Raw genomic sequence first — 111119 nt, forward strand, 5'->3', positions numbered from 1 at the left:
TTGACGGCCTCGAGCAGCGCGGCCCGCTGGCGCGAACCCAGTCCGCCGATCCGACGGTCGGCGGGGATCTCCGCTTCGTCCATCAGCTTGGCGGCCTTCACGGGGCCGATGCCGGGCAGCGCCTTGATGACGGCCGCGACCTTGGTCTTCTTGACGAGATCTTCCTTGTCGGCCCGCTCGAGCACCTTCGACAGGGAGATCTTGCCCTTGCGGACCTCCTCGATCAGTTCCGACCGGGCCTTGCGGACCGCGGCCGCCTTGGCCAGCGCAGCGTTGCGTTGCTCGGCGGTCATGGTGGGAAGTGCCATGTCTACTACCTTTCGCTCGTTCGCTGGAACCTCAACGGCACCGATTGAACATCACCGGAGCCCCGGTGGTGGTTCGACACACCGCGAGGATAATCGCGGTCGCGAGCGTTTCGCGACCGCGAACGACCGTGGATGCGGGTGATTTGCCAGGCGCGCGACGGTTGCCGCCGCGCCGATCGGCCGCGACAGTGGACAGCGGTGTCGCGGCCGTACCCGGCCGCGGCCTGTCGACATGCGAAGGAGACGTCCGTGCGCTTCGGCATTTTCATCCCGCAGGGCTGGCGGCTGGACCTGGTCGGCATCGACCCCGCGGCGCAGTGGGGAGTGATGCGCGAGCTGGCTCAGCGCGCCGACGCGGGCGAGGCCTGGGAGTCGCTGTGGGTGTACGACCACTTCCACACCGTGCCGGTGCCGACCGAGGAGGCCACCCACGAGGCGTGGACACTGATGTCGGCGTTCGCGGCGGTCACCTCCCGGATCCGGCTGGGCCAGATGTGTACCGCGATGAGCTACCGCAATCCGGCCTATCTGGCGAAGGTGGCCGCCACCGTGGACCTGATCTCGGGCGGCCGGGTCGAGATGGGCATCGGCGGCGGCTGGTACGAGCACGAGTGGCGCGCCTACGGGTACGGATTCCCTTCCGCCGGTGAGCGTTTGGCCCGCCTCGACGAGGGCGTGCAGATCTTCCGGCAGGCGTGGACCACCGGTTCGGCGACCCTCGACGGCAAGCACTATCAGGTGAACGGCGCCATCGTGCGGCCGCTGCCCGCGCAGCCGGACGGCATCCCGCTGTGGATCGCCGGCGGCGGCGAGAAGAAGACGCTGCGCATCGCGGCGAAGTACGCCGCCTACACCAACTTCAGCGGCGACCCCGAGGGTTTCGCGCACAAGTCGGAGATCCTGCGCGCGCATTGCGCCGATGTCGGCACCGATTTCGACGCGATCGTGCGCTCCTCGAATTTCAATGTCGCGATCGGCCGCACCGCGGCCGAGGTGGAGGACCGCATCGCCGCCCAGATCGCCCGCCTGGCCCCGTTTCTCGGCGCCGAACAGGCCGAGGCGCAGGTCGACCAGATGTTCCGGGGCACCGCGGCGGTCGGGACACCCGAGCAGATCGTCGAAAACCTCACGCGCGTCCGCGATCTCGGCCTCGGCTACGCCATCCTGAACTTCCCCGAGGCGGCCTACGACACCTCCGGTATCGAACTGTTCGAGCGCGAGGTGATCCCCGCCCTGCGCTGACCAGGGCCCGGCGCACCACCCGATATCGTCCCGGCGCGGAACAGAAGCGCCGTACCCGATGCCGTCCGGAGCGGAAGGGAGAAGCGCCACATCCGATGCCGTCCGGAGCGGAGGAGAGAAGCGCCGCACCCGATATCGTCCGGAGCCGAAGGGAGAAGCGCATCGCCCCGGGTGTCGTCCAGCGCGGAAAGGAGAAACGTGGCCGAGCAGCGAGACGCCGTGGCGGTGCTGGAGCGCTGGACCGGGTCCGGCGGCATCTGGCGGGTGCTGAGCCGCCGCCCGGGGCAGATCGTGGTGGGCCTGTACGACTGCGCCGGTGGCACCGAGGTGGATCGGCTGACCTCCGACGACCCGGCCCTGCGGCGCTATCTCGGCGACCGGGCCAGCAGCGAGGACTGAGCCCCTACCGCGCCCGATCCGGACGGCCGAACCACCGCGACAGCGCCTCTCCGAGCCCCTCTCCCCCGGTATCGGACGCCCATGCCACGAATCCGTCCGGCCGCACCAGCAACGCCGAAAGCTCGCGCGGCTGAGCGGGTTTCGCGCAGACCACCCGCACGCACGAGGACCAGGGGGCGGCGAGCGCGCGCAGGCCGGGATCATCGGCGAGATCCAGCAGCAGCGCGCGGCCGTCACCGCAGTGCTCGCCGAGCCGGGTACCGTCGGACAGCTCGATATCGGGCGCGGTCGCGCCGACCAGGGCGTGCCCGCCACCGAGGTCGTAGCGGTGCAGGATCCCCGAGATCTTCTTGAACACCGCCGTCGCGCCGTCGCGCGTGTCCAGCAGCTCCCGCATCACCTTGCGCATCGCGCGGCTGCGCTCGTCCGGCCGCATCACCGCGACCTGCGCCCGCGTCCACTCCAGCACCCATTCCCCGACCGGATGCCGTTCGGCGGTATAGGTGTCCAGCAGGTCGACCGGCGACCGGCCCGCGACTACCGCCGCCAGTTTCCAGCCGAGATTCATCGCGTCCCCGATGCCCAGGTTCAGGCCCTGCCCGCCGAACGGCGAGTGCACATGCGCCGCATCACCGGCGAGCAGCACCCGCCCGCGGCGGTAGTCGGTGGCCTGGCGGGTGTTGTCGCTGAATCGGGTCGCCGAGTGCAGGGCCGTGATCCGCACCGGGACACCGGACACCTTGCGCAGGCTCGCCTGCAGCTCACCGGCGGTGACCGGGGCGTTGCGATCGCGCGGCGGGCCGTCGACCTCGACGGTGAGGAAGCGCCCCGGGATCGGGCCGTAGGCGTAGACGCCGTTGTCGGTGGTGTGCCAGCCGGGGCGCAGGCCCTCGGTGTCCGCCAGTTCCGCCACCGCCTGATACCCGGTGACCACCGGATCGAGGCCGGGGAACTCGAAACCCGCGAGCTTGCGGACCAGACTGCGGCCACCGTCGCAGCCGACCAGCCAGTCGGCGCGAATCACGGTGTCGCCCAACCAGATCGTGACACAGTCGCCGTCGTCGGTGAATCCGGTCAGTTCCACCTGCCGCCGGATCTCGACGCCCAGCTCGGCCGCCCGGTCGCCGAGGATCTGCTCCACATCCTGCTGCGGGACGAACGGCGACCCCTCGATCGGGCCGAGTTCGGCGAAGACCGGATCGTCGGCATCGATGAGCGACCCGTCCAAGAACATTCCGGCGAAATGCCCGCCGAAGCGCCGCGGCTGCTCACCCGCCCGGCCTGTGAACCGCTGCATCGCCGCGACGTGCACGGCCCGCCGCTCGTTCAGCCGCGGCAGCAGCCCCCGCCGGTAGAACGCCTGCAGGGTCGGTACATTGACGCCGCCCGCCTTGAGCGTCGGGTCGATCTCGGGCAGCCGTTCCACCACCAGCACGTCCACCCCCGCCAGCCGCAGTTCGCACGCCAGCAACAGTCCCACGGGCCCGGCCCCGGCCACCACCACATCGAATGTCTCGGTCATGGAATCGAGCGTGCCGCTGGCCGATTGCGCCGGACTTGCGTGCGGCTTGCGTCGTGCTCGCAAACCCGTCGGCCGCACCGGTTCTCGGTTGTTGGGGAACGGAATTGTCTGGCAGACTCCGTATGCCCGACTCCACCCGAGCAGTTCCGGCGAAAGGCGGACACGATGACCGGGCCGTCTCCCTACGATGCGTCCGACCAGACGCTGCCGCTGGCCGAGCGGTACGCCGGTACCGAGGCGGTCGATCTGGACGGCACACGGGTCCATCCGCTGTACTCCGAAGCGTTGGGCGCCGATCCCGTCGCGGTCACCCTGACCCTGCACGCCGCCGCTCCCCCGCCCGGACTGCTGGGCCTGGGCATCGGGTTGTCGGTGCTGGGCGGGCACGTCGCCCTGCAGGGCCGGCGGCTGCGCGGCGTGGATGTGTGGACCGACGCGATGGCGGGCGGCGTCGCGCTGGAGGTGTGCGCGGCCGCTCCGGACGCTTCGTTCACGCTGACCCCGGTGTGGATGGACGACACCGGCGCCACCGAGTCCTGGACCGGCAACTACGGCCTGCTCATCGACCGCGCCGCGAGCGGGCATCCGCTGCTGCGTTGTAGCGCGGGTATCGGGCCGCCGGATTTCGGCGAGCTGGTGGTGGAGGTCGAGACGGTCGCCGCGCCGACCGATCAGAGCCGTTACCGCCGGTCGCTGTACGAACTGGGGGTGGCGATGCACGGCCGCGGCGATGTCGAGCAGGCGTGTGCGCTGTGGAGCCAGGCGGCGGGTTTCGGGCACGCGGGCGCGGCCTACGACCTCGGCGTGGTGCGGTACCGGCAGGGCGACCTCGCCGACGCCGAGCGCTGGTGGCGGGCCGCCGCCGACCACGGCGACACCCGGGCCATGGCCGGACTCGCCGAAGTGCTGGACCGCCAAGGCAATTCGAGCGAGGCCCAGCGCTGGCGCGCCTATGCCGCCGGCTCCGCCATCACCTGAGCGGCCCCGGTCAGGCCGCGTGCAGTTCCGGCAGCGGCCCGAGCAGCAGGCTGCCTCCGGCCACGAGAGCGGCCAGGCACGCCGCGGCGAACACCAGCACCCACAGCAGCGCCGGCAGCTTGGTCAGGTGGGCCAGCTGATCGGCGTCCGACCCGTCGCCGCGCACCCGCACGCGCTGCAACTCCACCACGGCCCGCAGCCCGCCGATGAGCAGGAACCAGGCCACGGCGTAACCGAATACGCCCTGCCACACCACGGTTCCGTACCAGGACACCGCCAGGGTGACGGCCCCGGTCACCACCACCGCCACGAATCCGAACAGGTTCCGGATCACCAGCAGCAGCACCACGAGTGCGGCCACCACCAGCCACAGCATCAGCGTCAACCGGCCCATCCCGAGCAACGCCGCACAGCCCAGGCCGACCAGCGACGGCGCGGGATATCCGGCCAGCGTCGTCAGGACCATGCCGAGGCCGTACGGCTTTCCGCGCGACACCGTCACGCCGGAGGTGTCCGAATGCAGCCGGATGCCGCGCAGCGTCCGCCCGGTCAGCACCGCCACCACCGCGTGCCCGACCTCGTGGGCGATCGTCACCACGGTGCGCAGCACCCGCCACACCGGCGGGTACATCACCAGGACCAGTGCCGCGGCCCCGGTCGCCACCACGACCCACAGCGGCGGATGCGGCGAGACATCGCCCAACCGATCCGTCACCGACGACACCGAACTGCTCAACTCCGACAGATCCACCGCCGCAGACTAGCGGCGCACCGGGCCACCCGCACCCCGGCCACCCGCCGTTCAGCCCCGGCCCAGCGCCTCGGTGGCCGGTTGGTCCTGCATGCTCTCGATGAACCAGTTCGGGTACACCGGCGCGGGCGGCATGGCCTCGCTCAGTTCGGCGATCTCGTCGGCGCTCAGCCGCACGTCGAGTGCGCCGAGGTTGTCCTCGAGCTGATGCAGTTTGCTGGCGCCGAGCAGCACGCTGGTGACCGCGGGCTGGGCCAGCAGCCACGCCAGCGCGACCTGGGCGACGCTCGCGTCGTGCTTGTCGGCGATCACCCGCATGCGCTCCACCAGCGCGAAGCCCTGCTCCTTGTCGAAGGGCAGGATGTCGAATCCGGCCAGCCGGTTGTCCGGGTCGCGCAGCGACTCCCGGGTGTACTTGCCGCTGAGGAACCCCGAGGCCAGCGGGCTCCACACCGTCAGGCCCATGCCGTAGCGGTCCATCATCGGGATCACGTCGCGTTCCACGTCGCGGCCGACGAGCGAGTAGTTCATCTGCCCGTGGGTGAAGGGCGCTAGTCCGTTGGCGCGCTGGATCTCCGCCGCGGCGGCCACCTTCCACGGCGACCAGTTGGAGAAGCCGAGGTAGCGCGCCTTACCCGAGCGCACCACGTCGTCGAGCGCGGCGAGGGTTTCCTCGAGCGGCGTGAACGGGTCCTCCCGGTGCGCGATGTAGACATCCACCCAGTCGGTCCCGAGCCGTCGCAGGCTCTGGTCGATGGACCACTGGATGTGCCGCCGGGACAGACCCGCCTGCGTGAGCGACTCCCCGGTCCGGAAGCCGACCTTGGTCGCGATGACCACCTCGTCGCGGCGAGCGCGCAGCGCCCGGCCGAGCAGCACCTCCGACTCGCCGCCCGCGTAGCCGTCGGCGGTGTCGAAGAAGTTGATGCCCGCCTCGAGCGCGCGGCCGACCAATTCGTCCGCGAGTTCGGCGCCCACCTTGTACACCGCGTCGATATCGCTGTTGCCCGCGGTGAACGTCATGGCCCCGAACGCCATTCGGGAAACGATCAAACCGGTCTTGCCGAGCGTGCTGAACTCCATGGCAGCAGACATTATCCGGCGCGGATGCGACGAGCCAGGCGTGCGGTGATCGCCCGTAGCGGAATCGCCGCACCCGGCATGCCCGCCGCCTCACGCCGCCGCGACGGTTTCCCGGCGCGATCCTCGCGGCCGCCCGGGATCGGCCACCAGGCCGAACTCGATGAGACTCGCGGCGGTATCCAGCAGCGTCTCCGCGAGCGGCCGCATGGTCCATCCCAGTTCCCGCCGCGCCTTGTCCGCGCTCACCCGCTCGCGACGGCCCAGATAACGCGCCGCGGTCCGCGCGGACTCGTCGAACCGGGCCGCCAGCCGCACCAGCAGCCCCGGCATCGTCCGGGTGGTCACCCGATACCGCGCGGCCAGCGTCCGGGCCATCGCCGTCATCGAAACCTGTTCGCCCGCACAGATATACCGGTTCCCGGCCGCCTCCGGCGTTTCCAGCGCCAGCCGGTGCGCCGTCGCCGCGTCGCGCACGTCGACGGTGGCGAACCCGATCGGCGGCACCCCGGGCATGGCCCCCGACAACACCATCTGCACGGCGGCCACCGACGTGCCGACCGCCGGATGCCGCACGGGCCCCAGGATCATCCCCGGATTGATCGCGACCAGCTCCACACCCTCGTTCTCCCGCGCGAACTCCCAGGCCGCGCGCTCGGCGAGGGTCTTGCTCTTCTCGTAGGCGTCGCAGACCGCCACCTCCGACCAGTCCGCCTCGGTGCAGACCCGATCGGGATGCCCGACCCGGACCGCGGCGATCGAGGACGTCAGCACCACACGCCGCACGGTCCCGGCCGCGGCGGCGGCGCGCAGTACCCGCAGCGTGCCGTCCACGGCGGGCCGCACCAGCTCGTCCTCGTGGTCGGGAGCGCCGGGCGGGAACGGCGAGGCGGTGTGCACCACGTACCGGCAGCCCGCCGCGGCCTGCGCCCAGCCCGCGTCGTCGCCGAGATCCGCGGCCACCAGTTCCACCTCGGGCAGCCGGTCTGCCAGCTCGGCGGTGACCGCGCGTGCGGTGCCGCGCACCCGATAGCCGTGCGCGAGCAGCTCCGCCACCACGTGACCCGCCAGGTATCCCGAAACCCCCGTCACCAGAACACGATCCGCCATGACGTCTCCGATCTAAGCATTGTTCAGAATGTAATCACTGTATAGATTCTCGGAGGTGTCGCTGTCAACCCCGTACGCTCGGCACATGCCGCCGACCAAGGACCGCTACCACCACGGCGCGTTGCGCGAGGAGCTGTTGCGCGCGTGCCTGCAGCTGATCGACACCGAGGGGCTGGCCGCGGTGAGCCTGCGGCGCGTCGCCCGCGAGGCGGGTGTGAGTCCCGGTGCGCCGTACCACCATTTCGCCGATCGCGCCGCGTTGCTGGCCGCGCTGTCGGCCCGCGGATTCGACCTGCTGACAGCGCGATTGGCGGCCGCGCGCGCCGCCGCGCCGACCCCCATCGGCAGCCTCACCACACTGGCCGACGCCTACGTGCGCTTCGCGCAGGACCAGCCCGCCTATTTCCGGCTGATGTTCCGGCCCGAGCTGTCGCAACCGGACAAGAACCCCGAGGCGCGCGCCGCCGGTGACGCCGCCTTCGCGGTACTGGCCGATACCATCGCCGAGATCGTCGCCGAGGGCGCGCTCCCCGCCGCCGAGGCGGACGCCGTCGCCGTCGCGGCGTGGAGCATGGCGCACGGACTGGCCGCGCTGGCCATCGACGGCCAGCTCACCAAGCGCGCCGACCAGCTCGGCACCACCGCCCCCGATCTGGGTGGTCGCATCACCCGCCTGTTCGCCGACCTGATCGAGGCCCGAGCGCGGGACCGAATCTGATTAGCGCCGCCGCACCCGGCTATGTCTCCACCGTGGGTGGACCGAGCAGGATCGCCCACCCTCTAGGCTGTGCACCGCACGCCCGCCACCGCCGGACAACCCGGCACGACCCACGAGGAGAAGCCAGATGAGATCCCCGCGATGGCCTGCCGCAGCCGCCGTCGGATTGGCTGTCGCCACAGCGCTTCTCGTCGGATGCAGCGACGTCGAGAAGGCGCTCAACAAAGGTGGCGACACCCCGTGCGGTGAGTACGTGAAGCAGGATCAGGACACCAAGCGCACCACGGTCACGAAGTTCGTCAAGCAGCAGACCGGCGACGAGAACGAACCGGCGGGCACCCAGGTCGATCTGACCATGGCCGCGGTGGAGTTCCTGTGCGGCAATCAGCGCAACGCCGACACCCCGATCAAGAACGCCGACGTCGCGGGCATCTTCTTCAACAAGTAGCGCCGCCGGGCAGGCTCGGAACTCAGTGCGCCGGACCGGGTTCCGAGCCTTCGGCCGCCGCGTCGGGTTGCTGGTGCCCGCCCGACAGCTTGTGCTGTGCCTCCGGCTCGCGAGCGCCGGGGTCGTCGCTCTCGCCGCCGCCGTTGCGGCAGTCCGGTTCGGCGACGGTGTCGGTGACGTGCACCTGTTCCCACTTCAGCCCGACGGCCAGCACCGCCGAGGTCGCACCCAGTACCGCGGCGGCCGCCAGCGCGACACCGGCCAGGGTTCGGCACACACGCACCAAGACACAACTCCTTCGGTCGGGGTGGATCGATCGAGCGATCATTCGCGCGCAGTGATAGCAGACAACCATCACCGCGCCCCCGGGCCCGGGCAATGCCCCCGGCGTGTCGCGATTGCCCCCGCGCGGCTCAGCGCAGCAGGTCGATCACCTCGGCGAAGCGTTCCATGGCCGGCTCCTGCACGGTGATGTAGTTGAAGCCGTACCGCTTGCGGCGTTCGCGCAGCCGATCGGCCAGTTCGTCGGGCGAGCCGATCAGCAGCACCGGAATGTCCTCGAGCAGATCGGCCGCGCCGTCGGGCAGGTTGGCCGCGTAGCGTTCGAGGATCTCGTCACGTTCGCCGCCCGGCACGACGGCCTGGACGAGGATGTTGTACTCGACGCTGTCGGCACGCTCGCCGAGCAGGCCGCGCACGTACTCGACGCGCTGTGCCGTCGCGTCGGGGCTGGCGACGGTGATGTGGCCGCTGTCGGCGGCCGTGCCACCGGTGAAGGCGACGATATCGGCGTGCTCGGCGGCCACCCGCAGCAGCTTGTCGCCCCACCCCGCGATCAGCAGCGGCGGGCCACCGGCCTGCGCGGGCCGCGGCTGATACTCCGGGTCGGCGTAGAGCCGTCGCAGCGTCGCCGCCGCCTCGGCGAGTTGCTCGACCCGGCGGCCGCCGCTCGGGAACGGCAGTCCGGCGGCATCGAATTCGGCCTGCACATAACCGGCGCCGAGCCCGAGCTCGATGCGGCCGTCGCTGAGCAGGTCCACGGTCGCGACCTCGCGCGCCAGCAGCACCGGATTGTAGAAGGGCACGTTGAGGACGAAGGTGTTGATCCGGGCCCGCTCGGTCACCTCCGCGGCCAGCAGCATGGCCGGGAAGGGCGCCGAGAACCCGAGGTGATCGGGGACGCCGAGCACATCGAAGCCGAGTTGCTCTGCCTTGCGGCACTTTTCGACCCACTCGGCCCGGGAGGCGGAGTTGAACAGGTTCACACCGAAGCGGAAGGGAGCGCTCATGGTTCCTGTTTACCAGCACATCGGGGCACGGAAATTCCCGCGCGGCGCGGCGCGGTGCGCAATCATGAGAGCGCAGGCACATCCCCGGACGCGAGGTCGCAGCGATGCCCCCGATTCACGCCCTGTCGCAGCGGCGCGCCGCGCTGGAACAGGAGTGGGCCCGCTGGGCGCCGGTGCACGCGGTGCCCGCCGGGCAGACCGTGCTCCGCAGCGAGGTGGTGCAGTCGTGGCGGCGCTCGCTGCCCACCGTCGACCCCGGCCGCCCCGCCGCGCCCGCCGACGACGGTGAACTCGGCGCCCGCTGGTCGCATTCGCCACTGCGTGCCCCCGTCACCGAGCTGGCCGACGAATTGCGCAGCATCGCAGACGATTCCGGATTCGTCGCCGCCGTCACCGACGAACGCGGCACCATCCTGTGGTCGTGCGGCGGGCGCGTGATGCGCCGCCGCGCCGAGCGGGTGAACTTCGCACCCGGCGGCCGCTGGGACGAGACGCACATGGGCACCAACGCCCTGTCCCTGGCGCTGCGCACCGGCGAACCGAGCGTCGTGTTCTCCGCCGAGCACCTGGTCGCCGCCCTGCACGGCTGGGTCTGCTACTGCGCGCCCATCCACGCTCCGGACGGCCGCCGCCTCGGCGTGCTCGATCTGTCCACCACCTGGGACCGCTCACACCCGCTGGCCCTGTCCACGGTGCGGGCGCTGGTGTCCGCGATCGAATCCCGGCTACCGGCCGCACCCGAGCAGGCCACTCGGCCCGAACTGCGGCTGCGCTGCCTCGGCGAAGCCACCCTGACCCGATCGGGTGCGCCGATCCGGTTGCGGCCCCGACAGCTCGAGATCCTGGCGCTGCTCGCCCTCGAGCCCGACGGCTACACCCCTCAGCGCCTGCACGCGGCCGTCTACGGCGACCGGCCGGTCGCGGCGTCGACACTCAAGGCCGACGTCTCCCACCTGCGCAACGCCACCGGCGGCGACATCACCAGCCGCCGCTACACGCTGGCCCGCCCGATCTCCTGCGACGCGGTCGACCTGCTCGCCGCCGTCACCGCCGGAGACGTCGCCACCGCCCTGCGCCTGTATCGCGGCCCGCTACTGCCCGGCTCGGACACCCCCGGCGTCGCGCAGTGGCGCGAATACCTCGCCGTCAGCCTCCGCACCGCGGTCCTGAACAGTCGAAACCCCACGCACGCACTCGAATTCGGCACCCGCCACCCCGAAGACGCGCAGCTCCACGAGCATGCCCTGCGCCTGCTCCCACCGGACGATCCCCGCCGCGCCCTCGCCACCGCCCGCCTCCACGCCGCCCTGCACGCCTGACGCCGACCGCCCGGCGGCCGGTACGCCGGTGTCCGTCTTCGCGCACGGAAACACCGGTAAACCGGTCACGCCCCCACCGCTCGGGCACTGCCCCGCCGCTCTGCTCGGGGCTCGTGAGTCGTTGCGCCAACCTCGTGCCAACCGGACGGCCGCACAGTGGAGCCCGTCACCACGGATCAGTCGGCGGCACCAGCGCATCCGCCGACCGCACAGGAAGCGAGCATCATGATCTACGCCAAGCCCGGCACGGACGGCAGCCTCGTCGAGTTCGCACGGCGCTACGACAACTTCATCGGTGGGGACTGGCAGGCTCCGGTCGAGGGCCGCTACTTCGACAACCCGTCACCTGTCGATGGCGAAACCTTCTGTGAGGTGGCGCGTTCCACGGCCGCCGACATCGAGCTGGCACTCGACGCCGCGCACGCCGCCGCCGACGGCTGGGGTGCCACCGCCTCCACCGAGCGCGCCAACCTGCTCAACAAGATCGCCGACCGCATCGAGGCGAACCTGCAGCGGCTGGCCGTCGCGGAGACCTGGGAGAACGGCAAGCCGGTCCGCGAGACCCTGGCCGCCGACATCCCCTTGGCCGTCGACCACTTCCGCTACTTCGCCGGCGCCATCCGCGCGCAGGAGGGCGGGCTGTCCGAACTCGACGCCGACACGGTCGCCTACCACTTCCACGAGCCGCTCGGCGTGGTCGGCCAGATCATCCCGTGGAACTTCCCGATCCTCATGGCCGCCTGGAAGCTGGCCCCCGCGCTGGCGGCGGGCAATTGCGTGATCATCAAACCGGCCGAGCAGACCCCGGTGTCGCTGCTGCTGGTGGTCGAGCTGATCGCCGACCTGCTGCCGCCGGGAGTCCTCAACGTGGTCAACGGGTTCGGCGTGGAGGCCGGTAAGCCGCTGGCGTCCAGCCCGCGGGTGGCGAAGGTGGCGTTCACCGGTGAGACCACGACCGGCCGCCTGATCATGCAGTACGCCAGCGAGAACATCATCCCGGTGACCCTGGAGCTGGGTGGCAAGAGCCCCAACATCTTCCTGCCCGACGTGACCGCCGCCGAGGACGAGTTCCTCGACAAGGCGGTCGAGGGTTTCGTGATGTTCGCGCTGAACCAGGGCGAGGTGTGCACCTGCCCGTCGCGGGCGCTCGTGCACGCCGATATCTACGACGAATTCATGGCCCGCTGCGTCGCACGCACCCGCGCCATCCAGGGCGGCGACCCGCTCGACGACACGACCATGATCGGCGCGCAGGCCAGCAACGACCAGTACGAGAAGATCCTGTCCTACATCGACATCGGCCGCCAGGAAGGCGCGCGTGTGCTCACCGGCGGCGAAAGACGCAAGGTCGACGGCTACCCCAACGGCTACTACATCGAGCCGACGATCTTCGAGGGCCGCAACGACATGCGCATCTTCCAGGAGGAGATCTTCGGTCCCGTGGTGTCGGTGACCCGGTTCGAATCGGTGCCGGAGGCCATCGGCATCGCCAACGACACGCTCTACGGGCTGGGCGCCGGAGTGTGGACCCGGGACATGAACACCGCCTACCGCCTGGGCCGTGCCATCAAGGCCGGACGGGTCTGGACCAACTGCTACCACGCCTACCCCGCGCACGCCGCGTTCGGCGGATACAAGAAGTCCGGCATCGGGCGGGAGAACCACAAGATGATGCTCGACCACTACCAGAACACCAAGAACCTGCTGGTCAGCTACTCCCCCAAGAAGCTCGGATTCTTCTGATGACCGATCGCCCCGCGCGCATCGGGATCACCGAGGCGGCAGCGCTGCTGCTCGGCCGGCTGGTCGACCAGCACGGGCCGGTGATGTTCCACCAGTCCGGCGGCTGCTGCGACGGCAGTTCGCCGATGTGCTACCCGCGCAACGAGTTCCGGGTCGGCGCGGCCGACGTCCTGCTCGGCAGCCTGCCGGGCGAGACACCGTTCTGGATGAGCGCGGACCAGTTCGAGTACTGGCGGCACACCCATCTCACCGTCGACGTGGTCCCCGGACGCGGCAGCGGATTCTCCCTGGAGGCGCCCGAGGGCGTGCGCTTCCTGATCCGTTCCCGGCTGCTGTCCGACGCGGAAGTCGAAGCGCTGGAAGCGCACCCGCCGCGCACCGGAGCCGCCCCGGACGACTGAGGACGGCCGGGCCACGCCGGGCTCAGTGATCGGGGGTGAGCGCACCGGCGTGGTACCGGCTCGCGGCGTTCCACAGCAGGAAGCTGTCGACGCCGTGGGCGGCCGCGGCATCGATCTGGGCGCGCACCTCGGCGTCCCCGTAGTCCACCCCGAGACTGAAATCCTGCAACCACGGGATCACCTTCGCCCCCGTGCCCTCGGTCTGTGTCCGGAAGTCCGCCAGTGAGCGGGCGATGATGTCGTAGGGCTGGGCGTTGGGATCGGCCACCCCGTATTCCCCCGCGCCCCAGTGCGACGGATACAGCATGGGCGCCACATAATCCACGTTCGCCGCCATCATCGGGATGTCCTGCGCGATCTGACCCGGCCGGGTCGCGGCGATACCGAACACCGCCGCGCTCAGGCTCGCCCCGCCGTCGCGCACGGGATCGCGGCTCTCGCGCAGGAAGCGCGCGATCGAGTCGGCCGGCGACTCGCCCAGCCCCGCGAACCGCATGCCGTCCAGCGGGCCGTCGGGTCGCCGCACGTAGTCGTACATGATGCCGTCGAAGCCCAGCCGCGCCGCCTCCACCGCGAGAGCGATGTTGTACCCGCGGATTTCAGGGTGCGCGAAATTGGTGAAGGCGATGGCGCCGTACCCGCTGGAGTAGGGCAGGCCCGCCGGATCCTGCACCACCCAGTCCGGATGGCCGCTGCCCCACGCCCAGGCCGCCAATGTCGGATCCCGGAACGCCACGATCCGCCCTTCGACCCGAATCCCCATGTCGTGCAATGTCTTCAGAGCGGCTCGAGCGTCGTAGACATCGGCCGCCGCGCCCGATGCGCGAGCGAGCGGCACCTGCGAGGCGTAGCCGATCATCCCGTCCTCGTCCTTGATGTCGAGTTCGACGGTGTTGATCCGCCCTTCGCGCGCCAGGTCCAGTACACCGGACCGCAGCCCCTCGTCGGCCCACCCGTACGCGGTGACATGGACGGCCTTCATGCGCGGCAACGCGACCGCCGCGGTCAGCGGCCGGGTCGTCGCATTACCGGCCGTGTCGACCGCGGTGATGGCGGTCCCCACGGGGGCACGCGGCACGGTGATCTCGAACGCTCCCGACGCGTCCGGCGCCACAGCCACGGCACCGACCGTGACGCGCTCGGCGCCGATCGCCTTGCCGCGCACGGTGACCGGCTGCCGATACGACGGCACCGGCGGCAGGGCCGCCACCTCGAGGCTCGGTGCCGCGGTATCGACGGTGAACGTCCTCGACACCCCGGGGCCGGTGCGCATCCACCCGAACAGCCCACCCGGCCGGATCTCGGCAGTGACGGTGTGGTCGCCGTCGGGCAGATCCGCTGCCCGGTACCGCACGGTGGTCCCCGAGATCTCCCCGGTCACCTCCCGGCCGTCGACAGTGAGCCGCAGCGCCCGGCGATCGTGATCGCCGATATCCACCGACAGCTCCAGCGAACCCCGCGCAGCCGCTCCCACCGGACCGGCCGGCAGACCGTTCAAGGTCAGCCCCGTCGGCTCCGCCCGGGCCGAACCGAGGGCCGACCCCGCCACCAGCAGCACCGCCACCGTCAGAACCGACACGATCACCAGCCGCCGACGATCCTGTGTCGGGACACGTTTCAGCAACGTACACACCAGCTTTCGGTCGACGTATTCCCAATATCCATGCCGGAAGGGCGATTCGTCGCCGCTTTCCGGCTTCATCACGAAAATCGTTGGCGGTACGTAACATTGGCGTGATGGTGAGGATGCGCCGGGCGGCCCTGTCCGTTCTGATCCTGCTCGCGGCCGCCGCGTGTGCCCCGCCCGGGCCGGTGACACCCGCCGTCGCGCCCCCGTCGCAACCACCGGCGCCCGCGCCCGATCCGGCGGCCGTCGCCGCCGACGAACTGGGCCTGGTTCCGATCCTGATGTACCACCAGCTGAGCCCGGCTCCGGCGGGCGAATACGACCAGACGCCCGAGGAGTTCCGCGCCGAGCTGGAGCGGTTGTACCGCGAGGGCTATCGTCCGGTCACCGCGGCGGAATACGCTGCGGGCCGGATGGATATCCCCGCCAGGGCCCACCCCGTCGTCCTCACCTTCGACGACTCGACGGTCAGCCAGGTAGCGTTCGGCCCGGACGGAAATCCCCTGCCGGGCAGCGCCGTCGGCATCCTCGCCGAATTCGCGGCCACCCATCCGGGCTTCCCCGCCACCGCGACCTTCTACGTCACCGACGACCTGTTCGGCGACGACCCCCGCGCACTGCCGTGGCTCACCACACACGGCTACGACCTCGGCGCGCACACCGCCACCCACGCCAACCTGGGCAATCTCGACACCGCCGGAGTGCAGCGCGAACTCGCGCTCAACGTCCGCACGATCCAGCAGGCGGTCCCGGGCGCGCCCGTACTCACGATGGCGTTACCCCTGGGCGTGGCCCCCGAAGAGCCCGCCGCCGCACGCGCGGGCGCCTGGGACGGCACGTCCTACGCATTCGGCGCGGTCATGCTGGTCGGCTCGGAACCCGCGCCCTCTCCCTACGGCCCGATGGACCCCACCGCCGTCCCGCGTATCCGCTCCGGCCGCGGCGAGGTCGCCTTCGACTCGGCCTACTGGCTGGACCAGCTGGCCGCACACCCCGAGCGCCGTTATACCTCCGACGGCGACCCGCAGCGTATCTCGTTCCCCGCCAACAGGTCCGAGGCGCTCGCCGCGCCATGGTCCGCCCGCGCGCATCCCTACTGAGCCGGTCCTCGCCGCGGCAGCCCGGTCACCGCCCCGGCAGGAACCGGATCGCCCGCGCCACACCCATCAGGAACGGCTGCCATTTGTCCTGCGGCACGCCCCAGGGCGCGTCCAGATTGAGGAACCGCGTCACCACCACCGTCTGCGGCTCGGTGAACTTCAGCAGCCCGTCGGGCCCGTGGCGGCGGCCGACGCCGGAGATGCCCATACCGCCCATCGGCGCACCGGTGCTGCCCCAGGCGGGCGCGTAGCCCTCGTCCACACACACCGTCCCGGCGTGCAGACGGGCGGCGATGCGCTCGCCCTCGGCCTTGCTACCCGCCCACACGCTCGCGTTCAGGCCGTACTCGGTGTCGTTGGCGAGCGCGATCGCCTCCTCCACGTCGGCGACCGGATAGATCGACACCAGGGGGCCGAACGTCTCGTTGCGGCCGCACTCCATGGCGTCGGTGACCTCGGCCAGCACCGTGGGCTCGAAGAACAGCGGGCCGAGGTCGGGCCGGGCATTGCCGCCCGCGAGCACCTTGGCGCCCTTGGAGGTGGCATCGGCGACATGCTTGGTCACCGTCTCCAGCTGCGCTTCGGAGATCAGCGAACCGATATCGGCCGAGTAGTCGTAGGCCGCGCCCAGTTTCGCCGCCTGCACCGCGGCCACGAACTTGCGGGTGAACGGCTCGGCCACGGCCTGCTCCACATACAGCCGCTCGATCGAGATACACAGCTGCCCCGCGTTCGAGAAGCAGGCCCGCACAGCGGCTTTCGCCGCCTTGTCCAGGTTCGCCCCGCGCGTGACGATCATCGGGTTCTTGCCGCCGAGCTCGGCGGAGAAGCCGATCAGCCGCTTGCCGCACTGCTGGGCCAGCGTGCTGCCGGTCGCCGAGGAGCCGGTGAACATCAGGTAGTCGCAGGATTCGACGATGGCCGTGCCGACGACCGTGCCAGGACCGGGCACCACCTGCAGCAGATCCCGCGGCAGTCCGGCGCGCCACAGCAGTTCCACATTCGCCAGCGAGGAGTACGGAGTCTGGCTGTCCGGCTTCACGATCACCGCGTTGCCCGCCAGCAGCGCCGGGATCGAATCGCCGATCGACAGCAGCATCGGATAGTTCCACGGCGCGATGACGCCGACCACGCCCTTGGGCTGGGTGCGCACGGCGGCCCGGTTCAGCACCGGGAACGCGCCCGGCGCGGGCTGCGGCGCGAGCAGCCGGGGCGCCGTGCGGGCGAAGTACCGGGCCGCGAACATCAGGCCCATGATCTCTTCCTGGGCCGCCCAGCGCGCCTTGCCGGTCTCGGCCTGGATGACATCCATCAGGTACTCGCGGTTCTGCACCACCAGCTCGCGGTAGCGCTCGAGCACGGCCGCCCGTTCCTTCGGCGGCCGCGCGGCCCAGCGCTGCTGCACGGCACGGGCCTTCTCGAACGCCGCGGCGACGTCCTCGGCCGTCCCGACCGGCACCTCACCCAGCGCGCGACCGGTGAACACCTCCGTGATCGTGCGGGTCGGCTGCGCTGCGGCGGCGTCGACGGCCGCGAACTCCCGCAGACGCTCGAATACGGCGGCTTCCGGCACGGGCATCATCGTCTCCTACTTGTCAGTAACCACGCGGTACACACAATCTACCGCGCGTGCCGAACCGCGCCTACCACCTCCGGTGGGACCGTCGACATTCACAACCGGCGCGCGCGAAATACGCCGCGATTCCGGTCGGCCATGCGCCGGGCGGCGGAAAAGCGGCACGCCGAAATCGGGAGGGTAGATCCGGACGTTATCGGGTATTCCGACCAGAGCCCGCAGCTCCCGGCTCACACTCCCGAACACGCAGCGGCACAACCGCACTCGGTGTCGCTGTGTCAAAACATGTCTCGCTCAGCGGGAATTCACCGCCGCGCGCCCGTACCGCCGGTTACGTTGTGGCGATGTTGAGAGCGAGGCTCGGTGTCCGGATCCGTATTCTCGCGATCGCACTGGTGCCGAGCCTGGCCCTGCTGGTGATCGGTGTGGGCGCGGCGGGCTACCTGGTACGGGACGCACAGCGCGCCGAGGACTGGGCGAGCGCGATGGAGAGCAGCAACGGCCCGGTACGCGAGATGATCGCGGCGGTGGAACAGGAACGCCTGCTGTCGCTGTGGCAGCTCGCCGGCGAACAACCCGACCCGCTGGCCCTCGCCACCGCGCGGCAGAATCTGGACCGCGCCATCAACGGCCTGATCCCGGTCCGCGACGCCGTCGTCAGCAAGTCCGACGAGATGGCGAACGTCGGCGGGTTCGACACGTTGCAGAAACAGCTACCGGTCATCCGCGGCGCCGTCGACTCCGGCGCGATGCCGGTGCCCGACGCGTACGGCATCTACACCCAGCTGCTGCACGCGGTCGCACTGGGCACCCAGATGATCATCGACACCGCCCCCAACGCCACGGTCGCCACCGAGTTCAACGACGCGCTGCGCGTGGTGCGGGTGATGGAGGCGATCTCGCGCACCACCGCGCTCACCGCCCCGGCGGTCGGCGGCCAGGGCCTCACACCCCAGCTCGCCACCGAGTACCGCAACCTGGTGGGCTACTACCACACCGAAATGCAGCAGCTGCTCGACGATTTCGGGACCGAGCAGCAGACCCGGGCCCGGACCATCGCCGAATCGGCGAGCTGGCAGCAGCTCACGGCGATGGCGGACTTCATCCTCCGTCCGCAGGTGACGAGCAGATCCGGCAGCATCCCCGCGCCACCGACGCCGCTCCCGGCCTGGCGGGCAGCCGCCGAGCAGACCAATCACCAGATGCTCGAGCTGTGGAAGGTCCAGAACGACCACGGCAACCGGCTCGCGGTCCAGGACGCCGCCGACACCAGCCGCAACTCGCTGCTCGCCGGCGCGGGCGTGCTGGCGGTGGCCGTGCTGGCGTTCCTCGGCTCGCTGTGGCTGGCCAACCGGCTCATCGGACGGCTCGAGCGATTGCGGACCGAAACGCTCACCCTCGCCGAGGAGAGCCTGCCGGAGACCATGCGCAAGCTCGCCGCCGGCGAGAACATCGATCCCGAGACCGAGGCCGCCCGCCTGGATTTCGGCCACGACGAGATCGGCTCGGTCGCACAGGCATTCAACCGCGCCCACACCGCCGCGGTCGCGGCCGCGGTCACCGAGGCCCGCACCCGCGAGGGCGTGCGCGCGGTGTTCCTCAACATCGCCCACCGCAGCCAGATCGTGGTGCACCGGCAGCTGGAGATCCTCGACGAGGCCGAGCAGCGGCAGGAGGACCCGGCGCTGCTGGACACCCTGTTCCGGCTGGACCACCTGGCCACCCGCGAACGCCGCAACGCCGAGAACCTCGTCATCCTCGGCGGCGGGGAACCGGGACGGCAGTGGCGGCGGCCGGTGCCGCTGATGGAGCTGGTGCGCAGCGCGGTCGGCGAGACCCTCGACTACACCCGGGTGCGCATCCAGCGGTTGCCGCAGGTGTTCGTCGTCGGCGGCGTGGTCGCCGACCTCATCCACCTCACGGCCGAGCTGGTCGACAACGCCACCTCCTTCTCGCCGCCGCAGTCCCGCGTCGACATCACCGGCAACCTCGTCGGCAAGGGTGTCATCGTGGAGATCAGCGACCAGGGCGTCGGCATGTCGGCCGAGGACCTGGAACGCACCAACGAGATGCTGCGCCACCCACCGGATTTCGGCGTGGCGACGCTGTCGTCGGATTCTCGCCTCGGGTTGTTCGTGGTCGCCCAGCTGGGCGTGCGGCACGGAATCTCGGTGCGGCTGGCCGAATCCGACTACGGCGGCACCCGCGCCATCGTGCTCATCCCGACGGCGATCATCACCTCCGACGCCCCGCTGGCCGACCACCTGCCCGAACGCGCGGCCGTGCGGCGACCCGAACGCACCGAAACGGGCGAGCTGCCCGTCGCCGCGCCGGAGCCCGCCCCGACCGCCGTGGCCACCCTGCCGCCGCCGCGCCCGCGCACCGAGGAGCCCCGCCCCGCCCCCTCCCGCTACACCGGCAGCGACGCGCGGCCGCCGCTGCCACGCCGGCGCCGCCAGGCCAGCCTGGCGCCGGAACTGGCCGAGCAATCCGACGCCGAAACCGGCCCGCGCCGCGCCCGTTCCGCGGAGCAGGCCCGAGATGTCATGTCCGCCATCGAGAATGGCACCAGGCAAGGGCGGCAGGCCTCACCGCCCGCCGCCCCGGAGGAACAGGAAGGCGAAGGTGACCTCTTCCAACACAGGTGATCTGAACTGGCTGCTCGACGATCTCGTCGAGCGCCTCGCCGGCGTGCGTTACGCGGTGGTGCATTCCACCGATGGGCTGCTGCTCGGCCGATCCACCACCATGAACCGCGAGGACGCCGAGCATTTCGGCGCCATGTCGGCAACCTTGTACGGGCTGGCCCGCAGTGCAGGCAGCCGCTTCGACGGCGGCGGCGTCCGGCAGGCCGTCATCGAACTGGACCGTGCGGTGCTGTTCGTCACCGCCGCCGGCGACAACGCGTGTCTGGCATTGCAGGCCAGCGAGAGCGCCAATCTGGGTATGGTCGCCTACGAGATGAACCTGACCGTGCAGCGGGTCGGCAGCTACCTGTCCACCCATCCCCGCAACGGCCTGGAACAGGTGGAGCACAGATAGTCATGACGCGCTTCGGGCAACCGTGGTTCGACGACGAGGCGGGCCCGCTGGTCCGCCCGTACGCCGTGACGCGGGGCCGCACCATGGGAGCCGGACACGATCTGGATATGCTCACCCTGGTGGTCACGGTCGACCCGGCCCCGCCGCTGCGGCGTCCGGAGCCGGAATATGCGGAAATCGTTCGGCGGTGCCGGATTCCGCAGTCGATCGCCGAGGTATCGGCAGCCCTGAGACTGCCCCTGGCTGTCACCAAGATCTTGGTTGGTGATTTGATCAGCGAGGGGCATCTGAACTTCCGGGTGCCCGCCCGCACCGACGCGGGCCCCGGCGACCTCAATGTCTTGCGAGCAGTACTCGACGGAATCCGAAAGCTGTAGAAACACACCGTGCCTGAAACGATGTCAGCGGCGCCGCTCGCCGCATCGGTCAAAATCCTCGTCGCCGGCGGCTTCGGCGTCGGCAAGACAACGATGGTGTCCTCGATCAGCGAGATCCCCCCGCTACGAACCGAGGAACTCATCACCGAACTCTCCTCCGGCATCGACGACATGTCGGGCGTGGAGAGCAAGAAGACCACCACGGTGGCACTGGACTTCGGCCGCATCACCATCGACCGGAATCTGGTGCTGTACCTGTTCGGCACGCCCGGACAGGACCGATTCTGGTTTCTGTGGGACGAACTCGCCCGCGGCGCCCTCGGCGCGATCGTGATCGCCGATACCCGGCGACTGGAAAGCTCGTTCGCCGGTATCGATTACTTCGAGCGGCGCGGACTGCTGTTCACGGTGGCGGTGAACTGCTTTCAGGACGCACCGGTCTACACCACCGGCGAGGTACGCGAGGCACTCGATCTCGATCCGACGGTCCCCGTGGTGCTGTGTGATGCCCGCGATCGGGCGTCCTGCCGCACCGTGCTGATGACGTTGGTGGAACACCTGATCACCCGCGCGACCGCGTCGGCCGTGTGAATCGGAATGGCACACGGTGCAATTCGGCATCGCGTGCCGTTCCGGACGGTCAGTGCGGCTCGATCTCCGCGAACGATCCGACCCAGCGGTGCGGGGGCCGTGGAGCGTTCGGTTCGCCGGGGCGGGTGACGCCGACCACCTGCCAGCCGGCGGTCGCGGCGGCATCGAGCTCGTCCGGATGATCGGACAGGAACAGGATCCGCTCCGGCGGCACTCCGATCGCGCCGGCGATCTTCTCGTAGGAACCCGGCTCACGCTTGCTCCCGGCATTGGCCAGATCGAACCAGCCGCTGATCAGCGTCGCCAGCTCACCGCCGCGCGCGAACGCGAACCAGTCCTGTTGATTGCGCACCGAACCCGACGAGTAGACATACAGCGCGATACCGCCCTGGCGCCAGGCCCGCAGCGCCGGTGGTGCGTCCGGGAAGAACTCGCCGTGCAGCGCGCCGCTGCGGAAGCCCGCCGCGCAGATCGCGCCCTGGGCGGCCTTGAGCGGCTCGGCCTTCACATCCGAATCCAGCCAGCCGCGTAGGATCTCGGCCGCCTCGGCCGGACCCGCGTCGGGACGCCCGGCCGCCTCGCGGGTCGCCGCCAGGACCGCCTCCGCGTCGCCGTTGTCGGCCAGCCACCGCGGAAGTCGTTGCCGGGCATAGCCGTACAGATCTTCCCGCACCGCGGACGTCGGGCTGGTGGTGCCCTCGATGTCGACGACGATCGCCGTGATCATGTGCTCCCTTCCGCCGGATGCGTTCAGGCCGCGACGAGTTCGTCGAGAGTGGGGAATCGCGCGCCGATCTCGTCGCCGGTGAAATCGCCGACCCAGCCGTCCTCCTCCTCGAAGAACCGGACCGCCACGAAATCGGGCCGGGCGCCCATGTCGAACCAGTGCCGGGTGCCGGCGGGGACCGACACCAGGTCGCCGGCCTCGCACACCACCGCCAGTACCTCGGGTTCCAGGTGCAGGTAGAAACACCCGCGCCCGGCGGCGAAGAAGCGGACCTCGTCCTCGGCATGGCGGTGTTCGGACAGGAACTTCCCGCGCGCAGCCGCGGCCTTGGCCGGCCACTCCGGGTCGGTGTCGTCGGGGCGCAGGCTGGCCAGGTCGATGTGCCGGTAGCGGCCGTCGGCGTTGAGTCGGCCGATGCGATCGTCGTAGTGGGCGAGGATCTGCTCGTCGGTCGTCGCGGCAGTCAGGCCGGGCGGGGTGGGCCAACGGTCGAAAACGATACCGCGCTCGGCCAATTCGGCGGCTATCACCTCGGGATCGGCAGTTCGCAGCCGGATCTGCGCGGCATCGCTGTCGGCCATGATCTGCAGGATGGTCATTGCGATTCCTCCTCGGAAGTCGAGCTGCTCAGATTTCGCGGCGGCCGGTCAGCGTCGCCAGCTCGCACATCGCCTCCAGGCATTCCGCGCGGTCGCGGGCCTGCGCCAGGCTCGCGCCCCAGGCGGTGATGCCGTGCCCGGCGATGAACAGCACCGGCGGCGCATCCGGGCGCTCGGCGAGATGGCACTCGATCTCGACGCCGATGCGTGCGACGTCGGCGTGATTCGCGAACACCGGGACATCGATGGTATCCGCCACGCCCAGCCCCTTCAGGAGTTCGTACCCGGTGAACCGCAGCGACTCCGGCGCGCCCACCGATTGTGCGGTGGCATGGGGTGAGTGGACGTGCACGACGGCTCGGGCGTCGGTCGCGCGGTAGACGGCGGTGTGGACGGTGGTCTCCGCGGAGGGGCGGCGGGTGCCCGAAACCGGTTGGGAGTCGGCCACATTCACCGTCACCATATCCGCCGCGGTCAACTCCCCCTTGGCCAACCCGCTCCCGGTGATCAGCGCCGACTCCCCCGCCCGGACGGAGATGTTGCCCGCCGTGCCCGGCATCCAGCCGCGCGCGTACAGCGATCGCGCGACCGCGGCGATGTCGTCGGCCGTCGTCGGCGCGCGTCCGAGTGCGCAGGCGCCATATCCGGCTGCCGCGTTGTCCTCGGTCGGTGCGTCTCGCGTGGTCTCGATGCGGCGTTCCTCCGCGACCGCGTCTCCGCTGTGCACGACCCCGTTCTCGGTCACCACCGCGGTCACCAGATCGGGCGGGGTCACATCGAACGCCGGATTGAAAACCGCGGTGCCTTCGGGAGCCGTGGCGACCCCGCCGACGTGCGTGATCTCCGCCGCGCCTCGCTCCTCCACCACGATCTCGGCCCCGGTGGCGGTCCGGAGATCCCGCGTCGACTCGGGCGCGACCACGAGGAACGGTATCCCGTGCCGGTGCGCCGCGACGGCCAGTCCATAGGTGCCGATCTTGTTCGCCACCGAGCCGTCGGCGGTGATCCGATCCGCCCCGACCAGCACGCAGTCGACCTGCCCGGTCGCCATCGCCCACGCCGCGGCCGCGTCGATGGTCAGGCGATGCGGGATTCCGGCCTCGGCGAGTTCCCATGCGGTCAGCCGCGCCCCCTGCAGCAGCGGCCGCGTCTCGTCGACGAACACATTCTCCACCGCGCCGCGCTCCGCCAGCACCCGGATCGCGCCCAGTGCCGTGCCGAAGGCCGTGGTCGCCAGGTTGCCCGTATTGCAATGGGTGAGCAGCCGCAGCGGCCGATCCGGACAGAGGCGCCGCACGAGATCCGCGGCGTGCGTGGCGGCGGCGCGATTGACGCGCCCGTCCTCCGCCAGCATCGCGGTGGCCTCGTCCAGTACCGCCTGCGCCCCGAGCGGCAGCTTCTCCAGCACCCGCCGCACCCCCCAGGCCAGATTCACCGCCGTGGGACGAGCCGCCGCGATCCGCGCCGCCTCCGCCGTCACCTTCGCGGTATCGCCGGGATGCGCCAGCGCGGCCAGCGCCACCCCGAACGCCCCCGTCACCCCGATCGCCGGCGCCCCCCGCACAGCCAGCGTCGAGATCGCATCGATGACCTCGTTGACCGTCGTGATCCGCAGCTCCCGCACGGCACCCGGCAGCGCCCGCTGATCGATGGTCACCACCGCCCCGTCGACCCACCGGACCGAACTCTCACCCATCCGCGCAACCTTCACATATCAACCCGATAACCAGCCCGCCCCGGCAGCCCGACAGAGCACTCCGAAAACCGTATCGAACCACCCGCCCACCACCCGCACCAGGTTTCCGCTCGCACTGATCAGACCGGAATTCCCCACCACGCTACTGTGTCCGGCGGGATGTCTCGATCCTGAAGTCACGCAGGCGAATTCGTCGATTTGTCGCCGCCGCTCGGTGGGACGGCGTCTTGCCGGATGATCCGGTTGAATTCTTCGGCATCGTCGGGTGTGATCGCCGTCCAGCGCTGTCGGCTGAGGAACTGTTCGACGTCGGTGGCCCAGTCGAGCCAGGTTTCGACCTGGCGTATCCCGTAGCGCAGTGTGAGGTGGACGCCTTCGAATTTGTCCAGCACGTCCGAGGGCACGGTGCGGAAAATGTCATGCACGTGGCGCAGCTCCGTGAGCGTCTGCCGGTAGCTGTCGCGCAGCAGGTGGAACTCCTCGGTGAACGCGTCGGGGTCCATGAGGTGGATGGATGCCAGTTTCACCAGGAACGCGTCGTTGAACTTCGGTGGTTTCACGGGCGTGGCGAGAAACCGCTGCATCGCCGCCAGACCGGCGTCGTTGAGGCGGTAGACCTTGCGCGGCGGGCGAGGGTCGTTCGCCACGACCTCCAGATCGACGAGGCCGTCGCTGTGGAGTTTGGCCAGGTCACGGTATACCTGCTGGTAACTGGCGTTCCAGAGGAAGCCATAGGTGTCCTGGAAGCCCTTGACGATGTCGTACCCGGACGCGGCCTTGGTGCCCAGATACACCAGCAGGACCTGACGCAGCGACATCGCACCTCCTCGCACCGGGACCCGGACATGGTAGCGCCCGCGAGGTATCGCGATGCATATTCAACATGTTGACCATTGGCGCGGATTCCGGCTACCGTGAACCGCAGCGCATTTCGTTCGATGGAGTGGGTCATGGGCATACCGACGACGGACACCGATGCCGACGCGCGTATCGACCGGTTGCGGGAGATGCCGCTGTCGCCGTGGCTGGATGTGGGTGATCCCTTGGCCGAGGCCGTCGTCGCCACGATGCGGGCGCGGCGGCAACCGATGGCCGACCCGCTGCCGCGGATCCGGCGCCTGGCCGCAGACGGCGACCGCGCGTGCCGAGACTTCCTGCGCGACATCGAGACTCCGCCGGAGTGGGCGGACTTCACCCGGATGCGGCTGGGCGGGGCGATGGCATACCGCCACTTCGGGCAGTACATCGTCGCGGTCGGGCACGGTGCGCTCATGACCACGTTCAGCTCTCCGGATTCCGCCTACATCCTGACCCGCACCAATCGGCTCGAACGCGACGTGGTGCGGCGGCTGATCGAATCGTCGGACCTGTTCTTCGGTGTCCTCGACGCCGACGAACTCCGCCCCGGCGGGCGCGCCTGGGAAACCTGCGTGCGGGTCAGGCTGATGCACACCATGGTCCGGCTGCGGCTGGCGGCGACTGCGTGGCCGCTGCCGGGCACGCCCATCAACGCGCTGCAAACCGCCGCGGGCCCACTGTTCTTCGGCGCGATGATGCTGGACCGGCTGCGCTCGCTCGGCGCCTCCATCAGCCCCGGGGAACGCGACGGTTTCTACCTGATCTGGCGGTACGTGACCCGGCTGCTGGGCGTGCCACGTGAGCTGCTGGGCGACACCGCCGCCGAACAGTCCGTCCTGGACGCGCGAATTCTGCCCTACACCTTCGACCCCGACGACAACTCTCGCCGACTGGCCGGCGTCGCGCTCACCGGGCTGAGCCGGATGCCGATGGCGCGTTTGCTGCCTCGCACCGGCCACGAGGTCATGGCGCGGTACCTGCTCGGCAGCGACCACGCCGACGCGATGGGCATCCCCGCGCATCGCCTCGGTAGCGCCGTCATGGTCGTCCTGGCCTTGGGCCTGAAACCCTACGGGTTCGTGCAGCGACTTCCGGTCGTCGCACCACGCCTGGAGCGGTTCGGGCGGCGTTGCCTACAGGACCTGCGGAACTCGGCTTGACCTCTCCCTCCCCCGCCCCACACCCCGGCCGTCCTCGAACCCCTACCGCGACGGCGCCTCCAGCGTTCGTGTGATGAGTAGCCGTGCCGCCTTCGACACCCGAGTGTAGTCGCCGGTGACGAGCCGGTCCTGGATCAGGCCGCGGATGCCCGAAACCAGAACGGTGGCAACCGATTCCGGGTCGGGGAGCTCCGGCGCGGTGCGGCGCAGGACCTCGGTCAGGGCCTCGACCAGGACGTGGACCGTGTCCTCGGCGTAGGCGCGGAAGGGGCTGCCGGGCACCGCCGCTACGCCGAGCACCTGGAGCAGGACGCGGGTGCTGGTCACCCAGTCGCCGGTGGTGTTCATGCTGAACGACTCGATCAGCCGCCGACGCAGGGCGGCGAGATCGGGGACGTCGGCGAACATCGCGGGGATGTCCGGGCGCTGGGTTTCCAGGGCGGCCACGAGCATCTGTTCCTTGCTGCCGAAGTAGTGGATCAGCATGCGCGAGCTGGTGCCGAGGTATTCGGCCAGCGGGCGCAGCGACAGTTCGGTCAGGCCGCGGTCGCCGATATAGGCGATCACGCCGGACAACAGTTCGGCGCGACGCGCCTGGTCGAGAGGTCTGGGCACAAGTTGACTGTAGCGGTCGCTACAGGTATCCATGACACCCATGGGTGTACCGACTGCTACACAAACGACCCGCAACGTGGTCGTCACCGGCATGGCCGCCACCACGTGCCTGGCCCCCGACCTGCGGACGACGTGGACCGAACTGCTCGCCGGGGCGAGTGGCATCGGCCCGCTCGACGACGACTTCGTCGCCGAGTACGACCTGCCGGTCCGCATCGGCGGCAAGCTCAAACAGCGGCCGAAGGAGCACCTGACCCGCCTCGAGCAGCGCCGCCACTCCTATGTGCAACAGCTGGCGCTCGTGCTCGCCCGTCAGGTCTGGCAGGACGCGGGCAAGCCCGAGGTCGACGGTGAGCGGCTCGGGGTGGCCGTGGGCACTGGCCTCGGCGGCGGCGACGCCTTCATCACCGCGGTCGACGCCATGCGCGCCGGTGGCTACCGCAAGGTGCCGCCGCTGACGGTGCCGATGGTGATGCCCAACGGCGCCGCGGCCCGGGTCGGGCTCGAATTCGGCGCCAAGGCAGGCGTTTACGCCCCGACTTCGGCGTGTTCGTCGGGCGCGGAAGCGATCGCGCACGCCTGGCGGCTGATCGCCACCGGCGAGGCGGACATGGTGATCGCGGGCGGCGTCGAGGGCTACATCGAGGCCGTACCCATCGCCAGTTTCGCCATGATGCGCGCCATGAGCACTCGCAACGACGAACCCGCCCGGGCCTCACGGCCTTTCGATCGCAGCCGGGACGGCTTCGTCTTCGGCGAGGCCGGGGCACTGCTGGTGCTCGAAGCCGAGGAATTCGCCCGTGCCCGCCGCGCTCGGATCGACGGCCGGGTGCTGGGGGCCGGGATCAGCTCCGACGGATACCACATCACGGGCACCGAGCCCGACGGCGCGGGCGCGGCGCGGGCCATGCGCAAGGCCGTCGCCGCGGCCGGCCTCACCGCCGCCGACATCGATCACGTCAACGCCCACGCCACCTCGACACCGGTCGGCGACGCGTCCGAGGCCAATGCCATTGCGGCCGTTGCCGGACAGGCCTCGGTCTACGCGCCGAAGTCCGCGCTGGGGCATTCGATCGGCGCGGTGGGCGCGCTGGAGGCGCTGCTCACCCTGTGCACACTGCGTGATCGGATCGTGCCGCCCACACTCAATTTCGAGACCGCGGACGAGGGTGTGGAGCTGGATATCGTGCACGGGCAGCCGCGTCGCCAGCGAATCTCGCACGCGCTCAGCAACTCCTTCGGCTTCGGCGGGCACAACGTCACGCTCGCGCTCGGTGCCGCGTGACACCGTTTGTCCCCAAGTCTGTCCCAAGATGTGGAGGGGGTCGATAACTGGGGACAAGCCATGAGCGACATGTGAATCGATCGCGCTTACATACCTGTCAGGATCCCGTGCGCTGAAGGTTCACCAGCCGCCCCGAGACACCGTCGACGCCGAGATCCCGCAGACAGCCGACGAATCGGCGCTCGGTGTGGGTACCGAGCGCCGGCTCCAGCGTGACGGTCCAGTTGCCGTCGTGCTCGACCGGACCGTCCACCACGCGCACGTGAGCGACGATGCTGCGGCACTGCTTCCACACCGTCACGGCCGGATCCTCCACCCGCGAGCCGAATCTCGCGCGCGCGTCGAAGGTGACGACCGACCGGCTTCCGGCGCCTCCGTTGTCGGTGTGGAATTGCATCGCCTGCGCCAATGCGATCACTGCCACGGTCCCCGCGACCGCGAGGACGGCCACCACCAGCACAGCCCGGATCCGCACGGCTACCTCACCAGTGGTCCGCGCAGCAGCCGGGTGCTGTCGTCGACGGGCGCGAGAAATCCGTCCGGCGGCAACGCCAGCCGATCCAGCCGGGCGACGATCCGCCGCGTCGCGACCGGCCCGGCCGTCATCCGCGCCACCCGCTCGACCACCCACGCGATTCCGGTGAGCAGGACGCCACCGGCGAGCAGCACCGGCACGAAGACGTTGAGCCGATCCGGCCGCGCCAGCCAGGCGAAGGTCACCCGCGCGGGCGGCGTCGCCTCACGCACGATGCGCGCGGCCTGCCGGTCCGGGGCCGCCACGCGCACGGGCCGCGACTGCAGCGCGTGCAGCCGATTCGTCAGCAGCATGGCCACCAACGCGATCTCCGCCGCGAGGAACAGCGTTGCCGACATGATGGCGCGATTCCACTCCCACCGATACAGATACACGAACACATAGGCGCCCGTGGCCAGCACCGTTCCCACCGCGAGCAGCACGCCCAGCTTGCGCACCATCACCGCACCTCCATCGATTCGGGCACGATCCGCACCGCGCCGGTGCGGCCGTCGAGTTCGACCTCGGCTCCGTCGGGCAGCCGGCGGGTGGCGTCGGGATAGCCGACCACCACGGGCACGCCGTGCTCGCGGGCGAGGATCGCCACATGGCTCAGCGGGCTGCCGGTTTCGGCGATCAGCCCGGCCAGTCGCGGCACCTCCGCGGCCAGTCGCGGGTCGAGGTGCCGGACGACGAGCACCGATCCGGGCGGCGGCCGGTGCCCGATGTGCACCACGCCGCGCCCGCTGCCGCCGCCCGCGCCGACACCGCGGTCGGCGGACCGCGTGGCGCGGGCCACGGCCACCGGAACGCCGTCGGCGAAACGGAATTCGGTCGGCACGGCGAGTGGTTCCGGTGCCGTGCGGTCGGGGAAGTCGGCGGGCAGGGTGCGGTGGGTGACGGCCCGGCGGAGTTCGCCGAGGCGCAGCAGCGCCACCGTCTCCGGCTCGGGCAGCAGGCCCGCGGCGGTCAGCCGTTCGCCGATCTCGAGGGCGACGCGGGCGGCGAGTTCCTGAATCCAGCGCGCCCGCAACCGCAGTGCCTCGCGCGCCACCGCCAGCTCGGCGAATTCGCCCTCGGGAACGGTGGATTCGAGCACCTCCCGAGGCAGGGCCGCCGGTGCGCCGACGCGCGGCGGAGTCAAGGCCAGCACCACGGGATACTCCGCCGCGATCCGATCGTCGGCCAGTCCGGCGGCGCGGGCCTCGGCCAGCGCGGCCAGCGCCATGGCCGCCGCGGTCGGGGCGGGCCGGTCGTCGCGCAGGAGCATGCCCGCGAGCGCCTCGTATCCGTGCACGGCCGTCAGCGCGGTCGCGGTGTGGTGCAGGACATCCAGCAGCCCGCTGGCGCCCAGATGCCGCAGCGGCGGCACCTCCGCCAGGTCGCTGTCCACGCGGGCACAGGTGTGCCGGGCCAGGTCCGGGAGGGCCGCGGTCAGTCTGCCCACCCGTGTCGCCGCTGCGAGGCGGCGGGCGCCGGGCCGGGGGTCCAGCCATCTCGGCATGGTGTTCCGCGGCGGGATCGCGCCGAGCAGTTCGAGATCGGCCACTGCGACGCCACCGGCCGCCGTCGCCACCGGCGAGGTGCGCAGGCGGCGCGCGGGAGCGGCGCCGGTGAGTTCCAGTGCCGCCCGCAGTCCGTCGGCGAGCGGAGTCAGCCACATATCCTGCTCCAGCGGGCGCAGCGGGTCCGGGAAGGTTTCGGCGAGCGGCCCGGGACCGAAGATCGGGCCGGAACCGGGCCGACGCAGCGCGGTGATCGGGCGGGCCTGCAACAACACCGCGTGCCCGGCCGCGTCGACGGCCCATTCGATGTCCAGCGGCCCGCCGAAGACCGCGGTGGCCCGGCTCGCGAGCCGAATCACCTTGCGCCGCACCCGGGCCGGGAGTTCAGGACCGTCGGCGGTGAGCACGGTGCGGATGTGCCCGCGGCGGGTGAGCGAGGCGGTCCAGCCGGCGGCGCTGCCGTCGACCACCTCGCTCGGGCCACCGCGGACCGCGGTCAGCACCATGCGATCGCGGCGGCCGCTCATCGGGTCGGCGGTGAACAGCACCCCGCCCCACGCGGCGGCGAGGAACGGCTGCACCAGCACCGCCATGGCCGCGCCGGTCGCGGTCGGCGACTGCGCGGCGACCGCCGCACCGGACGCCCGCACCCGGCCGACCGCGTCGGTGAAACCGGCCCAGTCCCGCACGTCGAGCACGGAGGTGAACAGCCCGGCCATCGACTGCTCGGCGCCGTCCTCGGCCAGCGATGAGGACCGCACCACCAGAGGACGTCTGCCGCCGGTGGACAACCGGCGCCATTCGATCTCCGGTAACCGGCCCTGCTCGGTCCAGGCCGTGGTGAGGACGAATCCGTCCAGAACGGGCAGTCCGCGACCGGCCGCGCGGGCCAGCGCCGCCGCTTTGGCGCCGGTGAGCGCGGGATTCTGGGCGCGGGGATCGCGCAGGGAGACGATGGTGGGTTGCTGTGTCGTGGTGGTGGTCATCGCACACTGCCTTCTGGAGAGAAACGGCGTTGTTTCGTCCGGATCGGCGGCCCGTCAATTCCTCGAACGCGGCGGGCGGCCGAAGGTGGCAGGCGGGTCGTGCGCGGCAATGTGTCTGCGCGACACCGCGATTGCGGGTTTCCCCGAGAACGTGTCGAGAGCTGGCACGACGACCTCCTAAGAGGAGATGTGTACTCCACTTAACGCCTCTCAGTGTTCACCCGGCATTCGCGACTTGTCAAGAATGAACGTTCGTCTTGTTTGACTGCCGGATCACACCGGCGCGAACTAGAACCGGTTTCAGTATTGTCGTCGCATGACCTTCACGATCGACGACAGTGTGGACATCGACGCGCCCGCCGAGGTGGTGTGGCAGGTGCTCACCGACTTCTCCGCATACGGCGACTGGAATCCGTTCGTCGCCGACTGCCGCTCCACTCTCGAGCCGGGTGCGCCGATCGACATGCGGGTGCGCCTGGTGGGCCCGCGGCCGATGGCGCAGCGCGAATGGATCCGGTCCATTACGCCGGGCGCCGGGTTCAGTTACGCGATGAAGCCGGTGCCGCTGGGCGCGCTGCACAGCCTGCGCTCGCACACCCTGACGCCCCTGGACGACGGCCGCTGCCGCTACACCTCGCACTTCGAACTCGGCGGCTGGCTGCGGCCGGTGGTCACCGCGACGCTCGGCGGGGCGCTGCGGCGCGGATTCGGCGGCATGACCGCCGCGGTGCGGCAGCGCGCCGAACAGCTCCGAAAGGACTAGGTGACATCACAACTAGGCCTCGAAGGGAATCACGTTGCCCGCGGCGTCGCGCTCGCCGCGGCTCGCCTCGATGGCGGCGGCGAGATCGACGACCGAGGACCAGATGCGCGGCGGCTCGGCCTCCAGATTGCCGATGGTGTACCAGGTGTCGGTGTCGCGATATCGCACCTGTCCGCGGCCCGCATCGTCGACGCGGACATCGAGATCACCGGACACCGTCCCCTCCTCGTCGGTCATGACGGCGGCCTCGGCGGAAATCTCGATGATGTCGCTTATCTGAACTCTCCTCGCTGCACGCAGTCGTCCACCGCGGTGCGCAGTGCGGACTGCTCGTCGGGATCGACAGTCAGCGCGTATTTTATCTTCACCTTGATGTAGTGGTCGATATAGGCGCACCGATAAGTGCCGGGCGGCAGGTAATCGGACGGATCCTGGTCGCCTTTGGAGCGATTCGCCGACGGGTCGGCGGCCACCAGGTTCTCCGCGTCGTTGGCGATATCGCGGCGGATGGCCTCGTCCTTGTCCGCGGCGCCCGAGCGCCATGCCTCGGCCAATGCGACGATGTGGTCGGCATCCATACCGGACGGGTCGGTGGTGAACTTGTATTCCTTGAGCTTGCCCGTCTTCCGGTCGAGAATGCCGTACCGATCATGCCAGCCGCCGCCCTTGCCGACGGTGAATTTGCACGTCTTGGCGTCGAGGGTGACCGGCGGCGTGGCATCGCGCAGCAGCATCACGTCGCGGGTTTCGCATTTCGCGTATTGCGTGTAGTCGGCGCCGAAACCGTGCTCGGGCGTGTTGGAATCCCAGTGCGGGAACTTCTCCCGGCTGTAGCCGCTCATCGGAGCCTCCGGCGCCACAACGAGTTTCGCCAGCGACTCGGGAACGTCCTTGCCGACCATCGCCGTCGAGCCCGCGGGCGCGGGTTTGCTGTCGGTGTTCTTGTTACCCAGCTCGTCGATGAGGACGTAGCCGCCGGCCAGCACGACGGCCAGGAGCACCGGTGCGACCAATGTGATTGTCCGGCGCAGCGCGCCGCCCTGCCGGGAGCCTCGTTTCACCACGGCTCCCCCATATGCTTCATGACGACCTTGTCACTGTCTACGCTCACCACACACCGTCCCGAGAACTGCTGCACTGCTGGGGAAATCATGCGCCATCTCCCTGATTCGCGCAGCATGCGCAGGCGGCGAGGTCACCGCGCGACCACACAGCAACGGCGCGGGCGCCGAATGCCGCCGCCAGCGCCACGTACACAATCACCAAGGGCAGTATGACTTTTCGGCCGCGTCGCGACGGCTCGCCGGATGCACTTCTCATCTCGGGAAGACACAGTGTCAACGGTTCGAGCAAACAGCAAGCCTGACACCGGATTCAGTAATCGGAGTCACACACCGACGACACGGTCGTGCTCGACTACAAGACACCCTGGAGCTGCAACGCCTGCCCGGACGCCACCCACACCCAGGTCGGATTCCATTGGGACGGGCAGCGTGTCGTCATGACGGGGACACCGCCCGCCTGGGATACGTTGTGCCGGGCGCGGTTCCGTGCCCGGCACAACGTAGGGTCAGATGTTGTTGAGCTTGTTCAGCCGCTCGCAGGACTCCAGGTACTCCTCGATGAGCCGCTGCATGACATCGGAGGTGCGCTCGACCTTCGTCATCATGCCGACGATCTGGCCGACCGGGTTGAAGTTGACATCCTTGGCCGCCTCCGGGTATCGGTGGCCGCGCTTCACGCCGTCCAGGGCGACCATCATCTGCAGCGGCATCGGCAGCGGGTCCGGGTTGTCGGCCGACTCCCACGCGTCGGTCCAGTCGTTGCGCAGCATACGGGCCGGTTTGCCGGTCCACGCCCGCGAGCGGATGGTGTCGTGGCTGGTCGCGTCGATGTAGCTCTGCATCTGAGCGGGCGGCACGTTCGCCTCCTCGACCGTCAGCCAGATCGACCCGGTCCAGGCGCCGGCGGCGCCCATCGCCATCGCGGCCGCGACCTGGCGGCCGCTGCCGATACCGCCGGCCGCGAGCACCGGCAGATCGCCCACGGCGTCGATCACCTGCGGCCACAGCACCAGCGAGGAGACCTCACCACAGTGTCCGCCGCCCTCGGTGCCCTGGCAGACGACGAAATCCAGGCCGGCGCGCTTGTGGTTGAGGGCGTGCTTGACCGACCCGCACAGCGCGCCGATCAACCGCCCGGAATCCTGCACCTGCTTGACGATGTCGTCGGGCGGAGTGCCCAGCGCGTTGGCGACCAGCTTCGCCTTCGGGTGCTTCAGGATGACCTCGACCTGCGGACCGGCGGTGGTGGCCGTCCAGCCCAGCAGTTGGTTGTGGTGCTCGCCCTCGGGCAGCTTCGGCACGCCGTGGTCGGCGAGGATCTTCTCGGCGAAGTCACGGTGACCCTGCGGAACCAGTTCGGCCAGTTTGGCTTCCAGCTCCGCGGGAGTCAGCCCGTCGATGCCCTTGCCCTCGTACTTGGACGGGATGACCAGGTCAACGCCATAGACGCCGTGCACGTGCTCGTCCAGCCAGGCCAGCTCGACCTCGAGCTCCTCGGCGGTGAATCCCACCGCGCCGAGCACACCGAGCCCGCCGGCGTTGCTGACCGCGGCGGCGACGTCGCGGCAATGGGTGAAAGCGAAGATGGGGACGTCGATACCCAGTCGTTCGCAGATCTCGGTACGCATGGCCTGGTGGACTCCTCTTGTCTTCCGGCGCTGGAAAGCCTCGCCGCACACACTAGAACACGTTTCAGAATTAGCCTAGCGCCTGAGTGTCGTCAAATCGAGTAGCGGTACTGAAAGTGATCGAACCGCTGGGTACGAAGCATGGCTACGGGACGGTTGGCAGCCCGGCGGCAGCCCGTCCGTACGCCGCAACGCGTTCTAATTACCGGAGGCGAACGCCGCCGCGCACGGATGCGCGAATCGCTACATTCCGATCAAGGCGGGCGTGGATGCCGCAGGGTAGCCGTTAGGCTCGGGGGTGGCCGGGCACGGCCGGCGGGGCGAATCGACCGATCCGATCGAGAACTCGACAACGGAGGGTATCGCGATGCAGGCTCTGCAGTATCGAACCATCGGCGCGGCACCGGAACTGGTCACGGTGCCCGACCCCGAACCCGGACCGGGCCAGGTGTTGCTGCGGGTGACTGCTGCGGGAGTCTGTCATTCCGATATCGCGGTGATGTCCTGGCCGGCGAGCGAATTCCCCTACCGGTTACCGCTGACGCTCGGGCACGAGGGCGCGGGGACCATCGCCGCCCTCGGCGAGGGAGTCACCGGGTTCTCGGTCGGCGATTCGGTGGCCGTCTACGGACCCTGGGGTTGCGGCGCGTGCCCGCCCTGCGCCGCGGGTAAGGAGAACTACTGCCTGCGCGCGACCGAGCTGGGCATCTTCCCACCCGGTCTGGGTGCGCCGGGCGCCATCGCCGAGTATCTGATCGTCGACAACGCCCGGCACCTGGAACCGCTCGACGGGCCCGACCCGGTGCGGACGGTGCCGCTCACCGACGCGGGGCTCACCCCCTACCACGCCGTCAAACGGTCACTGCCGAAGCTGGTGCCGGGGTCGACCGCGGTCGTGATCGGCGCGGGCGGGCTCGGGCATGTGGCGATTCAGCTGTTGCGCGCGGTGAGTCCTGCCCGGGTGATCGCGATGGACGTCAACGCGGAGAAGCTGGAGTTGGCGCGCACGGTCGGCGCGCACGAGGTGGTGGCCTCCGACGACAAGGCCGCGGCGCGGGTACGCGACCTCACCGGCGGCCGCGGGGCGACGGCCGTCTTCGATTTCGTCGGCGCCGCCCCCACCACGGCCACGGCCGCCGCGTGCGTGGCGATGGAGGGCGATGTGACGATCGTCGGCATCGGCGGCGGCACCGTCCCCGTCGGCTTCGGCGCGCTGCCCTTCGAGGTCACGGTGACCGCTCCGTACTGGGGCAGCCGCGGCGAACTGCGCGAGGTGCTCGACCTGGCCCGGGCCGGTTCGATCGATGTACACGTGGAGACGTTCTCGATGGCGGAGGCGCCGCTCGCCTATGAGCGGCTGCACGCCGGAAAGATCAACGGGCGCGCGGTGATCCTGCCCAACGGCTAGCTACTCGACCTCGAACGACTTCGGCTACATGCCGGTCAGCTGGTAGCGGCGCACGACCTCGCCCTTCCCAGTGTCATCGCACGAGGTGAACCGGCACTGCGCAGCCTACGGCGGCGCGGTGGGGCGCCGGGACGGTATCGTCCGTTTCCCGCCGGAATCGGCGTCGCGGCGTTCCTACTGTCGACGCCATGCGACTCGATACGACTCCGGACACCAGCAGCACCACCCCATTGCGGACACCCGTGGTGTGGTTCATGGCGCTGGCGGCGGCGTTCGGCACCGCCGTGGTCTATCCGCTGCAACCGGCCGTGGCGCAGGTCGCCGGGTCGCTGCACACCGCACCGGCGGCGATCGGGGCGGCGTTGGCGGGCGGCCCGATCGGCTATCTGCTGGGTTTGGCGCTGCTGGTGCCGCTCGTCGACCGCCATCCGCCGCGGCACGTGCTGTCGCTCCAATTCGGCGCGCTCGCAGCCGCTTGCGCCGCCAGTGCGGTGGCGAATTCGCCGTGGCTGCTCGGCCTGGTGACCGGGCTGGTCGGCGGGTGCTCCTCGGTGGGTGCGCAATTGAGTTCCGTCGCAGGGCGTTTCGCGCAGCCGGGGCGGCGATCGACCGTGCTGGGGATCGTGACCGCCGGAATCTCGGCGGGCATTCTCGCGGGACGGATCGTGGGCGGATGGCTGGCGGACGTGATCGGTTGGCGGGCAATGCTTCTGGTGTTCGCCATGGCGTGCGCGGTCCTCGCCGTCGCGGCCCGGCTGGCACTGCCCGCCGCGACGGGCACGGCGCCGACGGGGTATCTGGCGACGCTGCGCGGCATTCCGGGACTGTACGCGCGGTATCCGCTGTTGCGGACGGCGGCCGGGCGAGGTGCGCTGTGGTTCTTCGCCTTCTGCGCGATCTGGGCCGGGCTCGCGGTCGCGTTGTCCGGGCCGCCGTTCTCGTACTCGCCCGAGCGCATCGGCCTGTACGCCGTCGCGGGGTTGCTGGGCATCGTCGCCACCCGCGCCTCCGGGGCGTGGACCGATCGCGTCGGCGCGCGGCGGGTGATCCTCCTCGGGCTCGCGCTGGCCGGGCTCGGCGCGGCGGCTCTCGCCGTCTCGCTGTCGAATACCGTCGTCACGCTGCTCTGCCTGGGCTTGTTCGACGCCGGGCTGTTCGCCGCGCAGGTCGCCAACCAGAGCACGGTGCTCGGCATCGACCCGGCCGCGCCCGCCCGGTTCAACAGCGCCTACATGACGGTCTACTTCGTCGGCGGCAGCGCGGGCACCGCCTTCGGCGCGGCCGCGGTCGGCTGGTTCGGTTGGACCCCAACCGTTTTCGTCGCCGTCGCGGCGATCTCGGTGGCCGCCACGCGTGTTCGCCGGGTCGGGTGAACGTGCGGCCGTCGGAGCGGGCCGTCGCGGTCGCGAAACCCACGGCTCGTGCTTGTTATACCTCTGTGACGAGTTCGAAGGCGGCTTGTCGACGGGGCGCGTAGGCTGGATCTACACGAGCACGCGGGTTCGCCTTGAGAATGCAGGGTCGGCCTGACAACGATGCCGCAGGCATTCATCCCGATTCGGGGAAGACCATGACTCCCAGTGCCGGTTCCTACTCCATCTCCGCCAGGCCGCCGGCCTGGTCGGCCAGATCGCCGGAGGATCAGCTGTTCTTCCGGCTCCGAAGACGCGGCGACATCGTGGTGCTGTCGGTGCGCGGCGAAGCCGACGCCTACACGCTGCCGCTGTGGCGCCGGCAGGTCCGGGAGGCCGCCCAGACGGCGCGGACCGCGTGCGGCGCGCTCATCGTCGACGCCACCACACTCGATTTCCTGTCGCTGCGCACGCTGGCCGCACTGGCGGAGGACGCCGCGGCGTATCGCCGCGAGGGCGTCGAGATCTGCCTGGTCACCACGAATCTGCGGATCGCGCGGCTGGCGTGCTCCGATGCGCGCACCGCTCGCCTGGCGATCCGCTCGACGGTGGTGAGCGCGTTGACCGCGTTCGAACTGCGCAGGCGGCCCGGCCACTCGGCGGCCCGGCCGCGCACACATCGAACGCCGTAGATCATGCCGAGCGAGACGGGCACCGAGCAGGTTCGCTATCTCGGTTCCTCCGGCCGCCCTCCTGGTTCCGATTCTCCCCGCCCGCCGGACGACGCGGTGCTCTAGGGATCGAGCATCGTCAGGTAGGTGTCCAGTTGGGCCGCGCCCGCGAGCAGGTCGCGGCTGCGGCCGGTGAGCCGCGCCTGCCACGAGTCGAGAAACGTACGTGCCGCCGCGACGCCGCCTGCCTCGCGCAGCGAGTCGAGGAACTGTGCGACCTGGCGCAGCGGGTGACCGCCGCGGCGGAGCTGGCGGGCGATTTCGGCGTCGCGCACCTCGGCGGTGCCGTAGGTGCGATAGCCCGTGGCGGGGTCGCGGCCGGGGTGCAGGATGCCCTCGGTTTCCCAGGTGCGCAGGGTCGCCGGATGAATGTCGAGGCGGCGCGCGAGTTCGCCGACGGTCAGGGGGCGGCCGCGTAGCGGAGCCGGCGTGGCGTCGGACAGGCCGGCCAGGGCCGTCGCGACCTCCGCGCGGGTATCGCGTTCGGCGGCCAGGGCGACGTGCGCGGCATCGATGAGCCGGTAGACGGATTCGGTGTCGCCGCGGTGAGCCGCCCGCATGATCTCCATCGCCCGCTCGTGTCCGTGGCCGCGACGCAGTGCGAGGAACGCGCGCAGGGCCTGCGCGTGCAGGGGTGTGTAGCGCCGGTAGCCGGCCTCGCTGCGTTCGGTCGGCGGGAGGATGCCCGCGTCGTCGTAGTTGCGGATCGCCTGAGCGGACAGGCCGTGCTCGCGGGCGAGGTCGATGGGTCGCAGGGTGAACCTCCGATTGAAGCTTTTTCGCGGCAGCAGCAGGTGTTTGCGGCCGAAGTCTCACTCGAATCTTCAACGATAGTGTCGAAGTCGGTTCCTTCGACAAAGGGGTATTCATGTCCACTGCCACCGCACTGCGTGGGATCGGCCGTCCACTCGACGACGCGGCGAGCCTGGGTCGCGCCGTCGACGAGGTGCTCGCCGCGCGTTCCGAGCCGCCGGCGCTGTTGGGCCTCGGCGAGCCGACGCACGGGATCGCGGCATTTCCGTTGCTGCGCAACGACTTCCTCGCCCATCTGGTCGACCGCGGCTTTCGGTCGATCGTGCTGGAGAGCGACTTCTTCGCCGCCTCCGTCGTCGACGATTACGTGGCTGGAGGTGCGGGAGACATCGATACGGTGCTCGCCTTGGGGTTCAGCCACGGATTCGGGGCCGTGCCGGGCAACCGGGAGCTCGTGGAATGGCTGCGCGCGCACAATGCCGGGCGCGCGCCGGCGGAGCGGATTCGTTTCCGCGGCTTCGACGCACCACTGGAGACCACCGCCGCGCCGAGTCCGCGGCACGCGTTGTCCGCGGTTGCCGACCATCTGCCCGCGGCACTGCGGCCCGCCTCGGCCCGCGATATCGACAGGCTGTCGGGCGCGGACACGGACTGGACGAACGAGGCGGCCCCGTTCGACGCGGCCGCCTCCATCGGCGGCTCCGATCGTGCTCGTGCCCTGCGTGTCGTCGCGGACGACCTCGCGAGCGCACTGCATCGCGCCGCGCCCGATCTGCGGGCCGCCGACCCGAGCGGCTACGACCGTGCCGTGGCGCACGCGCGGACCGCTCGGGGCCTGCTGCGGTATCACGCCGCCATGGCAGACCGCGCACCCGACCGTGTCGCGACCATGTTCAGCGTGCGCACCGAGATGATGGCCGAGAACCTGCTGGCGATCGTCGCCGAGGAGCGGCAGCGCGGGCCGAGTCTGGTGTTCGCGCACAACATGCACCTGCAGCCCGCCCCCAGGCCCTCCGGTGAGGTGAGCTGGGGCAGCGCCGGTGCGATCGTGCGGCTCAGCCTGGGTGAGCGCTACCTGTTCGTGGCCTCCGATGCCAACCCGCACAGCGCGGCGGGCACCCTCCAGGGCATGCTGGCCGCGGCGACCGGCCGCCGCACGCTGTTCCCCGCGCGCGATCTGCGTGCGGCGCTGTCACCGTCGGTGGCGGCGGGCGAACCGATTGTGCGCGGGCACATTCCGTTGCGACCGGCGGACCTGGACGGCGCCGAGGCGGTGGTCTTCGTCGCCGATACCGACGGAGAACGGTTCGAGTATTGGTCCTGAGGCCACGGTTCATGCGAACATATGTTCGTGTCCGGTGTCGGAGAGTTGCCAAGGCGTGCGGCCTCGGTCCTGCATGCGGATCTGGACTCGTTCTATGCCTCGGTCGAGCAGCGGGACGCGCCCGAGCTGCGCGGCAAGCCGGTGATCGTGGGCGGCGGAGTGGTGCTGGCCGCGAGCTACGAGGCCAAGGCGCTCGGGGTGCGGACACCGATGAATGCCGGGCAGGCGCTGCGGCTGTGCCCGCACGCGATCGTCGTGCCGCCCCGCATGTCGGCGTACGCGCAGGCCAGCCGGGCGGTGTTCGAGATCTTCCGCGACACCACGCCGGAGGTGGAGGGCATCTCCATCGATGAGGCGTTTCTCGACGTCGGCGGGCTGCTGCGGATCGCGGGAGCGCCTGTCGACATCGCCCGCAAACTCCGCGCCGACGTCCGGGAACAGGTCGGGCTGCCGATCTCGGTCGGCGTGGCCCGGACCAAGTTTCTCGCCAAGGTCGCCAGCGCCGTGTCCAAGCCCGACGGACTGCTCGAGGTGGCGCCGGACGCCGAGCTCGACTTCCTGCACCCGCTGCCGATCGAAAGGCTCTGGGGCGCAGGCGATGTCACCGCCGCCAAGCTGCACCGGCACGGCATCACCCGGATCGGGCAGCTCGCCGAACTCGGTGAGCGCTCGCTGTCGTCGATCCTCGGCCCGGCCGCGGGACGGCACCTCTACGCCCTGTCCTGGGCCCGCGATCCCCGCCGCGTGGAGACCGGGCGGCGCCGGCGGTCGATCGGCGCGCAGCGGGCACTCGGCCGCCGCCCGCGCACCCCGGCCGAGGTCGAGGCCTATCTGCACGGCCTGGCCGACCGCCTCGGGCACCGGTTGCGGGCCGCGGAGCGGCTGTGCCGAACCGTGGTGCTGCGCTTACGTTTCGACGATTTCAGCCGCGCCACCCGCTCGCACACCCTGCCGGAGGCGACCGATCACGGCGCGGTCATCCTGCGCACCGCCCGCGCGCTGCTGACGGCGGCGCTGCCGATGATCCGGGAACGCGGCCTCACGCTCGTCGGGTTGTCGCTGACCAATCTGGAGAACGCCGACCCGCGCCAGCTCGCACTCCCCCTCGACACCCGGCCCGGCGCCGACTTGGACGCGACCCTCGATCGGCTCCGCGACCGGTTCGGCGCGGGCACCGTGACCCGGGCAGCGTTGCTCGGCCGCGGCGAGGGCCTGTCGGTGCCACTGCTGCCGGACTGACTCAGCGACCGACCGGCCGCAGCCTGCGCAGCAGCGCCGGGTGGGTCACCGCCCACAGGACGACACCGACGCCCAGCAGCACGGCGGCGATGGCGTACTGCTCGGGGTTGCGGTCGGTGAACGGCGTCACCAGGAACCCGCAGGCGAGCGCTCCGGCGACGGGCAGAATCGTCGGCGTGCGGAAATGGTTGTGCGGCACGGGATCTCGCCGCAGGACCAGCACGACGACATTGACGACGGTGAACACCGCCAGCAACAGCAGCGCCGTCGTGCCGCCCAGCTCGGGCACCGCGCCGACGAAGGTGATGAGGCCGATCGCCAGCAGCGCCGTGAACACGATCGCGACCCATGGCGTGCGCCGCCGGCGGTGCACCCGGCCGAGAGCCCGCGGGACCACCCCCTGCCGCGCCATGCCGTAGAGCAGTCGGCCGGCCATCATCATGTTGATCAGCGCGGTATTGGCGAGCGCGAACATCGTGATGAAGGCGAAGATCCGAGTCGGGAAGGCGGGCGCGCCGATTTCCACCACTCGCAGCAGCGGCGTATCCCCGGCGCCGAGTTCGCCCACCGGTACCAGCGCGACGGAAGTGATCGATACCAGCACGTAGAACACTCCGGTGATGAGGAGTCCGGCGATCAGAATTCTCGGGAAGATGCGGCTGGGTTCCTTGCACTCCTCGGCCATGTTCACCGAATCCTCGAATCCGACCATCGCGTAGAACGACAGGGTGGTGGCGACGATGACCCCGCCCAGCGCCGTCCGGTCGCCGGTATCGAAATCGGTGACCCGGCCGAAATCGCCGTCGCCGAAACCCAAGGCCCACAATCCGATCCCGACGACGATCAGCAGTCCGCTGACCTCCACACAGGTCAGCACCACGTTCGCCCACAGGCTCTCGCTGACCCCGCGCAGATTGACCACGCTGACCAGCACCATGAACGCCACCGCGACCGCCGTGATGCCGATCCCCGCGCCGAGATCCAGGTGGAACGCCTCGGCGAAATTGGCGGCGAAGGCGCGCGCGCCGGTGGACGCGGAGGTCAGGCCGGAACTCAGCACCGCGAAAGCGACCATGAACGTGAGGAATTGAATGCGGAACGCCTTGTGCGTGTACAGCGCCGCGCCCGCGGCGTCCGGATACTTGGTCACCAGTTCCAGATAACTGAATCCGGTGATCAGCGCGATCAGGAAGGCGACCACGAACGGCACCCACACCGCGCCGCCGACGTAACCGGCGACCTTCCCGGTGAGCGCGTAGATTCCGGTGCCGAGAATGTCGCCGACGACGAAGAGCAACAGCAGCCCCGGCCCCATTACGCGTTTCAGGCTCGGCTCGGCGCTGCCTTCGGACTGTTCCGCCGCGAATTCGGCCATGCTGACTCCTTGTTTTCCCCGGCGCGGCTGCAGCCCCGCGCATGACTGGCAAGGTACCCATTCCGGGCCGGGACCAGTCCCCCTCGGCGGCTATCCCGCGGCGGGTGTGTCACCACCGGGCAGCAGACCGGCCGCCGCGAGATCGTCGAACAGCAGCTGATCCACCGGGGGCACCCGGGCGCGGTCGGCGTAGTCGAACCAGGCGAGCTCGGCGATCTCGCTGCTGGGTTCGAGGGTACCGGTGTAATCGGCGGTGTAGCAGGCCATCCGCACCGAACCGCTTGGGGCGCCGGGCAATTCGGCCTCATAGGTGCCCACGTGGGCGACGGTGCCGGGCAGCAGGGCGACCGTCAGTTCCTCGTCGATCTCGCGCAGCAGGGTCTGCAGGTCGCTCTCCGCGCCCTCGCGCTTCCCGCCGGGGATGAAGAAGACGTCCTTCCCGCGCGGGCGCGCGCACAGGATGCGCCCGTTCTCGATCAGCACCCACGCCACCGTGTCGATCAGCCGCTCGCCCGGTTCGGTCAGCATGCAGGCAGGCTACCGGCCGGCACGAACGGCCTTCCGGCCACCGGGTAAAGGACGAAAGTCCCTGGGGTTGCCACGCGGTGACACGGCATTGTTGATCGCGCGGGCCGCCCGACCCCATCCCCCTGGGGGCGGCCCGCACCGCCCACCTCGTGGCCCTTCCACTCCGCTGCTTCCCATCGCGTGTGCTAGACAGAAACGCGATTGTTTCCAGGAGGCTGCCGGTGCTCAACAGCGACACAGCGGTCGGTGAGCTGATCGCGCGGCGGCACGCCGAGGGCAGCGCGCCCGGATGCCGCACCGACGCCGCCAGGCTGGCCCTGGTCATCGAGGGTGGGTCGGCGCGGGGCGTGTATTCGCACGGCATGGTCGCGGCGTTGGAGGACCTGGGTCTGCTACCTTGCTTCGACGCCGTGTACGGGTCGTCGGCCGGTGCGCTGAACGGCGCCTGGCTGCTGTGCGGGCGCGCGAATCGGGCGCGGCGGGCCTGGCACGGGGATGTGGTGCGGCGGGTGATCTCTCCGGCGCGGGCGTTGCGGGGCGGTTGCGTGGTCGACACCCGGTACCTGGTGCACGCGGTGTACGAGCGGATCGTGCCGATGGACTTCGCGGCTGTCCTCGCCAACCCCGTCACCTTCCATCCGATCGGCACCGACACCGCCGACGGCGCCGCCGTGGATCTGCATCCCTACCTCACCGATGTCGCGTCGCTGCAGTGCGCGCTGCGGGCCAGCACGTGCATGCCCCTCCTCGCGGGGCGGCCGGTGACCCTCGCCGGGCGGCGTTACGTGGACGCCGGGCTGTCGGAGTCGGTGCCCATCCGCACCGCGCTGGCGCAGGGCGCCACCCACGCGCTGGTCTTGCGGACTCGTCGTCTCGACGAAATACCCAGTGCCCCTTCGGCATTGGAGCGCCGTGTGGTCACCGGTTTCCTCGCGCGCAACGCGCCCGGTGTCGTCGACGGCTGGCTCGCCCGGGCCGCGCAGCATCATCGCGACGAGCGGGCCATGGCGGCGCATGCGGCCGTCCTGCAGATCCGCCCGCCCGCGGGGTCGCCCACCGTGGGCCGGATAGCGCGGGACGAACGGCTGCTCCTGCGGGCGTTGGAACTCGGCCGCGCCGCCACGACCGCCGCCCTTTCGTCCTATCTCACCCCTGCCCGCCGGGCCTGACCACGTTCAGGCCGTACGCAGCTCCAACGTGAGCGGTCCGGTCCGGGCGGTGGCGCGGGCTACCGCGGTCACCTGTTCCCGCAGCAGGTGGGTGGCTGGGGCTCGGCCGGTGAACATGGTGACGGTGAGCAGGTCGTCGGCGGACTCCCAGGTGCCGGTGATGCGGCCGTTCGTGAGGACCAGTGGCGAGATCCACCCGGCGGTACGGCTGACCTTCGCGCGGTGCTCGGCGGGGAGGACAGCGGTGTCGTTGGTACCGGGGCCGAGGATGTACTGGTCGAACGGGCCCAGCAGGTGGACCGACGGCTCGGGGGTGATACCGGCGAGGTCCTCGGCGTCGGCGGTGCGCAGCCAGGCGCGGCGGCCTTCGATGTCCACCTCGGTGAGCGCGTCGCCGAGGTCGGCGAACCATTGGCGCACAATCGTCTTGCCGAACGCCCCGCGCATGAGCCAGGCGTTGAACGCCTCCTGGGTCGCGGGGCCGTAGGCGCCGAGGTAGGTGGTGATCACCTCGGGCGCGGCGGCGTCCGGCGCGAGGAGCGGGCCCCAGTTCCGGGCGGCGCGAGCGGGGCTGGTGAAGGTGATGTTGGCTCCCCGCGCCGGGCCGTGGCACAGCACGCCCTGCCAGGCCAGCGGCTTCAGCATCGCGCCCCAGCCGGAGGCGAGCTGCTCACCCAGCGCGTGGAACCGGGAATCGGCCAGCACCGAGTCCACCAGCTCCGCGCGGGTGAGCACGGCGCCGTCGAGTACGGTGGCGACCGCTTCGGCCAGCGCCGCCACCTGGGCGGGGGTCGCGCCGAAGTTCTTCTGCCAACTCGGCTTCTCCCAGATCCGCGCGGAGGCGAGCAGGGGCAGTACCGCCCGCGCGAAATCCGGCGTGATCGCGTGCAGGGTGCCGCGCATGGCCCAGGTCTTGATCAGGGCGCCGGTCTGTAGCGCCTGCGATACGCCGCCGGGCTCCGCGGTCGGATGACGCAGGGCGGCAGCGGTTTCGGCGGCGGAGGTCACCTGGGCCTGGATCCCGCCGAGGCGTTCGGCGACGGCCACCCCATCGGCGGCCGCCGGCGGCCGCACGAACTGCCTGCGCAGCCGCCAGGTGAACACCTGATCCCATGTGACCCGCACCGGCTCTCCTCCTCGCGCCGCACCCGCGCGCGGCCTGTGGATCACGATAAGGTCCGCGGGTAGGCTCGCTTCACACGTATGGGAAGCACAATCCATGCACGGTCATGCATATGTTGCTAGCCTGTCGCTGTGACCTCGAAACCGGATGATTCATCCGCACCGTTCTGGGACCTCGAAACTCGCCTGTCCGCCGTGCTGTCGATCCTCGCGGGCTTCGTCGGCGCGGCCGCCTACACCCATTCGGCGGGCTACTTCGTGACCTTCATGACGGGGAACACCGAACGCGCGATCCTCGGCAATTTTCTCGGTGACTACACCCTCGCCGGCGGCGCGCTCGCGCTGATCGGTTGCTTCGTCGTCGGTGTCGTCGTCGCCTCGGTCTTCCGCCGGCATCTGTGGCGCAACCATCCACACGGCGCCACGGTGCTCGCCACGGTCGCGCTGCTGCTGGCGGCGGTCATCGACCGCGTGCTGACCCACCACGACCGGAATCTGGGGCTGACACCGATCCTGTTCGTGGCGTTCGGCATGGGCGCGCTCAACACCTCGTTCGTGAAGAACGGCGAGGTGTCGGTGCCCCTCACCTACGTCACCGGCACCCTCGTGAAGCTCGCCCAGGGCATCGAACGCCACCTGGCCGGCGGCACCGCCCGTGATTGGCTCGGCTACGCGGTGCTGTACTTCTCCTTCGCGCTGGGCGGCGTGATCGGCGGCCTGGTCAGCCTGGTCGTGGACGGCCGCGACATGCTTTACACGGCCGTGGTCGCCTCGGCCCTGGTGTCCGCCTACACCTGGTTCGCCGACCCGCGGTGGGTCCACGACCATCCCGACGCCATCGAGGCGCGGGCGGCGGCCCGACGCGAGTGAGCGACGCCGTCACGCCGAGCCAGGTCCATCTTGCCGCCCGGGACCCCGATGCAGTTGGGCCGGGACATGAACCCGTCGTGCCGCATCGACAGCACCTACGGGAAGTCGATCACCTCGAGGTCGGCGAAACGGATCACGACGAAACTCTCGATCGAGAGATTTCGCGAACTCCGCCGTACTTGTTCGGATACTTCCGTTCCATCACGGTGCCGTGCGGCGGATCCGGAAAGGTCTTGGCGTATGCCACCGGAATACGCATGTCCTCCAACCGCAATGCTTCGATCGGTTTGGATCCGAAGACGTTGCCGATCACCGTCCGAGTGGCGGTGAAGGATTCGCCCGCGACGGCCGCCGACGCCTCGATCGGGTCCACGCTCCGGCTGCGGCGTCACCCGGAACACCGCGAGCACATCGGTGTCGCTCGGCTCGTATCCGGGATCGTGGTAACCCGTCGAGGCATAGGGACGAACGCCCGGATCCCAGCGGTCGCATGCTGATTCGTCGGCCCTCGTTCTCCTGTCGACACCGGCCGGGACCGTGCGGATCGAGCATGACGGGACCGGTGTGGCCGAACAATTCGATTGTTTCTCGACTCGCTCGATCGAATCGTTGAGTTTGCTACGGTCTGACGATGGGGACGGTGAGTGCGATCCGAATGGAAACCTTTCTCGCCGTGGCTCGTCACAACAGCATCCGGCGTGCCGCCGCGCAACTGCACATCACCGAGGCCGCCGCCTCCGCCGCCGTCGCGCACATCGAAAAACAGCTGGGCGCGAAATTGATCGCGAAATCCGGGCGCGGCATCACCCTGACCGAGGCCGGGCGGGTTTATGCCGAATACTGCCGCAGCATCCTGGGTTTGATCAACGAGGCACAGGCCGCGGTCCGGCGGGCCGAGACCGGGCGCCTGCGCATCGGCGTCGTCGCCACCGCGGGCGAGTACGTGCTGCTGCGGCCGTTGGTGTCGTTCCGGGACCGCCATCCCGATATCGAGGTGGGGCTGTCGATCCAGCCCCGCGATGTGCTGTTCCTCGAATTGCTCCATCACGAGGCGGATCTCGTCATCGCGGGCCGCCCGCCGCGCGACACCGGGCTGGTCGTGCGCGCCCGGCGGCCCAGCTGCCTGGTCGTGGTCGGCGCGCCCGGTCACTGCCCGGACCCGCTGACCGCCACCTGGCTGCTGCGCGGCCACGGCTCGGGCACCCGCGAGACCACCCTCGCCCTGCTCGACCGCCTGCAGATCCGCCCGCCGACGCTGACCCTGGGCTCGCACGGCGCGGTACTGGCCGCCGCCCGGGAAGGCTTGGGAATCACGCTGATTCACAGCGACGCCATCGAGAACGATGTCGCCGGCGGGCGGCTGGAGTTCCTGGCCGTGGACGGCACACCGCTGGACCGGCCCTGGCACGCGGTCACCACCCGGACCCCGACCCCGGCCGCGCGACTGTTCGTCACCCACCTCACCGATGCCGCGCAGGTCGGCGACGCGGTCTTCCGGATGTGATTCATTCCATTCGACGCCGCACTTATTTAGTTAGCGAGCTACAACTATATTCAAGGGGTCCCGTCCACTCGAGATTTCTTGGAAGGACACTCTTGACTTCCGCTCAACCCCGCGGTGGCGTCGACGTCGGCGACGTCCGGACCATCCGCCGCCGACTACGCGTGGACCACGACCACCCGCACTACAAGTGGGTGGCACTGTCCAACACGACGCTGGGCATGCTGATGGTCACCATCAACTCCTCGATCGTGATCATCTCGCTGCCGGCGATCTTCCGAGGCATCCATCTCGACCCGCTCTCGCCCGGCAACGTCAGCTACCTGCTGTGGCTGATCATGGGCTTCCTGCTGACCTCCGCGGTGCTGGTGGTGATGTTCGGTCGGCTGGGCGACATGTTCGGCCGGGTGCGCATCTACAACCTCGGCTTCGTCGTCTTCACGCTCTCGGCCATAGCGCTGTCGTTCGACCCGTTCGACCTCGGCGGCGGCGCGATATGGCTGATCGTGTGGCGCGTCGTCCAGGGCGTCGGCGGCGCCATGCTGATGGCCAACTCCTCGGCGATCCTCACCGACGCCTTCCCCGCCCGGCAGCGCGGCGTCGCGCTGGGCATCAACCAGGTCGCGGCCGTTGCCGGATCGTTCCTCGGCCTGCTGATCGGTGGCGTGCTCGCCGAATGGGACTGGAAGGCCGTGTTCTGGGTGAGCGTGCCGTTCGGCATCATCGGCACCGTCTGGTCCTACCGCTCGCTGCACGACAACGGCGTGCGCACGCCCGGCTCGCTCGACCTGCCCGGCACCCTGGCCTTCGCGCTGGGCCTGACGGCACTGCTGACCGGCATCACCTACGGCATCCAGCCGCACGGCAGCTCCAAGACCGGCTGGACCAACCCGTGGGTGCTGGGAGCCGTGTGCGGTGGCGTCGCGCTGCTGGCGGCGTTCTGCTACATCGAGACCAAGGTGAAGCAGCCGATGTTCCGGATGTCGCTGCTGCGCAACCGCACCTTCGCGCTGGGCAACTTCGCCAGCCTGATGTCCTCGATCGGGCGCGGCGGGCTGCAGTTCATGCTCATCATCTGGCTACAGGGCATCTGGCTGCCACTGCACGGCTTCGACTACGAGTCCACGCCGCTGTGGGCGGGCATCTACATGCTGCCGCTGACCGTGGGATTCCTTGCGGCAGGCCCAATTTCGGGCTGGCTGTCGGACCGCTACGGCGCGCGGCCGTTCGCCGCGGGCGGGCTGGCGATCGTGGCGGTCACCTTCGTGCTGCTGGTGGTGATCCCGGTCGACTTCGACTACTGGGTCTTCGCGGTGATCATCCTGTTCAACGGTCTCGGCTCGGGCATGTTCGCCTCGCCCAATACCGCGGAGGTGATGTCGGCGGTGCCGGCCTCGCAGCGCGGGGTCGCCTCGGGCATGCGGGCCACACTGATGAACGGCGGTATGGCGCTGTCGATCGGCCTGTTCTTCTCACTCATGATCGTCGGCCTGTCCGGCACGCTGCCGGGCGCGATGGACTCCGGGCTGCGCGGCCAGGGCGTGCCCGCCGACGTGGCCGGTCGCGTCGCCGACATGCCGCCCGTGGGCAGCCTGTTCGCGACCTTCCTCGGCTACAACCCCTTCGAGGAACTGCTCGGCCCCACCGGAACCCTGGAACAGCCAGGCGTGCACGCCGACGTGCTCACCGGCCAGGAGTTCTTCCCGAACCTGATCTCGGGACCGTTCCACTCCGGACTCGTGGTGGTCTTCCTCGGCGCCGCGCTGATGATGCTGATCGGCGCGATCGCGTCCTGGTTCGCGGGCGGCACGTACGTCGTCGACGAGCGGGAGGAACTCGCCGCGGCCGAGCGTGCGGGCATACTTGCGGAAACGGACCGTGCGGAATCGGGCAATACCGGCACGGCCTCGACTCGGGTAGGAGCGAAGTCAGGATGATTCAGCAGGAGCGCACGCGCAGTGCCGAGCAGCTCGCCGAGGCGGCCGATCTCTATCTGTCGCTCGGCCGGATCAACCGGCTGCTGCGCCGCTCCGGCGACCTCGGATCGCTCAGCCCCGGATCCGCCTCCGCGCTGGCGTCGCTGGTGCGAACCGGTCCGATGCGGCTGGGCGATCTGGCCGCGGCCGAGCGCGTCACCGCGCCGACCATGTCGCGGATCGTGTCCGGGCTGGAGAAGGTCGGCTACATCGAGCGCACGGCCGATCCGGTGGACGGCCGCGCACAGCTGCTGACGGCGACCGAACCCGCGCATGCCCTGGTCAACGGCCTGACCTCGGCCCGCATCCAGCGCTTCGCGGCCGCCCTGGACGATCTGGAACCCGACCAGCGGGCCGCGCTCACCACCGCCATGACCAGGCTGGTCGATCTGCTCGACGAGTAACCCTGCTCACTTTTCTCGGTCACGTATGCGGTTGTGGCTGCGCGATTTTGCGAAATCTGATAGAAAAAGATCACTTCTGCTGACAAAGATCTGGGTTGCTCACAACGTTGTGGGCCGGAGGTTCGAGCTCCGAAACCCTCTGCAGCAGCGCGGCTTTCGGAGCTCGTCACTGTTTCCGGAGGAGAACCGTGATGACTGTCCGCTCCAATATCACTCCGACCGTTTCGCGCGAGAACGACGAGGCGGCACCGGACGAGGCCGTAGTCTGGCCCGAACCGAGCCCGCTCACGTCGTGGTGGCAGCAGGTGATGCAAGCGCCCGCGGAACGCAGCCCGGCACCGGGCGCCCTCTAGTACACCACTCCGGCCGGTTCTTGGCCGGAATCTCCCGGTAGATTCCGGCCAAGAACACGCCGGAGTGGTGATGATCGAACCAACCGCCGAAGCGGTGGTCGGGCGTCTGGCCGCCTAAGCGGGTGGTGGGGCATCTGGCCGTCTGAGTGGCGGTCGAGACCTGTCCGCCAGCGTGGTGGTCGGACATCTGGCCGCCGAAGTGGTGGTCGGACATCTGGTCGCCGAAGTGGTGGTCGGACATCTGGTCGCCGAAGTGGTGGTCGGGCACCTGGTCGCCGAAGTGGTGGTCGGGCACCTGGTCGCCGCGATGGCGATCCCGGACTCGGCCGCCGCGGGGTGGTAGTGCACCTCGCTCCCAGAGCGGTGGTTGTGCGCTTGGCCGCCGTAATGGTGGTTGTGTCCGGCCTTCGCAGGTTGCGCACCTGGTCGCTGGTGGTGGCGGATGGATGTGCGCCGGAACGGTGGTCGGGTATCCGGGCGCCGGAGGGCGGGCAGCTCTTGACCGGGAGCTCACTCCAGGTCGTAGCGTCGGGAGTGGTGGGCGAGCGCTCACCAGGATCCGGTGTTACCAAGGAGGACCGTCCGCATGATCGCGACCAGGAAACTCGGTGGGCTGACCGTCGGTGCGCAAGGGCTCGGGTGCATGGGCATGAGCCAGGCCTACGGCGTGCGCGACAACGACGCCGAGTCGATCGCCACCATCCACCGCGCGTTGGATCTGGGTGTCACGCTGCTCGACACCGCCGATGTGTACGGCGCGGGCGGCAACGAGGAACTCGTCGGCCGGGCCATCGCGGACCGGCGCGACCAGGTGGTGCTCGCGACCAAGTTCGGCATCGTCTGGGGCGGGGACGGGTCGATGGGCGCCCGCGGCGACGCCGCCTACGTACGGCAGTGCGCCGACGCGTCGCTGGCCCGGCTGGGTGTCGACCACATCGATCTGTTCTATCAGCACCGCGTCGATCCGACCGTGCCGATCGAGGAGACCTGGGGCGCGCTGGCGGAGCTGGTGACCGCCGGCAAGGTGCGCTACCTCGGCATCTCCGAGGCGTCCGCGGCCACCATCCGCCGCGCGCACGCCGTGCACCCGGTCACCGCGCTGCAGAGCGAGTGGTCGCTGTGGACCCGCGACATCGAGACCGAGGTGGTACCGGTCTGCCGCGAACTCGGCATCGGCATCGTGCCGTTCTCCCCGCTCGGCCGTGGCTTCCTCACCGGCGCCATCACCTCCACCGACGATCTGCCCGCCGACGACATGCGCCGCCGCCTGCCCCGCTTCGCCGACGGCAACCTCGACCGCAACCTGGCGATCGTGACCGCGCTGCGCGAGCTGGCCGCAGAGAAGAGCGTCACCGCAGGGCAATTGGCGCTGGCTTGGGTCCAGAGCCGGGGCGCGGACGTGGTGCCGATTCCGGGAACCAAGCGGCGCGGTTATCTCGAGCAGAACGTGGCGGCCGTCGGCCTCGAGCTGAGCGCGGAGGATCTGGCGCGCATCGAAGCCGCCGCGCCCGCCGACGCCGTCGCCGGTGCGCGCTATCCGGAGGAACTGGCGCGCGCCGCCGGGAAGTGAGACATCAGAGGTAGGCGTGCAGCGCGCCCGAGCGGTCCCAATGGCCTCGCCGGTCCGTCCGGAGCATCCGGCCTCCGGGCGGACCGAACGGGCAGGCGACCAGGCCCGCGGCCGTCGGCCCGGCATGTGCCGTGTGCGCGGGGTGGTCGAAATACAGGTAGATCTCGCCCGGTACGAGCGGCGGGGACGGCCGCAGCATGGGATCCAGGACGAAGATTCGCCGATCGTGCCCTTCGCCGCTCCAGCTCAGGACCGTGCGCCGTTCGTCGCCGGGCAGGAGGTCGATGGCCGCGACCGTCCGCCCGGGTGCGTCGGTGAGGGCGGTGCACGCGGCGTAGAACCGATCCCACCAGCGCTCCGCATTGCCGAATCGGGCGAGTTGCGGCGGGTGCACGACGAGACGGAACGACGGCCGTCCGGCGCGCGGCCGCACCACCACCAGCGTGGTGTGGCGGTCGAGGAAAGTCGTGACGCCCGAGTGGATTTCGGTCACGTGCTCGCGCGGCTCGTCGGCATCGGACGGGACGTCCACGAAAAGCACTGCGGTATCCGATGTTTCGGCCGGAGCGGGCCGCATTCCGGCCGCCAGCTCGGCGAATGTCTCCCAGGGGCGCAGCCGGGCGCGCATGGTGGCGGTGTCGAACAGCCGTACCGTGCGCGCGGCGCCCGCACCGGCCGCGCAGAGCGCCGAGGCGATGCCGAAAACCACGTCGTCGCTGCCCGTCACGTGAGCCAGCACCAGCGCCCACGCCGTGGCGACCAAGGTGTCGAACGTGAGCCCGGCGCGGGAGGCGCCTGCCAGCAGCCGGTCCACCAGCGGCACGGGCAGCGTGAAGGCTTGGGCCGCTGGGCTTTCCGGCTGCGACGCCCAGCCGTTCGACATGGACGGCACCTCACGCCGCGAGCCGGGCGCGGTGCGATCACACCCGAGGCGCCACCGGGCGCACTCCGAAAAACGCTGCGCCGGTGAGGGATCCGACGGCTCGCCGAACTCGGCGTCGAGCCGGCTCAAAGCCGGGGCCGTGCCGTCCGCGCGTACCGGTACCGCGTGATCGTGCTCATCACGAACTCCCTCCCGCTACGGAAACCGTCCGGCAACGGTTCCGTCACACCGCGCTCGAGAACACCGTAACCGGTGCACGCCAGCGGCGCACGAGACGCGGCGGACCGGGATGTCCCACCCGGTCCGCCGCGTCTCGTGCGCGGTCAGTCGTCGTCGCGATCGTGGCCGAGCACCGCGCCCGAGGCGGCGTCCACGCGCACCTCGTAGTCGACGCCGTCGGTGCCGCGCACGTCCACCTCCCAGACGGTCACGTTGCGGTCGGTGTCCAGTTCGGCGGACTGCACGGTGCCGCCGGGCACCACCTCGACCGCCTTCGCGGTCGCCTGCTCTCGCGTGACCGCTGGACTCGCTTGCGTGTGAGCGTGGTCCACGCGCACGGCGGCGGCCGCGGTGCCGCCCGAACCGAACGACGCCAGCGCCACACCGCCTCCGATCACCGCGACGGCGACGGCTCCGACGAGCATCCAGCGCAGACCGTGCAGAATCCGGCGAAGAAACAGTTCCATGGTCGAACCTCCTGGGGCGGTGGTGAACTCCAACGTGGCCAGCACCTTCCCAACGCGGCCCTGAAGCCAACCTGAACGGACCTGAAACCGGCTTCAGGATGTATCTGTCAGGCTAGGAGCCATGCGTGTGCTCATCGTGGAGGACGAGAAGCGTCTCGCCGACACCCTCGCCAAGGGCCTGGAGGCGGAAGGCTTCGCCGTGGATGTCGCCTACGACGGCATCGACGGCCTGCATCTGGCCACCACCGGCGCCCACGATGTGATCATCCTCGACATCATGCTGCCCGGCCGCAACGGCTATCAGGTGTGCGCCGCCCTGCGCGCGGCCGGCCACGAGACGCCGGTGCTGATGCTGACCGCGAAGGACGGCGAGTACGACGAGGCCGAGGGACTGGACACCGGCGCCGACGACTATCTGCGCAAACCGTTCTCCTACGTGGTGCTGCTGGCCCGCATCCGCGCCCTGCTGCGCCGGCGCACCCGCGGCGGCGCGCCGGTGCTGAACGTCGGCGATCTGAGCCTGGACCCCAACACGCACCGCTGCCACCGCGGCACGGAGGAGGTGGTGCTGACCGCCAAGGAGTTCGCGGTGCTCGAGCAGCTCGCGGTGCGTGCCGGAGAGATCGTGTCGAAAGCCGATATCCTCGAACACGTCTGGGATTTCGCCTACGACGGCGACCCGAACATCGTCGAGGTGTACATCAGCACGCTGCGCCGCAAGATCGATGCGCCGTTCGGCCGGCGGTCGATCACCACCGTGCGCGGCGCCGGTTACCGCTTGGTGGCCGATCGTGCCTGACTCGCGACGCATGCCGGGATGGCCGGTTCTGCGGCGGAGGCCGCGGTGGTTGAGTTCGGTCCGGGCCCGGACGACGGCGGTCGCCACCGCGGTGGTCGCGGTCGGTCTGGTCGCGGCGGGCGCGGCCGTGCTGGCGGTGTTGCGGCACAATCTGATCGACAGCGCGAGCCTGCAGGCGGAGATGACCGCCCGCAACGTCGAAGCGCAGCTCGTGCGCGGCACCGATCCGGCACTGCTCAAGCTGCCCGACGCGGACAACCAACCTGTGCAGGTGGTTTCGGCCGACGGGCGGGTGCTGGCGGCCGAGGACGACAAGCTGCGGGGCGAGCCCGTCATGGCCGCGGGATTCTCCGGTGCGGCGGAGCAGGCCGAGGAGGAAGACGACGAGGACGACGAGGACGAGGAGCCGGGGGCCGCGGCACCCGGCGCGGCAGAGCTGGTGAACTCGTCGTCGGTGCAGGTCCTCGCGCTGCGGAACATGCGCCTGCCGATCGCCGACGACGAGACCGGCAGCCACGACTTCCGGGTCGCCGCCATGCCGGCGACGGCGTCGGGGCAGCCCGTCACCATCTACGCCGGCGCGTCGCTCGCGACCGCCGACAAGGCCGTCTCCGGCGCCCGCAATGCCATGCTGCTCGGCCTGCCGCCCTTACTCGCGCTGGTCGGGGGCGTCACCTTCCTGGTCACCCGGCGTGCCCTGCGCCCGGTGGAGGCGATCCGCCGTGAACTCGCCGAGATCATGGGCGGTGACCTGACTCGCCGTGTCCCCGAACCGGATTCGCACGACGAGATCGCCCGGCTGGCGGTGACGACCAACGCCACCCTCGCCGCCCTGGAGCAGTCCTCGGAACGCCAGCGCCGGTTCGTGGCCGACGCCGCGCACGAGTTGCGCAGTCCCATCGCCAGCCTGCGCACCCAACTCGAGGTCGCCCAGGCCCATCCGCACCTACTCGAGGTGGACGGGTTGATCGCCGACTCGGTGCGGCTCGAACAGCTCGCCGCGGACCTGCTGCTGCTGGCCCGCCTGGACGCCGGCGAGCGGCCCCGGCGCGAACCGGTGGATCTGGCGGAGCTGGTGCGCGAGGAGCTCGACCACCGTGCCGCGGACGCGCACCCGGTGCGGGCCGACCTCCCCGACCTGCCCGCGCCCCTGCTCGGCAGTCGCATCCAGATCGCCCGCGTCCTGGGCAATCTGGTCGACAACGCGCAGCGGCACGCGGCTGCGGCCGTGCGGGTTTCGGTGCGCCGGGCGGGCGGCACGGTGGTGCTGGAGGTCAGCGACGACGGGCGCGGCATCCCGCCCGCCGACCGGGAGCGGGTGTTCCAGCGCTTCGTGCGGCTCGACGACGCCCGCAGCCGCGACGAGGGTGGTGCGGGGCTGGGGCTCGCCATCGTGCGCGATGTGGTGGACCGGCACGGCGGCGAGATCCGGGTGGACGACGGCCCCGCGGGCGGGGCGCGCTTCACCGTCGTGTTCCCCGCCGCGCCGTAGGCGGCCGCCGCGCACTCAGTTGTGCTGCGCCGCATCCACTTTCAGCGTGACGGGGGTGTCCGCCGACACCGCGGCGCCCGGGGCGGGCGACTGATCGGTGATCGTCCACGCGGTGGTGTGGCTGGACGGATCATTCATCACGTCCCGCCCGTCGGCCGCGGTGATCGAGCTGATCGCGAAGCACAGGCCCGCGCCCACGACGGTTTCGCCGAGCTGCTTGCCACGGAAGTCGGGCAGTGCCTGCGGCCACGACTGCTCGTTGCAGGGTGTGGCCGCGGGCTGCGCCGCGCCGCTCGATGTGGTGGCCGTGCTCGATCCACCGGCCGACGTGTCCTGCCCGCTGTCCGAGGATCCGCACGCCCCGCAGGCGAGCGCGACGGACAGGGTGAACACGGACATCGCCATGCGACGCATACGTTTTCCTCTACGTCCACGGACCGGCACCCCGGCCCTCGAGTTGCGCCACGCACCCTAATATGGGCGGGCGTCGCGGCCCGCAGGGGGTACCGGGGAAGCATGCCTGCCGCGGCCGGGCCCGTGGGCCCGGCGCGCAGTTCGTTGGTCGGCGGACCTACGCGGCCGGCGGTCGGTGCCGGGCGGTGAGGTCCGAGGGCCGCAGCACATCTCGGACCCCACCCGATCGGCGGTGCGAGAGACCGCGAGCCGGTGGAACCGTAAGATCCGCCCGCCGAGAATTGTGCCTCCGAAACTTCCGCCCGGCAGTGGTTTTCGCTGTTACGACCTGATGAAAATCGGATTGCTGCACGGTCAGGGCCGCCGGTGACCGCCGCCACAACCGGGCCGGAACCGTGAATTCCCTCATGGGTGACATCCGGGACGATTCACTCGCGTTCGGACAGGGTGCCCGAAAACGTTTGGGACAGAACGTATCAACGAGACATCCCGCGGCATTCGGGCACCGCCGTGCCACGGGACGCGGTTGCCGGTCGATTGCCGATCGACCTACCGTGAATGTGCTGTTTACCGAGAATGGAGAGATTCCCGTGCCGATCATCGACCTCGGGTCGTCCGTCCTGAACCTGGCCAACGTTGTCACCTCGATCGCCGCCAACGTCACCTATATCCTGCACGCCTGGGGTCTGGCCTAGGTCCGCCCGCGCGTTTGCGGGGTATTCGTCGCAACACCGCTTTCGGCCGCTATCCTGGACATGGGGCCAACGGCACGGGAGGGGATGTTGGATGCCAAGTCTTTCCGCGCGTTTGCAGGACATGATCACCATCGCAGGCCAGTGCGATACCACGGCGGAGGCCGTGGAACTGGCGGAAGTATTGGATCGGCTGGTACGCGAATTCCGCGTCGGTGCGGAAACCGGCGAGGACCGCGTCCGGCTGGTCAGGCTGTGCGCCGAGGCGGGTGTCGCGGTGCGTGACGCCCTGTCACGCACCGGTCCCGCCGATTTCGACGAGCCGGAACCACAGCCGCAACCGGCGCGGGTCTCCGAGGAGGAGCCCGTGATCAGTATCGAGGGCCCGTTCGGGTTGTCGCCGCAGCGGGTCCGGCTGCAATCGCGCGAGGCGGCCTACCACCGCCGCCCGCGCTGACCGATCACCCGAGCAGATACTGCTCGAGGTGCTCGCGCTCGGTCTCCAACTCGGAGATCGCGCTCTTGACCACGTCACCGATGCTGACGATGCCGACCATCCGGCCCTCGCGCAGCACCGGCAGATGCCGGATGCGGTGATCGGTCATCGTGGTGCGCAACGTCTCCACGCGGTCATCGGGCGAGCACGTGTGCACCACCGTGGTCATGATCTCGGCGACCGGCCGGTCGAGCAGGTCGGCGCCGACCACATGCAAGCGGCGGACGATGTCGCGCTCGGAGACGATGCCGTCCAGCGCGGCGCCGTCCGCCGACACCACCACCGCGCCCACATTCCGCTCGGCCAGTACCGCGAGCAACTCCCGCACCGGCGTTCGCGGTGCGATCGTGACCACGTCGGTCCCCTTCTTACGCAGGATCTCGGAAATTCGCATAGGTTGCCACCGCCCGTCCTTGCCCTTCTGTGTTCTCAGGATCTCGCGTTTCGGCCGCCACGACCAGCAAAGATTCCGCGCGGGACGATCAACCGGACGGTCAGGTCCCCCGGAACACGACCCACCGCAGTCGGCGAACCTGCCCCGGTGGCGGACGCCGCGGACGTAGCATGCGAAAGGTGGCCGATGCGAACCGTCCCGCCGTGTTGCGGGTGCTCGTGTACTCGAGCGAATCCGATACCCGCCGCCAGGTGATGCTGGCGCTGGGCAAACAACCCCGTCCCGAGCTGCCGCCGTTCGAGTATGTCGAGGTGGCGACCGCGCCCGTGCTGGTCCAGCACATGGACGCCGGCGGTATCGACCTGGCGATCCTCGACGGCGAGGCGGCCCCGACCGGCGGGATGGGCCTGGCCAAGCAACTCAAGGACGAACTCGACGGCTGCCCGCCGATCGTGGTGCTCACCGGCCGCGCCGACGACGCCTGGCTGGCGAACTGGTCGCGCGCCGAGGCGGCGGTGCCGCACCCGATCGATCCTTTCCAGCTGACCGAGGCCGTGACGGGTCTGCTGCGGGACCGCTCGGCGGCCTGAGGTATCCCCCGAAATTCTCCGGGCTCGGTTTTCACCTCTGCTGCGGCGCCTTGCCGAGAGCGGCTGCTGCGGCCGCCGCTGTCACCAGCGCCGCCCCGAGCCAGAGGGCGGCGGTCGGGCCGGCCGCGTCCAGCGCCCTTCCCCCGCCGAGCGCGCCGACGGCGATGGCGGCGTTGAATACCGCGACGAGGATCGCCGAGGCGGCCTCGCGGGCGGCGGGGGCCGCGAGCAAGGTCCACGACTGGGTGCTGACCGAGACACCGCCGTAGGCGATGCCCCACACCAGCAGTAGCGTGCCCGCGGCCACCGGCGCACCGCCCGCACAGGCCAGCACGGCCACCGCGACCGCCAGCCCGGCGCAGATGATCAGCACCGCTCGCCGGGGTGCACGCGATGCGATCGTGCCGAACAGGAAAGTGCCCAGGACACCGGCGATCCCGTAGCCGAGCAGCAGGGCGCTGATCGTCGCGGCGTCCGCGTGCGTGCGCTGTTCTAGCACGGGCCGGATGTAGGTGTAGGCGGCGAAATGGCCGCCCACGAGCAGTGCCACCACGATCATGCCGGTGCGCAGGCGGGCGTCGGCCAGCAAGCGCGGCAGTTCGGCCAGCGAGACGCCGCGCTCGGGTGGCAGCGCGGGCAAAATCGCAGCCGCTGCCACGGCCACCAGCAGGGCCAGGGCCGCGGCGGCACCGAAGGCCGCCCGCCAGCCCGCGAGCGCGCCGAGATAGGTTCCGGCCGGGACACCCAGCACCGACGCCACCGCGATACCACTGAAGATCACCGAGGTGGCCGCGCCCACCGAGCGCGGCGGCACCAGCCGCACCCCGAGACTGCCCGAGATCGCCCACACCCCGCCCATGCCGACACCGACCAGCACCCGGCCCGTCACCAGCACCGCGAAGTTCGGGGCCAGCGCGCACAGCAGATTGCCCGCCGCCACCACGAGCAGCAGCACCGGCAGCGATCGCCGCCGATCGATCCGGCCCAGGGCCGCCATCAGCACCGGCGCGGTCATCGCCAGCAGCCCGGTGATCGTCAGCGCCAGCCCGGCCAGTCCCCCGGAGACCCGCAGCGCGTCACTCATCGGCGTGAGCAGGCCGACGGGCAGCATCTCCGAGGTCACCACGGTGAAGGTGCCCACCGCCGCGACCGCTACCGCGGGCCAGCCGCGCGCTGGAAGATGTTGTGACCGAGCGCTTTCCGCATCGGCCGTGTCGAGTTCGGTCATGCCACCAGCCAACGCGCCGCGCCCGCGCGGAACAACGGCGATCTGCTCATCCTTCTATTAGTCGGACTCATCGACCGAGGAGAGGGCGCTCGACGGCATGGACCTGCGCGAACTGGAGGCCTTCCTGGCCGTGGCCGAGGAACTGCACTTCGGCCGGGCCGGGGCCCGGCTGTATGTCTCCCAGAGCCGGGTGTCGCAGCTGCTGCGGTCGCTGGAGCGCCGCATCGGCGGGCGGCTGGTCGAGCGCACCAGCCGCCGGGTGAGCCTCACTCCGCTCGGGCGGCAACTGTTTCCGGAGTTGCGCACCGCCTACGACCGGTTGCGCGCCACCCTCGATTCGGCCTGCGCCACCGCGCAGGGCGTGCGCGGCGTGCTGCGCGTCGGGTTCCAGGGCAGCGCGGACGATCGAATCCTGGCCGCGGTCAGCACCTTCCGGGACGCGCACCCCGAATGCACCGTCGAGCTCGTGGAGATTCCCTACGCCGATCCGTTCGGCCCGGTGCGGCGCTGCGAGGTGGACACCGCGCTCGCGCTGCTGCCGATCGCCGAAGCCGATCTCGTCCTCGGGCCCGTGCTCCCGGCCCGGCCGCAGGTGCTCGTGCTTCCGATCGGGCACCCCCTCGCCGCCCGGACGGCCCTCACCGCCGCGGAACTCGCCGAGTCCCCGCTGATCGGGATCGCCGACACCGCACCGCGATACTGGCGCGACGTCCAGGCCCCGCGCCGCACCCCCGACGGCCGCGAGATACCGGCCGGGCCGGCGGTGTCCACGATCCAGGAGGCCATCGCCGCGGTCGCCGCCGGGCGCGGCGGACTGCTGCTGTGCGACACCACGGCGGCGTATCATCGGCGCCCGGACCTCACCTGCGTTCCGGTGCACGGCATCGCGGACTCCCGGGTCGCGCTGATCTGGCATCGAGATCGAGACAGCGGCCGCGTCCATGCCTTCGCGCGCGCTCTCGTCGCGTCCGACGGACTCATTCTGCCGATTCAGTCATAAGTGCCAGTGCCGAATTCGATCAAACGCCGCCCGCAAACGGCACGCATTCAGAAAGATCAGTTGTAAGCTGTGCCCTAGCTCACACAAGTGCGGGCGTCGATACGAGCCCCGTCCGTCCGGTTCTCCCCCATCGTCCGCACCCGCACTGAGCCATGCCCTGGGGCGCGACTGGCCCGGCAGACGACGATGTCAGCCCGCCTCGGCAACTGCCGGCTGTGTCCGCAAGGGAAGGGGTAGTGCAGTTGTGAACACCGAGGTACCGACCCTTGTGCTGGGCGCGATCGCGGCGGCGTTCGCGGTGATCTCCGTCCTGCTGGCCGCGGTGATCGGCCCCAAGCGCTACAACCGCGCCAAACTCGAGGCCTACGAGTGCGGCATCGAACCCACACCGCATGCCGTCGGCGGCGGGCCGGGAAATGCTGCGGGACAGCGGTTTCCGGTGAAGTACTACCTCACCGCGATGCTGTTCATCATCTTCGACATCGAGATCGTGTTCCTGTACCCGTGGGCCGTCCACTTCGACGCGCTCGGGGTCTTCGGTCTCGCCGCCATGGCCCTGTTCATCTTCAACGTCTCGGTCGCCTACGCCTACGAGTGGCGGCGCGGCGGATTGAGCTGGGACTGAGAAGTACCAACCCCGCACACGGAAGCGAGTCAGTCCGAATGGGTCTCGAGGAGAAGTTGCCCAGCGGGTTCCTGCTGAGCACGGTCGAACAGTTCGCCGGTTTCATGCGTAAGGGCTCGCTGTGGCCCGCCACGTTCGGGCTGGCCTGCTGCGCGATCGAGATGATGGCCACCGGCGGCGGGCGCTTCGACAGCGCCCGCTTCGGCATGGAGGTGTTCCGCGCCTCGCCGCGCCAGGCCGATCTGATGATCGTGGCGGGCCGGGTGAGCCAGAAGATGGCCCCGGTGCTGCGCCAGGTCTACGACCAGATGACCGAGCCGAAATGGGTGCTGGCCATGGGCGTGTGCGCCTCCTCCGGCGGCATGTTCAACAACTACGCCATCGTACAGGGCGTCGATCACGTTGTGCCCGTGGACATCTACCTGCCGGGCTGCCCACCCCGCCCGGAGATGCTGCTGCACGCGATCTTGAAATTGCACGAGAAGATCCAGGAGATGCCGCTCGGGGTGAACCGTGAGGAGGCCGTGCGCGCGGCCGAGCAGGCCGCGCTGGCCGCCACCCCGACCATCCAGATGACGGGACTGCTGCGATGACATTCGATTCTCCCCGGGGCGCCGAGGACCCGCCGGACGCGTCCGCCGCCACTCCCGACGGCACCGGACAGGACCAGGCCCAGCTCGCCGAACAGGACCAGCGCGCCGAACCCGGCGACGAGGTGGTCGGCGTGCGCCGCGGCATGTTCGGCGTCACCGGCACCGGCGACACCTCCGGCTACGGGCGGCTGGTGCGCTCGGTCGGCCTGCCCGGCAGCACCCCGCCACCGTTCGGCGGCTACTTCGACGAGGTGGTCGACGCACTGCGGAAAGCCCTGGCGGACGAGGGATTCGCCGAATCGATCGAGAAGATCGTGGTCTTCCGCGGCGAGCTGACCCTGCACGTGCGGCGCGAGCAGCTGCCCCGGGTCGCCCAGGCGCTGCGCGACGACCCGGCACTGCGTTTCGAGCTGTGCCTGGGCGTGAGCGGCGTGCACTACCCCGAGGACACCGAACGCGAACTGCACGCGGTCTACCCGCTGATGTCGATCACGCACAACAGGCGGCTGCGGCTCGAGGTGTCGGCGCCGGATGCCGACCCGCACATCCCCTCGCTCTATGCGGTGTACCCGACCACGGACTGGCACGAGCGCGAGACCTACGACTTCTTCGGCATCCTGTTCGACGGTCACCCCGCCCTGACCCGGATCACCATGCCCGACGACTGGCGCGGCCACCCGCAGCGCAAGGACTACCCGCTCGGCGGCATTCCGGTCGAGTACAAGGGCGCCCGCATCCCGGCGCCGGACCAGCGGAGGGCGTACAGCTGATGAACGACATCGACACCCGGCGCGAGAACACCGGCACCGATACGCGCCCAACGCCTCCCGAGCGGGTCGTCACGGTCGCGGGCCAGGACTGGGACGACGTGCGCGAGGCCCTCGGCGGCGCCGCCGAGGAACGCATCGTCGTCAATATGGGTCCGCAGCACCCCTCCACCCACGGTGTACTGCGGCTGATCCTGGAGATCGAGGGCGAGACGGTCACCGAGGCCCGTTGCGGCATCGGATACCTGCACACCGGCATCGAGAAGAACCTCGAGTTCCGCAACTGGGTGCAGGGCGTCACCTTCGTCACCCGGATGGACTACCTCTCGCCGTTCTTCAACGAGACGGCCTACTGCCTGAGTGTGGAGAAGCTGCTCGACATCACCGACGCGATTCCCGAGCGCGCCACCGTGATCCGCGTGCTGCTGATGGAACTCAACCGGATCTCCTCGCACCTGGTCGCGCTCGCCACCGGCGGCATGGAACTGGGCGCGCTGACCCCGATGCTGTTCGGGTTCCGCGAGCGCGAGCTGATTCTCGACGTCTTCGAGACCATCACCGGCCTGCGCATGAACCACGCCTACATCCGGCCCGGCGGCGTCGCCCAGGACCTGCCCGACAACGGTGTGCAGAAGGTCCGGGAGTTGCTGGCGCTACTGCCGAAACGGCTGCGCGACATGGAGTTGCTGCTCAACGAGAACCCGATCTGGAAGGCCCGCACCCGCGGGGTCGGCTATCTGGATCTGGCCGGGTGCATGGCGCTGGGCATCACCGGCCCGGTGCTGCGCTCCACCGGCCTGCCGCACGATCTGCGCAAGTCCCAGCCGTACTGCGGCTACGAGAACTACGAGTTCGACGTCATGACCGACACCGGCGCCGACTGCTACGGCCGCTACCTCATCCGGGTCAACGAGATGAAGGAGTCGGTGAAGATCGTCGAACAGTGCCTCGACAAGCTGCGGCCGGGCCCGATCATGGTGGAGGACAAGAAAATCGCCTGGCCCGCCGACCTGAAACTGGGCCCGGACGGGCTGGGCAACTCCGCCCAGCACATCGGCAAGATCATGGGCACCTCGATGGAGGCGCTGATCCATCATTTCAAGCTCGTCACCGAGGGCATGCGGGTGCCGCCGGGCCAGGTGTACACCGCGGTGGAGTCGCCGCGCGGGGAGCTGGGTGTGCACATGGTCTCCGACGGCGGCACCCGGCCGTTCCGGGTGCACTACCGCGATCCCTCGTTCACGAACCTGCAGGCCGTGGCCGCGATGTGTGAGGGCGGCATGGTCGCCGACGTCATCGCCGCCGTCGCCAGCATCGACCCGGTGATGGGTGGTGTCGATCGATGACCGAAGTCCTGCTGCAACTGACCGCGCGGCCTGCACCGTATCCGAAGGAGGTGCACGACCGCCTGGAGGTGGAGGCCAAGCAGATCATCGACTGCTACCCGCAGCCCCGGTCGGCGCTGCTGCCGCTGCTACATCTGGTGCAGAGCGTGGAGGGCTACGTCTCCGGCACGGGCATCGGATTCTGCGCCGGGCAACTGGGCCTGACCGACGCCGAGGTGACCGCGGTCGCCACCTTCTACTCGATGTACCGCCGCACCCCGACCGGGAACTTCCACGTCGGGGTCTGCACCAACACGCTGTGCGCGGTCATGGGCGGCGACGAGATCTTCGCGGACCTGCGGGCGCACTTGGGCATTCGGCACGGCGAGACCACCGCCGACGGCGCGGTCACCCTCGAGCACATCGAGTGCAACGCCGCCTGCGACTACGCCCCCGTGGTGATGGTCAACTGGGAGTTCTTCGACAACCAGACCCCGGAGTCGGCCCGCGCGCTGGTCGACGCGCTGCGCAGCGGCGAGCAGGTCACGGCCGCGCGCAGCGGTGCGCCGCTGTGCACATTCCGTGAGACCGCCCGCATCCTGGCCGGTTTCCCGGACGACCGGCCGGGCGCCAACGACGGCGCTCCCGGGGACGCCACCCTCGCGGGTCTGCGCGCCGCACGCGGCGACACCACGCCCGAGCAGCCGGAGCCCGGCGATTCAGGAGGTGCGCGGTGACCCTCGCACCCGTCCTCACCCGGTACTGGGACGAGCCGCAATCCTGGACGCTGGAGACCTATCGCCGCCACGACGGCTACCGCGCCCTGCCCAAGGCGCTCGGGGTGCCGCCCGACGAGGTCATCGCCACCGTGAAGGACGCGGGCCTGCGCGGCCGCGGCGGCGCGGGCTTTCCCACCGGCATGAAGTGGGGTTTCATCCCGCAGGGTCCCGGGCCGGACGGCACCACCAAACCGCACTACCTGGTGGTCAACGCCGACGAGTCGGAACCGGGTACCTGCAAGGACATTCCGCTCATGCTGGCCACCCCGCACGTGCTCGTCGAGGGCGTCATCATCGCGGCCTACGCCATCAGGGCCTCGCACGCGTTCATCTACGTGCGCGGCGAGGTGCTTCCGGTGCTGCGGCGGTTGCGGGCCGCGGTGCGGGAGGCCTACGACGCCGGTTATCTCGGCCACGACATCCTCGGCTCCGGGTACGACCTGGAACTGATCGTGCACGCCGGGGCGGGGGCCTATATCTGCGGCGAGGAGACCGCGCTGCTCGACTCCCTCGAGGGCCGTCGCGGCCAGCCCCGGCTGCGCCCGCCGTTCCCGGCCGTCGCCGGTCTCTACGCCTGCCCGACCGTGGTCAACAATGTCGAATCCATCGCCAGCGTGCCGCCGATCATTCTGCACGGCGTCGACTGGTTCCGTTCCATGGGCAGCGAGAAGTCGCCCGGTTTCACGCTGTATTCGCTGTCGGGGCACGTCGCCCGGCCCGGCCAGTACGAGGCGCCGCTCGGGGTCACCCTGCGCGAACTGCTCGGCTACGCCGGTGGTGTGCGGCGCGGGCACCGGCTGAAGTTCTGGACGCCCGGCGGCTCGTCCACCCCGCTGTTCACCGAGGAGCACCTCGACGTGCCACTGGACTACGAGAACGTGGCGGCGGCCGGATCCATGCTGGGCACCAAGGCATTACAGATCTTCGACGACACCACCTGCGTGGTGCGCGCGGTACTGCGCTGGACCGAGTTCTACGCCCACGAATCCTGCGGGAAGTGCACGCCGTGCCGGGAGGGCACCTACTGGCTGGTGCAGTTGCTGCAACGGCTGGAAACCGGTGGCGGCTCCGCGGCCGACCTCGACACACTGCTCGACATCGCCGACAACATCAACGGCAAGTCGTTCTGCGCCCTCGGCGACGGCGCGGCCAGCCCGATCGTGTCCTCGCTGAAGTACTTCCGCGCCGAGTACGAGGACCATCTGCGCCTGGGTGCCTGCCCCTTCGATCCGGCTCGGTCGACGGCCTGGGCGGACGCCGCGGGGAGCGCGCGATGAACCGAATCCCGTCATTCCCAGGAGGCCGGCCATGACCGCGACCGTCTCGAACAGCGACAGCGATGTGGTGCCCCAGGATCTGGTGAGCGTCACCATCGACGGCACCACCGTCAGCGTGCCCGCCGGCACCCTGCTGATCCGCGCCGCCGAACTCGTCGGCATCCAGATCCCGCGCTTCTGCGACCATCCGCTGCTCGACCCCGTCGGCGCCTGCCGGCAGTGCCTGGTCGAGGTCGAGGGCCAGCGCAAGCCGGTGGCCTCCTGCACGATGGCGGTCACCGATGGCATGGTGGCCCACACCCAGCTCAGCTCGCCCGCGGCCGAGAAGGCGCAGGAGGGCGTGATGGAACTGCTGCTGATCAACCATCCGCTGGACTGCCCGGTGTGCGACAAGGGCGGCGAATGCCCGCTGCAGAACCAGGCGATGTCCAACGGCCGGGCCGAATCCCGCTTCGAGGGCGTGAAACGCACCTACCCCAAACCGCTTCCGCTGTCGGCGGCGGTGCTGCTGGACCGGGAGCGCTGTGTGCTGTGCGCGCGCTGCACCCGTTTCTCTCAGCAGGTCGCGGGCGACCCGTTCATCGAGCTGATGGATCGCGGTGCGCTGGAACAGGTCGGCGTCGCCGAGGGCCAGCCGATGAACTCCTACTTCTCCGGCAACACCGTGCAGATCTGCCCGGTCGGGGCGCTCACCGGCACCGCCTACCGGTTCCGCGCCCGCCCGTTCGACCTGGTCTCCAGCCCGGCCGTGTGCGAGCACTGCGCGTCGGGCTGCGCGCAGCGCACCGATCACCGCCGCGGAAAAGTGCTGCGCCGCTTGGCCGGTGACGATCCGCAGGTGAACGAGGAGTGGAACTGCGACAAGGGCCGGTGGGCGTTCACCTACGCCACCGAGCCGGACCGGATCACCACTCCGCTGGTGCGCGGCTGGGACGGCACGCTGGCCCCCGCGTCCTGGTCGGAGGCGCTCGCCCGCGCGGCCGAGGGGCTCGCGGCGGCCCGCGGCAATGCGGGTGTGCTGGTGGGTGGGCGCGCGACGCTGGAGGACGCGTACGCCTACAGCAAGTTCGCGCGGGTCGCGCTGGGCACCAACGACATCGACTTCCGGGCCCGCGCCCACTCGGCGGAGGAGGCGGATTTCCTGGCCGCCCGCGTGGCGGGCCAGGGGCTGACCGTCGACTACGCGGCGCTGGAGGCCGCGCCGGTGGTGCTGCTGGCCGGGTTCGAGCCGGAAGAGGAATCGCCGATCGTGTATCTGCGGCTGCGCAAGGCGGCCCGCAAGCACGGGCTGCGGGTGTATTCCATCGCGCCGTACGCGAGCCGGGGCCTCGAGCGGATGGCGGGCACGCTGCTCCCGGCCGCGCCCGGACGGGAAGCGCACGTGCTGGACACCCTCGCCGCACTCCGGCCGTCCGAGGCGAACACACCGGACCTGGCCGACGAGGTGTCGGAGCTCGCCCAATTACTCCGCGCACCGGGTGCGGTGATTCTGGTCGGCGAGCGGCTCGCCACCGCGCCCGGCGCGCTGTCCGCCGCGCTGCGCTTGGCCGACGGCACGGGTGCGGCGACGGCCTGGGTGCCCCGCCGCGCGGGCGAACGTGGTGCGGTCGAGGCGGGCGCACTGCCCGGCCTGCTGCCCGGTGGTCGCCCCGTCGCCGACGCTCGGGCGCGCCAGCAGCTTCGCACCGCCTGGAACGTCGACGATCTCCCGGCCGACCCGGGCCGCGACACCGCTGAAATCCTTTCTGCCGCTGCTCATCTCGGCGCGCTGGTGATCGGCGGCGTGGAGGTGGCCGACCTGCCCGATCCGGCGGCCGCCCTGGCCGCGCTCGACGCCGCGCGGTTCGTGGTCAGTCTCGAGCTGCGGCACAGCGCGGTCACCGACCGTGCCGATGTGGTCTTTCCGGTGGCGTCCACGATGGAGAAGGCGGGCACCTTCCTCACCTGGGAGGGGCGTACCCGCCAGTTCGAGGCCGCGCTCGCCGACCCGACCGTCCGCCGCGCGGCCGCGCCGCTCGCCGACCAGCGGGTGCTGCACGCCATCGCCGACGAGATGGGTCTCCCGATCCGCCTGCCCGACATCACCTCGGCGCGAGCCGAACTCGCCGATCTCGGGGCCTGGGACGGCGAGCCGCCCCCCGCGCCCGCCCGCCCCCCGCAGGCCGCCCCGCACACCGCGCCCGGCACCGCGGTCCTCGCGGGCTGGCGGATGCTGCTCGACCGCGGCCGCCTGCAGGACGGCGAACCGAATCTGGCCGCTACCGCGCGCCCGCCCGTGGTGCGCCTGTCGCGCGAGACCGCCGACGAAATCGGCGCCGCCGCAGGCGATCCCGTGCGGGTGAGCACCGACCACGGCCACATCACCCTGCCGCTCGAGATCACCGAGATGCCCGGCCGGGTCGTGTGGCTGCCGCTCAACTCCCCCGGGTCGGTGGTGTCGGAGCAACTCGCCGCCGTCCCCGGCCACCTCGTGCGCATCCGACGGGAGGACCACCGTGAGTGATCTGAGTATGTTCGGCCACGACCCGTGGTGGCTGATCCTGCTGAAATCCGTCGGCATCTTCGTCTTCCTGCTGACCATCCCGCTGCTGGGCGTGCTCATCGAACGTAAGGTGGTCGCCTGGATGCAGATGCGGGTCGGCCCGAACCGGGTGGGCCCGCGCGGCACGCTGCAGTCGCTGGCCGACGGCGCGAAGATGCTCCTCAAAGAGGACATCATCCCCGCCATCGTCGACAAGCCGATCTACATCCTGGCGCCGATCATCGCGCTGATCCCGTCGGTCATGGCGTTCGCGGTGATCCCGCTGGGTCCCGAGGTGTCGATCTTCGGCACGCGAACGCCGTTGCAGCTCACCGACATGCCGGTCGGCGTGCTGTACATCCTGGCGATGGCCTCGGTCGGCGTCTACGGCATCGTGCTCGCGGGCTGGGCCTCGGGCTCGACCTACCCGCTGCTGGGCGGCCTGCGCTCGACCGCGCAGGTCATCTCCTACGAGATCGCCATGGCCGCCTGCTTCGCGGCGGTGTTCCTGCTGGCGGGCACGATGTCGACGTCGGGCATCGTCGAAAGCCAGTGGGGCACTTGGAATGTCTTCCTGCTGTTGCCGTCGTTCCTGATCTACGCGGTGTCGATGGTCGGCGAGACCAACCGGGCGCCGTTCGATCTGCCCGAGGCCGAGGGCGAGCTGGTCGGCGGCTTCCACACCGAGTACTCCTCGCTGAAGTTCGCCATGTTCATGATGGCCGAGTACATCAACATGGGCACGGTGTCGGCGCTGGCCACCACGATGTTCTTCGGCGGCTGGCACGCGCCGTTCCCGCTGAGCCTGTGGGCGGGAGCGAATTCGGGGTGGTGGCCGATTCTGTGGTTCACCGCGAAGGTGTGGATCTTCCTGTTCGTGTTCATCTGGCTGCGCGGCACGCTGCCCCGGCTGCGCTACGACCAGTTCATGAATCTCGGCTGGAAGCTGCTGATCCCGGTGTCGCTGCTCTGGGTGATGATCGTGGCGACGCTGAAGGTGCTGCAGGACAACGGCACCCACATCGAGACCGCCGGGCTGGTGATCGGCGGTCTCGTGCTGTCGCTGCTGCTGATCGGGGTCATGCTGCGCGCCGGGCACAAGGGCGACGACCGCCGAGCCGAGGCCGAGCCCGCCGCGGCCGAGCCGTACGCGGGCTTCCCGGTGCCGCCGATGCCGCCCCAGCCCGAGCGAGAGGGGCCCAAGCCGGGCCTGCTCGAGCCGCTGGCCGGATTCGCCGTCACCTTCGGGACCATGTTCAAGGAGAAGAACACCGAGTTCTATCCCGAGGAGAAGGTTCCGACCGCGCCCCGCTACCACGGCCGCCACCAGCTCAACCGGCACCCGGACGGGCTGGAGAAATGCATCGGCTGCGAGCTGTGCGCCTGGGCCTGCCCCGCCGACGCCATCTACGTCGAGGGCGCCGACAACACCGAGGGCGAGCGCTTCTCCCCCGGCGAGCGGTACGGGCGGGTCTACCAGATCAACTACCTGCGCTGCATCGGCTGCGGGCTGTGCATTGAAGCGTGCCCCACCCGCGCGCTGACCATGACCAACGAGTACGAACTCGCCGACGCCAGTCGCGCCGATCTCATCTACGAGAAGGACCGCCTGCTCGCCCCGCTGGAAGCGGGCATGCAACCCGCGCCGCACCCGGCCTATCCGGGAGCGACCGACGAGGACTACTACCTCGGCAACGTCCCGGCCGCGCCGGGCACACCGCAGGACACCGGGCTGCGCCGCACCGACCTCGGTATGCCCGCCGTCCCGCCGTCCGGCGCCGCGGTGCCCGAGCCCGCCGCGGCCGGTGCGGAAGGAGCGTCACGATGAATCCCCTTGCCGCCGACGCGATCACGCGCACCACCACCGGCGAGGCCGTGACGTTCTGGATCCTCGCGGTGGTCGCCGTCGCGGGCGCGCTGGGCATGGTGTGCGCGCGCAAGGCGGTGCACTCGGCGCTGTGCCTGGCGGCCACCATGATCACGCTGTCGGTCTTCTACATCGCCCAGAACGCGCTGTTCCTGGGCGTGGTGCAGATCGTGGTCTACACCGGCGCGGTGATGATGCTGTTCCTGTTCGTGCTGATGCTCGTCGGCGTCGACTCCTCGGAGTCGCTGCGCGAGACGCTGCGCGGGCATCGCCTCGCGGCCGTCGTGGTCGGCCTCGGTTTCGGGGCGCTGCTGATCGCCGCCATCGCCCGTGGCGTGCACGACGATTCGGCCGCGCCGGTCGGTCCGGGCTTCGGCCGCGACACCATCGCGGCGCTGGCCGAGTTGATCTTCGTGCGCTATGTGTGGGCCTTCGAGCTGACCGGCGCCCTGCTGATCACCGCGACCATCGGCGCCATGGTGCTGGCCCACCGTGAGCGGTTCGGCCCGCGCACCGATCAGCGGGAGCTGTCGAAACGCCGGGTGCGCGAGGGGAAGCAGGTCACGCCCCTGCCCACGCCCGGCGTCTACGCGCGGCACAACGCGGTCGACGTGCCCGCCCGCCTGCCGGACGGCTCGTTCGCCGAGCTGTCGGTCAGCACGATCCTGCGGCACCGCCGCCACCGCGCGCACACCGAGGCCGCGGCCATCGGCGTGCGCACCGAGGGCGGCAACGGTTCCGACGACAATCCCACGCACGGCTGAGAGAGAGGCTCTGCGGTGAATCCGGACAACTACCTGTATCTGTCCGCGCTGCTGTTCACCATCGGCGCTGCCGGTGTCCTGGTGCGGCGCAACGCGATCGTGGTGTTCATGTGCATCGAGCTGATGCTGAACGCGGTCAATCTGGCCTTCGTGACCTTCGCCCGGGAACGCGCGAACCTGGACGGCCAGGTGTACGCGTTCTTCACGATGGTGGTCGCCGCCGCCGAGGTCGTGGTCGGCCTGGCCATCATCATGACCATCTTCCGCGCCCGCCGCTCGACCTCGGTCGACGACGCCAACCTGCTGAAGTACTGACGTGGATACCACACTGACGCTCTGGTTGCTGCCGGCCCTGCCGCTGGCCGGTGCGGTGCTTCTGCTGCTGATCGGCCGGGCGAGCAACGCCTGGGGTCATTGGCTGGGCTGTCTGACCGCGCTGGCCTCGTTCGTCGTGGCGGGATGGGCGTTCTTCGACATGCTCGGCCGCGCGGCCGACGACCGTCCGGTCTCGCACGCCTTCTTCAGCTGGGTTCCAGTAGCGGGGCTGCAGGCCGATTTCGCGCTGCGGCTCGATCAGCTCTCGATGTGCTTCGTACTGCTGATCACCGGGGTCGGCTCGCTGATCCACATCTACTCGGTCGGCTACATGAGCCACGATCCGGGACGCCGCCGGTTCTTCGCCTACCTGAATCTGTTCCTCGCGGCCATGCTGGTGCTGGTACTGGCGGACAACTACCTGGTGCTGTATCTGGGCTGGGAGGGCGTGGGCCTGGCGTCGTATCTGCTGATCGGCTTCTGGCACGAGAAGCCTTCGGCCGCAACGGCGGCCAAGAAGGCGTTCGTGGTGAACCGGGTCGGTGACATGGGGCTGGCGATCGCGCTGTTCGTCATGTTCGCCACCTTCGGGTCGGTCGACTTCGGGCAGGTGTTCGCCGGGGCGCCGCAGGCGGGCGAGGGCACCCTCACCGCCATCGGGTTGCTGTTGCTGCTCGGCGCGTGCGGCAAGTCCGCCCAGGTGCCGCTGCAATCCTGGCTCGGGGACGCGATGGAGGGCCCGACCCCGGTGTCGGCGCTCATCCACGCGGCCACCATGGTGACGGCCGGTGTGTACCTCATCGCGCGGTCCGGGCCCATCTTCGATCTGGCGCCGGGCGCGCGGGCCGCGGTGATGACCGTCGGCGCGGTGACGCTGGTTTTCGGCGCGATCATCGGCTGCGCCAAGGACGACATCAAGAAGGCGCTCGCCGCCTCCACCATGAGCCAGATCGGGTACATGGTGCTGGCGGCCGGGCTCGGGCCGATCGGTTACGCGGCCGCCATCATGCACCTGCTGACGCACGGCTTCTTCAAGGCCGGGCTGTTCCTCGGGGCGGGTTCGGTGATGCACGGCATGAACGACGAGACCGACATGCGCCGCTACGGCGGACTGCGCACGGTCATGCCGATCACCTACGTCACCTTCGGGCTCGGCTACCTCGCGATCATCGGCGTGCCGCCGTTCTCCGGGTTCTTCTCCAAGGACCGAATCATCGAGTCCGCCTTCGCCTTCGGCGGCGCGGGCGGGATCGTGACCGGTCTGGCGGCGCTGGCGGGCGCCGGGATCACCGCGTTCTACATGACCCGGGTGATGATCCTGACGTTCTTCGGCGAGCGGCGCTGGCGCGAGAACGCCCATCCGCACGAGTCGCCCGCGGTGATGACGGGGCCGATGATTCTGCTGGCGCTCGGGTCGGCCGGCGCGGGCGGGCTGCTGGTGCTCGGGTCGTCGCTGCAGGATTGGCTGGAGCCGGTCGTCGGCGCGCATCATGGCGAACCCGCGATTCCGGCGTGGGCGATCACCCTGCTCGCGCTGGCGGTCGTGGCCGCCGGGGTGTGGGTCGCCTACCGCCGGTACGCGCGCACCGTGCCCGAAACCGCGCCCGACGCATCGGTGCTCACCCGCGCCGCCCGCCGCGACCTGTACGGCGACGCCGTCAACGAGGCGGCCTTCATGCGCCCCGGGCAGCACCTGACCCGGTCGCTGGTCTTCGTCGACAACCGCGGCATCGACGGCCTGGTCAACACCACGGCCGCGATCATCGGTGGCCTGTCGGCCCGAATCCGGCGCGTGCAAACCGGTTTCGTGCGGTCCTACGCCCTGTCCATGTTCACCGGCGCGGCCCTGGTGGTCGCCGCCCTGCTGGCGGTGAGGTTGCTGTGAACTCATTCCCGTGGCTCACGACGCTGTGGGTGCTGCCCATGGCGGGCGCGGCCCTGGTGCTGATCCTGCCCGGCGCGTGGCGCACCGCGGCCCGGTCGATCGGCCTGCTCGTCGCGGTCGCGACCCTGGCGGCCGGGATCGTGGTGGCGGTGCGGTTCGAACCGGGCGGTGCGCAGTTCCAGTTCGTCGAATCGCACCGGTGGATACCGGCTTTCGGGGCCGGGTACACCCTCGGCGTCGACGGGATCGCGCTGGTGCTGGTGCTGCTGACGGCCGCGCTGGTGCCGTTGCTGATCCTCGCCGGGTGGAAAGACGACCGGGAGGTCGGCACCGGGCGGCGGGTGGCGCACATCTATGTGGCGCTGACGCTGATCGTCGAATCCATGGTGCTGATCTCGTTCACCTCGCTGGACATCCTGCTGTTCTATGTGTTCTTCGAGGTGATGCTGATCCCGATGTACTTCCTCATCGGCGGCTTCGGCCCGCGCACCGACGACGCGGCGCAGCGGCAGCAGCGATCCCGCGCGGCGGTGAAGTTCCTGCTGTACAACCTGTTCGGCGGGCTCATCATGCTGGCCGCGGTGATCGGGCTGTACGTGCTCACCGCGCGCGAGCGGCTCGGCGCGGACGGCGGCGGGACCTTCGACTTCCGCGCGGTCGTGGCCGCGGCCAACTCCGGCGAACTCGGCGCGGGGCCCGCGGTGCTCAACGCGATCTTCCTCGGTTTCATGTTCGCGTTCGCGGTGAAGGCGCCGCTGTGGCCGCTGCACACCTGGTTGCCCGGCGCCGCGGTCTCCGCCACCCCGGCCAGCGCGGTGCTCATGATGGCGGTGGTCGACAAGGTCGGCACGTTCGGCATGCTGCGCTACTGCCTGCTGTTGTTCCCCTCGGCGTCCACCACCTACGCGCCGTTGATCAGCACGCTGGCGGTGATCGGCATCGTGTACGGGGCGCTGCTGGCGATCGGGCAGACCGACGTGATGCGGCTGATCGCCTACACCTCGATCTCGCACTTCGGCTTCATCATCCTGGGCATCTTCGCCATGACCAACCAGGGCGGGGCCGGGGCGACGCTCTACATGGTCAACCACGGCATCTCCACGGCCGCGCTGTTCCTGATCGCCGGATTCCTGGTGTCGCGCCGCGGCACTCGCGTCATCGCCGAGTTCGGCGGCGTGCAGAAGGTGGCGCCCGTGCTGGCCGGGACGTTCCTCGTCGCCGGTCTGGCCACGCTGTCGCTGCCGGGCCTGGCGCCGTTCGTCAGCGAATTCCTGGTGCTGGCAGGCACTTTCACGCGCTACCCGGTGGCCGCGGTGTGCGCAACCAGCGCCCTGGTGCTGGCGGCGCTGTACGTGCTGTGGCTGTACCAGCGGATGATGACCGGGCCGGTGAAGCAGGGCAACGAGAGCCTGCGCGATCTGCTGCCGCGCGAACTGGTCGTGGTGGCGCCGCTGCTGGTGGCGCTGCTGCTGCTGGGCGCCTACCCGAAACCCGTACTGGACCGCATCAATCCGGCCGTGGCGAGCACGCTCACCACCATCGGCAAGCACGACCCGGCACCGGACGTGCCCCAGCAGGAGGCCGCCGTCGCACCGCACGGAGGTGCGCACAAGTGAGGGACACACCAGTGAATCAGCTTCTCGCCGCAACGGTTCCGGCTCCCTCGATCGAATACAGCGAGCTGTCGCCGATGCTGATCGTGTTCGGTGCGGCCGTCGCCGGAGTGATCGTGGAGGCGTTCGCGCCGCGCGGCTGGCGCTACCCGTTGCAACTGGTGCTCGGTTTCGCCGGTCTCGCGGTGGCGCTGGGCGCGGTGATCGCCTTGGCCGGAACCACCTCGACCGCCGTGGTCGACGCGGTGGCCGTCGACAATGTGGCGCTGTTCCTGCAGGGCGCCATTCTGGTGGTCGCCATCCTCGGTCTGATGTTGATGGCCGAGCGCGGGATCGAGCCCCGGCTGCGGCGCGCGCACCGGGAAGGTCCGGGCACCTGGAGCCGCGCGGCCGCCGTGGCCACCGCCGCCGCACCGGTCGACGCGTTCACCCCGCAGGCGGCCGCCATGCCGGGCAGCCAGGACGAGATCGCCGCCGCGCGAGCGGGTTTCAGCACCACCGAGGTGTTCCCGCTGACCCTGTTCGTGGTCGGCGGCCTGCTGCTGTTTCCCGCCTCCAACGATCTGCTGACGATGTTCATCGCACTCGAGGTGCTGTCGCTGCCGCTGTACCTGCTGTGCGGGCTGGCGCGCCGGCGGCGGCTGCTGTCGCAGGAGGCGGCGCTGAAGTACTTCCTGCTCGGCGCGTTCTCCTCGGCGTTCTTCCTCTACGGCATGGCGCTGCTGTACGGGTACGCGGGCACGGTGCGCTTCGGCGGCATCGCCGAGGTGGCGGCCGGGGACTCCGGCTCGAAAACCCTCGCGGTGCTGGGCCTGGCCATGCTGGCGGTCGGGCTGTTGTTCAAGATCGGCGCGGTGCCGTTCCAGTCCTGGGTGCCCGACGTGTATCAGGGAGCGCCGACGCCGGTGACGGCGTTCATGGCGGCCGGGACGAAGATCGCCGCCGTGGGCGCGCTGCTGCGACTGCTCCAGGTCGGCGTGCCGAGCCTGCGCGAGGACTGGCGGCCGATCCTCGCCGCGATCGCCATTGCCACGATGGCGGTCGGTGCGATCATGGCGGTGACCCAGACCGACATGAAACGCATCCTGGCGTATTCGTCGGTGGCGCATGCCGGTTTCATCCTCACCGCGCTGGTGGCCGACAACGCCTCCGGCACCTCGTCGGTGTTGTTCTATCTGGCCGCGTACGGCATCACGACGGTCGGCGCGTTCGCGGCGGTGACGCTGGTGCGCGACGCCGACGGCGAGGAGGCCACCGCCCTGCCCGCCTGGGCCGGGCTGGGCCGCCGCTCCCCTTGGCTGGCAACGATTGTCGCGCTGTTCCTGCTTTCGATGGCCGGTATCCCGCTCACCAGCGGCTTCGTCAGCAAGTTCGCCGTGTTCTCGGCGGCCGCCGAGGGGCGCGCCCCGGTGCTGGTGATCGTCGGCGTCGTCGCCAGCGCGATCGCGGCGTTCTTCTACATCCGGGTCATCGTGCTGATGTTCTTCACCGACCCGCCCGAGGCCGCGCCGCGGATCGTCACCCCGCCGGTGACCACCGCGGTGATCACGCTGTCGGCGGCGGCGACGCTGGTACTCGGTATCCTGCCGCAGCCGGTGCTCGACATGGCCGAGCGCGCAACGGTTTTCGCGCGCTGACCAGGGCGCTCAGCGGACCGTCCGAAAGAAGGCCCGCAGGTCCTCGAGCAGCAGATCCGGCGCCTCCATCGACGCGAAGTGCCCGCCGCGTTCGAACCGCGACCAGTGCACGACGGAATTCTGCTTCTCGGCGATCCCCTGGATGGTCCGCGCGCCCGGGAACACGGCCACGCCGGTCGGCACGCCGGAACTCGGCAGGTCCGCGCCCCACTGCTGAGATTCCTTGTACAGCAGCACGGATGAGCCGATGGTTCCGGTGAACCACAGGATGCTGACGTCGGTGAGCAGCAGGTCGCGCTCGATCGCCTGATCCGGCAGGTCCTGGGCCGGGTCCATGTAGGTGTGCACGACGTCGAGCACCCAGGCCAGCAGGCCCGCGGGGGAATCGTTGAGGGCCGGGGCCAGGGTTTGCGGGCGGGTGGCGTGGATGGTCGCGTAGCCGGAGGTCTGCGAGCTGCTCCAGTCCTGTAGTTCGGCCAGTGCCGTCCGGTCTTCGGCGCTGTAGCCGGAGCCGTCGTCGTCCCAGGACGGAATGGTGATGGGGTCGTTGAGGTGCACGCCCGCGACGTGGTCGCCGTCGATGCGGCCGAGTTGCGGGGCGATGAACGATCCGGCGTCGCCGCCCTGCGCGCCGTAGCGGGTGTAGCCGAGCTGTGCCATCAGCTTCGCGATCAGTTCGGCGGAGCGTTCGGTCGCTGCCTCGCCCGGTGCCCGGGTGGGGCCGGAGAAGCCGAATCCGGGGAGGGTCGGGATCACGAGATGGAAGGCGTCGGCGGGGTCGCCGCCGTGCGCGGCGGGATCGGTGAGCGGTCCGATCATGGCCCGGAAATCGGCGAAAGGCCATCCGTGTACCAGCACCAGTGGCAGGGCGTCCGCGACGGCGGAGCGCACGTGGATGAAATGTATGCGCCGGCCGTCGATGTCGGTGACGAACTGCGGGTGGGCGTTCAGTGCGGCCTCCTGCCGCCGCCAGTCGAACCCGTCGCGCCAGTAGTCCGCCAGCTCGCGCACGTAACCGGTGGGGATGCCGTACTCCCAGCCGACGCCGGGCAGTTCCGCGGGCCACCGGGTGGCGGCGAGGCGGGTGGCGAGATCGTCGATGTCGTGCTGCGGGATATCGATGCGGAAGGGCTCGGGATGCGTCATATCCGCAACGCTATGGGCCGATTAGGCCGAAAGCGGGCCTAAGCGTGCGGCATGCTGGGCACCATGTTGGAGACCTCCGCGCGGCTGCTGCGGCTGCTGTCGCTGCTGCAGGAACATCGGAGCCGGTCCGGGGCGGAGCTGGCCGAGCAACTCGGGGTCGGCGTCCGTACCGTGCGGCGCGACATCGAGCGGCTGCGGGAACTCGGCTATCCGGTGCACGCCGAACGCGGCACCGCGGGTTATCGGCTCGGCGCGGGGTCGGCGCTACCGCCGTTGCTGCTCGATGACGAGGAGGCGCTGGCTGTCGTGGTCGGGCTGCGGACGGTGGCCGGCGGGACGGTCGCGGGGATCGAGCAGGCGTCGCTGCGGTCGCTGGCCAAACTGGAGCAACTGCTGCCGTCGCGGTTGCGGCATCGGCTCGCCGCGCTGCAGCGGTCCGTCGTGCGGGTGGCCGGGGCCGCGCCGCGGGTCGATCCCGAGGTGTTGATCGCGCTGTCGGAGGCGTGTGACCGGCACGAGCGGCTTCGCTTCGACTACGCCGATCACGAAGGGCGACAATCGGTTCGGGACACCGAGCCGGTCGCGGTGGTCAACTTCAGCAGGCACTGGTACCTGGTCGCGTGGGACGTCGGGCGGAGCGACTGGCGTTCGTTCCGGATCGACCGGCTGCGGCCCAAGATCCCGACCGGGCCGCGATTCACGCCGCGGGAGCCGCCCGGCGGCGATGTCGTCACCTATCTGGCCGGGCGGCTGTCGGCCGAGGCGTGGGCCTGGCGGGCGACGGTCGTCCTGCATCGGTCGGCCGACGAACTCGCCGACCGGATCTGGCCGGGTATGGGTCTGCTCGAGGCTGTGGACGACACGTCCTGCCTGCTGCATCTCGGCGCCGATACACCATGGTCGCTGACGTGGATGATCACCTCGCTGGATGTCGACTTCACCGTCACCGGGCCGCCCGAACTCGCCGAAGCCGTTCGCGCGCTGGGCGATCGCTGCCGAGCCGCCGTGCCCGACTGACAGTTACGTTGGCAGGCAACGGGATTCGGGAAGGGTGTGCCCCGGGACCGCCGTGTCTCCTACGATGCAGTCGACAGCGGGACGACAGGGGTGAGCCGGATGACCGAGAGTTTCACGGGTGTGGACCAGTCGAAACCGAGCATCGCTCGCGTGTACGACTACCTGCTCGGCGGTCGCGACAATTACGAGGTCGACCGCAAGATCGGCGACTACTTCATCAACGATCTGCCCGGCTCGGTGGCGATCGCCTACGCCAACCGGCAGGCTCTCATCCGGGCCGTGGGCGACATGGCGCGCGACGGCATCCGGCAGTTCGTCGATATGGGCAGCGGGCTGCCCACCGCCGACAATGTGCACCAGGTGGCGCAGGACCACGCGCCCGACGCGCGGGTCGCCTACATCGACAACGACCCCATCGTACTGGCGCACGGGAGGGCGCTGCTCGAGACCGACGACAACACCACGGTGATCCAGGCCGACCTGCGCGAGCCCGAGAAGATCCGGCAGCACCCCGACGTGCGGCGGTTGATCGATTTCGATCAGCCGGTCGGTGTCGTCTTCAGCGCGATCCTGCACCACCTCAACGACGACGAGGACCCGCGCGAGCTGGTGCAGTGGTGGGTGGATCGGGTGCCGTCGGGCAGCGAGGTCTACATCTCGCACTTCCGGTCGGGCAACAACGAGGAGACCCAGGTCGCCGAGAGCAAACTGCAGGAGACCTTCGGCCGCGGCCGGTGGCGCACCGACGACGAGATCCTCGCCCTGTTCGGCGACGACTTGGAGGTCCTCGAGCCCGGCTTGACCTTCTGCGCCCGGTGGCGCCCCGCCGCGCCCGCCGCGGGCGTCGAAACGATCGGCGTCACCGAACGCGAGCTGACCATCTGGGAGCACCTGATCTCCTGCGCCCTCGCCCGCAAGAAGTAGCCTGAACCCCACGATCACCGGTGCGCACACCATCATCCACGCCCGATCACGATCCGTGGCGCAGTGCCGGGATGTCTGTGTCCCCGTGGCTGATGTCGACCGGATGTACACGGCGGGTAGCCGCGCCGACGGCAGTCGCTGGTCGTGACGGCGCGGTGCCAGCTTTCGCCGGCGGCGACTCGCTGACACCCAGGATCGCGGACTGGGTTTAGGCTCCCGGCATGAGCATGGCCCACACCGAGGAAAGCCGACCGGGGCGCCGACGTCTGCGGTCGCGGTTTCGCAGGCATCTTCTGCTCCTCTGCACCGTCGTGGCCTGCCTTGGGATACTCGTCCCGGCGAGCAAACCGGCCGGCACCGAGCTGATGTCGTTGTCTCCGTCGCAAGTCCTCGGGGCGGCATTCGTGGTGATCGTGGTGTGGACCGTTGCAATCACGTACCTGATCCTGGCAGTCCGATCCCGGCGGCTTCGAGTACCTGAACTCGGCTCCCTGGCTGCTCCCGTGCTGATAATCGCGCTCACGGCCATTTCATGGCGCGCAGATCTGCCGATGACGCTGCGCTGGCAGCTCTCGGCGCATGCCTTCGAAGACGTGGCACAGCAGGTGAATGCCGGGGCCGATCCACGGACATTCGAAGGTGATCGCCTCGGCCTGTATCGCATTCGCGGTGTCGAACGCCTCGACGACGGCATCTACTTCCGAACCGGACCTATGGGGTCCTATTGCTCGATGGGAAGTGGCTTCGCCGATCTTTCCGGCCACCAGCCCGAGACAAGCGCATCCCATCACCTCAGCGGCAACTGGTATTGGTTCTGTTTCACCAGCGCGAGCGTTGCAGCGCACGACCACGCCCTCGGCGAGGTGTACTAGCCGTCAGCCGCTGCGGGGCGCGTACATGATGACCGCAACCCCGACAAGGCAGATCAGCGCGCCGATGACGTCCCAGCGGTCGGGTCGGAACCCGTCCAGCGCCATCCCCCACAGCAGCGATCCGGCCACGAACACTCCGCCGTAGGCGGCCAGGATGCGCCCGAAATGCGCATCCGGCTGCAGAGTGGCGACGAAACCGTAGAGGCCCAGGGCGACGACACCGGTGCCGATCCAGGCCCACCCCTTGTGTTCGCGCACGCCCTGCCACACCAGCCAGGCCCCGCCGATCTCGGCGACAGCGGCAATCGCGAACAGCAGGATCGAACGCACGACGGTCACGAGCGCAGATCCCGAATGTCGGATCCGGCAGCACCGGTCGACGCCACCTTGGCGGTGGCCGCAGACATGTCGAAAGGGACAGGGCAGCAATCCGATTCGCTGCACACCAGCAGATCCTCGCACCCGGCCGCCAGCGCCGCAGCGAGGGTATCGCGGACCGCGCTGAGCTCGGCGAGCTTGGCGTCGACCTCGGCCAGCTTGACCCTCGCCCGCGCCCGCAGGCCATCCGCACGCCGCCGCGACCCGACCCGAGTGCCTTCGAGCAGGGCGGCGACCTCGTCGAGGCTGAACCCGAGCCGTTGGGCGGCCTTGATCACCCGCAGCACCGTCACCGCGTCCTGCGGATACACCCGGTGCCCGCCCAGCGTGCGGTCCGGCTCGGCGAGCAGGCCGCGGCGTTCGTAGTAGCGCAGGGTCTGGGTGTTCACTCCGGCCGCGGCGGCCAGCTCGCCGGTGCGCAAACCGGTCACCGGCCCGCCCCTATAGCAGCCTGGATGCGCGCGGCGAAGGCATCGAGCACCTCGATGTAGGTCGGCGGAACCCCGACACCCATCACCACACCCTCGGCGGTGACGGTGAAGTCGAAGGCGAAGAACGAACAGCAACTGCTCTCACGCCCAGCCAGATCCCGCGCCAGGGTTTCCGCGCCCGGGTCCGCGACCACTTCCAGCCGCGCCGGATCGGGCCTGCGGGTGGCACGCACGGAGGTGGTGAAGAACTGGTCGAACTCGGCGACCCGGTTCGCCTGCTCCACGGTGGGCAGAGTGCACGCCGAAGGCGCCCAGTCACCCTGAGCTGGTGAAATCGTCATGATCCGACGATAAGCCTGTACCCACGTACAGGATGCAACCCCGCATGTCCCACCCGGTGACGGATCTGAACCGTCCTGGATCCGGTGGAGACTCGGGTTCAGGCCACCTCGGCTGAGATGCTCTGTTGATGGTAGAGGTGTTCGTATTCGACCGGCGGCAGGTAGCCGATCGACGAGTGGAGGCGCTGGGTGTTGTACCAGTGCACCCAGGAGGCCGTTTCCCGTTCGAGTTCGGCCCGGCCGGTGAAGGCCGGATGCCGGTCGATCAGCTCGGTCTTGTAGAGCCCGATCGCCGATTCCATCAGGGCATTATCGAGGGCATCCCCAACGCTGCCAATGGATCCGGCGATCTCGGAGTCACGCAGTGTTTCGGTGAAAGCCAGCGATGTGTATTGACTACCGGCGTCGGAGTGATGCACCAAACCTGTTGCAGTGAAACGGAAATCAGTTCTGCGACGGGTGAATAATGCCTGTTCGAGCACCGATGTCACCAAAGGTGTTGTCTTACTGGTCATCACCCGCCATCCGAGGATGCGGCGTGAGTACACGTCGACACAGAACGCGGTGTAGCAGAACCCGGAAACCGTCCAGCAGTAGGTGAAATCGGCGACCCACCACTGATCCGGCCGTGCCGGTTGCGACCAGGCCCGCCCGATCAAATCCGGATACCGTGCAGGCTGGTCGCGGTCTCGTTCGGTGGTGACTGTCGTGCGCCGCCCACGCACGATGCCGTCGAGACCGGCCAGCCGCATCAGGCGCGCAACCTGGTCGCGGCCGAGATCGTGACCGGCGCGGCAGGCCGCGTGCCAGAGCTTGCGCACCCCATAGACGCGCCGGTTGGCCGTCCACAGGTCGAACAACACGCTGGCCGCATGCGCGTCGGACCAGACCGCAGCGCTGATGCCGCGTTTGCGCGCGGCGTAGTAGGTGGACGGGGCGATCTTGACCCCGTGCTCGGTGAGCACGCGGCAGATCGGGTCGACCCCGAACCGGTCCCGGTGAGCGTCGATGTAGTCGACGATCACCGCAGTCGGCGGTCGACCTCCGCCGCCGCGAAAAACGCACTCGCAGTCCGCAAAATATCGTTGGCCCTTCGCAATTCGGCCACCTCGCGGCGCAGCACCTTCAACTCCTCGGACTCCGACACGGTCACCGGAGCCGGAGCAGCAGCCGGTTGCTCGGCCTTCTCGACCCAGTTCCGCAACGTCGCCGGCTTGATATCCAGCAACGCGCCCACATGCCGGCGCGCGGCCGCCATCGACTCACCGTGCTCACGGATCCGGTCCTGGTACATCCTCACCGCTCGCGCACGAGTCTCCTCGTCGAACTTCCGTGGTGCACCCATGACTGACAGTCTCCCTTGCTAAATCGGGAGTCTCCAACCAGTCCAGGACGGTTCAGATCCGCCACCCCAAGTGACGAACTATCGCTTGCCAACCCTGCCGCCGACAGTCCCGAGTTCCGATCCGTAGCTAGCCAATTTGGCTACTTGGGTTAGGCTCGGCGAGTAAGCAAATTTGGCTAGTTAGGAGATCGGATGTCCTCCGTGACGCCCTATGTGATGGTCGATGACGCGCACGTCTTCCGTGAATTCCTGGAGCGGATCTTCGAGGCCGAAGTGCCGACTATGGTCCCGCTGGCCGCAGATCCGAAACGGGTGATTCACGCGGAGGCGCGGATCGGCGCGAACTCGTTGTTCTTCGCCGACTCGGGCCCGGACGGTGGGCGTTGTCTGCCCACCCCCACCGAGCCGGCGCACGTTCAGCTGTGGACCACCGTGCCCGACCCCGAAAGCGCCCACGACCGGGCTGTCAATGCCGGGGCGCGGTCGGCCATGGCGGTCGGGATCCAGGACGACGGCAGCCGGATGGGTGGCTTCGTCGACCCGTTCGGCACACTGTGGTGGGTCACCGCACCCGCCTGAGACCGAATTGGAGGCTCCCCGTGACGGCGATTCGACTGCTCGTACTCGGCGCGATCCGCCGTCGCGGCCGCGCGCACGGCTACCAGGTGCGCGCGGATCTGGAGTCCTGGGGCGCGCACGAATGGGCAAGAGCCACTTCGGGTTCGGTCTATCACGCCCTGAAGTCGCTGACCAAGGACGAGTTGCTGCACGTGCACGACACCACGCCGAGCGAGGCGGGCGGCCCACCTCGCATGGAGTACGAGCTGACGGCGCCCGGCGAACAGGCGTATCGCGAGCTGCTGCACTCCGCCCTCGCCAGCCACGACCCCCGGTTGGACCTGCTGGCCGCGGCCGTCGGGTTCATCGACGACCTGCCCCGCGCCGAAGCCATTGCGTTACTCCGGGATCGCGCACGAGAACTGGGCAAATGGCGTGCCAGCATCACCACCCACCTACCTCCGGACACCGATCTGGAAACCTGGGGCCCGGTCGGCGAGGTCATCGGCCTGTGGCTGGACACCGCCGACAGCCGCGCGTCTTGGACCCGACGCCTGATCCAGCGACTCGAAGGCGGCGCCTTCCGGATGGCCGACGACTAGGGCTTGTATCGAAGTGGTGAGGGCGGGCCGGTTGGCCCGCCCTCACTGGTGTCGTAGCCATTGGTTGATGGCGGCGATGTGGACGGTGGCCAGGTAGCGGACAGCGAGCTTGTCGTATCTCGTGGCGACGGCACGGTGTTGTTTGAGCTGGTTGATGCCCCGTTCGACCGCGTTGCGGTCGCGGTAGATCACGGGGTCGAACGCGGGTGGACGGCCGCCGGTGCGGCCGCGGTTGCGGCGGTGCGCGGCTTGGTCGGCCGGAACGGGAATAGTGACTGCGATGCCGCGGTGCCGCAACCATTCCCGGTTGCTGCGACTGGAATAGGCCTTGTCGGCCAGTACCCGATCCGGTCGTATCCGGGGTCGGCCACCGCCGGGTTTGGGCACGGCGATCGCGTCCAGCACCGCCACCATCTGCGGGTTGTCTCCAGCTTGACCGGGCGTGATCAGCACCGACAGCAGTCGGCAGCCTCGCTCGCAGGCCAGATGCAGCTTGGTCGTCCAGCCGCCCTGGACCGGCCCAGTCCGTGATCGGTCGGCTCGCTTGCGATTCCGCCGGGCGGCTCTGCCTGCCGATCACCGTCTCGGCGTGCTCCAGCCGCGTGCTGATGAGCCCTGGCGATCGTGGAGTCCACACTCACCTGCCACACGATCTGCCCGGCCGCGTCGGCGAATGCCTGTAGCAACTTCAGGATCAATACCCACACTCCGGCCCGTTGCCAACGCCGGAACAATCCGTACACCGCAGGCCACGAACCGTACTCGACCGGAACGTCCCGCCACGGCGCCCCCACTCGCGTGCGCCACCGGATCCCGTCGATGATCTGCCGTCTCGTCCACGTCGGCGGACGTCCAGCCTTCTTCCCGCGAGGCAACAACGGCTCCAGCCGTGCCCACTGGGCATCGGTCAGATCCGCTCGCCCCGTCACCGCTACTGTGGCCACGAGGTCTCCGGCACTATTCAGGTTTGTTTGGTCGCTAACCCGAATACCGGAGACCTCACCTATATGCCAACGCGGGCAACGCCTTCCGCCACTGGCTGGCACCGCGCAGCGGTGCCAGCCAGCACCTACTTCGATACAAGCCCTAGCCGACGCCCTCAGTCCTGTCCGGCTGGAAGGGCAACGGTTCCCCGCCCCCGGGTCCGCCGAGTCGCGACCGACGAGCGGTCGATCATCGAGGTCGCCGCGGAGGTCAGCGGACTCAGGATGGGCTCCCGCCCGAGGCTCGGGCTGTCGGCTGGCCTGGTGCACGTCACCTCCACGCCGACAGTTCGACGTGTCGTGGCTCAACCCGCTAGCAGGTCGACCATTCTTCCTCACTCAGATCGCGGGACGTCGCTTGAACAGTTGAATACTTACCGTCTGTTCCATCCGGGACGGCTTTGAAAATACTGGTATAGATCCGATATTGGGTGGCAGATGGGACAGGGCCCCCGAGGGGGTCAGCGTCCGTATATCGAGTCTCGAAGTATCCTTGATAGATCTTCATGATTTGCGCACGTTCGAGGACGGCAATGGTCCCCGGCTCCACTGTCACCTGAGTGCTTCCGCCAGCGGAGTGTGCGGTCTCGGTCGAGGCTCCGAAAGCCAGGTTCGCATTATTCGGGCCGACGGCCACGCCGAAGGTGTACTCGGTTTTCGTCTCGTCATTCCATGTGATGGTCTGCGCCAAGCTGGCCGCACCGCAATTTTTTGTCGGTGAACTCACCTGCTTGAACGGCACTCTTGGCGTCTCGAGGACCTCACTGACCCCTGAGGACGTGAATGTACAGTTGGCGTTACCGTTCTCGCAATCCGCCAATTTTTCCCACGCGGACGGGTCCGATTCACCATATTCGATGGTCTCAGCAGAGGCTGTCGGCGTCATAGTCGACAGAATCCCGAGGGTGACGATCGAGATCAGGGCCGCTCGCCGTACGCGCCGCCGTACCCTCGCCGGGCAGGGTTTCATGTTCTCCATCCTCCGTGTCTGGCATCGCGCTCCGGGACCGCCTGTAACCATGCTGGAAAGTCTCGCCGTAACAATGGATACTGTCGGTCGGGCAAATCTGCGCTCTGGTCTTCGGTAGAGTTGTGCTACTTGATGTGGGCCGGAAGCCGCCACGGCTGCCCGTGACAGTTCCAAATCCGCAACTGGGTGCCATCAGCAACATCCTCGGCGTCCAGGCACCGACCCGATTGAGGATTGCGCAGCGTGGAACGCGTTGCAGTGCCGCCTTTTTCCCACCGCTGCGCTTCTGCTCCATTGCAGGGCCACAACTGCACTCGAGTGCCGTTCTTCGTGGCACCACCTTCTACGTCGAGGCATTTACCGAAGATTTCCAGCGTGCCGTCCGCGTTAACGGTCCATCGCTGGTTCGCTCCCCCATGGCAAGGCCACAACACCATCGATGTGCCCGCGGCATCCGAGCCCCCGTAAACGTCCATGCACTTGCCGCCGGGCCCGACGACAGGACCGGTCCTAGGGAGGCTCCACTTCTGGTTCGCCCCGTCGTGACATTCCCAAATCTGCAGGCGGGCACCGCTATCGGTGGAGCCGTCCACGATATCCAGGCACTTCCCCGTCTGCACGTTACGCAGTCTCGATCCGTCCGTCCTCCACTGCTGTCTTTTCGTTGCGTTGCAGGTATACAGATGGGTCAGGGTTCCACCCCCGGTTCCGGTGCCGACAAGGCCGAGACATTTGCCGAGAACGGTCAGGGAGCCGTCAGGCTGAACCACCCATTGCTGGTTCACTGCGCCGGTACAGTCTGCCAACACGATGGGCGTACGATCCGCCGAGCCACCCCCGCTCACGGCCATACATTTCCCAGCCGCGCCCACGACAGGGCCGGTAGCCCATGAGTTATCAGCCTGTGCTGACGGGTCGGACAACGCCAGAATCACCACAGGAGCCGCACAGAGCGCCGCGACCAGCTTTTTGAATCGGTTCATTCTCCCACCTCTCCATTGCGCTGACCTGTGCAACCGTGACTGCGGATATCCCTTTGCCGGGCATGAACGAACCCCTGTGAGATACTACCGGCCGCACGCCGCTTTTTCGTGGAAATCGTTGTGCGGCGCTGTCTTTCGCTGACGCGGTGTGCCGCGCCGCCGACGTCGCCACACGAGATTCCCGCCGAACTCAGCGACGGCTGCCGAGTGCGTGGCTCGAGAGGGGCGCCAGCCAGGGGTGGCCGGGGTGGACTCGTGACAGCCAGTCGGATAGGCGGGAGCGCTGGGCTCGGTTCAGGGCGGGGAGGGTGTGGCGGAAGTCGGTTTCGTCCTTGGGGCGCTGGGCTTGAGCCTTGAAGAGAAGGACTACTTCCGGGATGGCGTAGGGGATGCCGTCGGCGGTGCGCAGGATCAGCTCGTCGAAGGGCAGGGTGATCGAGGAGTCACGGCGGCACACCCAGTGATCGTCGCGGTGCGGCTCGCGGAACACATCCAGGTGATACCTCCCGGTCTTCGGTTCACGCAGCCAGGTCTGGTGCTGGTTGTCCGCCTCCTCGGGATACGGCCAGACGTGCCCGTCGCCGACGACATCCCACTCGTATCCGGGAAACGCATCGGCGATTTCGGCGAATCGTCCACGCGGAACACCGATTTCGAGATCGTAGTGCGCACGCCCGAGCCCGCCGACGAACAGATCCAGCGCCCACCCCGCCGCGACATACCAGCACGGCGGAGCACCCGCCAGCCGTTCCGCGACCTCGGCGGGCGTCCAGGCCCGCCAGCGCCGATCACATTCGGCCACGGACAACACGCGTCCGGCCATCTCCCGCAACCTCCTTCACGTCAGATCATCGAACTCCCCGCAGGCGCACCCCTTGATCCACGCGGAGAACTCGGCTCGCGTAAACATCAGTGTCCCAGCATCACGGGCATTGGAGTTGCGAATCAGCACACCACCATCCGGCAAGCTCCCACCTCCACACACGTCTCGTTGTCTGAGAACCGCTTGTCCTTCGCGCGGTGTACCGCATACTCATGACCACGCTGAGACTTGTTCTCGCCATCGCAAGCCTTGGGCTCGTTCTGCAATGGGCTGTGTGCTGGTCCGGATGCTTGGGAGAAGGCGCGGGCATCAGGGCTCGGCGAGGAGCACCGCTCGGGCCGCTCGAACCAGGGTCGCGTTGTCGCGCACCGGGTTTCCGTCGGGGTCGTGCAGGACATCTTCCAGGCCGATGCGGGTGTCGAGACCCAAGCGGGCGGCCAGGTGCAGGACCGGCCAGGCGCTGTTGTTCTCGCCGTGCAGGAGGACGGGGGCGGGGAGTTCGGGGCCCAGTTGGGCGAGCAGGGCTCGGGCGGCGGCCGGCGCGGTGTCGGGGTCGGTGTCGACGACCTCGGCGAGAACGCGCAGGACGTGGGGCGCGTGGGGTGAGCGGCGGAAGCGGTCGGCGCCGTCGGTACCGGAGAACAGGCCCGCCTCGATACCCACGCCCATGTCCAGCAGGGCGGCCGCGACCAGGTCCGCGCCCGGCTCGTGCCAGTTCACCGAGGCGTGGTCGGGCAGCACCGTCCAGCCTCGGACCGCGTCGGCGCGGCGCTGCGGGTCCGGCTCGGCCCAGACGCCGGTGGTGACGCCGACGGGGATGCCCGGCACCGCGGCGCGCACCCGCTCGAGCACGTCGGCGACGATGCTCGCGTGCAACGTGTCTCGGCCGTCGGGACGTTTCGGGTGCAGATGGATGTCCTCGGCCCCGGCGTCGACGGACTCACGGGCCGCGGCGGCAAGTTCCGCCGCCGACAGGGGCAGCCCGGGACACTCCGAACGCCGGCGCGCGCCATTGGGGCAGACCTGCAGCACAGCGCGATCGTAACGCGGTGCCTCGCTGGATTCCCGCTGATCCAGCGCCCCAGCGTGCCGCGAACTCGGCCGGCGCTGGTGGGCCCGATCTCGTTACCCCGCCTCGAACGCCGCAATCGCATAGTCTGCTTCGAGTTACCGTACAGCGAGGGGAGTTCGACGTAATGGGCCAGCCGTTCCCGCCCGGACCACCACCGAACAATCCGCCGGGGCCGGGATGGGGCGCGCCGGCGGGGAATCCGGGGTGGCAGCCGGGTCCGCCGCGGCGTCCCGGCGGCCGGAGCGGCGCCGACGTGCTGGCCGTCGTGTTCCTGCTCCTCACGTCGCTGGTGTACGCGGTGCGGATCATCTGGCTGTCCGCTCATTACGGCGAGTTCCTCTGGGGTAACGCCTCTTTCATCCTGGCCGTCATCGCGGCCATCGCGGCGGCCGTCCTGATCCTCGCCGGTGGCAAGGTACTTCCCGGCCGGGTGCTCGGCGCGGTCGCCGCGGGCATGGTCTTCGCCCCATCCTTCGGCTACATTCTCACCGCTCTGGACCGGAGCACCCGCCGCTTCGGCGGACTGTGGGCCAACGGCGGCTGGCTGACGATCCCCGCCACGCTCACCGCTCTCGTCGCCATCATCGCGCTCATCCTGGCCACGACATCCGGTGACGCACAGCAACGGCCGGCCGCGGGCGGATGGCCGCAGCAGCCACCGAACGCCTGGCCGCAGCCGCCGATGGGCGGACAGCCGCCCGCCGGTTATCCGGCCCAGCATCAGCCGCCTCCCCCACAATGGCCGCAGCAGCAGTAATGAAGGGACGATCATGTATCTGGTGACCGGCGCGACCGGCAATATCGGCGGCGAGTTGGTCGCGGCCCTGGCCGGGGCGGGTGAGCCGGTCCGCGCCCTGGTACGCGATCCGGCGCGCGCCACGCTGCCCGCCGGGGTCGAGGCCGTGGCCGGGGACCTCACCGCACCGGACACGCTCGGCGCGGTGTTCGACGGTGTGCGGGCGGCATTCGTGCTGCCGGGCTATCCGGGAGTCGTTGCGGCAGCGGCGAAGTCGGGGGTGGAGCAGGTGGTGCTGCTGTCGGGCACCTCGGCGGGCACCGGTGATCTCGGCAACGCCGTCACCCGCTACATGGCCGCTTCCGAGGAGGAGGTCACCGATTCCGGACTGGCCTGGACGATCCTGCGTCCGTCGGCGTTCATGTCCAACGCCCTGCGCTGGCTTCCGCAATTGCGGGCCGGAGACGTGGTTCGCGCCCAGTTCCCGACCGTCGCCGTGGCCGCTCTGGACCCGGCCGATCTGGCCGCGGTCGCCGCACGCGCGTTGCTGACCGACCACCATCACGGCGAGATCCTCTGGCCCACCGGGCCCGCGGCACTGCGGCCCGCCGACCAGGTCGCTGTGCTCGGCAGCGTGCTGTCCCGCGAGTTGACCTGCGTCGAACTCAGCAACGAGGAGACCCGGGCCGAAATGCTGCAAACCACGCCGCCCGAGTACGTGGACGCCTTCTTCGATTTCTACGTCGAGGGGGCCATCGACGAATCCATCGTCCGCGACACCGTGGAAAGGGTCACGGGCCGCCCACCCCGCACCTTCACCGAGTGGGCCACCGCGCACGCCGACCTGTTCCGCTGAGCGCGATACCCCTCATCCGCCGCCCGCGGGCAACTCCACCGAAAGCTGGTGGCGGAACAGGTTTCCCGGGTCCCATGCCGCCTTCACCTGCTGCAGCCGTGCGTAGTTCGGGCCGTAGTAGAAGGCGTGCCAGGGCAGGCCGGACGTGTTCCAGCGCGGGTCGGCGAGGTCGGGATCCGGGTAGTTGATGTAGCTACCGCCGTTGCGTTCGTCGGGGACCGGCACGCCGCCCGTGCGGGTGTAGAGGTCGCGATACATGTCCCGCGCCCAGGCGAGCTGCCGGTCATCGTCGGCGGGCAGCCGCCAGGCGGCGTGGATGAGCATCTTCATGAAACAATCGCGCGCCGGCATCGCGGTGGCCTCGGGTGCGACGGCGTTGATCGCGCCGCCGAAGGGCAGGAACTCGAGGACCGATTCGCCGAAGCAGCGCGGATCGGCCATGCGGCGGTAGCAGATTCGCAACTGTTCGGTCGTGTACGGCTGCCGCAGGTACGCGGCCTTGATCTTGACGCGCGGCGGTTCCGGCGCCTTGGCGTAGTAGGACCTCTCGACCGTCTCCGGGTAGCTCGCGACGGTGGCCGGTTGCAGGATCGGTCGGGGTTGGACGCCGTCGCCGACGACCGCGACGAATTCCGCCAGCCGCGCATACGCGTCCGGGGCGTCCGCGTTCATCAGGACGAGTATCTCGGTGTGCGCGGCGGGTAGCGGGTGCACGCTCAGCGGCGCGTAGAGATCCGCGAACCGGTTGCCCGGACCACGGTGGCGCGCATGGAAATCCAGGTAGTTGCCGAGGAACCGGACGAACGAGTCCTCGGTGGTGGCCGGGAGCACCAGCCGCGCGGTCGTCATGGCCGCGGGCGGCCGCGGAAGTGCCCGTTCCGGCTCCTCGCCGCCGTCCGGAGACCGCAGCAGGAATCGAGTGACCACGCCGTAATTGCCGCCGCCACCGCCGGTGTGCGCCCACCACAGTTCCGGATGTGGGCCGTCCCGGGTCGCTACCACCGGCCGGACCGTGCCGTCCGCCGTCACCGTGACGACCTCCACGCCGTACAGGTGATCGGCGACCAGGCCCAGTCGCCGCGACAGTGGGCCGTATCCGCCGCCGCTGATGTGCCCGCCCGCGCCGACGCCCTTGCAGATGCCCGCGGGCACGGTGACGCCCCACCGCGCGAGGGCCGAATACACCGCGCCCAGTTCCGCTCCCGCGCCGATGGAGTAGGCGCGGTGCCCTGCGTCCCAGCGGATCTCGGTCATTGGGCTCAGATCGATCAGCCCCTGTGTCGCGGGGTCGTCGACGAAGCCGTCGAAGCAGTGCCCGCCGGACCGGACCGCGATCCGCAGGCCGCCGTGCAGGCACCGCGCCACCGCGTCGGCGACCTGATCGGTCGTTTCCGGTACGTAGATCCGGTCGGGTCGCGCGACGAAACGCCGGTTGTATCCGCGCCGGGTCAGCGCGGCGTATTCGGACTCCCCCGGCAGCACTACGCGAGGTTCCGACGCACGCGCTGCCGGTGCTCCGGCGAGCGCGGCGACACCACCGACTGCGACACCACCGACGAACCGACGACGCGACAACGACATTCAACGCCCCCTTCGCGCGACAACCATCCGGCAACGACCTCCGGCAGACGTGCGCCCGACCACCGCTCCCTCACCGCGACTGCCGCGCCACACCCCGGGCGCGCAGCTCACCGCGTCAGCCGCCCGGCCCACTCCGCAAGGCTTGCCCGGCCTCGCGTGACCACAAACCTGTCGACAACGTGCCACCGGCCCCGGCGGGCCACCGAGTCGGCAGCCCGTGCAATGGTGCGGCGACCGCACCGACCGCGTGATCGCTACTGCCCCACGCGTTCCCAGCCGCGCGGCGGGCGGTGCGTGCCCAATGCCTCGTCGCGGCTGCGATACACGATGTACGGCCTGGTCAGGTAGGCCACCGGGGCCGACCACACGTGCACCAGACGACTGAACGGCCAGAACGCGAACAGCGCACACGCCGCCAGGGCGTGCAACTGGAATCCCAACGGCGCGCCTGCCATGAGCTCGGGTTCGGGCCGGAAGTAGAAGATCGACCGGAACCAGGGCGACACGTCCTGCCGGTAATCGTGCACCTGTCCGCTGAGTGTGTAGTACAGCGTGGTGCCCAACCCGAGCGCGAGGCCGAGTGCGAGCAGCAGGTACATCACCTTGTCGTTGCGGGTGGTGGCCGAGAACACCGGACCGACCGTGCGCCGCCGGTAGATCAGGATCGCCAGACCCAGCACGGTCGCCACGCCCGCGACGGTCCCCAGCGTGAACGATATCGCGTGATATGCGCTCTCGCTCACACCGATCGCCTCGGTCCACGACTCCGGAAGCACCAGTCCCAGTACGTGTCCCAGCACGACAAGCACGATCCCGTAGTGGAACAGCGGGCTGCCCAGCCGCAACAGCCGGTTCTCGTACAGCTGCGACGAGCGGGTGGTCCAGCCGAACTTGTCGTACCGATACCGCCACACGTGCCCGACCAGACAGACACCCAGCGCCGCGTACGGGACGGCGACCCACAGCAGAATATCCGTGGCCGTCATCGTCGTCCTCCGATCGGCGCGGGCATGTACGACGGCGGCGCGAACGGCTCGAGCCCGACCTCCTCCCCCGGCGGCCCCTCGGCGATCAGGCGGGCGAGGACATCGCGGTCGCGGCCGGGCAGCGAAGGCAGCGTGGCGGCGACGGATTCGAGCACGCCCGCCCACGGCGACCCGGCCTCGCGCAGGCCGAGCCGCATCAGCTCCACAGCGACCCGGTACTCGGTCAGCAGCTCGAGCCCCACTTCGGGGTGCGCGGCGGCGAACTCCAGCACGACGGCGAGGTGGTCGGGCAGTTCGGTGTCGTCGAGGACGAGGCCCGACGCCCGGTACGCCTGTTTGAACCGCAGCAGCGCCAGCCCGCGCTTGCGGGTGTCGCCGTACAGGAAGTAGGTCAGGTAGGGGCTGAATCGTTTGCGGTGGTCGAAGGTGTCGACGTATTCGGTTGCCAGCGTGAGGGGTGCGGTGCTGTCGAAGTGGTGCAGCAGCGACCGCAACGGTGCGGCGACCGCCGTCGGCAGCGCGCCGACCGCCTGCTCGATCACAGCGCGCCGCGCCGGAGGGGTCTCGTCCGGATAGCCGAGCAGCAGCGACTGCACCTGCCAGGCGGCGGCGCGCTGCGTGGTCGTGAGGTTCATTTGCGGTGCCTCCCTCCGGTTCTGGGTGGCAGCAGTCCCTCCGGTGTGCCGCGGCCGTCCCAGTTGAGCAGATTGACGCGGCCGGACTTGCCGACCGGTGCGGATTCGGTGTCGCTGGTCTGGCGATCGCGCAACATCCGGAAGTTCTCCACCGCGACCGGTGTCGTGCCGCCGGAACTCTCGCCGAACGGCCCCCACCCGTCCATGCCCGGTCCGCCGTCGTAGTCCAGGCTGCAGCCGGTGGCCGACTCCTCCAGTCCGCGGGCCTGTTCGGCGTGCGCGGCCGGGATCACATAGCGCTCATCGTATTTGGCGAGGGCCAGCAGGCGGTACATGTCGTAGAGCTGTTCGGCACTCATGCCCACCCGCTCGGCGATCTCCGGGCGGGTCTCGCGGCCGAGGTTGATGTCGCGCAGGTAGCTACGCATGGCGGCGAGTCTGCGCAGCACCGCCTCGACCGGGGCGATGTCCCCGGCGGTGAACAGTTCCGCCAGATATTCGACCGGGATCCGCAGCGCCTCGATGGCGGCGAACAGATTGTCGTGCTGCTCCGCGTCGTGCCCGGTCTCGCGCAGCACATCGACCACCGGTGACAGCGGCGGGATGTACCAGACCATCGGCACCGTGCGGTATTCCGGATGCAGCGGCAGGGCCACCCGGTAGGTGTTGATCAGCGCGTACACCGGCGAACGCTGCGCGGCCTGGATCCAGTCACGCGGAATGCCCGCCCGCTCGCACGCGGCGATCACCTCGGGGTCGTTCGGGTCGAGGAAGGCGTCGCGCTGCGCCGGGTACAGGTCGTGCTCGTCGGGCGTGCTCGCGATGTCGAGCACCTTGTCGGCGTCGTAGAGCATGAGCCCGATGTAGCGCAGGCGTCCCACGCAGGTCTCCGCGCACACCGTCGGCAACCCGACCTCCGTGCGTGGAAAGCAGAACGTGCACTTCTCCGCCTTGCCGGTGCGGTGGTTGAAGTACACCTTCTTGTACGGGCAGCCGGACACGCACATCCGCCAGCCCCGGCACCGGTCCTGATCCACCAGCACGATGCCGTCCTCGCTGCGCTTGTAGATCGCACCGGACGGGCACGACGCCACGCAGGAGGGATTGAGGCAGTGCTCGCAGATCCGCGGCAGGTAGAACATGAAGGTCTGCTCGAACTCCAAGCGCACCTTGTCGCCGAGCTCGGCCAGCAGCGGGTCGCGGCGCGCGAGTTCCGGTGCGCCGCCGAGGTTGTCGTCCCAGTTGGCCGACCAGGTGACCTTCGTGTCCTGCCCGGTGAGCAGCGACTTGGGCCGCGCCACCGGGGTGTGGCGCTGCACGGGCGCGGAGGTGAGGGTGTCGTAGTCGTAGGTCCACGGCTCGTAGTAGTCGGCGAGTTCGGGCAGGATCGGGTTGTCGAAGATGGTGAGCAGCTTGCGCAACCGCCCGCCGCCGCGCAGCCGCAGCCGCCCGCGCCGATCCAGCGTCCAGCCGCCGCGCCAGCGCCGCTGATCTTCGTAGGTGCGCGGATACCCTTGTCCCGGACGAGTTTCCACGTTGTTGAACCAGACGTATTCGACGCCGGCGCGGTTGGTCCAGGTCTGCTTGCAGGTCACCGAGCAGGTGTGGCAGCCGATGCATTTGTCGAGGTTCATCACCATCGCCAGCTGCGCCATGGGTTTCATCGCACGCACCTCCTGGTCTGCCGGTTCGAGACGGTGGCGGGCATCAATACCGCACCTGCTGGTCGCGGCGGCGGATGACGGTGATCTCGTCGCGCTGATTGCCGGTGGGGCCGAGATAGTTGAAGGCGTAGGACAATTGGGCGTAGCCGCCGATGAGGTGGGTGGGTTTGATCAGCAGCCGGGTCAGCGAGTTGTGGATGCCGCCGCGCTGCCCGGAGGTCTCCGCGATCGGCACGTCCACCACTCGATCCTGGGCGTGGTGCATGTACACGGTGCCCTCGGGCATCCGGTGTGATACGACCGCCCGCGCCACCACCACCCCGTTGCGGTTCACCGCCTCGATCCAATCATTGTCCGCGACACCGATTTTCGCTGCGTCGCGATCGGACATCCAGATGGTGGGGCCGCCGCGGGACAAGCTCAACATGAGCAAGTTGTCCTGGTACTCGGAGTGGATCGACCACTTCGAGTGCGGGGTCAGGTAGCGCAGGGCCAGCCCGTGCGGTCCGGTCGCGCCGGGCGTGGGCTCGGCGAACAGCGCGGTCATGTTCAGCGGCGGGCGGAACACCGGGAGCTGCTCCCCCAGCTCGGCCATCCAGTCGTGATCGAGGTAGAAGTGCTGGCGTCCGGTCAGGGTGTGCCAGGGCTTGTGCCGCTCCACGTTGAGCGTGAACGGCGAATAGCGGCGGCCGCCGGACTCCGAGCCCGACCACTCGGGCGAGGTGAGCACCGGCACCGGCGCGGACTGGGTGTCGGCGAAGGAGATCCGGGTGCCCTCGTGCTCGGCGGCCAGGTCCGCGAGCCGGGTGCCCGTGCGCCGCTCCAAGGTTCGGAAGCCCTGCGTGGCCAGGCGGCCGTTGGTGGTGCCGGACAGGGCCAGGATCGCCTCGCAGGCGTCGATGTCGCGTACCAGGCGGGGGCGGCCGTCGGCGAGACCGCCACGCACGGCGCCGTTCTTGTCGATCAGGTATTCGACCTCGTGCCGCACATCGAAGGTGACGCCCTTGGTGGCGGCGCCCAGCGAATCCAGCAGCGGGCCCAGCGCCGCCATCTTCGTGGCCACCGCCGGGTAGTCGCGCTCCACGGCGATCAGCTTCGGCATGGTCCGGCCCGGAATCGGTTCACACTCACCGGCTTTCCAGTCCCGGACCACGCCGTGCGGGTTGGCCAGCTCGTCGGGGGTGTCGTGCTGCAGCGGCGCCGCCACCACGTCGGTGCGCTTGCCGAGATGGTCGAAGGCCAAGCGGCTGAACGCTTTCCCGATGCCCTGGAAGGCGTCCCAGTCCGTGCGGGCCTGCCAGGGCGGGGCGATCGCCGGGGAGAACGAGTGCACGAAGGGATGCATGTCGGTGGTCGACAGATCGTACTTCTCGTACCAGGTCGCCGCGGGCAGCACCACATCGGAGTACAGCGTGGTGCTGGTCATCCGGAAGTCCAGGGTCAGCAGCAGATCCAGCTTGCCGACCGGCGCCTCGTCGTGCCATCGCACCTCGCGCGGGCGGGCCTCCGGCGGCGCCTGCTCCGCGCGCAGCGACGACTGCGCGCCGAGCATATGTTTCAGGAAGTACTCGTCCCCCTTCGCCGACGAACCCAGCAGATTCGACCGCCACACGCTGAGCACGCGCGGGAAGTTCTGCGGCGCGTCGGGGTCCTCGCACGCGAATCGCAGTCGGCCGGCGGTCAATTCGGACACCACGTGGTCGGCGACCGGCACGCCCGCTGCCGCGGCGTCGTCGGCCAGGTCCAGCGGGTTGCGGTCGAAGGTCGGGTAGGACGGCATCCAGCCCAGCCGTGCCGACAGCGCGATCAGGTCGGCGGTGGTCCTGCCCGCGAGCCGTCCGCCCGCCGCGGCGCCGGCGAGGGTGTCGGCGGCGAACGGGTCGTAGCGGAACTGGTCGGTGTGCAGGTACCAGTAGGCGGTCTGGATCATCTGCCGGGGCGGGCGCGACCAGTCCAGCGCGTTCGCGACCTGTGCCCACCCGGTGACCGGGCGGCACTTCTCCTGCCCGACGTAGTGGGCCCAGCCGCCGCCGTTCACGCCCTGGCAGCCGGTGAGGGTGGTCAGCGCCAGGAAGGTGCGGTAGATGGTGTCGGAGTGGAACCAGTGGTTGGTGCCCGCGCCGAGGATGATCATCGACCGGCCACGGGATTCGGCCGCGTTAGCGGCGAATTCGCGCCCGATCCGGGCGGCGGCCGCGGCCGGGACGCCGGTGATCGTCTCCTGCCAGGCGGGTGTGCCCGGCTGCGCCGCGTCGTCGTAACCGCTCGGCCAGTCGCCGGGCAGCCCCGGGCGGTGGACGCCGTACTGGGCGAGCATCAGGTCGTAGACGGTGGTGACCAGATGGCCGCCGACGGTGCGGACCGGCACGCCACGCCGGAGTGGCTGGGCGGCGCCGTCGAGGGCGTCGAATCGCGACAGCAGCACCGCGACGGAATCCTCTCCGTAGGCGGTCAGTAGCGGATCGGCTCGTCCCAGTTCGAGATTCCAGCGCCCGACGCCCGCGTCACCGTAACGGAATCCGAGAGATCCGTTGGGTACCAGCGGTTTTCCGCTGCCGTCGAGTAGTACCGTCTTGAATTCGGCGTGTTCCTCGTCGGCGAATTCCGCGAGATCGGCTGCGGTGAGGAACTTTCCGGGCCGGTAGTCGTCGCCGTCGGCGTCGAGCCGCACCAGGAACGGCAGGTCGGTATAGTGCCGCACGTAGTCGCGGAAGTACGGTTCGGTGCGGTCGACGAAGAATTCGCGCAGGATGACGTGCCCCATCGCCAGGGCCAGCGCGCCGTCGGTGCCCGGGTGCGGGGCCAGCCATTCGTCGGCGAATTTCACATTGTCGGCGTAGTCGGGGGCGACCGCGATCACCTTCTGCCCGCGGTAGCGCGCCTCGGCCATCCAGTGCGCGTCGGGGGTGCGGGTCACCGGCACGTTGGAACCCCACATGATCAGATATCCGGCATCCCACCAGTCGCCGGACTCCGGCACGTCGGTCTGGTCGCCGAACACCTGCGGTGCGGCGACCGGCAGGTCGGCGTACCAGTCGTAGAACGACAGCATCACCCCGCCCAGCAGCGATACGAATCGCGATCCGGCCGCGAACGACACCATCGACATCGCCGGAATCGGGGAGAATCCCGCGATCCGGTCCGGCCCGTAGGTCTTGATGGTGTGCACGTGCGCCGCGGCGATCAGTTCGGTGGCCTCGTCCCAGGTGGCGCGGACCAGTCCGCCGCGCCCGCGCAGGCTCTTGTACCGCCGCGCCGCCTCGGGATCCTCGACGACGGCGGCCCACGCGTCGACCGGATTTCCCGTGCGCGCCTTGGCTTCCCGGTACATCTCCAGCAGCGCGCCGCGGATGTACGGGTAGCGCACGCGGGTCGGCGAGTAGGTGTACCACGAGAACGCCGCACCCCGCGGGCAACCGCGCGGCTCGTATTCCGGACGGTCCGGGCCGACCGACGGATAGTCGGTCTGCTGGGTCTCCCAGGTGATGATGCCGTCCTTGACATACACCTTCCAGGAACAGGATCCGGTGCAGTTGACCCCGTGCGTGGAGCGCACCACCTTGTCGTGTGCCCAGCGGTCACGGTAGAACTCGTCGGCTCGGCGCCCGCCGACCTGGTAGAGCGTCCGCTTGTCCGGTGACACCTCGGCCCGGGTGAAGAACCGGCGCGTCCCGATCAGGGCGTCGGTGAGTTCGCCGTCCAGTTGCACCATGCGCACGCCTCCCTCGAGGACTGCCGACCGGCGACGCCGCAAAGCGCGCGATCGAACACCAACCGCACGAACGGTGCGAACGTTACCCGCGCCCGGCGGGACCCAGCGGCATTTGCGCGGCGACTTTCCGGCGCACGCCGGGAATCAGCCGGTCTTCGGCTCGGTGCGCAGCAAGCCGTGAATGCCGACGGCGCGCTCCTGAGCTGCCGCCCGGTCCAGGCGTACCGCCGCCTGAATCTGGATGGCGCCCAAGGCGATCTGGCCCAGTCCGACCGGAAACGACAGCGCGGGGAGGGTTTCGATGGGCCAGATCATCAGCAGCACCCCGGCCGCCACGACGAGCACACCGTAGCGCTCGAAGCGCCCGCCGTGCGGCATGTCGTCGGTCCAGACCGCCACGACGGCCTGCACGACACCGTGCGCGACCCAGCCCATGCCGACCGCCAGCGCCAGCACCGACGGCCAGTCCCCGCTCTGCAGGCACCACGTCGCCAGCAGCAGCGCCAGCAGCGCCGTAGCGAATTCGAGCAACCGCAGTCCGCCCGCGATGCGCGCCCGGAACGCCACCGTGAGCTGCCACAGCGCCGACAGCACCAGGCAGGCCCCGAACAGCGCCCCGGCCACCGGCGCCGATTTGCCGGGCCAGACCAGAATCATCACCCCCAGCACCGACGATCCCATGCCGATCGCCAGCGCCACCGGCCACGCATCGCCGGCGAACATATCCGTACGCCCCGCGAGTCGGAGAGTGGGCATAGCACAATGATATGACTCCGCGCGGTCGGTAACCGATTATTTGCGAGATTTCCGACCAAATGCTGGTCGCGGCTATGGAGGGTCGGAACGAGGCGGGTGGATCGGGGCGAAATTCGGGGTTCTACCGGATGTGCGCGGGAGTGATCGTTCCTACCGTCTGCTCATGCGTTCGAGTCTGCTGCTGCTCGGGGTCGCGGCACTGGCCGTGGCCGGTTGTTCCGCCGACACCGCCACCGAGTCCACATCCTCCCCCGTACCCGCAGCTCGCGTCGAGGCCGTCCGTGGCGATCTGGACGAATTGATCCGTGCGGGGGCGGTCGGGGTGATCGCCACCGTGACCGACAACGGACGGTCGGTGACGCTCACCGCGGGCGCCGCGAATGCCGAGACCGGCCAACCCATTCCGGCCGAGCCGCCGCAGCACGTGCGGGTCGGCAGCATCGCGAAGTCGTTCGTCGCCGCCATCGTGCTGCAGCTGGCCGACGCCGGGCGCGTCGATCTCGACGCACCGGTCGACACCTACCTGCCCGGTGTGCTCACCGGCGACGGTATCGACGGCCGGGTCATCACCGTGCGCCAGCTCCTCCAGCACCGCAGCGGGCTGCCCGAATTGACCGAGAATCCGGAGATCGACGAGGACCTGGCAGCGCGGACCGGGCGCACCTTCACGCCCGGCGAGGAGATAGCCATCGCATTGCGGCGGTCGGCCGATTTCGTGCCCGGCAGCCGATACGAATACAGCAATACCAATTTCATCGTCGCCGCGATGGTGGTCGAGCGCGTGACCGGGCGCGCTTACACCGACGAATTGCGTGACCGGATCCTGCATCCGCTGCGGTTGACCGGAACGTATCTGCCGCCCGCCGGGGAGCTGGACCTGCGCGATCCGCATCCGCACGGCTACGCCGAGGTCGACGGCCGACGTGTCGACGCCTCGCGGATCGAACCGTCGGTGCCGTGGGCGGCGGGCGGTCTGGTGTCCACGGGCGCCGATCTGAATCGCTTCTACTCCGAACTGGCCGCCGGACGGGTGGTGCCGCCCGCCCGGCTGCGGCAGATGCTCGACGGCGGGCCCACCGGTCCCGAGGGGCCGAACTACGGGCTCGGCGTCATGTACGGCCCGCTGCCGTGCGGCGCGGAATTCGTCGGGCACTTCGGCGGGATCCACGGCTTCCTGGCGATCTCGGGAGCGACGCGGGAGGGCCGCGCGCTCACGGTGTCGATCACCGGTGGTCTGCCCGAGGAGAGGATCGATCCGAACCGCCTGCTGGCGCACGGCCTGTGCCGATGACCGCCGGGGCGGGTTACCGTGGTGGACACAGCGTTTCGAGCGCTGTGCCGCACCGCTGCGGCATGTCGGAAGGACTGCCTCGTGACCAGCACGTACCCGCCGGGCCCTCGGCTTCCCAGGGCGATTCAGACCGTGCTGTACACCCGGCGGCGCGGCGCGTACGTGTCGGCTCTGGCCCGCCGCTACGGCGACGTCTTCACGGTGCGGATGGTGCCGCCCTACGCCGAGCGGCTGGTAGTGTTCTCGCGGCCGGAGCACATCCGGGAGATCTTCGCGGGTGATCCGGCGGATCTGCATGCGGGCGAGGGCAATCGGGTGCTCGGCGCGATCATGGGCGAACACTCGCTGCTGCTGACCGACGAGGCCGAGCACGCTCGCGCGCGGCGGCTGCTGATGCCCGCCTTCACCGGGTCGGCGCTGCGCGGCTACCGGTCCCTCGTGGAAGCCATCACCAAAGCCCAGGTCGACAGCTGGTCCACCGGGACGCCGCTGCCCACCCTGGACCGGATGAACCAGCTCACCCTCGAGGTGATCATGCAGGTGGTGTTCGGGATGACCGATAAGCACCGGCGCGACGAACTGGCACCGCTGCTGCGCCACATCATCGACATCAACCCGATCGTGTTCTTCGGCTGGAAATATCCGCGGCTGCAGCGCTTCGGGCCGTGGAAACGCTTCCGCGACAACCAGAACGCCATCGACGAACTGCTCTACGCCGAGATCACCCGCCGCCGCGGGCATCCCGATCTGGACCAGCGGGCGGATGTGCTGTCCCGGCTGCTCGCGGTCGGTTCCGGTGCCGACCCGGCCGACGCCGCACTCACCGACGCCGAGCTGCGTGACCAGCTCATCACCCTGCTGCTGGCCGGGCACGAGACGACCGCCTCGGCGCTGTCGTGGGCATTTCACGAACTCGCCGCCGACCCGGTGGCACAGGACCTGGCGCGCCGGGCGGCCGCCGAGGGCGACGACAAGTACCTGGAAGCGGTGCTGAAGGAGGCGATGCGGCTGCGCCCGGTCATCGGCGGCGCGGTGCGGCGACTCACCCGCGACGTGACCATCGCCGGGCTGGACCTGCCGCGCGGTACCGTCGTGTCCACCTCCATCGTGCTGGCGCATCAACGGCCCGACAACTATCCCGACGCCGCCCGCTTCCGCCCCGGCCGCTTCCTCGACGGCAGCGTCGCCGCCCACACCTGGCTCCCGTTCGGCGGCGGTGTGCGCCGCTGCATCGGCGCCGGCTTCTCCCTCATGGAAGGCACCGTCGTGCTGCGCGAGGTGCTGTCGCGCTACACCCTCGCCCTGCCGCCCGGCGCCACTACCGAGCGCGGCCGAATCCGCAATATCACCAACGTCCCGGCCGGCGGCGCCCCGGTCGTGCTGACCGCGGTCGACGGTCGGCAGAGCGCGCCCGCTAGGTGACCATCGGTTCAGTGCAAATACGAGGCGCCGTTCACGTCCAGCACGGCGCCGGAACTCCAGGCCGCCTCGGGCGAGGCGAGGTAGCGGACGGCCGCTGCGATCTCGCCCGGCTCGGCGACCCGGCCGAACGGGCTCTGCGCCCGCACCTGGTCGGTGACGCGGTGGGCGACTCGCTCGGTCGCGACGAATCCCGGCGCGACCGATGCCACCGCGATGCCGTGCGGTGCCAGCGAGACGGCAAGCGACTGGCCGAGGGCCTGCACCGCCGCCTTGGTCGCACCGTATGCGGGATGGTCCGGCTCGCCCCGGAACGCACCGCGCGAACCGACGTTCACGATGCGTCCCGCTACCCCCCGCTCGATCATGTGGCGGGCCACGCCGTAGGACACGTGCGCGGTGCCCAGGAGGTTGACGTCCACCGTCTGGCGCCAGATTCGTTGCCAGTCTTCGAAATTCGTCGTCGGCAGCGGATGCGGGAGGTTGATCGCGGCGTTGTTCACCAGCACGTGCACGGTCCCCAGCGCGGCCACGACGGTGTCGACGAGGGCCTGTGCTCCGGCCGGTGTCCCGATGTCACCACCGACGACCACATGGCCGTCGCCCGGCAGACTCGCCCGCGTCCGCTCGGCTTCGTCCCGGCGCGACGAATAGTGCACCGCGACTCGGTCACCACCCTCGGCGAAGGCCGTAGCGATCGCCCGCCCGATTCCCCGAGAAGCTCCTGTCACCAGAATTCCACGCCGCAACACCATGGTCCGAGCCTCGCACACCGCCGTTCGCGCCTCTCAGGCGTCCGGCTCCGCTGTCGGTGCGGTACGCCGTAACGTTGTGTGCTGTGGCTCGGTCGGGATATGCGTTGTTGTTCACGTTGTGCGCCTTTGCCTCCGCTGCCGTTCCCGCGCACGCCGATCCGGAGGCGCCGGGGGTGCGATTGCTCGGTGAGCAGGTGGTACCGCACAGGCTGGAGTTCAGGGGAACCACGGTGGGTGGGTTGTCGGGTATCGACTACTCCGCACGGTCCGGGGAGTATGTGCTGATCAGCGATGACCGGTCGGCGAGGAATCCGGCACGGTTCTACACGGCGCGAATTCCGGTGGACGGCAACGGCGTGGGCCCGGTCGAGTTCACCGCCACTCGTCCGCTCCGGATGCCCGACGGTGGCATGTACCCGATGGGCGATGTCGATCCCGAGGACATCCGGGTCGATCCCTGGACCGGTGACTACGTGTGGAGTCAAGAGGGTGAGCGCGCCGGTACCGTGCTCACCGACCCTTCGATCCGGGTCGCCCACCCCGACGGCGGCTTCGCCGCGGAGCTGCCGATTCCGGACAGCGAACGCATGCGGCCGGATTCGGGCCCGCGAACCAACGCCGTGCTCGAGGGCCTCACCTTCGCGGCGGGCGGTGCGCTGATCGTGAGTTCGGTGGAGGGTCCGCTGCTGCAGGACGGTCCGAACCCAACGGCGACCTCCGGCGGGCTCACTCGGATCACGGTGCAGGCGCGCACCGGTCCGCTGCTCGCGCAGTACGCCTACCCCTTGGACCCGGTCTTCGCCGAGGGGCGCGGCACCAACGGCATCGCCGCGATCCTCGCCGCCGACCCGGTCGAGCCGACGAAATACCTTGTGCTGGAACGCTCCTACGTCGAGGGTGTCGGCAACAGGATCCGCATCTACGACACGGACTTCGCCGGGGCCACCAATGTTCTCGACGCGCCGCTGGAGCAGGCCCGCCCCGTCGGCAAGCGGCTGCTCGTCGATCTCGCCGAATTCGGGCTCACCGAGATCGACAATATCGAGGGCATGACGTGGGGACCGCGGCTTCCCTCCGGCGAGCGCACGCTGGTCCTGGTCAGCGACGACAACTTCTCCGGCGACCAGATCACGCAAGTTGTCGCGCTCGCCGTGCGCTGACAGCGAGCGGCATCAGGCGAAGGCGAGTACGGCGAGACCGAGCAACGCACCCCCGAAGACGACGGTGTTGCGCACGGTCTGCAAGGTCCAGGTCCATCGGGGGAAGCCGGATTCGGCGATCCGGAGCAGGGCGGGGACGTCGACGCGGGCCAGTTCCGGGTCGTTCTTCCTGCCGAAGGCCGCCCGCACCGACCGTACCGCCGTCAGGTTGCTGTAGACGATGACGCAGTTGCCGAGGAACAACAGGGCCAGGACGGCCCAGTTGACCGGGCGCATCCAGCCGAAGCCCGCGAGCGTGAGGCCCGCTGTGAGCACGAGCAGGACGGCGATGCCGCCGGGCGCCCACCACTCGTGGCCGCTGGCGTCGAAGCGCAGGCCGTTCTCGCGCAGCGCGGTGGTGCGGACGCCTTGCCGGGCGAGTTCCTGCTCGGCCTGAGCCATCGCGGCAGTGCCGTAGCAATTGCGCACGATCGGCATGCTCACGAAAGCGGCGGCGGCGATGACCTCGACGGCGGCGATCACGGTGTTCATATCGGTTCTCCTGCTTCTCGAGCCGCCGTCCCGGCAACCCTCTTGAACTTTGTGCAAGAGGAACGTACCGCATCACTTGAACTAAGTGCAAGTCATCTTGAACTTTGTGAAACGCCTTGATCGACCCCTATGGTGAGACCATGGCGCGCGACAGCCTCACCCGCGAACAGATCGTCCGGACCACCATCGAACTCCTCGACGAGGAGGGGCTGGACGGGCTCAATATGCGCAGCCTCGGCAAACGCCTCGACGCGGCGGCGACCGCGATGTACTGGCACGTCCAGAACAAGGACAATCTGGTCCGATTGGCGACCGACGAGGTCTGGGGCGAGATCGACCTGCCCGATCCGAGCGACGTGGATTGGCGCACCGCCGCCGAGACCACCGCCACCGGCATGTACGCGATGATCACCCGGCACCCGTGGGTCGTGCAGGCGCAGGCGGGGTATCTGCTGTACGGCCCCAACATTTCTCGTCATCACGAGCATGTGCTCGGCGTTTACGAGAAAGCCGGTTTCGACGAGGCGGAGGCCGATCGGGCCGCCGCCGCGGTGTTCATGTTCGTGCTCGGCAATGCCGTCGGCGCGTCCGCCGATATCGCCGTCAAGCGACGGCTCGCCCACAGCGGTGACGACGCGGAAGTTCGACTCGCCGCGGCGATGTCGGAGGCGACCGACATCGCCGCGCGACACCCGCGCCTGCGCAGCCGTATCGAACGCGCCGCGGCCACCGAGCACAACGCCGCCCCGGCGGCCAGCTTCGAATTCGGGCTCGCCGCACTACTGGACGGGCTGCGGGAGCGGGTCGAGAATCGTACCGCGACGGCCTAGGTCTGTGATGCTGTCCGGTCCGGGCTGGTGGACTGCTGGACCATCGCGGCCGGACCCCTGAACGGCGTCACCTTGACCGCGCGCCCGCCTGCCGGTCAGTCTCCGGCGATGAGGGCGCGGAGGTTCGGGAGGGTGCCGATCCGCTGGGAGGCGGGGCGGTTCGGTGCGTCGGTCTGGGGTGAGCCGGTGTCGCGGAGCTCGGTGCGGATTTGGGCGGGGGTGAGCCGGGTGCCGGTCGCCGCGGCCGCGCCCTGCCGGCTCGCGACGGCTCCGACCACGATCGGGGCGGCACTGGAGGTGCCGCTGAAAACGTCTGTGTACCAGTAGTCTTCGTTGCCGCCGCCCTGCAGGTCGCCATAACCCGTGGTGGTCACCTCGCGGCCCCAGCCCTGCACGTCGAACCGGGCGCCGAAGTTCGAGAAGGGCAGGCGCGATCGTCCGGGGCCGTGGTCGCGGCCGTGCGTGCCCGGCGGCGGCGCGCCCGCGCCGACCAGCACCGCCCCGGAATCCGCGGCGCCACCCCGGAACGGGTTGCGCCACGATTGCGGGAAGTCCGCCGGGCACGTGTCGTACACAGGGTCGTCCAGGTCCTCGCCGCCGTTGCCGCCGGCCTCCACCACGACCACACCCCGGTCCACCGCGTAGCGGATCGCCGCGTGGTCGTCGGGCCACCATTCGATGGCGATGTAGCCGCGCTGATCCGGGCGGCCGGCATAGTCGAAACGTGGTCCGGGACGGTGCAATTCGAGCAGGATGATGTCGCCCGCGGTGAGCGCGTCCGCGGCGGTCCGGATCGCCGACGCCGAGCCCGGGCCGAAGAAGGACACGGCCCGGATCGAGGCCTCGGGCGCGATCCCGGTGATGCCGAACGCGTTGACGTCCCCGCTGATCACGCCCGCCACCGCGGTGCCGTGGTCGCGCCAGCCCAGATCCGTCGACGGGACGCCGCCGATCACGCCGCCCTGATTCTCGCGCAGATCTTCATGGGTGAACCGCCACGCACCCTCCACGTCCACCACGCGCACACCCGTGCCGCGACCGCCCGGCCGCGTCCAGGCCCAGCGCGCGTCGATACCGTTCGGCGCGGCATCGAGGTAGCCCTGCCGGACGGTGAATTCGGGTGTCACCGGCGGAGCGTCGGATTGCGCGCGCACCACCGAGACTCGGGCATCGACCGGGGGTTCGGCCGGTGGTTTCACGTAGGCGGCCGCCACCGCGTCGTCGGCGCGCAAGCGTTCGGCCAGTGTTCTCAGGTCCGCGGTCGGTACCTGGTCGGCGCCGTGGACGGCGAAGTAGTTCAGGAACTGAGCGCCGGTCGGCTCCGCCGGTGTTCCGTACAGGCTGTACTGCAGGCGGTCACCGGCACCGAAGATCCGGACGAGTGCCAGATCGTCGGGAAGCAGTGCGGCCAAGCGGTCTTCGGCCGAGCGGGTGGCGTCCAAGGAGACGTAATCGATGGGCGCGGCGGTGCCGTGGGTGACCACGATCAGCTCGTGCGGCGAGCGCAGGTCACCGGTCGACGCCGATCGCTCCGAACTGCTGTTCCGGTGTGCCGATGTCATGATGACAGTCAACCTGCTCGCGTCGGACCGTGCAGCCCGAATGCGGGCGATCGGCGTCGAACGGCTCCTCCACGCCTACCTGGCATGCGACGTAATCGACCGCGCCGTCAGGGTTTTCGCCACGCCCACGCGAGAGCGGCCCCCGCGGTATAACCGCAGCACAGCCCTTACCCGAGCATCGCCGCACTCTACGTCGTGGCAACCGGCCGCGCAGTCACCTTGGTCGAGTTGCTGAAGTCGACGGTGCTTCGAGGGTCAACGGCAGCGCGGAAGTGCGGGTCGCAGATACCGCCCGGTCCTGAACGCGCCCGAGCTGATAGGTCGGTACGCGGGCACGAGTTCGCGGTACTGCCCGGCCGGTGACGAGCGCGGGTGCCTTGCGGCCGCCTGGCCCTGGCGGACTGAGCTTCCACAGTTGCTGATCAAGTCCCAGGGACTGGACTGGTCGGCGCTGACCCGCAGTTGTGGGAGCGCCTTTCGCGCCTGCCGCACAGGATGTCGAGCTGGACCTCACCGGTCAGACCTGGGCGGCTCCGGCGGAGGGCATACGCTACGCGCCGTGACCGACACAAGGATGTCCTTTCGCGAGCAGCTGCTGCACCCCGATCCGGAGGTCAGGCACCGCGCTCTGCGCCCGCTGTACCACGCCGGCGACGAAGGTCACCAGCAGTGTCGAGAGCGGCTTGCGGCGGTGCTGGACCTCCTCAACGAAAAGGCCGGCGAATACCTCCACGAGTACCGGCGCGTGATCTCCCGGGTCGCCCCCGACGATTTCTCGCTCGTCATCGATGCACTCGCGCGCACCGACAACCCGCGGCTCGCCGAGTCACTCGGCGTCACAGTACACAATGGGTACGACCTGCGACCCCGCACGGCGGTGCTCGTCAGCATGGTGGCAAGCGGTTGGGCGAGTCAGGCCATCCACCAGCTGCTTTCGGGAGGACCAGAGACCCGTGACGCGACACTCGACAAAGCCCTCCTGCGTCGCCGCGCGCAGGATCTCGATGCCGCTGAGCCGCTCGAACCCGCCTTCGTCGACGAGTGCTCCTGGTACGCAGTTCCGAGCTGCGACCAGGCCGCAGTGCTCGATGCTTTTCAGCTCACCGTCGCGGCGCCGGTCGGCTTCCGCGAGGCCGCCGGGCTCTTTGATGCACAAGGCGCCCCGCCACCCGACAATGCGGTCGTCGTCACTCCGGCGTTCGACGGCTGGACCCTGCTGGTGTACAAGGGAGCCCTGGACGCGGACCTCGAAGCGCTCAGCGCCCGCTTCGGTGCGGCACACTCCTATGGCCACGGGTACCAGAGCGGCTGCGGCGACTGGTCGGACTGGACCGTCGCGGAGCAGGGCAAGGTACTGCAATCGTGCTTCTACGATCTGTACGGCAACAGCTCCATGGGTCCGGCGAGCCGCGACGAGATGCTTGCGTGGATCAACGAGCGGCGGCGACCGGCGACTCCACGACTCCTAGCCGCAGATGATCCCGCCTTCGACGGCTACAACGGCTGGGAATTCGACGCGGAATCCGTCGCACACGGCCTGTCGGTCTCGCTGCACCGGCTCGGCTCCCACACCACAGTAAAGGGAACCTCGTTGCTCTCGAGGCCGATCGAGCCATGACGACCACTTCAGCTATCGGCCGCCCGATCATCGGCAGAGCTGGACCACGCGCGTAGCGCTCATGGACCTGGTGCCACGGTTCCTACGGTCACCGGGATTTTACAAGCGTTTGATATCCGGCTCCCGGCGGCCGGACGACAGCAGTTCGTCCAGTTGCCGTTCGGCGCGTTCGGCGCGGGCGAGAGTTTGGGCGCGGGCGTCGTCGAGGGCGGCGAGGCGTGCCGCGGTCTCCGTGCGGGCCTTCTCCAGCGCTGCCGCGTGCTCGGACCGTAGTGCCGCGGTCTGCTCCGCCGCGGTGCGGCGGGTGTCGGCGAGTTCGGCTCGCACGGAAGTGAGTTCGTCGCGCACGCGGTTCAGTTCGTCGCGGGTCTCGCGCAGCGCCTGATTGCGTTCGCCGACCGCCGCCTCCGCGCGCTCGATGGCGCGTTCGGCGTCGGCCGCGCGTTGCACCGCCAGGTCTCGCTCGGCCGCTGCGGCGGTGACCTGCTGGGCCGCTTCGCGTTTGGCCCGTTCGATATCGGCGGTCGCCTTGCGGCGGGTCAGTGCGATCTCCTCGTTCGCCTGTTCGCGGGCGCGTTCGATGTCGGCGGCGGCTTCGCGGCGGGCGGTCCGCACCTCGGCCTCGGCCTCGGTGCGCGCGGCGAACACGTCGTCGGACGCCTGTGTGGTGACTCGGCCGACCTCGGCCAGCGCGTCGTCGCGGGCGGCCAGTGCCTCGGCGATGCGAGCCTCCGCTTGTTCGGCGGCGGAGGCGGCGTCCTCGGCGGCGGATTCCGCCGCGGCTCTGGCCTCTTCGGCCTCGCGGCGCGCCTGTTCGGCCGCGACGGTCGCCATCTCGGCCTCGGCGATGCGGCGGGCCGCATCCGCCTGCACGGCCTGGACCTGGGCTTCTGCGACGGAGGGGTCGGCGAGGGTGGACAGTTCGGCAACCGCGGCGTTGAGTGTGCCGTTCAGCTGGTCGGCCAGTGCGCGGAACTGACCGAGCAGTTCGTCGGCGCGCAGTCGTGCCGTGGTGACCGGGCCCTGTTGCGTCACAGTGACGTTCGCCGCCGGCGCCTCGGCCTCCTGCTGGAGCCGTTGACGTTCCCGCCATGCCCGCCATCGGGTGTGCTCAGGGTGATCGCAGTATTCCGATGGCCTGCCGGGGCCGCCGTTGCGGGTGATGGATCGGGAGCACCCCGGATAGCTGCATACGTTCGACACCGGCAAATCGTAGCGTTTGTTTCGTTGGATTCGACGTATCG

109 protein-coding genes, 1 pseudogene and 1 other annotated feature (1 of these 111 only partly in view) are annotated in these 111119 nt (G+C 69.7%); of the genes and pseudogenes, 60 read left to right on the forward strand and 50 right to left on the reverse strand.

Annotated elements, in window-relative coordinates:
- A protein-coding gene (gene mihF / locus NWFMUON74_RS16590) for an integration host factor, actinobacterial type (RefSeq protein ID WP_187688667.1) crosses the window boundary here: on the reverse strand, nucleotides 1–308 show its 5' portion. It extends 7 nt beyond the left edge of the window; 308 of the gene's 315 nt are visible here — the first part of the coding sequence; its start codon is at nucleotides 306–308; its stop codon lies off the left edge, out of view.
- A 249-nt stretch (nucleotides 309–557) separates the two neighbouring features.
- Here mihF and NWFMUON74_RS16595 point away from each other — a divergent pair, with 249 nt between their 5' ends.
- On the forward strand, nucleotides 558–1550 hold the full coding sequence (locus tag NWFMUON74_RS16595; RefSeq protein WP_187688668.1) for an LLM class F420-dependent oxidoreductase: 993 nt from the start codon (nucleotides 558–560) through the stop codon (nucleotides 1548–1550).
- Nucleotides 1551–1748: 198 nt separating this feature from the next.
- The gene (locus NWFMUON74_RS16600; RefSeq protein ID WP_232111067.1) at nucleotides 1749–1949 is read left to right on the forward strand and encodes a hypothetical protein; all 201 of its coding nucleotides are present in this window, start codon (nucleotides 1749–1751) and stop codon (nucleotides 1947–1949) included.
- A 4-nt stretch (nucleotides 1950–1953) separates the two neighbouring features.
- Here the strand turns inward: NWFMUON74_RS16600 and NWFMUON74_RS16605 are convergent, their stop codons facing one another.
- Entirely contained in the window at nucleotides 1954–3471 is a 1518-nt protein-coding gene (locus tag NWFMUON74_RS16605; RefSeq protein ID WP_187688669.1) for an FAD-dependent monooxygenase, read from the reverse strand.
- Between the two features lie 165 nt (nucleotides 3472–3636).
- Here NWFMUON74_RS16605 and NWFMUON74_RS16610 point away from each other — a divergent pair, with 165 nt between their 5' ends.
- Nucleotides 3637–4449, forward strand: coding sequence for a tetratricopeptide repeat protein (locus NWFMUON74_RS16610; protein ID WP_187688670.1), 813 nt, complete (start codon nucleotides 3637–3639; stop codon nucleotides 4447–4449).
- A 10-nt stretch (nucleotides 4450–4459) separates the two neighbouring features.
- Here the strand turns inward: NWFMUON74_RS16610 and NWFMUON74_RS16615 are convergent, their stop codons facing one another.
- From NWFMUON74_RS16615 to NWFMUON74_RS16625, 3 genes are all read right to left on the reverse strand, one after another.
- Nucleotides 4460–5200: a M50 family metallopeptidase gene (locus tag NWFMUON74_RS16615; protein ID WP_187688671.1), complete on the reverse strand. Its 741-nt coding sequence runs from the start codon at nucleotides 5198–5200 to the stop codon at nucleotides 4460–4462.
- A gap of 51 nt (nucleotides 5201–5251) precedes the next feature.
- Complete coding sequence (locus NWFMUON74_RS16620; RefSeq protein WP_187688672.1) at nucleotides 5252–6283, reverse strand: aldo/keto reductase; 1032 nt, start codon at nucleotides 6281–6283, stop codon at nucleotides 5252–5254.
- 90 nt (nucleotides 6284–6373) lie between these two features.
- Nucleotides 6374–7390, reverse strand: a complete 1017-nt coding sequence (locus NWFMUON74_RS16625; protein WP_187688673.1) for an SDR family oxidoreductase — start codon at nucleotides 7388–7390, stop codon at nucleotides 6374–6376.
- Nucleotides 7391–7475: 85 nt separating this feature from the next.
- Between NWFMUON74_RS16625 and NWFMUON74_RS16630 the strand changes: the two genes are divergently transcribed.
- Nucleotides 7476–8108, forward strand: a complete 633-nt coding sequence (locus tag NWFMUON74_RS16630) for a TetR/AcrR family transcriptional regulator (protein WP_187688674.1) — start codon at nucleotides 7476–7478, stop codon at nucleotides 8106–8108.
- 127 nt (nucleotides 8109–8235) lie between these two features.
- Nucleotides 8236–8556 carry a hypothetical protein gene (locus NWFMUON74_RS16635; RefSeq protein WP_187688675.1) on the forward strand — a complete coding sequence of 107 codons (321 nt, stop codon included), beginning with the start codon at nucleotides 8236–8238 and terminating at the stop codon, nucleotides 8554–8556.
- A gap of 22 nt (nucleotides 8557–8578) precedes the next feature.
- Here the strand turns inward: NWFMUON74_RS16635 and NWFMUON74_RS16640 are convergent, their stop codons facing one another.
- Together NWFMUON74_RS16640 and NWFMUON74_RS16645 are read right to left on the reverse strand one after the other, a co-directional pair.
- On the reverse strand, nucleotides 8579–8839 hold the full coding sequence (locus NWFMUON74_RS16640) for a hypothetical protein (protein WP_187688676.1): 261 nt from the start codon (nucleotides 8837–8839) through the stop codon (nucleotides 8579–8581).
- A gap of 130 nt (nucleotides 8840–8969) precedes the next feature.
- Nucleotides 8970–9845 (reverse strand): LLM class F420-dependent oxidoreductase, encoded by an 876-nt coding sequence (locus tag NWFMUON74_RS16645; protein WP_187688677.1) that lies wholly within the window; start codon nucleotides 9843–9845, stop codon nucleotides 8970–8972.
- Between the two features lie 104 nt (nucleotides 9846–9949).
- Between NWFMUON74_RS16645 and NWFMUON74_RS16650 the strand changes: the two genes are divergently transcribed.
- The 3 genes from NWFMUON74_RS16650 to NWFMUON74_RS16660 all read left to right on the forward strand — a co-directional run bounded on the left by NWFMUON74_RS16650 (nucleotide 9950) and on the right by NWFMUON74_RS16660 (nucleotide 13308).
- A complete protein-coding gene (locus NWFMUON74_RS16650) occupies nucleotides 9950–11164 on the forward strand; it encodes a GAF domain-containing protein (protein WP_187688678.1) in 1215 nt (404 codons plus the stop codon).
- 222 nt (nucleotides 11165–11386) lie between these two features.
- Nucleotides 11387–12907 (forward strand): acetaldehyde dehydrogenase ExaC, encoded by a 1521-nt coding sequence (exaC, locus tag NWFMUON74_RS16655; protein WP_269475355.1) that lies wholly within the window; start codon nucleotides 11387–11389, stop codon nucleotides 12905–12907.
- Nucleotides 12907–13308 carry a DUF779 domain-containing protein gene (locus NWFMUON74_RS16660; protein ID WP_187688680.1) on the forward strand — a complete coding sequence of 134 codons (402 nt, stop codon included), beginning with the start codon at nucleotides 12907–12909 and terminating at the stop codon, nucleotides 13306–13308. Before exaC ends, NWFMUON74_RS16660 begins: the two co-directional genes overlap by 1 nt.
- A 22-nt stretch (nucleotides 13309–13330) precedes the next feature.
- Here the strand turns inward: NWFMUON74_RS16660 and NWFMUON74_RS16665 are convergent, their stop codons facing one another.
- The gene (locus NWFMUON74_RS16665; RefSeq protein WP_187688681.1) at nucleotides 13331–15010 is read right to left on the reverse strand and encodes a putative glycoside hydrolase; all 1680 of its coding nucleotides are present in this window, start codon (nucleotides 15008–15010) and stop codon (nucleotides 13331–13333) included.
- Nucleotides 15011–15045: 35 nt separating this feature from the next.
- On the opposite strand from NWFMUON74_RS16665, the gene NWFMUON74_RS16670 reads away from it, so the two are divergent.
- Nucleotides 15046–16035 (forward strand): polysaccharide deacetylase family protein, encoded by a 990-nt coding sequence (locus NWFMUON74_RS16670; RefSeq protein WP_187688682.1) that lies wholly within the window; start codon nucleotides 15046–15048, stop codon nucleotides 16033–16035.
- 25 nt (nucleotides 16036–16060) lie between these two features.
- Here the strand turns inward: NWFMUON74_RS16670 and NWFMUON74_RS16675 are convergent, their stop codons facing one another.
- Complete coding sequence (locus tag NWFMUON74_RS16675) at nucleotides 16061–17614, reverse strand: succinic semialdehyde dehydrogenase (RefSeq protein WP_187688683.1); 1554 nt, start codon at nucleotides 17612–17614, stop codon at nucleotides 16061–16063.
- 341 nt (nucleotides 17615–17955) lie between these two features.
- Here NWFMUON74_RS16675 and NWFMUON74_RS16680 point away from each other — a divergent pair, with 341 nt between their 5' ends.
- The 4 genes from NWFMUON74_RS16680 to NWFMUON74_RS16695 are packed head-to-tail and all read left to right on the forward strand — an operon-like array spanning nucleotide 17956 to nucleotide 21621.
- A complete protein-coding gene (locus NWFMUON74_RS16680; protein ID WP_187688684.1) occupies nucleotides 17956–20259 on the forward strand; it encodes a sensor histidine kinase in 2304 nt (767 codons plus the stop codon).
- Nucleotides 20237–20653, forward strand: coding sequence for a roadblock/LC7 domain-containing protein (locus NWFMUON74_RS16685; RefSeq protein WP_187688685.1), 417 nt, complete (start codon nucleotides 20237–20239; stop codon nucleotides 20651–20653). Before NWFMUON74_RS16680 ends, NWFMUON74_RS16685 begins: the two co-directional genes overlap by 23 nt.
- A gap of 2 nt (nucleotides 20654–20655) precedes the next feature.
- Nucleotides 20656–21030, forward strand: a complete 375-nt coding sequence (locus tag NWFMUON74_RS16690) for a DUF742 domain-containing protein (protein WP_187688686.1) — start codon at nucleotides 20656–20658, stop codon at nucleotides 21028–21030.
- 21 nt (nucleotides 21031–21051) lie between these two features.
- Nucleotides 21052–21621 (forward strand): GTP-binding protein, encoded by a 570-nt coding sequence (locus tag NWFMUON74_RS16695; protein ID WP_187689218.1) that lies wholly within the window; start codon nucleotides 21052–21054, stop codon nucleotides 21619–21621.
- Nucleotides 21622–21670: 49 nt separating this feature from the next.
- On the opposite strand, the gene mtnC is transcribed toward NWFMUON74_RS16695, so the two are convergent.
- From mtnC to NWFMUON74_RS16715, 4 genes are all read right to left on the reverse strand, one after another.
- Entirely contained in the window at nucleotides 21671–22348 is a 678-nt protein-coding gene (gene mtnC / locus NWFMUON74_RS16700; RefSeq protein WP_187688687.1) for an acireductone synthase, read from the reverse strand.
- A gap of 23 nt (nucleotides 22349–22371) precedes the next feature.
- Entirely contained in the window at nucleotides 22372–22947 is a 576-nt protein-coding gene (locus NWFMUON74_RS16705; protein ID WP_187688688.1) for a 1,2-dihydroxy-3-keto-5-methylthiopentene dioxygenase, read from the reverse strand.
- A gap of 28 nt (nucleotides 22948–22975) precedes the next feature.
- Nucleotides 22976–24643, reverse strand: coding sequence for an S-methyl-5-thioribose-1-phosphate isomerase (mtnA, locus tag NWFMUON74_RS16710; RefSeq protein WP_187688689.1), 1668 nt, complete (start codon nucleotides 24641–24643; stop codon nucleotides 22976–22978).
- Nucleotides 24644–24819: 176 nt separating this feature from the next.
- Nucleotides 24820–25461 (reverse strand): PadR family transcriptional regulator, encoded by a 642-nt coding sequence (locus NWFMUON74_RS16715; protein WP_187688690.1) that lies wholly within the window; start codon nucleotides 25459–25461, stop codon nucleotides 24820–24822.
- 132 nt (nucleotides 25462–25593) lie between these two features.
- Between NWFMUON74_RS16715 and NWFMUON74_RS16720 the strand changes: the two genes are divergently transcribed.
- Nucleotides 25594–26661, forward strand: a complete 1068-nt coding sequence (locus tag NWFMUON74_RS16720; protein WP_187688691.1) for an oxygenase MpaB family protein — start codon at nucleotides 25594–25596, stop codon at nucleotides 26659–26661.
- Between the two features lie 42 nt (nucleotides 26662–26703).
- Here the strand turns inward: NWFMUON74_RS16720 and NWFMUON74_RS16725 are convergent, their stop codons facing one another.
- Nucleotides 26704–27276, reverse strand: a complete 573-nt coding sequence (locus tag NWFMUON74_RS16725; RefSeq protein WP_187688692.1) for a TetR/AcrR family transcriptional regulator — start codon at nucleotides 27274–27276, stop codon at nucleotides 26704–26706.
- Nucleotides 27277–27316: 40 nt separating this feature from the next.
- Between NWFMUON74_RS16725 and NWFMUON74_RS16730 the strand changes: the two genes are divergently transcribed.
- Nucleotides 27317–28561 (forward strand): KasA/KasB family beta-ketoacyl-ACP synthase, encoded by a 1245-nt coding sequence (locus NWFMUON74_RS16730; protein WP_187688693.1) that lies wholly within the window; start codon nucleotides 27317–27319, stop codon nucleotides 28559–28561.
- Between the two features lie 97 nt (nucleotides 28562–28658).
- On the opposite strand, the gene NWFMUON74_RS16735 is transcribed toward NWFMUON74_RS16730, so the two are convergent.
- Genes NWFMUON74_RS16735 through NWFMUON74_RS16745 form a run of 3 tightly spaced genes read right to left on the reverse strand, consistent with a single transcriptional unit; the run spans nucleotide 28659 to nucleotide 31566 of the window.
- Nucleotides 28659–29036, reverse strand: a complete 378-nt coding sequence (locus NWFMUON74_RS16735) for a hypothetical protein (RefSeq protein ID WP_187688694.1) — start codon at nucleotides 29034–29036, stop codon at nucleotides 28659–28661.
- A gap of 2 nt (nucleotides 29037–29038) precedes the next feature.
- On the reverse strand, nucleotides 29039–29536 hold the full coding sequence (locus NWFMUON74_RS16740) for a hypothetical protein (protein WP_187688695.1): 498 nt from the start codon (nucleotides 29534–29536) through the stop codon (nucleotides 29039–29041).
- Entirely contained in the window at nucleotides 29536–31566 is a 2031-nt protein-coding gene (locus NWFMUON74_RS16745; protein WP_187688696.1) for a PEP/pyruvate-binding domain-containing protein, read from the reverse strand. Before NWFMUON74_RS16745 ends, NWFMUON74_RS16740 begins: the two co-directional genes overlap by 1 nt.
- Nucleotides 31567–31882: 316 nt before the next feature.
- On the opposite strand from NWFMUON74_RS16745, the gene NWFMUON74_RS16750 reads away from it, so the two are divergent.
- The gene (locus NWFMUON74_RS16750; RefSeq protein ID WP_187688697.1) at nucleotides 31883–32329 is read left to right on the forward strand and encodes an SRPBCC domain-containing protein; all 447 of its coding nucleotides are present in this window, start codon (nucleotides 31883–31885) and stop codon (nucleotides 32327–32329) included.
- A gap of 12 nt (nucleotides 32330–32341) precedes the next feature.
- Here the strand turns inward: NWFMUON74_RS16750 and NWFMUON74_RS16755 are convergent, their stop codons facing one another.
- The 3 genes from NWFMUON74_RS16755 to NWFMUON74_RS16765 all read right to left on the reverse strand — a co-directional run bounded on the left by NWFMUON74_RS16755 (nucleotide 32342) and on the right by NWFMUON74_RS16765 (nucleotide 35021).
- A complete protein-coding gene (locus NWFMUON74_RS16755) occupies nucleotides 32342–32566 on the reverse strand; it encodes a hypothetical protein (RefSeq protein ID WP_187688698.1) in 225 nt (74 codons plus the stop codon).
- Nucleotides 32567–32601: 35 nt separating this feature from the next.
- Nucleotides 32602–33390 carry an HNH endonuclease family protein gene (locus NWFMUON74_RS16760; RefSeq protein WP_232111068.1) on the reverse strand — a complete coding sequence of 263 codons (789 nt, stop codon included), beginning with the start codon at nucleotides 33388–33390 and terminating at the stop codon, nucleotides 32602–32604.
- Nucleotides 33391–33899: 509 nt separating this feature from the next.
- Nucleotides 33900–35021: an NAD(P)H-dependent flavin oxidoreductase gene (locus NWFMUON74_RS16765; protein ID WP_187688700.1), complete on the reverse strand. Its 1122-nt coding sequence runs from the start codon at nucleotides 35019–35021 to the stop codon at nucleotides 33900–33902.
- A gap of 367 nt (nucleotides 35022–35388) precedes the next feature.
- Here NWFMUON74_RS16765 and NWFMUON74_RS16770 point away from each other — a divergent pair, with 367 nt between their 5' ends.
- From NWFMUON74_RS16770 to NWFMUON74_RS16780, 3 genes are all read left to right on the forward strand, one after another.
- Nucleotides 35389–36429: an NAD(P)-dependent alcohol dehydrogenase gene (locus tag NWFMUON74_RS16770; protein ID WP_187688701.1), complete on the forward strand. Its 1041-nt coding sequence runs from the start codon at nucleotides 35389–35391 to the stop codon at nucleotides 36427–36429.
- 188 nt (nucleotides 36430–36617) lie between these two features.
- Nucleotides 36618–37802, forward strand: a complete 1185-nt coding sequence (locus NWFMUON74_RS16775) for an MFS transporter (protein WP_187688702.1) — start codon at nucleotides 36618–36620, stop codon at nucleotides 37800–37802.
- 197 nt (nucleotides 37803–37999) lie between these two features.
- Complete coding sequence (locus NWFMUON74_RS16780) at nucleotides 38000–38473, forward strand: STAS domain-containing protein (protein WP_187688703.1); 474 nt, start codon at nucleotides 38000–38002, stop codon at nucleotides 38471–38473.
- 101 nt (nucleotides 38474–38574) lie between these two features.
- Here NWFMUON74_RS16780 and NWFMUON74_RS16785 read toward each other — a convergent pair whose 3' ends face one another.
- Nucleotides 38575–39267, reverse strand: a complete 693-nt coding sequence (locus NWFMUON74_RS16785; protein ID WP_187689219.1) for a MerR family transcriptional regulator — start codon at nucleotides 39265–39267, stop codon at nucleotides 38575–38577.
- Between the two features lie 113 nt (nucleotides 39268–39380).
- On the opposite strand from NWFMUON74_RS16785, the gene NWFMUON74_RS16790 reads away from it, so the two are divergent.
- Nucleotides 39381–40589 (forward strand): erythromycin esterase family protein, encoded by a 1209-nt coding sequence (locus NWFMUON74_RS16790; protein ID WP_187688704.1) that lies wholly within the window; start codon nucleotides 39381–39383, stop codon nucleotides 40587–40589.
- Nucleotides 40590–40610: 21 nt separating this feature from the next.
- Nucleotides 40611–41828, forward strand: coding sequence for a DNA polymerase IV (dinB, locus tag NWFMUON74_RS16795; RefSeq protein ID WP_187688705.1), 1218 nt, complete (start codon nucleotides 40611–40613; stop codon nucleotides 41826–41828).
- A gap of 1 nt (nucleotide 41829) precedes the next feature.
- Here the strand turns inward: dinB and NWFMUON74_RS16800 are convergent, their stop codons facing one another.
- Together NWFMUON74_RS16800 and NWFMUON74_RS16805 are read right to left on the reverse strand one after the other, a co-directional pair.
- Nucleotides 41830–43203, reverse strand: a complete 1374-nt coding sequence (locus NWFMUON74_RS16800) for an APC family permease (RefSeq protein WP_187688706.1) — start codon at nucleotides 43201–43203, stop codon at nucleotides 41830–41832.
- 90 nt (nucleotides 43204–43293) lie between these two features.
- Nucleotides 43294–43731 (reverse strand): NUDIX hydrolase, encoded by a 438-nt coding sequence (locus NWFMUON74_RS16805; protein WP_187688707.1) that lies wholly within the window; start codon nucleotides 43729–43731, stop codon nucleotides 43294–43296.
- Nucleotides 43732–43952: 221 nt separating this feature from the next.
- Here NWFMUON74_RS16805 and NWFMUON74_RS16810 point away from each other — a divergent pair, with 221 nt between their 5' ends.
- Nucleotides 43953–44900: a patatin-like phospholipase family protein gene (locus NWFMUON74_RS16810; RefSeq protein ID WP_232111069.1), complete on the forward strand. Its 948-nt coding sequence runs from the start codon at nucleotides 43953–43955 to the stop codon at nucleotides 44898–44900.
- Between the two features lie 6 nt (nucleotides 44901–44906).
- Here NWFMUON74_RS16810 and NWFMUON74_RS16815 read toward each other — a convergent pair whose 3' ends face one another.
- Nucleotides 44907–46025, reverse strand: a complete 1119-nt coding sequence (locus NWFMUON74_RS16815; RefSeq protein ID WP_232111070.1) for a winged helix DNA-binding domain-containing protein — start codon at nucleotides 46023–46025, stop codon at nucleotides 44907–44909.
- A 129-nt stretch (nucleotides 46026–46154) separates the two neighbouring features.
- Here NWFMUON74_RS16815 and NWFMUON74_RS16820 point away from each other — a divergent pair, with 129 nt between their 5' ends.
- Nucleotides 46155–46892, forward strand: a complete 738-nt coding sequence (locus NWFMUON74_RS16820; RefSeq protein WP_187688709.1) for a YoaK family protein — start codon at nucleotides 46155–46157, stop codon at nucleotides 46890–46892.
- Nucleotides 46893–47025: 133 nt separating this feature from the next.
- Here the strand turns inward: NWFMUON74_RS16820 and NWFMUON74_RS36115 are convergent, their stop codons facing one another.
- A complete protein-coding gene (locus NWFMUON74_RS36115) occupies nucleotides 47026–47265 on the reverse strand; it encodes a hypothetical protein (RefSeq protein ID WP_232111071.1) in 240 nt (79 codons plus the stop codon).
- 258 nt (nucleotides 47266–47523) lie between these two features.
- On the opposite strand from NWFMUON74_RS36115, the gene NWFMUON74_RS16830 reads away from it, so the two are divergent.
- The 6 genes from NWFMUON74_RS16830 to NWFMUON74_RS16855 all read left to right on the forward strand — a co-directional run bounded on the left by NWFMUON74_RS16830 (nucleotide 47524) and on the right by NWFMUON74_RS16855 (nucleotide 52696).
- Nucleotides 47524–48396: a LysR family transcriptional regulator gene (locus tag NWFMUON74_RS16830; protein WP_232111072.1), complete on the forward strand. Its 873-nt coding sequence runs from the start codon at nucleotides 47524–47526 to the stop codon at nucleotides 48394–48396.
- 92 nt (nucleotides 48397–48488) lie between these two features.
- Nucleotides 48489–50330 (forward strand): MFS transporter, encoded by a 1842-nt coding sequence (locus NWFMUON74_RS16835; RefSeq protein WP_425300429.1) that lies wholly within the window; start codon nucleotides 48489–48491, stop codon nucleotides 50328–50330.
- A complete protein-coding gene (locus tag NWFMUON74_RS16840; RefSeq protein WP_187688710.1) occupies nucleotides 50327–50773 on the forward strand; it encodes a MarR family winged helix-turn-helix transcriptional regulator in 447 nt (148 codons plus the stop codon). Before NWFMUON74_RS16835 ends, NWFMUON74_RS16840 begins: the two co-directional genes overlap by 4 nt.
- A 191-nt stretch (nucleotides 50774–50964) precedes the next feature.
- Nucleotides 50965–51126: a hypothetical protein gene (locus NWFMUON74_RS16845; protein WP_187688711.1), complete on the forward strand. Its 162-nt coding sequence runs from the start codon at nucleotides 50965–50967 to the stop codon at nucleotides 51124–51126.
- Between the two features lie 175 nt (nucleotides 51127–51301).
- Complete coding sequence (locus tag NWFMUON74_RS16850) at nucleotides 51302–51469, forward strand: hypothetical protein (protein ID WP_187688712.1); 168 nt, start codon at nucleotides 51302–51304, stop codon at nucleotides 51467–51469.
- A gap of 243 nt (nucleotides 51470–51712) precedes the next feature.
- On the forward strand, nucleotides 51713–52696 hold the full coding sequence (locus NWFMUON74_RS16855) for an aldo/keto reductase (protein WP_187688713.1): 984 nt from the start codon (nucleotides 51713–51715) through the stop codon (nucleotides 52694–52696).
- A 4-nt stretch (nucleotides 52697–52700) separates the two neighbouring features.
- Here the strand turns inward: NWFMUON74_RS16855 and NWFMUON74_RS16860 are convergent, their stop codons facing one another.
- Together NWFMUON74_RS16860 and NWFMUON74_RS16865 are read right to left on the reverse strand one after the other, a co-directional pair.
- Nucleotides 52701–53579 (reverse strand): hypothetical protein, encoded by an 879-nt coding sequence (locus NWFMUON74_RS16860; RefSeq protein ID WP_187688714.1) that lies wholly within the window; start codon nucleotides 53577–53579, stop codon nucleotides 52701–52703.
- Nucleotides 53580–53902: 323 nt separating this feature from the next.
- Nucleotides 53903–54265 carry a PepSY domain-containing protein gene (locus NWFMUON74_RS16865; RefSeq protein ID WP_187688715.1) on the reverse strand — a complete coding sequence of 121 codons (363 nt, stop codon included), beginning with the start codon at nucleotides 54263–54265 and terminating at the stop codon, nucleotides 53903–53905.
- 121 nt (nucleotides 54266–54386) lie between these two features.
- Between NWFMUON74_RS16865 and NWFMUON74_RS16870 the strand changes: the two genes are divergently transcribed.
- Together NWFMUON74_RS16870 and NWFMUON74_RS16875 are read left to right on the forward strand one after the other, a co-directional pair.
- Complete coding sequence (locus NWFMUON74_RS16870) at nucleotides 54387–55064, forward strand: response regulator (protein ID WP_187688716.1); 678 nt, start codon at nucleotides 54387–54389, stop codon at nucleotides 55062–55064.
- A 49-nt stretch (nucleotides 55065–55113) separates the two neighbouring features.
- Nucleotides 55114–56556, forward strand: a complete 1443-nt coding sequence (locus NWFMUON74_RS16875; RefSeq protein WP_232111073.1) for a sensor histidine kinase — start codon at nucleotides 55114–55116, stop codon at nucleotides 56554–56556.
- 15 nt (nucleotides 56557–56571) lie between these two features.
- Here the strand turns inward: NWFMUON74_RS16875 and NWFMUON74_RS16880 are convergent, their stop codons facing one another.
- Nucleotides 56572–56970 (reverse strand): PASTA domain-containing protein, encoded by a 399-nt coding sequence (locus NWFMUON74_RS16880; protein WP_187688717.1) that lies wholly within the window; start codon nucleotides 56968–56970, stop codon nucleotides 56572–56574.
- Between the two features lie 786 nt (nucleotides 56971–57756).
- On the opposite strand from NWFMUON74_RS16880, the gene NWFMUON74_RS16885 reads away from it, so the two are divergent.
- A complete protein-coding gene (locus tag NWFMUON74_RS16885; RefSeq protein WP_187688718.1) occupies nucleotides 57757–58119 on the forward strand; it encodes a hypothetical protein in 363 nt (120 codons plus the stop codon).
- Nucleotides 58120–58123: 4 nt separating this feature from the next.
- Here the strand turns inward: NWFMUON74_RS16885 and NWFMUON74_RS16890 are convergent, their stop codons facing one another.
- On the reverse strand, nucleotides 58124–58552 hold the full coding sequence (locus NWFMUON74_RS16890) for a CBS domain-containing protein (RefSeq protein ID WP_187688719.1): 429 nt from the start codon (nucleotides 58550–58552) through the stop codon (nucleotides 58124–58126).
- A 170-nt stretch (nucleotides 58553–58722) separates the two neighbouring features.
- Here NWFMUON74_RS16890 and NWFMUON74_RS16895 point away from each other — a divergent pair, with 170 nt between their 5' ends.
- Entirely contained in the window at nucleotides 58723–59142 is a 420-nt protein-coding gene (locus NWFMUON74_RS16895) for an Rv3143 family two-component system response regulator (protein WP_187688720.1), read from the forward strand.
- 31 nt (nucleotides 59143–59173) lie between these two features.
- Here NWFMUON74_RS16895 and NWFMUON74_RS16900 read toward each other — a convergent pair whose 3' ends face one another.
- On the reverse strand, nucleotides 59174–60370 hold the full coding sequence (locus NWFMUON74_RS16900) for an MFS transporter (protein ID WP_187688721.1): 1197 nt from the start codon (nucleotides 60368–60370) through the stop codon (nucleotides 59174–59176).
- A gap of 97 nt (nucleotides 60371–60467) precedes the next feature.
- On the opposite strand from NWFMUON74_RS16900, the gene NWFMUON74_RS16905 reads away from it, so the two are divergent.
- The 15 genes and pseudogenes from NWFMUON74_RS16905 to nuoN all read left to right on the forward strand — a co-directional run bounded on the left by NWFMUON74_RS16905 (nucleotide 60468) and on the right by nuoN (nucleotide 77338).
- A complete protein-coding gene (locus NWFMUON74_RS16905) occupies nucleotides 60468–61370 on the forward strand; it encodes a LysR family transcriptional regulator (protein ID WP_187688722.1) in 903 nt (300 codons plus the stop codon).
- Nucleotides 61371–61614: 244 nt separating this feature from the next.
- Nucleotides 61615–61995 (forward strand): NADH-quinone oxidoreductase subunit A, encoded by a 381-nt coding sequence (locus NWFMUON74_RS16910; protein ID WP_187688723.1) that lies wholly within the window; start codon nucleotides 61615–61617, stop codon nucleotides 61993–61995.
- Nucleotides 61996–62033: 38 nt separating this feature from the next.
- Complete coding sequence (locus NWFMUON74_RS16915; protein ID WP_187688724.1) at nucleotides 62034–62588, forward strand: NuoB/complex I 20 kDa subunit family protein; 555 nt, start codon at nucleotides 62034–62036, stop codon at nucleotides 62586–62588.
- Nucleotides 62585–63358 (forward strand): NADH-quinone oxidoreductase subunit C, encoded by a 774-nt coding sequence (locus tag NWFMUON74_RS16920; protein ID WP_187688725.1) that lies wholly within the window; start codon nucleotides 62585–62587, stop codon nucleotides 63356–63358. Before NWFMUON74_RS16915 ends, NWFMUON74_RS16920 begins: the two co-directional genes overlap by 4 nt.
- A complete protein-coding gene (gene nuoD / locus NWFMUON74_RS16925; RefSeq protein WP_187688726.1) occupies nucleotides 63358–64701 on the forward strand; it encodes an NADH dehydrogenase (quinone) subunit D in 1344 nt (447 codons plus the stop codon). Before NWFMUON74_RS16920 ends, nuoD begins: the two co-directional genes overlap by 1 nt.
- Complete coding sequence (gene nuoE / locus NWFMUON74_RS16930; protein ID WP_187688727.1) at nucleotides 64698–65417, forward strand: NADH-quinone oxidoreductase subunit NuoE; 720 nt, start codon at nucleotides 64698–64700, stop codon at nucleotides 65415–65417. Before nuoD ends, nuoE begins: the two co-directional genes overlap by 4 nt.
- Nucleotides 65414–66736 carry an NADH-quinone oxidoreductase subunit NuoF gene (gene nuoF / locus NWFMUON74_RS16935; protein WP_187688728.1) on the forward strand — a complete coding sequence of 441 codons (1323 nt, stop codon included), beginning with the start codon at nucleotides 65414–65416 and terminating at the stop codon, nucleotides 66734–66736. Before nuoE ends, nuoF begins: the two co-directional genes overlap by 4 nt.
- Before the next feature lie 31 nt (nucleotides 66737–66767).
- Nucleotides 66768–69239: an NADH-quinone oxidoreductase subunit G gene (locus NWFMUON74_RS16940; protein WP_187688729.1), complete on the forward strand. Its 2472-nt coding sequence runs from the start codon at nucleotides 66768–66770 to the stop codon at nucleotides 69237–69239.
- Nucleotides 69240–69246: 7 nt separating this feature from the next.
- A pseudogene (nuoH, locus tag NWFMUON74_RS36120) lies at nucleotides 69247–70440 on the forward strand (NADH-quinone oxidoreductase subunit NuoH); the annotation flags it as partial.
- Nucleotides 70429–71085 carry an NADH-quinone oxidoreductase subunit NuoI gene (gene nuoI / locus NWFMUON74_RS36125; RefSeq protein ID WP_269475356.1) on the forward strand — a complete coding sequence of 219 codons (657 nt, stop codon included), beginning with the start codon at nucleotides 70429–70431 and terminating at the stop codon, nucleotides 71083–71085. The pseudogene nuoH and the gene nuoI, both read left to right, overlap by 12 nt.
- The gene (locus tag NWFMUON74_RS16950; RefSeq protein WP_187688730.1) at nucleotides 71082–71888 is read left to right on the forward strand and encodes an NADH-quinone oxidoreductase subunit J; all 807 of its coding nucleotides are present in this window, start codon (nucleotides 71082–71084) and stop codon (nucleotides 71886–71888) included. The genes nuoI and NWFMUON74_RS16950 overlap by 4 nt, the downstream gene beginning before the upstream one ends.
- Nucleotides 71889–71903: 15 nt before the next feature.
- The gene (gene nuoK, locus NWFMUON74_RS16955) at nucleotides 71904–72203 is read left to right on the forward strand and encodes an NADH-quinone oxidoreductase subunit NuoK (protein WP_040748232.1); all 300 of its coding nucleotides are present in this window, start codon (nucleotides 71904–71906) and stop codon (nucleotides 72201–72203) included.
- A 1-nt stretch (nucleotide 72204) separates the two neighbouring features.
- The gene (gene nuoL / locus NWFMUON74_RS16960; RefSeq protein ID WP_187688731.1) at nucleotides 72205–74088 is read left to right on the forward strand and encodes an NADH-quinone oxidoreductase subunit L; all 1884 of its coding nucleotides are present in this window, start codon (nucleotides 72205–72207) and stop codon (nucleotides 74086–74088) included.
- Entirely contained in the window at nucleotides 74085–75704 is a 1620-nt protein-coding gene (locus NWFMUON74_RS16965) for an NADH-quinone oxidoreductase subunit M (RefSeq protein ID WP_187688732.1), read from the forward strand. Before nuoL ends, NWFMUON74_RS16965 begins: the two co-directional genes overlap by 4 nt.
- A complete protein-coding gene (nuoN, locus tag NWFMUON74_RS16970) occupies nucleotides 75701–77338 on the forward strand; it encodes an NADH-quinone oxidoreductase subunit NuoN (protein WP_187688733.1) in 1638 nt (545 codons plus the stop codon). Before NWFMUON74_RS16965 ends, nuoN begins: the two co-directional genes overlap by 4 nt.
- Before the next feature lie 9 nt (nucleotides 77339–77347).
- Here nuoN and NWFMUON74_RS16975 read toward each other — a convergent pair whose 3' ends face one another.
- Nucleotides 77348–78484 carry an epoxide hydrolase family protein gene (locus NWFMUON74_RS16975; protein ID WP_187688734.1) on the reverse strand — a complete coding sequence of 379 codons (1137 nt, stop codon included), beginning with the start codon at nucleotides 78482–78484 and terminating at the stop codon, nucleotides 77348–77350.
- Between the two features lie 63 nt (nucleotides 78485–78547).
- Between NWFMUON74_RS16975 and NWFMUON74_RS16980 the strand changes: the two genes are divergently transcribed.
- From NWFMUON74_RS16980 to NWFMUON74_RS16990, 3 genes are all read left to right on the forward strand, one after another.
- On the forward strand, nucleotides 78548–79501 hold the full coding sequence (locus tag NWFMUON74_RS16980; protein ID WP_187688735.1) for a helix-turn-helix transcriptional regulator: 954 nt from the start codon (nucleotides 78548–78550) through the stop codon (nucleotides 79499–79501).
- Nucleotides 79502–79600: 99 nt separating this feature from the next.
- Nucleotides 79601–80425 (forward strand): SAM-dependent methyltransferase, encoded by an 825-nt coding sequence (locus NWFMUON74_RS16985; protein ID WP_187688736.1) that lies wholly within the window; start codon nucleotides 79601–79603, stop codon nucleotides 80423–80425.
- 221 nt (nucleotides 80426–80646) lie between these two features.
- Nucleotides 80647–81297, forward strand: coding sequence for a hypothetical protein (locus NWFMUON74_RS16990; RefSeq protein ID WP_187688737.1), 651 nt, complete (start codon nucleotides 80647–80649; stop codon nucleotides 81295–81297).
- Nucleotides 81298–81300: 3 nt separating this feature from the next.
- On the opposite strand, the gene NWFMUON74_RS16995 is transcribed toward NWFMUON74_RS16990, so the two are convergent.
- The 4 genes from NWFMUON74_RS16995 to NWFMUON74_RS17010 all read right to left on the reverse strand — a co-directional run bounded on the left by NWFMUON74_RS16995 (nucleotide 81301) and on the right by NWFMUON74_RS17010 (nucleotide 83792).
- The gene (locus NWFMUON74_RS16995; RefSeq protein WP_187688738.1) at nucleotides 81301–81636 is read right to left on the reverse strand and encodes a YnfA family protein; all 336 of its coding nucleotides are present in this window, start codon (nucleotides 81634–81636) and stop codon (nucleotides 81301–81303) included.
- Complete coding sequence (locus NWFMUON74_RS17000) at nucleotides 81633–82106, reverse strand: MerR family transcriptional regulator (RefSeq protein WP_187688739.1); 474 nt, start codon at nucleotides 82104–82106, stop codon at nucleotides 81633–81635. Before NWFMUON74_RS17000 ends, NWFMUON74_RS16995 begins: the two co-directional genes overlap by 4 nt.
- A complete protein-coding gene (locus tag NWFMUON74_RS17005; protein WP_187688740.1) occupies nucleotides 82103–82447 on the reverse strand; it encodes a hypothetical protein in 345 nt (114 codons plus the stop codon). The genes NWFMUON74_RS17000 and NWFMUON74_RS17005 overlap by 4 nt, the downstream gene beginning before the upstream one ends.
- Nucleotides 82448–82545: 98 nt before the next feature.
- Nucleotides 82546–83792, reverse strand: a protein-coding gene (locus tag NWFMUON74_RS17010; RefSeq protein ID WP_425300524.1) for an IS3 family transposase whose coding sequence is annotated in 2 segments (ribosomal slippage) — nucleotides 82546–83498 and nucleotides 83498–83792 — 1248 coding nt in all. Because the reading frame shifts where the segments join, the coding sequence is not laid out codon by codon here.
- Nucleotides 83380–83511 (reverse strand) — a sequence feature (AL1L pseudoknot). (Overlaps the previous gene by 132 nt.)
- Before the next feature lie 192 nt (nucleotides 83793–83984).
- Between NWFMUON74_RS17010 and NWFMUON74_RS17015 the strand changes: the two genes are divergently transcribed.
- The gene (locus tag NWFMUON74_RS17015; RefSeq protein WP_187688741.1) at nucleotides 83985–84371 is read left to right on the forward strand and encodes a VOC family protein; all 387 of its coding nucleotides are present in this window, start codon (nucleotides 83985–83987) and stop codon (nucleotides 84369–84371) included.
- Nucleotides 84372–84391: 20 nt separating this feature from the next.
- Nucleotides 84392–84952: a PadR family transcriptional regulator gene (locus NWFMUON74_RS17020; RefSeq protein ID WP_187688742.1), complete on the forward strand. Its 561-nt coding sequence runs from the start codon at nucleotides 84392–84394 to the stop codon at nucleotides 84950–84952.
- A 42-nt stretch (nucleotides 84953–84994) separates the two neighbouring features.
- On the opposite strand, the gene NWFMUON74_RS17025 is transcribed toward NWFMUON74_RS17020, so the two are convergent.
- The 5 genes from NWFMUON74_RS17025 to NWFMUON74_RS17050 form a co-directional block, all read right to left on the reverse strand.
- A protein-coding gene (locus NWFMUON74_RS17025) for an IS5 family transposase (protein ID WP_232110795.1) occupies nucleotides 84995–85896 on the reverse strand; the annotation gives its coding sequence in 2 pieces (ribosomal slippage) (nucleotides 84995–85464 and nucleotides 85464–85896; 903 coding nt in all).
- A gap of 352 nt (nucleotides 85897–86248) precedes the next feature.
- Nucleotides 86249–86821: a hypothetical protein gene (locus tag NWFMUON74_RS17030; protein ID WP_187688743.1), complete on the reverse strand. Its 573-nt coding sequence runs from the start codon at nucleotides 86819–86821 to the stop codon at nucleotides 86249–86251.
- Between the two features lie 209 nt (nucleotides 86822–87030).
- On the reverse strand, nucleotides 87031–87888 hold the full coding sequence (locus NWFMUON74_RS17035) for a ricin-type beta-trefoil lectin domain protein (protein WP_187688744.1): 858 nt from the start codon (nucleotides 87886–87888) through the stop codon (nucleotides 87031–87033).
- A gap of 190 nt (nucleotides 87889–88078) precedes the next feature.
- On the reverse strand, nucleotides 88079–88711 hold the full coding sequence (locus NWFMUON74_RS17040; protein ID WP_187688745.1) for a hypothetical protein: 633 nt from the start codon (nucleotides 88709–88711) through the stop codon (nucleotides 88079–88081).
- 309 nt (nucleotides 88712–89020) lie between these two features.
- A complete protein-coding gene (locus tag NWFMUON74_RS17050) occupies nucleotides 89021–89743 on the reverse strand; it encodes a 3-keto-5-aminohexanoate cleavage protein (RefSeq protein WP_187688747.1) in 723 nt (240 codons plus the stop codon).
- A gap of 164 nt (nucleotides 89744–89907) precedes the next feature.
- On the opposite strand from NWFMUON74_RS17050, the gene NWFMUON74_RS17055 reads away from it, so the two are divergent.
- Nucleotides 89908–90540 carry a hypothetical protein gene (locus NWFMUON74_RS17055; RefSeq protein WP_187688748.1) on the forward strand — a complete coding sequence of 211 codons (633 nt, stop codon included), beginning with the start codon at nucleotides 89908–89910 and terminating at the stop codon, nucleotides 90538–90540.
- A gap of 13 nt (nucleotides 90541–90553) precedes the next feature.
- On the forward strand, nucleotides 90554–91375 hold the full coding sequence (locus NWFMUON74_RS17060) for an NAD(P)H-binding protein (RefSeq protein WP_187688749.1): 822 nt from the start codon (nucleotides 90554–90556) through the stop codon (nucleotides 91373–91375).
- 12 nt (nucleotides 91376–91387) lie between these two features.
- Here the strand turns inward: NWFMUON74_RS17060 and NWFMUON74_RS17065 are convergent, their stop codons facing one another.
- The 6 genes from NWFMUON74_RS17065 to NWFMUON74_RS17090 all read right to left on the reverse strand — a co-directional run bounded on the left by NWFMUON74_RS17065 (nucleotide 91388) and on the right by NWFMUON74_RS17090 (nucleotide 100709).
- On the reverse strand, nucleotides 91388–92956 hold the full coding sequence (locus NWFMUON74_RS17065; protein ID WP_187688750.1) for an FAD-binding oxidoreductase: 1569 nt from the start codon (nucleotides 92954–92956) through the stop codon (nucleotides 91388–91390).
- A 254-nt stretch (nucleotides 92957–93210) separates the two neighbouring features.
- Complete coding sequence (gene narI, locus NWFMUON74_RS17070) at nucleotides 93211–93942, reverse strand: respiratory nitrate reductase subunit gamma (RefSeq protein ID WP_187688751.1); 732 nt, start codon at nucleotides 93940–93942, stop codon at nucleotides 93211–93213.
- Nucleotides 93939–94577, reverse strand: coding sequence for a nitrate reductase molybdenum cofactor assembly chaperone (gene narJ / locus NWFMUON74_RS17075; protein WP_187688752.1), 639 nt, complete (start codon nucleotides 94575–94577; stop codon nucleotides 93939–93941). Before narJ ends, narI begins: the two co-directional genes overlap by 4 nt.
- Nucleotides 94574–96241, reverse strand: a complete 1668-nt coding sequence (narH, locus tag NWFMUON74_RS17080) for a nitrate reductase subunit beta (protein WP_187688753.1) — start codon at nucleotides 96239–96241, stop codon at nucleotides 94574–94576. Before narH ends, narJ begins: the two co-directional genes overlap by 4 nt.
- Before the next feature lie 43 nt (nucleotides 96242–96284).
- Nucleotides 96285–99953, reverse strand: a complete 3669-nt coding sequence (locus NWFMUON74_RS17085) for a nitrate reductase subunit alpha (protein ID WP_187688754.1) — start codon at nucleotides 99951–99953, stop codon at nucleotides 96285–96287.
- A 144-nt stretch (nucleotides 99954–100097) separates the two neighbouring features.
- Nucleotides 100098–100709, reverse strand: coding sequence for a DUF308 domain-containing protein (locus tag NWFMUON74_RS17090; protein WP_187688755.1), 612 nt, complete (start codon nucleotides 100707–100709; stop codon nucleotides 100098–100100).
- A 163-nt stretch (nucleotides 100710–100872) separates the two neighbouring features.
- Here NWFMUON74_RS17090 and NWFMUON74_RS17095 point away from each other — a divergent pair, with 163 nt between their 5' ends.
- Both NWFMUON74_RS17095 and NWFMUON74_RS17100 read left to right on the forward strand, forming a co-directional pair.
- Nucleotides 100873–102000, forward strand: coding sequence for a serine hydrolase domain-containing protein (locus tag NWFMUON74_RS17095; protein ID WP_187688756.1), 1128 nt, complete (start codon nucleotides 100873–100875; stop codon nucleotides 101998–102000).
- A gap of 81 nt (nucleotides 102001–102081) precedes the next feature.
- Nucleotides 102082–103422, forward strand: a complete 1341-nt coding sequence (locus NWFMUON74_RS17100; protein ID WP_187688757.1) for a cytochrome P450 — start codon at nucleotides 102082–102084, stop codon at nucleotides 103420–103422.
- 8 nt (nucleotides 103423–103430) lie between these two features.
- Here the strand turns inward: NWFMUON74_RS17100 and NWFMUON74_RS17105 are convergent, their stop codons facing one another.
- On the reverse strand, nucleotides 103431–104150 hold the full coding sequence (locus NWFMUON74_RS17105) for an SDR family NAD(P)-dependent oxidoreductase (protein WP_232111075.1): 720 nt from the start codon (nucleotides 104148–104150) through the stop codon (nucleotides 103431–103433).
- A gap of 107 nt (nucleotides 104151–104257) precedes the next feature.
- Between NWFMUON74_RS17105 and NWFMUON74_RS17110 the strand changes: the two genes are divergently transcribed.
- Nucleotides 104258–105334: an esterase-like activity of phytase family protein gene (locus NWFMUON74_RS17110; protein ID WP_232111076.1), complete on the forward strand. Its 1077-nt coding sequence runs from the start codon at nucleotides 104258–104260 to the stop codon at nucleotides 105332–105334.
- A 12-nt stretch (nucleotides 105335–105346) separates the two neighbouring features.
- Here NWFMUON74_RS17110 and NWFMUON74_RS17115 read toward each other — a convergent pair whose 3' ends face one another.
- Nucleotides 105347–105865, reverse strand: a complete 519-nt coding sequence (locus tag NWFMUON74_RS17115) for a hypothetical protein (protein ID WP_187688759.1) — start codon at nucleotides 105863–105865, stop codon at nucleotides 105347–105349.
- 140 nt (nucleotides 105866–106005) lie between these two features.
- On the opposite strand from NWFMUON74_RS17115, the gene NWFMUON74_RS17120 reads away from it, so the two are divergent.
- A complete protein-coding gene (locus NWFMUON74_RS17120) occupies nucleotides 106006–106695 on the forward strand; it encodes a TetR/AcrR family transcriptional regulator C-terminal domain-containing protein (protein WP_187688760.1) in 690 nt (229 codons plus the stop codon).
- A gap of 95 nt (nucleotides 106696–106790) precedes the next feature.
- Here NWFMUON74_RS17120 and NWFMUON74_RS17125 read toward each other — a convergent pair whose 3' ends face one another.
- Nucleotides 106791–108257: a S8 family peptidase gene (locus NWFMUON74_RS17125; RefSeq protein ID WP_187688761.1), complete on the reverse strand. Its 1467-nt coding sequence runs from the start codon at nucleotides 108255–108257 to the stop codon at nucleotides 106791–106793.
- 559 nt (nucleotides 108258–108816) lie between these two features.
- Here NWFMUON74_RS17125 and NWFMUON74_RS17130 point away from each other — a divergent pair.
- A complete protein-coding gene (locus NWFMUON74_RS17130) occupies nucleotides 108817–109875 on the forward strand; it encodes a hypothetical protein (RefSeq protein ID WP_187688762.1) in 1059 nt (352 codons plus the stop codon).
- 99 nt (nucleotides 109876–109974) lie between these two features.
- On the opposite strand, the gene NWFMUON74_RS17135 is transcribed toward NWFMUON74_RS17130, so the two are convergent.
- Nucleotides 109975–111078 (reverse strand): coiled-coil domain-containing protein, encoded by a 1104-nt coding sequence (locus NWFMUON74_RS17135; protein WP_232111077.1) that lies wholly within the window; start codon nucleotides 111076–111078, stop codon nucleotides 109975–109977.
- Nucleotides 111079–111119: the final 41 nt, after the last annotated feature.

Origin of the sequence: Nocardia wallacei, from assembly GCF_014466955.1 — a bacterium.
Taxonomy (GTDB): domain Bacteria; phylum Actinomycetota; class Actinomycetes; order Mycobacteriales; family Mycobacteriaceae; genus Nocardia; species Nocardia wallacei.

Bases quoted from the DNA above. Each gene is read 5' to 3' on its own strand.
- NWFMUON74_RS16605 (WP_187688669.1), bottom strand. From the start codon at position 3,471: ATGACCGAGACATTCGATGTGGTGGTGGCCGGGGCCGGGCCCGTGGGA.
- NWFMUON74_RS16610 (WP_187688670.1), top strand. From the start codon at position 3,637: ATGACCGGGCCGTCTCCCTACGATGCGTCCGACCAGACGCTGCCGCTG.
- NWFMUON74_RS16620 (WP_187688672.1), bottom strand. From the start codon at position 6,283: ATGGAGTTCAGCACGCTCGGCAAGACCGGTTTGATCGTTTCCCGAATG.
- NWFMUON74_RS16625 (WP_187688673.1), bottom strand. From the start codon at position 7,390: ATGGCGGATCGTGTTCTGGTGACGGGGGTTTCGGGATACCTGGCGGGT.
- NWFMUON74_RS16630 (WP_187688674.1), top strand. From the start codon at position 7,476: ATGCCGCCGACCAAGGACCGCTACCACCACGGCGCGTTGCGCGAGGAG.
- NWFMUON74_RS16635 (WP_187688675.1), top strand. From the start codon at position 8,236: ATGAGATCCCCGCGATGGCCTGCCGCAGCCGCCGTCGGATTGGCTGTC.
- NWFMUON74_RS16645 (WP_187688677.1), bottom strand. From the start codon at position 9,845: ATGAGCGCTCCCTTCCGCTTCGGTGTGAACCTGTTCAACTCCGCCTCC.
- NWFMUON74_RS16650 (WP_187688678.1), top strand. From the start codon at position 9,950: ATGCCCCCGATTCACGCCCTGTCGCAGCGGCGCGCCGCGCTGGAACAG.
- NWFMUON74_RS16660 (WP_187688680.1), top strand. From the start codon at position 12,907: ATGACCGATCGCCCCGCGCGCATCGGGATCACCGAGGCGGCAGCGCTG.
- NWFMUON74_RS16665 (WP_187688681.1), bottom strand. From the start codon at position 15,010: ATGAAGCCGGAAAGCGGCGACGAATCGCCCTTCCGGCATGGATATTGG.
- NWFMUON74_RS16670 (WP_187688682.1), top strand. From the start codon at position 15,046: ATGGTGAGGATGCGCCGGGCGGCCCTGTCCGTTCTGATCCTGCTCGCG.
- NWFMUON74_RS16675 (WP_187688683.1), bottom strand. From the start codon at position 17,614: ATGCCCGTGCCGGAAGCCGCCGTATTCGAGCGTCTGCGGGAGTTCGCG.
- NWFMUON74_RS16680 (WP_187688684.1), top strand. From the start codon at position 17,956: ATGTTGAGAGCGAGGCTCGGTGTCCGGATCCGTATTCTCGCGATCGCA.
- NWFMUON74_RS16690 (WP_187688686.1), top strand. From the start codon at position 20,656: ATGACGCGCTTCGGGCAACCGTGGTTCGACGACGAGGCGGGCCCGCTG.
- NWFMUON74_RS16695 (WP_187689218.1), top strand. From the start codon at position 21,052: ATGTCAGCGGCGCCGCTCGCCGCATCGGTCAAAATCCTCGTCGCCGGC.
- mtnC (WP_187688687.1), bottom strand. From the start codon at position 22,348: ATGATCACGGCGATCGTCGTCGACATCGAGGGCACCACCAGCCCGACG.
- NWFMUON74_RS16705 (WP_187688688.1), bottom strand. From the start codon at position 22,947: ATGACCATCCTGCAGATCATGGCCGACAGCGATGCCGCGCAGATCCGG.
- mtnA (WP_187688689.1), bottom strand. From the start codon at position 24,643: ATGGGTGAGAGTTCGGTCCGGTGGGTCGACGGGGCGGTGGTGACCATC.
- NWFMUON74_RS16715 (WP_187688690.1), bottom strand. From the start codon at position 25,461: ATGTCGCTGCGTCAGGTCCTGCTGGTGTATCTGGGCACCAAGGCCGCG.
- NWFMUON74_RS16720 (WP_187688691.1), top strand. From the start codon at position 25,594: ATGGGCATACCGACGACGGACACCGATGCCGACGCGCGTATCGACCGG.
- NWFMUON74_RS16730 (WP_187688693.1), top strand. From the start codon at position 27,317: ATGGGTGTACCGACTGCTACACAAACGACCCGCAACGTGGTCGTCACC.
- NWFMUON74_RS16740 (WP_187688695.1), bottom strand. From the start codon at position 29,536: ATGGTGCGCAAGCTGGGCGTGCTGCTCGCGGTGGGAACGGTGCTGGCC.
- NWFMUON74_RS16745 (WP_187688696.1), bottom strand. From the start codon at position 31,566: ATGACCACCACCACGACACAGCAACCCACCATCGTCTCCCTGCGCGAT.
- NWFMUON74_RS16750 (WP_187688697.1), top strand. From the start codon at position 31,883: ATGACCTTCACGATCGACGACAGTGTGGACATCGACGCGCCCGCCGAG.
- NWFMUON74_RS16755 (WP_187688698.1), bottom strand. From the start codon at position 32,566: ATGACCGACGAGGAGGGGACGGTGTCCGGTGATCTCGATGTCCGCGTC.
- NWFMUON74_RS16765 (WP_187688700.1), bottom strand. From the start codon at position 35,021: ATGCGTACCGAGATCTGCGAACGACTGGGTATCGACGTCCCCATCTTC.
- NWFMUON74_RS16770 (WP_187688701.1), top strand. From the start codon at position 35,389: ATGCAGGCTCTGCAGTATCGAACCATCGGCGCGGCACCGGAACTGGTC.
- NWFMUON74_RS16775 (WP_187688702.1), top strand. From the start codon at position 36,618: ATGCGACTCGATACGACTCCGGACACCAGCAGCACCACCCCATTGCGG.
- NWFMUON74_RS16780 (WP_187688703.1), top strand. From the start codon at position 38,000: ATGACTCCCAGTGCCGGTTCCTACTCCATCTCCGCCAGGCCGCCGGCC.
- NWFMUON74_RS16790 (WP_187688704.1), top strand. From the start codon at position 39,381: ATGTCCACTGCCACCGCACTGCGTGGGATCGGCCGTCCACTCGACGAC.
- dinB (WP_187688705.1), top strand. From the start codon at position 40,611: ATGTTCGTGTCCGGTGTCGGAGAGTTGCCAAGGCGTGCGGCCTCGGTC.
- NWFMUON74_RS16800 (WP_187688706.1), bottom strand. From the start codon at position 43,203: ATGGCCGAATTCGCGGCGGAACAGTCCGAAGGCAGCGCCGAGCCGAGC.
- NWFMUON74_RS16805 (WP_187688707.1), bottom strand. From the start codon at position 43,731: ATGCTGACCGAACCGGGCGAGCGGCTGATCGACACGGTGGCGTGGGTG.
- NWFMUON74_RS16830 (WP_232111072.1), top strand. From the start codon at position 47,524: ATGGGGACGGTGAGTGCGATCCGAATGGAAACCTTTCTCGCCGTGGCT.
- NWFMUON74_RS16840 (WP_187688710.1), top strand. From the start codon at position 50,327: ATGATTCAGCAGGAGCGCACGCGCAGTGCCGAGCAGCTCGCCGAGGCG.
- NWFMUON74_RS16845 (WP_187688711.1), top strand. From the start codon at position 50,965: ATGACTGTCCGCTCCAATATCACTCCGACCGTTTCGCGCGAGAACGAC.
- NWFMUON74_RS16855 (WP_187688713.1), top strand. From the start codon at position 51,713: ATGATCGCGACCAGGAAACTCGGTGGGCTGACCGTCGGTGCGCAAGGG.
- NWFMUON74_RS16860 (WP_187688714.1), bottom strand. From the start codon at position 53,579: ATGTCGAACGGCTGGGCGTCGCAGCCGGAAAGCCCAGCGGCCCAAGCC.
- NWFMUON74_RS16865 (WP_187688715.1), bottom strand. From the start codon at position 54,265: ATGGAACTGTTTCTTCGCCGGATTCTGCACGGTCTGCGCTGGATGCTC.
- NWFMUON74_RS16870 (WP_187688716.1), top strand. From the start codon at position 54,387: ATGCGTGTGCTCATCGTGGAGGACGAGAAGCGTCTCGCCGACACCCTC.
- NWFMUON74_RS16880 (WP_187688717.1), bottom strand. From the start codon at position 56,970: ATGCGTCGCATGGCGATGTCCGTGTTCACCCTGTCCGTCGCGCTCGCC.
- NWFMUON74_RS16885 (WP_187688718.1), top strand. From the start codon at position 57,757: ATGCCAAGTCTTTCCGCGCGTTTGCAGGACATGATCACCATCGCAGGC.
- NWFMUON74_RS16890 (WP_187688719.1), bottom strand. From the start codon at position 58,552: ATGCGAATTTCCGAGATCCTGCGTAAGAAGGGGACCGACGTGGTCACG.
- NWFMUON74_RS16895 (WP_187688720.1), top strand. From the start codon at position 58,723: ATGCGAAAGGTGGCCGATGCGAACCGTCCCGCCGTGTTGCGGGTGCTC.
- NWFMUON74_RS16900 (WP_187688721.1), bottom strand. From the start codon at position 60,370: ATGACCGAACTCGACACGGCCGATGCGGAAAGCGCTCGGTCACAACAT.
- NWFMUON74_RS16905 (WP_187688722.1), top strand. From the start codon at position 60,468: ATGGACCTGCGCGAACTGGAGGCCTTCCTGGCCGTGGCCGAGGAACTG.
- NWFMUON74_RS16915 (WP_187688724.1), top strand. From the start codon at position 62,034: ATGGGTCTCGAGGAGAAGTTGCCCAGCGGGTTCCTGCTGAGCACGGTC.
- NWFMUON74_RS16920 (WP_187688725.1), top strand. From the start codon at position 62,585: ATGACATTCGATTCTCCCCGGGGCGCCGAGGACCCGCCGGACGCGTCC.
- nuoD (WP_187688726.1), top strand. From the start codon at position 63,358: ATGAACGACATCGACACCCGGCGCGAGAACACCGGCACCGATACGCGC.
- nuoE (WP_187688727.1), top strand. From the start codon at position 64,698: ATGACCGAAGTCCTGCTGCAACTGACCGCGCGGCCTGCACCGTATCCG.
- NWFMUON74_RS16940 (WP_187688729.1), top strand. From the start codon at position 66,768: ATGACCGCGACCGTCTCGAACAGCGACAGCGATGTGGTGCCCCAGGAT.
- nuoI (WP_269475356.1), top strand. From the start codon at position 70,429: ATGCCGCCCCAGCCCGAGCGAGAGGGGCCCAAGCCGGGCCTGCTCGAG.
- NWFMUON74_RS16950 (WP_187688730.1), top strand. From the start codon at position 71,082: ATGAATCCCCTTGCCGCCGACGCGATCACGCGCACCACCACCGGCGAG.
- NWFMUON74_RS16975 (WP_187688734.1), bottom strand. From the start codon at position 78,484: ATGACGCATCCCGAGCCCTTCCGCATCGATATCCCGCAGCACGACATC.
- NWFMUON74_RS16980 (WP_187688735.1), top strand. From the start codon at position 78,548: ATGTTGGAGACCTCCGCGCGGCTGCTGCGGCTGCTGTCGCTGCTGCAG.
- NWFMUON74_RS16985 (WP_187688736.1), top strand. From the start codon at position 79,601: ATGACCGAGAGTTTCACGGGTGTGGACCAGTCGAAACCGAGCATCGCT.
- NWFMUON74_RS16990 (WP_187688737.1), top strand. From the start codon at position 80,647: ATGAGCATGGCCCACACCGAGGAAAGCCGACCGGGGCGCCGACGTCTG.
- NWFMUON74_RS17005 (WP_187688740.1), bottom strand. From the start codon at position 82,447: ATGACGATTTCACCAGCTCAGGGTGACTGGGCGCCTTCGGCGTGCACT.
- NWFMUON74_RS17015 (WP_187688741.1), top strand. From the start codon at position 83,985: ATGTCCTCCGTGACGCCCTATGTGATGGTCGATGACGCGCACGTCTTC.
- NWFMUON74_RS17030 (WP_187688743.1), bottom strand. From the start codon at position 86,821: ATGACGCCGACAGCCTCTGCTGAGACCATCGAATATGGTGAATCGGAC.
- NWFMUON74_RS17035 (WP_187688744.1), bottom strand. From the start codon at position 87,888: ATGAACCGATTCAAAAAGCTGGTCGCGGCGCTCTGTGCGGCTCCTGTG.
- NWFMUON74_RS17040 (WP_187688745.1), bottom strand. From the start codon at position 88,711: ATGGCCGGACGCGTGTTGTCCGTGGCCGAATGTGATCGGCGCTGGCGG.
- NWFMUON74_RS17055 (WP_187688748.1), top strand. From the start codon at position 89,908: ATGGGCCAGCCGTTCCCGCCCGGACCACCACCGAACAATCCGCCGGGG.
- NWFMUON74_RS17060 (WP_187688749.1), top strand. From the start codon at position 90,554: ATGTATCTGGTGACCGGCGCGACCGGCAATATCGGCGGCGAGTTGGTC.
- NWFMUON74_RS17065 (WP_187688750.1), bottom strand. From the start codon at position 92,956: ATGTCGTTGTCGCGTCGTCGGTTCGTCGGTGGTGTCGCAGTCGGTGGT.
- narI (WP_187688751.1), bottom strand. From the start codon at position 93,942: ATGACGGCCACGGATATTCTGCTGTGGGTCGCCGTCCCGTACGCGGCG.
- narJ (WP_187688752.1), bottom strand. From the start codon at position 94,577: ATGAACCTCACGACCACGCAGCGCGCCGCCGCCTGGCAGGTGCAGTCG.
- narH (WP_187688753.1), bottom strand. From the start codon at position 96,241: ATGAAACCCATGGCGCAGCTGGCGATGGTGATGAACCTCGACAAATGC.
- NWFMUON74_RS17085 (WP_187688754.1), bottom strand. From the start codon at position 99,953: ATGGTGCAACTGGACGGCGAACTCACCGACGCCCTGATCGGGACGCGC.
- NWFMUON74_RS17090 (WP_187688755.1), bottom strand. From the start codon at position 100,709: ATGCCCACTCTCCGACTCGCGGGGCGTACGGATATGTTCGCCGGCGAT.
- NWFMUON74_RS17095 (WP_187688756.1), top strand. From the start codon at position 100,873: ATGCGTTCGAGTCTGCTGCTGCTCGGGGTCGCGGCACTGGCCGTGGCC.
- NWFMUON74_RS17115 (WP_187688759.1), bottom strand. From the start codon at position 105,865: ATGAACACCGTGATCGCCGCCGTCGAGGTCATCGCCGCCGCCGCTTTC.
- NWFMUON74_RS17120 (WP_187688760.1), top strand. From the start codon at position 106,006: ATGGCGCGCGACAGCCTCACCCGCGAACAGATCGTCCGGACCACCATC.
- NWFMUON74_RS17125 (WP_187688761.1), bottom strand. From the start codon at position 108,257: ATGACATCGGCACACCGGAACAGCAGTTCGGAGCGATCGGCGTCGACC.